This is a genomic window from Ideonella sp. FW305-24, from assembly GCF_058788035.1.
Window position 1 is genome coordinate 221,450 of the sequence record NZ_JBYTAI010000008.1, and the last position, 91,080, is coordinate 312,529.

General features: G+C 68.1%; 77 protein-coding genes and 1 pseudogene (1 of these 78 running past the window's edge). 43 read left to right on the forward strand and 35 right to left on the reverse strand.

The features are described 5' to 3' along the window. From AC3WR5_RS21795 to AC3WR5_RS21815, 5 genes are all read left to right on the forward strand, one after another. Window positions 1-390: the 3' portion of an ArsR/SmtB family transcription factor gene (locus AC3WR5_RS21795; RefSeq protein ID WP_492487096.1), read on the forward strand. 273 nt of this gene lie to the left of the window's left edge; only the last 390 of its 663 coding nucleotides appear in the window; its start codon lies off the left edge, out of view; it ends in the stop codon at window positions 388-390. A gap of 53 nt (window positions 391-443) precedes the next feature. After that, the gene (locus tag AC3WR5_RS21800) at window positions 444-1,181 is read left to right on the forward strand and encodes an MBL fold metallo-hydrolase (RefSeq protein ID WP_492487097.1); all 738 of its coding nucleotides are present in this window, start codon (window positions 444-446) and stop codon (window positions 1,179-1,181) included. Window positions 1,182-1,185: 4 nt separating this feature from the next. Continuing rightward, complete coding sequence (locus AC3WR5_RS21805; RefSeq protein WP_492487098.1) at window positions 1,186-2,430, forward strand: MFS transporter; 1,245 nt, start codon at window positions 1,186-1,188, stop codon at window positions 2,428-2,430. Next, a complete protein-coding gene (locus AC3WR5_RS21810; RefSeq protein ID WP_492487099.1) occupies window positions 2,427-2,765 on the forward strand; it encodes a rhodanese-like domain-containing protein in 339 nt (112 codons plus the stop codon). The genes AC3WR5_RS21805 and AC3WR5_RS21810 overlap by 4 nt, the downstream gene beginning before the upstream one ends. 193 nt (window positions 2,766-2,958) lie before the next feature. Further along, window positions 2,959-3,315 (forward strand): hypothetical protein, encoded by a 357-nt coding sequence (locus AC3WR5_RS21815; RefSeq protein ID WP_492487100.1) that lies wholly within the window; start codon window positions 2,959-2,961, stop codon window positions 3,313-3,315. A gap of 25 nt (window positions 3,316-3,340) precedes the next feature. On the opposite strand, the pseudogene AC3WR5_RS21820 reads toward AC3WR5_RS21815, so the two are convergent. Next, window positions 3,341-3,952, reverse strand: a pseudogene (locus tag AC3WR5_RS21820) (RNA ligase family protein); the annotation flags it as partial. Between the two features lie 627 nt (window positions 3,953-4,579). Here AC3WR5_RS21820 and AC3WR5_RS21825 point away from each other — a divergent pair. Beyond that, on the forward strand, window positions 4,580-5,416 hold the full coding sequence (locus tag AC3WR5_RS21825) for an alpha/beta fold hydrolase (RefSeq protein ID WP_170200854.1): 837 nt from the start codon (window positions 4,580-4,582) through the stop codon (window positions 5,414-5,416). A 73-nt stretch (window positions 5,417-5,489) separates the two neighbouring features. On the opposite strand, the gene AC3WR5_RS21830 is transcribed toward AC3WR5_RS21825, so the two are convergent. From AC3WR5_RS21830 to AC3WR5_RS21870, 9 genes are all read right to left on the reverse strand, one after another. Beyond that, complete coding sequence (locus AC3WR5_RS21830) at window positions 5,490-6,515, reverse strand: MBL fold metallo-hydrolase (protein WP_492487101.1); 1,026 nt, start codon at window positions 6,513-6,515, stop codon at window positions 5,490-5,492. A gap of 27 nt (window positions 6,516-6,542) precedes the next feature. After that, window positions 6,543-6,776 (reverse strand): DUF2789 family protein, encoded by a 234-nt coding sequence (locus tag AC3WR5_RS21835; RefSeq protein WP_141287553.1) that lies wholly within the window; start codon window positions 6,774-6,776, stop codon window positions 6,543-6,545. A 145-nt stretch (window positions 6,777-6,921) separates the two neighbouring features. After that, window positions 6,922-7,905: an SLAC1 anion channel family protein gene (locus tag AC3WR5_RS21840; protein WP_492487102.1), complete on the reverse strand. Its 984-nt coding sequence runs from the start codon at window positions 7,903-7,905 to the stop codon at window positions 6,922-6,924. Window positions 7,906-8,038: 133 nt separating this feature from the next. Continuing rightward, window positions 8,039-8,707 carry an amino acid ABC transporter permease gene (locus AC3WR5_RS21845; RefSeq protein ID WP_492487103.1) on the reverse strand — a complete coding sequence of 223 codons (669 nt, stop codon included), beginning with the start codon at window positions 8,705-8,707 and terminating at the stop codon, window positions 8,039-8,041. A 21-nt stretch (window positions 8,708-8,728) separates the two neighbouring features. After that, entirely contained in the window at window positions 8,729-9,514 is a 786-nt protein-coding gene (locus AC3WR5_RS21850; protein ID WP_492487104.1) for a transporter substrate-binding domain-containing protein, read from the reverse strand. A 176-nt stretch (window positions 9,515-9,690) separates the two neighbouring features. Then, entirely contained in the window at window positions 9,691-11,571 is a 1,881-nt protein-coding gene (locus tag AC3WR5_RS21855; RefSeq protein WP_492487105.1) for a pectate lyase-like domain-containing protein, read from the reverse strand. Window positions 11,572-11,776: 205 nt separating this feature from the next. Next, window positions 11,777-13,729, reverse strand: a complete 1,953-nt coding sequence (locus tag AC3WR5_RS21860; protein WP_492487106.1) for a hypothetical protein — start codon at window positions 13,727-13,729, stop codon at window positions 11,777-11,779. Window positions 13,730-13,890: 161 nt separating this feature from the next. Then, the gene (locus AC3WR5_RS21865; RefSeq protein ID WP_492487107.1) at window positions 13,891-15,351 is read right to left on the reverse strand and encodes an aminotransferase-like domain-containing protein; all 1,461 of its coding nucleotides are present in this window, start codon (window positions 15,349-15,351) and stop codon (window positions 13,891-13,893) included. A gap of 9 nt (window positions 15,352-15,360) precedes the next feature. Then, window positions 15,361-15,957: a LysE family translocator gene (locus AC3WR5_RS21870; RefSeq protein ID WP_492487108.1), complete on the reverse strand. Its 597-nt coding sequence runs from the start codon at window positions 15,955-15,957 to the stop codon at window positions 15,361-15,363. A gap of 132 nt (window positions 15,958-16,089) precedes the next feature. Here AC3WR5_RS21870 and AC3WR5_RS21875 point away from each other — a divergent pair, with 132 nt between their 5' ends. The 4 genes from AC3WR5_RS21875 to AC3WR5_RS21890 all read left to right on the forward strand — a co-directional run bounded on the left by AC3WR5_RS21875 (window position 16,090) and on the right by AC3WR5_RS21890 (window position 18,725). Continuing rightward, window positions 16,090-16,473 carry a winged helix-turn-helix domain-containing protein gene (locus tag AC3WR5_RS21875; RefSeq protein ID WP_492487109.1) on the forward strand — a complete coding sequence of 128 codons (384 nt, stop codon included), beginning with the start codon at window positions 16,090-16,092 and terminating at the stop codon, window positions 16,471-16,473. 75 nt (window positions 16,474-16,548) lie between these two features. Continuing rightward, window positions 16,549-17,316 (forward strand): molybdate ABC transporter substrate-binding protein, encoded by a 768-nt coding sequence (gene modA / locus AC3WR5_RS21880; protein WP_492487110.1) that lies wholly within the window; start codon window positions 16,549-16,551, stop codon window positions 17,314-17,316. 12 nt (window positions 17,317-17,328) lie between these two features. After that, the gene (modB, locus tag AC3WR5_RS21885) at window positions 17,329-18,000 is read left to right on the forward strand and encodes a molybdate ABC transporter permease subunit (RefSeq protein WP_492487111.1); all 672 of its coding nucleotides are present in this window, start codon (window positions 17,329-17,331) and stop codon (window positions 17,998-18,000) included. Then, window positions 17,997-18,725: a sulfate/molybdate ABC transporter ATP-binding protein gene (locus tag AC3WR5_RS21890; RefSeq protein WP_492487112.1), complete on the forward strand. Its 729-nt coding sequence runs from the start codon at window positions 17,997-17,999 to the stop codon at window positions 18,723-18,725. The genes modB and AC3WR5_RS21890 overlap by 4 nt, the downstream gene beginning before the upstream one ends. A gap of 9 nt (window positions 18,726-18,734) precedes the next feature. Here AC3WR5_RS21890 and AC3WR5_RS21895 read toward each other — a convergent pair whose 3' ends face one another. From AC3WR5_RS21895 to AC3WR5_RS21905, 3 genes are all read right to left on the reverse strand, one after another. Further along, window positions 18,735-19,235: a hypothetical protein gene (locus AC3WR5_RS21895; protein ID WP_141289744.1), complete on the reverse strand. Its 501-nt coding sequence runs from the start codon at window positions 19,233-19,235 to the stop codon at window positions 18,735-18,737. 57 nt (window positions 19,236-19,292) lie between these two features. After that, entirely contained in the window at window positions 19,293-20,219 is a 927-nt protein-coding gene (locus AC3WR5_RS21900) for a LysR family transcriptional regulator (RefSeq protein WP_492487113.1), read from the reverse strand. Window positions 20,220-20,393: 174 nt separating this feature from the next. Beyond that, window positions 20,394-21,095, reverse strand: coding sequence for a PEP-CTERM sorting domain-containing protein (locus tag AC3WR5_RS21905; protein ID WP_492487114.1), 702 nt, complete (start codon window positions 21,093-21,095; stop codon window positions 20,394-20,396). 250 nt (window positions 21,096-21,345) lie between these two features. Here AC3WR5_RS21905 and AC3WR5_RS21910 point away from each other — a divergent pair, with 250 nt between their 5' ends. The 18 genes from AC3WR5_RS21910 (at window position 21,346) to AC3WR5_RS21995 (ending at window position 44,279) form a co-directional block, all read left to right on the forward strand. Further along, the gene (locus tag AC3WR5_RS21910) at window positions 21,346-24,486 is read left to right on the forward strand and encodes a sensor histidine kinase (protein ID WP_492487115.1); all 3,141 of its coding nucleotides are present in this window, start codon (window positions 21,346-21,348) and stop codon (window positions 24,484-24,486) included. 11 nt (window positions 24,487-24,497) lie between these two features. Beyond that, complete coding sequence (locus AC3WR5_RS21915; RefSeq protein WP_141288246.1) at window positions 24,498-25,151, forward strand: response regulator transcription factor; 654 nt, start codon at window positions 24,498-24,500, stop codon at window positions 25,149-25,151. 221 nt (window positions 25,152-25,372) lie between these two features. Continuing rightward, window positions 25,373-26,689, forward strand: a complete 1,317-nt coding sequence (locus AC3WR5_RS21920; protein ID WP_492487116.1) for a hypothetical protein — start codon at window positions 25,373-25,375, stop codon at window positions 26,687-26,689. A 382-nt stretch (window positions 26,690-27,071) separates the two neighbouring features. After that, a complete protein-coding gene (locus tag AC3WR5_RS21925) occupies window positions 27,072-28,022 on the forward strand; it encodes an EpsD family peptidyl-prolyl cis-trans isomerase (RefSeq protein WP_492487117.1) in 951 nt (316 codons plus the stop codon). Between the two features lie 26 nt (window positions 28,023-28,048). Beyond that, window positions 28,049-28,978 (forward strand): polysaccharide export protein EpsE, encoded by a 930-nt coding sequence (gene epsE, locus AC3WR5_RS21930; RefSeq protein WP_492487118.1) that lies wholly within the window; start codon window positions 28,049-28,051, stop codon window positions 28,976-28,978. A gap of 17 nt (window positions 28,979-28,995) precedes the next feature. Then, window positions 28,996-30,420, forward strand: a complete 1,425-nt coding sequence (epsF, locus tag AC3WR5_RS21935) for a chain length determinant protein EpsF (protein WP_492487119.1) — start codon at window positions 28,996-28,998, stop codon at window positions 30,418-30,420. A gap of 17 nt (window positions 30,421-30,437) precedes the next feature. Next, entirely contained in the window at window positions 30,438-31,379 is a 942-nt protein-coding gene (locus tag AC3WR5_RS21940; RefSeq protein WP_492487120.1) for a polysaccharide biosynthesis tyrosine autokinase, read from the forward strand. A gap of 16 nt (window positions 31,380-31,395) precedes the next feature. After that, entirely contained in the window at window positions 31,396-32,277 is an 882-nt protein-coding gene (gene xrtB, locus AC3WR5_RS21945) for an exosortase B (protein ID WP_492487121.1), read from the forward strand. Further along, the gene (gene epsI, locus AC3WR5_RS21950) at window positions 32,274-33,029 is read left to right on the forward strand and encodes an exosortase-associated protein EpsI, B-type (RefSeq protein WP_492487123.1); all 756 of its coding nucleotides are present in this window, start codon (window positions 32,274-32,276) and stop codon (window positions 33,027-33,029) included. The genes xrtB and epsI overlap by 4 nt, the downstream gene beginning before the upstream one ends. Continuing rightward, on the forward strand, window positions 33,026-34,228 hold the full coding sequence (locus tag AC3WR5_RS21955; protein WP_492487125.1) for a glycosyltransferase family 4 protein: 1,203 nt from the start codon (window positions 33,026-33,028) through the stop codon (window positions 34,226-34,228). Before epsI ends, AC3WR5_RS21955 begins: the two co-directional genes overlap by 4 nt. A gap of 33 nt (window positions 34,229-34,261) precedes the next feature. Then, complete coding sequence (locus tag AC3WR5_RS21960; RefSeq protein ID WP_492487126.1) at window positions 34,262-35,410, forward strand: glycosyltransferase; 1,149 nt, start codon at window positions 34,262-34,264, stop codon at window positions 35,408-35,410. Window position 35,411: 1 nt separating this feature from the next. Then, a complete protein-coding gene (locus tag AC3WR5_RS21965) occupies window positions 35,412-36,392 on the forward strand; it encodes a glycosyltransferase family 2 protein (protein ID WP_492487128.1) in 981 nt (326 codons plus the stop codon). Beyond that, the gene (locus AC3WR5_RS21970; protein ID WP_492487129.1) at window positions 36,392-37,510 is read left to right on the forward strand and encodes a glycosyltransferase; all 1,119 of its coding nucleotides are present in this window, start codon (window positions 36,392-36,394) and stop codon (window positions 37,508-37,510) included. Before AC3WR5_RS21965 ends, AC3WR5_RS21970 begins: the two co-directional genes overlap by 1 nt. Then, on the forward strand, window positions 37,507-38,805 hold the full coding sequence (locus tag AC3WR5_RS21975; RefSeq protein ID WP_492487131.1) for an O-antigen ligase family protein: 1,299 nt from the start codon (window positions 37,507-37,509) through the stop codon (window positions 38,803-38,805). Before AC3WR5_RS21970 ends, AC3WR5_RS21975 begins: the two co-directional genes overlap by 4 nt. Beyond that, window positions 38,802-40,148, forward strand: coding sequence for a UDP-glucose dehydrogenase family protein (locus AC3WR5_RS21980; RefSeq protein WP_492487133.1), 1,347 nt, complete (start codon window positions 38,802-38,804; stop codon window positions 40,146-40,148). The genes AC3WR5_RS21975 and AC3WR5_RS21980 overlap by 4 nt, the downstream gene beginning before the upstream one ends. 27 nt (window positions 40,149-40,175) lie before the next feature. After that, a complete protein-coding gene (locus AC3WR5_RS21985; protein ID WP_492487134.1) occupies window positions 40,176-41,183 on the forward strand; it encodes an NAD-dependent epimerase in 1,008 nt (335 codons plus the stop codon). A gap of 170 nt (window positions 41,184-41,353) precedes the next feature. Continuing rightward, complete coding sequence (locus AC3WR5_RS21990) at window positions 41,354-42,841, forward strand: oligosaccharide flippase family protein (RefSeq protein WP_492487135.1); 1,488 nt, start codon at window positions 41,354-41,356, stop codon at window positions 42,839-42,841. A gap of 79 nt (window positions 42,842-42,920) precedes the next feature. Continuing rightward, a complete protein-coding gene (locus AC3WR5_RS21995) occupies window positions 42,921-44,279 on the forward strand; it encodes a polysaccharide pyruvyl transferase family protein (RefSeq protein ID WP_492487136.1) in 1,359 nt (452 codons plus the stop codon). Window positions 44,280-44,316: 37 nt separating this feature from the next. Here the strand turns inward: AC3WR5_RS21995 and AC3WR5_RS22000 are convergent, their stop codons facing one another. Then, window positions 44,317-45,924, reverse strand: a complete 1,608-nt coding sequence (locus AC3WR5_RS22000) for a glycoside hydrolase family 16 protein (RefSeq protein ID WP_492487137.1) — start codon at window positions 45,922-45,924, stop codon at window positions 44,317-44,319. Between the two features lie 687 nt (window positions 45,925-46,611). Between AC3WR5_RS22000 and AC3WR5_RS22005 the strand changes: the two genes are divergently transcribed. From AC3WR5_RS22005 to AC3WR5_RS22020, 4 genes are all read left to right on the forward strand, one after another. Beyond that, a complete protein-coding gene (locus AC3WR5_RS22005; protein ID WP_492487139.1) occupies window positions 46,612-47,163 on the forward strand; it encodes an FxDxF family PEP-CTERM protein in 552 nt (183 codons plus the stop codon). Window positions 47,164-47,359: 196 nt separating this feature from the next. Then, window positions 47,360-48,751, forward strand: coding sequence for an undecaprenyl-phosphate glucose phosphotransferase (locus AC3WR5_RS22010; protein WP_492487141.1), 1,392 nt, complete (start codon window positions 47,360-47,362; stop codon window positions 48,749-48,751). Window positions 48,752-48,808: 57 nt separating this feature from the next. Next, window positions 48,809-50,089, forward strand: a complete 1,281-nt coding sequence (locus tag AC3WR5_RS22015) for a hypothetical protein (protein ID WP_492487143.1) — start codon at window positions 48,809-48,811, stop codon at window positions 50,087-50,089. Between the two features lie 132 nt (window positions 50,090-50,221). Then, on the forward strand, window positions 50,222-50,644 hold the full coding sequence (locus AC3WR5_RS22020; protein WP_492487145.1) for a PEP-CTERM sorting domain-containing protein: 423 nt from the start codon (window positions 50,222-50,224) through the stop codon (window positions 50,642-50,644). A gap of 48 nt (window positions 50,645-50,692) precedes the next feature. Here AC3WR5_RS22020 and AC3WR5_RS22025 read toward each other — a convergent pair whose 3' ends face one another. Next, window positions 50,693-51,628: a LysR family transcriptional regulator gene (locus AC3WR5_RS22025; protein ID WP_492487147.1), complete on the reverse strand. Its 936-nt coding sequence runs from the start codon at window positions 51,626-51,628 to the stop codon at window positions 50,693-50,695. 82 nt (window positions 51,629-51,710) lie between these two features. Between AC3WR5_RS22025 and AC3WR5_RS22030 the strand changes: the two genes are divergently transcribed. From AC3WR5_RS22030 to AC3WR5_RS22050, 5 genes are all read left to right on the forward strand, one after another. Then, window positions 51,711-52,643, forward strand: a complete 933-nt coding sequence (locus AC3WR5_RS22030; RefSeq protein ID WP_492487149.1) for an alpha/beta fold hydrolase — start codon at window positions 51,711-51,713, stop codon at window positions 52,641-52,643. Next, window positions 52,640-54,097, forward strand: a complete 1,458-nt coding sequence (leuC, locus tag AC3WR5_RS22035) for a 3-isopropylmalate dehydratase large subunit (protein ID WP_492487151.1) — start codon at window positions 52,640-52,642, stop codon at window positions 54,095-54,097. The genes AC3WR5_RS22030 and leuC overlap by 4 nt, the downstream gene beginning before the upstream one ends. Beyond that, a complete protein-coding gene (leuD, locus tag AC3WR5_RS22040; protein WP_492487153.1) occupies window positions 54,090-54,755 on the forward strand; it encodes a 3-isopropylmalate dehydratase small subunit in 666 nt (221 codons plus the stop codon). Before leuC ends, leuD begins: the two co-directional genes overlap by 8 nt. A 100-nt stretch (window positions 54,756-54,855) precedes the next feature. After that, entirely contained in the window at window positions 54,856-56,115 is a 1,260-nt protein-coding gene (locus AC3WR5_RS22045) for an MliC family protein (RefSeq protein ID WP_492487155.1), read from the forward strand. A gap of 71 nt (window positions 56,116-56,186) precedes the next feature. Beyond that, window positions 56,187-57,167, forward strand: coding sequence for a S1C family serine protease (locus tag AC3WR5_RS22050; protein ID WP_141290883.1), 981 nt, complete (start codon window positions 56,187-56,189; stop codon window positions 57,165-57,167). Between the two features lie 39 nt (window positions 57,168-57,206). Here the strand turns inward: AC3WR5_RS22050 and AC3WR5_RS22055 are convergent, their stop codons facing one another. The 12 genes from AC3WR5_RS22055 to AC3WR5_RS22110 form a co-directional block, all read right to left on the reverse strand. Beyond that, complete coding sequence (locus tag AC3WR5_RS22055) at window positions 57,207-57,725, reverse strand: hypothetical protein (RefSeq protein WP_492487157.1); 519 nt, start codon at window positions 57,723-57,725, stop codon at window positions 57,207-57,209. Window positions 57,726-57,894: 169 nt separating this feature from the next. Then, window positions 57,895-58,854 (reverse strand): thioredoxin-disulfide reductase, encoded by a 960-nt coding sequence (gene trxB, locus AC3WR5_RS22060; RefSeq protein ID WP_492487159.1) that lies wholly within the window; start codon window positions 58,852-58,854, stop codon window positions 57,895-57,897. A 29-nt stretch (window positions 58,855-58,883) separates the two neighbouring features. After that, entirely contained in the window at window positions 58,884-60,788 is a 1,905-nt protein-coding gene (gene dsbD, locus AC3WR5_RS22065) for a protein-disulfide reductase DsbD (protein WP_492487161.1), read from the reverse strand. Then, window positions 60,785-61,798, reverse strand: a complete 1,014-nt coding sequence (locus AC3WR5_RS22070) for an FAD:protein FMN transferase (protein ID WP_492487162.1) — start codon at window positions 61,796-61,798, stop codon at window positions 60,785-60,787. The genes dsbD and AC3WR5_RS22070 overlap by 4 nt, the downstream gene beginning before the upstream one ends. Before the next feature lie 19 nt (window positions 61,799-61,817). Then, window positions 61,818-62,918 (reverse strand): DUF3570 domain-containing protein, encoded by a 1,101-nt coding sequence (locus AC3WR5_RS22075; protein WP_492487164.1) that lies wholly within the window; start codon window positions 62,916-62,918, stop codon window positions 61,818-61,820. 70 nt (window positions 62,919-62,988) lie between these two features. Further along, window positions 62,989-63,225: a DUF4266 domain-containing protein gene (locus tag AC3WR5_RS22080; protein ID WP_141291008.1), complete on the reverse strand. Its 237-nt coding sequence runs from the start codon at window positions 63,223-63,225 to the stop codon at window positions 62,989-62,991. A 118-nt stretch (window positions 63,226-63,343) separates the two neighbouring features. Beyond that, entirely contained in the window at window positions 63,344-63,892 is a 549-nt protein-coding gene (locus AC3WR5_RS22085; RefSeq protein ID WP_492487166.1) for a TlpA family protein disulfide reductase, read from the reverse strand. Window positions 63,893-64,042: 150 nt separating this feature from the next. Beyond that, window positions 64,043-65,401, reverse strand: coding sequence for a S8 family peptidase (locus AC3WR5_RS22090; protein ID WP_492487168.1), 1,359 nt, complete (start codon window positions 65,399-65,401; stop codon window positions 64,043-64,045). A gap of 7 nt (window positions 65,402-65,408) precedes the next feature. Further along, window positions 65,409-66,122: a zf-HC2 domain-containing protein gene (locus AC3WR5_RS22095; protein WP_492487170.1), complete on the reverse strand. Its 714-nt coding sequence runs from the start codon at window positions 66,120-66,122 to the stop codon at window positions 65,409-65,411. Beyond that, window positions 66,109-66,738: an RNA polymerase sigma factor gene (locus AC3WR5_RS22100; protein ID WP_492487171.1), complete on the reverse strand. Its 630-nt coding sequence runs from the start codon at window positions 66,736-66,738 to the stop codon at window positions 66,109-66,111. Before AC3WR5_RS22100 ends, AC3WR5_RS22095 begins: the two co-directional genes overlap by 14 nt. 85 nt (window positions 66,739-66,823) lie before the next feature. Continuing rightward, window positions 66,824-67,549 (reverse strand): hypothetical protein, encoded by a 726-nt coding sequence (locus AC3WR5_RS22105; RefSeq protein ID WP_492487173.1) that lies wholly within the window; start codon window positions 67,547-67,549, stop codon window positions 66,824-66,826. Window positions 67,550-67,681: 132 nt separating this feature from the next. After that, window positions 67,682-69,427, reverse strand: a complete 1,746-nt coding sequence (locus AC3WR5_RS22110) for an ATP-binding cassette domain-containing protein (protein WP_492487174.1) — start codon at window positions 69,425-69,427, stop codon at window positions 67,682-67,684. 79 nt (window positions 69,428-69,506) lie between these two features. Here AC3WR5_RS22110 and AC3WR5_RS22115 point away from each other — a divergent pair, with 79 nt between their 5' ends. Beyond that, window positions 69,507-70,688: a glycosyltransferase family protein gene (locus AC3WR5_RS22115; protein ID WP_492487176.1), complete on the forward strand. Its 1,182-nt coding sequence runs from the start codon at window positions 69,507-69,509 to the stop codon at window positions 70,686-70,688. Window positions 70,689-70,757: 69 nt separating this feature from the next. Then, a complete protein-coding gene (locus tag AC3WR5_RS22120; protein ID WP_492487178.1) occupies window positions 70,758-72,266 on the forward strand; it encodes a hypothetical protein in 1,509 nt (502 codons plus the stop codon). Here the strand turns inward: AC3WR5_RS22120 and AC3WR5_RS22125 are convergent. The 8 genes from AC3WR5_RS22125 to AC3WR5_RS22160 all read right to left on the reverse strand — a co-directional run bounded on the left by AC3WR5_RS22125 (window position 72,171) and on the right by AC3WR5_RS22160 (window position 81,462). Continuing rightward, window positions 72,171-72,995 (reverse strand): glycosyltransferase family 2 protein, encoded by an 825-nt coding sequence (locus tag AC3WR5_RS22125; RefSeq protein ID WP_492487180.1) that lies wholly within the window; start codon window positions 72,993-72,995, stop codon window positions 72,171-72,173. The two genes, AC3WR5_RS22120 and AC3WR5_RS22125, sit on opposite strands and share 96 nt — an antisense overlap. A gap of 54 nt (window positions 72,996-73,049) precedes the next feature. Beyond that, on the reverse strand, window positions 73,050-73,853 hold the full coding sequence (locus AC3WR5_RS22130; protein ID WP_492487181.1) for a methyltransferase: 804 nt from the start codon (window positions 73,851-73,853) through the stop codon (window positions 73,050-73,052). A gap of 74 nt (window positions 73,854-73,927) precedes the next feature. Next, window positions 73,928-75,328: a B12-binding domain-containing radical SAM protein gene (locus tag AC3WR5_RS22135; RefSeq protein ID WP_492487183.1), complete on the reverse strand. Its 1,401-nt coding sequence runs from the start codon at window positions 75,326-75,328 to the stop codon at window positions 73,928-73,930. Between the two features lie 2 nt (window positions 75,329-75,330). Further along, window positions 75,331-76,155 carry a class I SAM-dependent methyltransferase gene (locus AC3WR5_RS22140; RefSeq protein WP_492487185.1) on the reverse strand — a complete coding sequence of 275 codons (825 nt, stop codon included), beginning with the start codon at window positions 76,153-76,155 and terminating at the stop codon, window positions 75,331-75,333. After that, on the reverse strand, window positions 76,152-78,566 hold the full coding sequence (locus AC3WR5_RS22145) for a B12-binding domain-containing radical SAM protein (RefSeq protein ID WP_492487187.1): 2,415 nt from the start codon (window positions 78,564-78,566) through the stop codon (window positions 76,152-76,154). The genes AC3WR5_RS22140 and AC3WR5_RS22145 overlap by 4 nt, the downstream gene beginning before the upstream one ends. Window positions 78,567-78,570: 4 nt before the next feature. Continuing rightward, the gene (locus AC3WR5_RS22150) at window positions 78,571-80,196 is read right to left on the reverse strand and encodes a B12-binding domain-containing radical SAM protein (protein WP_492487189.1); all 1,626 of its coding nucleotides are present in this window, start codon (window positions 80,194-80,196) and stop codon (window positions 78,571-78,573) included. Between the two features lie 125 nt (window positions 80,197-80,321). Further along, window positions 80,322-81,128: a type I methionyl aminopeptidase gene (gene map, locus AC3WR5_RS22155; RefSeq protein ID WP_141286800.1), complete on the reverse strand. Its 807-nt coding sequence runs from the start codon at window positions 81,126-81,128 to the stop codon at window positions 80,322-80,324. 70 nt (window positions 81,129-81,198) lie between these two features. Then, window positions 81,199-81,462 carry a ParD-like family protein gene (locus tag AC3WR5_RS22160; RefSeq protein ID WP_141286801.1) on the reverse strand — a complete coding sequence of 88 codons (264 nt, stop codon included), beginning with the start codon at window positions 81,460-81,462 and terminating at the stop codon, window positions 81,199-81,201. A gap of 77 nt (window positions 81,463-81,539) precedes the next feature. On the opposite strand from AC3WR5_RS22160, the gene AC3WR5_RS22165 reads away from it, so the two are divergent. The 4 genes from AC3WR5_RS22165 to AC3WR5_RS22180 form a co-directional block, all read left to right on the forward strand. Then, complete coding sequence (locus AC3WR5_RS22165) at window positions 81,540-82,367, forward strand: 4'-phosphopantetheinyl transferase family protein (protein ID WP_492487192.1); 828 nt, start codon at window positions 81,540-81,542, stop codon at window positions 82,365-82,367. Between the two features lie 344 nt (window positions 82,368-82,711). Continuing rightward, window positions 82,712-82,936 carry an MbtH family NRPS accessory protein gene (locus tag AC3WR5_RS22170; protein WP_492487194.1) on the forward strand — a complete coding sequence of 75 codons (225 nt, stop codon included), beginning with the start codon at window positions 82,712-82,714 and terminating at the stop codon, window positions 82,934-82,936. Window positions 82,937-82,981: 45 nt separating this feature from the next. Continuing rightward, entirely contained in the window at window positions 82,982-86,371 is a 3,390-nt protein-coding gene (fabD, locus tag AC3WR5_RS22175) for an ACP S-malonyltransferase (RefSeq protein ID WP_492487196.1), read from the forward strand. 56 nt (window positions 86,372-86,427) lie between these two features. Next, window positions 86,428-91,080 (forward strand): type I polyketide synthase (locus AC3WR5_RS22180; protein WP_492487198.1); only part of this gene is annotated, 4,653 nt, incomplete at its 3' end.

Below are 91,080 nucleotides of genomic sequence, written 5' to 3' on the forward strand. Positions count from 1 at the left end.
GCCCAAGCGGAAGAGCGCCTGGTCGAGCTGCAGGTGGCCTTGGCCGACATCGTTGAGCACCAGGACGAGCTGCAGGGTCTGGACCACCGGACCATCCTCAAGATGGCGGCTGCCGGCGAAGTTCTGGTGCTCGACGTGCGCCCTGTGGAAGAGTTCAGCACCGCCCACTTGCCGTATGCCCGCTCGCTGCCGGTAGACCAGCTCAAGAAGCGTCTGGCCGAGTTGCCAAAGGACGTGCCGGTCGTGGCGTACTGCCGCGGGCCGTTCTGCCTCATGGCCAGGGACGCCGTCGCGCTCCTGCGCAAGAAGGGCTACCGCGCCGTGCACCTCACAGATGGCGTGGCCGAGTGGCGCGCCGCCGGCCAGCCGATTGAAGAAGGGACCCCATGAAGCCGCTCTGCAATCCGCACGACGTGCTCGTGTTTTGACCGCAGGAGGCAAGGATGTTCTTCCGCCAACGCCCCGCGCAGAACGCGACCCTGTCCTACTTCTTCGGCTGCGGCGGCATCGGCAAGTCGGTGGCGGTTGACGTCGTTGCGGGCGATGAGGATTGGTTTGTCGCCGAGGCCGCCACCCTGGGCGTGCCGATCAGCTTCGTGATTGACACCCACGTCCACGCCGATCACCGCTCCGGTGGCCCGGAACTGGCTCGGCGGGTGGGAGCCGCTTATGGTCTGCACGAAAGCAACATTGGGCGCACTGAGTATGAGTTCATGGCCTTGCGCGACGGCCAACGGCTGGACGTCGGGAATGTCATCGTCGATGTGCTGCACACCCCCGGCCACACGCCCGACAGTCTGTGCCTACTCGTGCGTGACCTGCGCCGAGGTGACGAGCCCTGGTTCGTAGTCACCGGCGATACGCTGTTCGTTGGCGCCGTCGGCCGGCCCGACCTCGCCGGACGCGAGCGCGAAATGGCGGCGCAGCTGCACGACACGCTGCATGCCAAGTTGTTGACGCTGCCGGCCGAGCTCGAGATCTATCCGGGCCACCAGGCGGGCAGTGCTTGCGGCGCCGGCATTTCCGGGAAGCCAGCGTCGACCATCGGATTCGAAAAGCGCACCAATCCGATGCTGTCAATGTCGCGCGATGCCTTCACGGAGGCGCTGGTCGCAAGCATCCCGGCGCCGTTGGCGGACGCGGACTCGATCCTGCGCTTCAATCTCGGCCTTGCAGGCTGAACGAATGCACGCTGCGACCATCCGTCTCGGGCTGCGTGAGAACGCGGGGCAGTTCTCGCTGCTGGTGCTCGTGAACGCCTTCGTCGGGGCGATGGTCGGGCTGGAGCGCAGCATCTTGCCGGCGATCGCCGAGCAGGAGTTCCATGTCGCCGCACGGGCTGCGATTCTGTCGTTCATCGTGGTCTTCGGTGTCACCAAGGCAGTGACCAACTACCTGGCCGGGCGACTGGCCGATCGATGGGGCCGCAAGCAGGTGCTGGTGGCCGGCTGGGTGGTGGCCGTTCCGGTCCCCTTCGTGCTGATGTGGGCGCCGAGCTGGGACTGGGTGGTGGCTGCCAATGTGCTGCTCGGTGTCAGCCAGGGGCTCACGTGGTCGACCACGGTGATCATGAAGATCGACCTGGCGGGTCCGCAGCGACGTGGTTTGGCGATGGGGCTCAACGAGTTCTCGGGCTACTTCGCAGTGGCGGGCAGTGCGTTGGCCACCGGCTGGATTGCCGCCAACTACGGGCTGCGGCCCGAGCCCTTCTACCTGGGCGTGGCCTATGCAGCCTTCGGCTTGCTGCTGTCGGCCTTCGTGGTGCGCGAGACCCGCCACCATGTGCAGAAGGAGGTCGCGGCACACGGCGCCAGCGCAGCGGTGACTACCCTCACCTCGGGCGAGATCTTCAGGCGCAGCACTTGGGCCGACCCTAACCTGTCCAGCGTGAGCCAAGCCGGGCTCGTGAACAATTTGAACGACGGCATGGCCTGGGGCCTGTTCCCGCTGGTGTTCGCTGCTGCGGGCCTGAGCTTGGCCGATGTGGGCGTGCTGGCCGCCGTCTACCCGGCTGTCTGGGGCATTGCCCAGATCTTCACCGGCGCACTATCCGACCGCGTTGGCCGCAAATGGCTGATCGTCTGGGGCATGTGGGTCCAGGCGGCTGGCATCGCTGTCACGGCAGTGGCCAAGGGCTACGGGGGGTTCGGTGCCGGTGCCGTTCTGCTCGGTCTGGGGACGGCGATGGTGTACCCGACGCTGCTGGCGGCCATCGGCGACGTGGCCCACCCATCCTGGCGTGCCTCCGCTGTCGGGGTTTATCGCTGGTGGCGGGACCTGGGCTATGCGATCGGCGCCTTGCTCGCTGGGTTCACCGCCGACCAGTTCGGTCTGGCCGCGGCCGTCTGGCTGGTCGCTGCCCTGACTTTCGTGTCGGGCTGCATCGCCGGCTTGAGGATGAAAGAAACGCTGACAAGGACGAAACCATGACTCACAAGGATGAAACCATGACTGGCAAAACAGATGAACCGTTTGTCGACCCGGACGCGCTGCGCGACAAGTTGGCGCGGGGAGAGCCGGTTGTTATCGTCGACGTCCGATCGGCGCAGGAGTTCCTGGCCGGTCATGTCGACGGAGCCGTCAACATACCGTCCGAGCAGCTGTCGGCGCAGGGCACTGCATTCCCGATGGACGCCACGATCGTCACGGTCTGCAACCATGGTGGTCAGCGGTCATGCGGCGCGGCTGCCCAGCTGCGGGCGATGGGGTTCGAGAATGTTTCAGCGCTGCGGGGTGGCACGCACGGTTGGAACAAGGACAGCTGACCGACCGCAACGCAGCACCGCCGCCGCGTAAACGCGAATGGCGATGGTGCGGTGGGCAGGCGAGTCATGCCTGTCTCAGACTTTCGCTGCGAAACCTTCGTGCTCGCTCCCTAAAGGGGGCTGTCTCTGACTTCATTGGCCGAGAACAGCCGCCGCCATCCATCATTTGATCGGCCTTCGCTAAGCTGTAGGGATGGAAGGACAACTGTGGGTCGAGCCGGTCGGCGCGATCATCATTGCGAGGCTTCGAGGACTACCAACGGTCGATCTGCTGGCCGAATGTCAGTCGCGCGTCGTGGATCTGCTGCGGGAAACCGCTAAACCTCTGGTGCTGTACGACGCCCTAGAAATGGTTGCGCCTGAGACCAAGGTGGCTTGGTCGCAGCGAGCGCTTGATAGCAGGCTGACATTCCGTCCGAAGCGTGCGATCGTCGTCCAAAACACCAAGATCGCCTACCTGGCCAGGCTCGCATTCGCCGACGAGTTCGGCGACAACCAAGTCTTCTACAACGACATGGCGGCCGCGTTCGAATGGCTGAAGTCGGCCTAGCGTCTCAGACTTTGATGTCGCGGAACACCTGCTCGAAGGCTTGCCGCCAGGCCGGCCCCTTGGCCAGCGAAGGCTGCAGCAAGGCGCGCAGCGGTTCCAGCGTCGCGGGCATTGGGCCTTGGTGCAGGACAGGCACGCTGAGCACCGGCGAGCCGGCCAGCAGTGCGCGGCGCCTGGCCGTGCTGAGGAACACGCCGGCCTGCCGATCGAACACGTCGAACTCGCAGAAGTAGTGCGGCAGCCGGTCGTAGCTGGCCGAGTGCTTGGCATACAGCCACTCGCCGTACATCACGTAGCGGTCTTCCAGCAACGCGAGCAGGGTCGCTTCGTGGGCCTTGGCCCATTGCTTGAACGGTGCGAACTGGCGCTCGCGCCCGCCGCCGGCCAGGTAGTGGCCGCGGGATTGCAGCAGCAAGTCGCCTGCCGAGGTGAACGAGACGGCGACGTTGGCGCCGTCGAGCTTTTCTTCGATCACGGCATGCCGGCTGCGCAGGTCGGCCAGCGGCACGTGGTCGTGCCCTTCGTCGCCGGCTTGCAGCCGGGAGCCCTCCAGATGGGGCGTGCGGGGGTATTTCAGGATCTCCAGCGAGTGGAGTTCGGGCGCGAGCAGATGCTTCGCATCAAATGGCGCAGACATGGTCGTCTCCAGGTTCGGGTGAACGAACCGACGACCTGACTGCGCGCTGCCTGCCTGGCTGGGTGCGGCGCCTCCACCATGGCGTGGCGGCGCGGGCACGGAGCGCTTGCAGCAGCGGCCGGACTCTGGGGCATGCGCCGGGGCGGCGGCATGGCGAGGGCTGAGGGGTCAGCGCCTGGGGCGAGTCGGAAAGCGGTCGACGGCTTAAAGGGCGGCGATGCGGCAGGGCAATTGAAGCTCCGTGGCGGCTGGGGGTGGCAAAGGGAGCGCAGTCTAGCCAAGCAGGCCGGTGCTGACAAGGGCTTGCATGTTGCGTCTCGCTGCGGCAACTTGCGCTTGGTGGAGCACTCCCAAGGTACAGGGTCAACCCGGCCATTCGACCTAGACCGGACACGGGTGTCATGGCGATGTCGGGCCTGATGCGGGTCAACACAATGACTTCGTCCAACCCACGAACCCGCGAGGAGCACCCCGGTGTCCATCGAATTCGAATCCACTTTGGCGAACCTCAGCCGCCGGCAACTGCTGGTGAGCGGTGCCGGCCTGGCCGCCACGTTCGCCTTGCCCGGTGCGGCCACTGCCGCATCTCATCTGTCCCACCCCAACGACCCAACAGGAAATCAAACCATGAGCTACGTAACCACCAAGGACGGCGTCCAGATCTTCTACAAGGACTGGGGCGACAAGTCGGCCCAGCCCATCGTGTTCCACCACGGCTGGCCGCTGTCCAGCGACGACTGGGACACGCAGATGATCTACTTCCTGCAGAAGGGTTTCCGCGTGGTCGCCCACGACCGGCGCGGCCACGGCCGTTCGGCGCAGGTCAGTGAAGGTCACGACATGGACCACTACGCGGCCGACGCGTTTGCGGTCGTCGAGCATCTGAACCTGAAGAACGCCGTGCACATCGGCCACTCGACCGGCGGTGGCGAAGTTGCCCGCTACGTGGCCAAGTTCGGCCAGCCGTCCGGCCGCGTCGCCAAGGCCGTGCTGGTCAGCGCCGTGCCGCCGCTGATGCTCAAGACCGCGAGCAACCCGGAAGGCCTGCCGATGGAGGTCTTCGACGGCTTCCGCAAGGGCGTGGCCGAAAACCGTGCGCAACTCTTCCTGGACGTGCCGGCCGGCCCGTTCTACGGCTTCAACCGTCCTGGCGCGAAGACGCTGCCGGGCGTGGTCCAGAACTGGTGGCGCCAGGGCATGACCGGCAGCGCCAAGGCGCACTACGACGGCATCAAGGCCTTCTCCGAGACCGACCAGACCGAAGACCTGCAGACCATCAAGGTGCCGACGCTGGTGATGCACGGCGACGACGACCAGATCGTCCCCATCGCAGACGCGGCGCTGAAGTCGATCAAGCTGTTGAAGAACGGCACGCTGAAGGTCTACAAGGGCTACTCGCACGGCATGCTGACGGTCAACGCCGACGTGCTCAACGCCGACCTGCTGGCCTTCATCAAGGGCTGAGTCCCGCGCGCGGGCTTCCGGCTCGCCGCAAAAGCCCCGGCCCGCGAAGGCCGGGGCTTTTTTGCGTCTGCGTTCAGCGCACCGGCGCGGAAGCCGCGGCGGGCGCGGGCAGCCAACTGGTGAACGCTGCCGGTGCCCAGTCGTAGCGCCCGTCGCGCGCCAGGATGTGGCCAATGCCCGGGAAGGCGATGTGCGCCGCAGCCACCCACTGGCCCTGCTGGGCCGCTTCGGCAAACAGTTGGCGCCGCACCTGCTCGGCCTGGTCCTGGTCGCTGTCGTATTTCAGGCGAATGCCGGGTGCGGGGAACTGGATGGGTGCGACGTGCACCACGTCGCCCCAGACGACCAGCTTCTGCCCCCGGCTCTCGACCACATAAGCCGTGTGGCCAGGCGTGTGCCCGGCGCTGGGCATGGCGCGCAGGCCAGGCAGCAGGTCCACGCCGCCGACGAAGGTCTGCACGCGATGCGCTGCCAGGTAGGGCTGCAGCGACTCGATGGCGCCGTCGAACATCGAGCCGAGGAAGGCGGGCGCGAGCTTCTGCTGGTCGCGGCTGGTCCAGTAGTCGGCGTCGGTGCGGCTGATGTGCAGCGTGGCGTTGGGAAACGCCATCTGGCCGCGGGCGTTGATGCCGCCGACATGGTCGCGGTGCAAATGGGTCAGGAAGATGTCGTCGACCTGCTCCGGCTGGTAGCCAGCCGCGCGCAGGTTGGCGATCAGGTGGCCGCAGCACTCGCCGTACAGCGTGCCTGCGCCGCTGTCGATGAGCACCAACCGCGAGCCGGTGTTGATCAGGAAGGCGTTGATCGGACCTTCGACCGGGCGCGGCGTGTCGGCGCTGGCGAGCAACTGGTCCAGCTGTTCGTGCGTGGCGTGTGTCATCACCTCGTCGACCGGGAACGGGTGGGTGCCGTCCAGCAGCGCGGTGACTTCGAAGTCGCCCAGCATCATGCGGTACCAACCGGCCACCTGCACCCGCTGTTGCGGGGCGGCCGCCCGGGCCGGCGGGACGGCAAGCTCGACGGCGAGCAGGGCGCAGGCCGTGAGGGCGCCTGCCATGACAGTGGAGATCTTGCCGGGAATGCGCGAATGAAGAGACATCTGAATGCTTTCTGAAGCGTGCGGCGCTCAGCGCAGCATCTGGCTGAGGCGGTCGACCACCTCGGCCCACTCGGCATCGTCGGCAATGCCGGTGCAGAGAAAGTCCGATTGCGCGGGCGTCCAGAACGAGGCTTCGGACAGCACGACGCCGGGGGCCAGCGGGCGGTGCGTGGCAACGAAGCGGGCGATGTCCTCTTCGGCGCTGGGCAGGCCGAGCTGCTGGAACAGCGTTGGCAGGTCGTGGCAAGGCTGCTGGGTCATGGGAACTCCTGTGGATCGGTGGTGGTGCGCGACATGCGCCCATGGCGCATGCTCGCCGCGTGCGCGGCGATCCGTCCCCTGGCAATGGGGCCGTCGCCGCTCTCCCGAAATGCAGAGGTCGACGCTTGCCCGCCGCTGCGCGGGTTCAGTCTTCGAGGAAGGCCTTGCCCTGCAGGATGTACAGCAGCGTGCGCAGCGTCATCCACAGCACCATCAGCGTGGCGCAGCCCAGCGCGACGGCGGCCACCGCGCCGGTGGCGGGGCCGGGCTGCAGGCGGTGGTAGGCCAGGCAGGCGCCGGCCCAGCCGTCCAGCGGGAAGGTCATGGCCCACCAGCTGAGGAAAAAAGGGCCGTGCGTGATGCGCGGCACCAGCGTGGCCAGCAGGATGGCAATGAACAGTGCCAGGTTGTAGAGCACCGTGGCAAGCAGGCCCACCTGGCCGACCTGCGTGGCTTCCAGCGCGGTGTAGGCCGCAAAGCCGATCGACGGCGGCGCCAGCAGGATGAACAGCGTGGGGATGCTGCGCTCGCTCATCGGCGCGAAGAACAGCACGCGGTGCATCGCGATCGTGAAGAACACCAGCCACAGCACCAGGCCGACCGAGAAGAAGAACCAGCTGGCGTACACGAAGCCCAGCGGCGCGCCGCCGACCGGCAGCAGGATGTTGCCGACCACCGGGATGAACCAGGCCGGCGTCATCACGCTTTCGTCCTGCGCCGCGAGCAGCCAGCGGCGGATCAAGGTGAGCGCCAGCGCGAAGTGCGCTGCGGCGCCCAGGCACCACAAGGCCCGCGCCAGTGGTTCGTTGTAAGGCCTCAGGCCGATGGCCACGACCACGGTGGCGACCGAAGCGGCCGGGAAGAAGCTGGACCGCACCGCGTGGTTGAACTCGGCGCGCACCGCGTCAAAGTGCAGCAAGGCCTTGGCCACGTGGGTCACGACCAGCAAGGCAAACAGTGCGCAGCTCAGCCCCAGCAGCACCTGGCTGCACCACAGCGGCAGGCCGAACACCGCGTGCGCGCCGGCATAGGCATTGGCCAGGCCACCCAGCCCCATGACCCAGGCGAAGTTGGCGACGGACTGGCGCGCGAGCAGGGGTTGGACAGTGGGCAGCGCGGTGGTGGTCATGGTCGTCTTTCGGTTGGCGCGCGACGCGTGACAACGCGTGTCACGTGTGCGTCGGGTCCTGCCACTGTCAGGCAAGACCCGCCGAAAGACGACTCCCATGTGGACGATGCGCCGCCCTCCCGGGCGGCGCCGCTTACCGGGCGTGGGCGCGGTTCAGCCGCTTCTCCTGCCAGGCCTGCAGGCGCTCGAAGGCCAGGCTCATCAACCAGTACAGCGCGGCGGCTGCGAGGTACAGCGGCAGCGGGCGGAAGGTCGCGGCGATGAGTTCCTTGGTCGCCAGCATCAGCTCGGTCACGGTGATCACCGAGACCAGCGAGGTGTCCTTGATCAGGCTGATCAAGGTGTTGCTCATGCCGGGCAGCGCTGTGCGCAAGGCCTGTGGCAGGACCACGAAGCGCAGCGCCTGCGCGTAGGTGAGGCCCAGGCTGTAGCCGGCGGCCCACTGGTCGCGCGAGACGCCGTTGAGCGCGCCGCGCAAGGTTTCGGAGAGATAAGCCGCGGCGTTCAGGCTCAGCGCCAGCAGGCCGGCGGCGAACGGCGAGAACTCGATGCCGATGCTGGGCAGGCCGTAGTAGATGACGAACACCTGCACCAGCAGCGGCGTGCCGCGCATCATGCTGACGTAGGCCGCTGCCGCGCCGCGCAGCGCCTTGTTCGGCAGCACGCGGGCAATGGCCAATGGAAAGCCCAGCACGGTGCCGCCCACCATCGCGCCCAGCGCGAACATCAGCGTGTAGCCGCAGCCCTTGAGCAGGATGGGGGCGGCATCGCGGAACAGTTCCCAAAGATCCAGCAGTTCCATCGGTGGGTCTTCGTCAGTCGCTCAACGCTCGGACGGCGCCTTGCTGACGTCCACGCCGAACCACTTGACCGAGACGGTCTTGAAGCTGCCGTCCTTGAACGAGTCGGCCAGCGCCTTGTTCAGCGCGGCCAGCAGCTGCGGGTTGCCCTTGACGACCGGGATGGCCGACTTTTCCACGTCGCCCACCGGCGCGCCGGGCTTGATCGGCAGCGGCGAGGTCTTGACCAGGTAGTTGACCATCAGGCTGTCGTTCAGCGCCGCGTCGATGCGCTTGGCGGCCAGGTCCTGCAGGTACTCGGGCGCGCCGGGGTAGCTGCGCACTTCCACGCCCGGCGTGGCCTTGGCCTTCTGCTCGAAGTTCGTGCCCTGGCCCACGCCCAGCTTCAGGCCCTTGAGCGCTTCGAGGTTCCTGAATTCACGCGTCTCGTTCTTGCGCAGGATCAGCTGTGGCGCCGAGATCGTGTACGGCTCGCTGAAGTCGAAGGCCTGCTTGCGCTGGTCGGTCACGCCGACCTGGTTGATGATCACGTCGTACTTGCCGGCTGAGAGGCCCGCCAGGATGCCGCTCCACTCGGTGGTGGTGAACTCGGCCTTCACGCCCAGCTTGGTGGCGATCAGCTTGGCCAGGTCCACCTCGAAGCCGGCCAGCTCGCCTTTGTCCTTGAAGTTGAACGGTGGGTAGGTGCCTTCGAGCGCGACGCGCAGCGTGCCACGGCTCTTGACGCCGTCCAGCAGGTCGGCCGCGTGAGTGGCGAGGGCAGCGGTGGCAAGCGCCAGGCCGGCGAAGAGCGAGGTGGAAATCTTCATGATCTTGTGCGCTTCCTGAGTGAGGCGATGCCCGGTGGCACCGAGGGGAGTGAGGCTGCCAGAGGCGGCGCGGAGATTGTGGACCAAGGCCCGCGAAGCTGCTGGCGCGTGGCGAAAGCACCAAGGAAAACGGCGCCCCGCGGGGCGCCGTTGCCGGTCAGTTCAGCCTGCCCGCATCACGGGAAGCTGGTCACCGTCACCGGGGTGCTCGGGTTGGTGATGAGCGCCGGGCCGCCGGTGCTGTTGATCACGTTCAGCGTGCCGCCCATGCCGTGGCTGGGGTCCAGGAAGACGGTGGTGAGGTCCTTCAGGCTGCCCTTGGGCAGGCTGCGGGGCACTTCGAAGGCACGCGCGGCGAAGATGTCGATGCCCTGGTTGAAGAAGCTGTACGAGCCCAGCGCCCAGGCGTTGAAGGCCTTCACGTCCTTGTCCACCTTCAGCGCGGCCCAGCCGGGGCTGGTGGGCGACTTGGACCAGGCGGCCTGCGAGGGCGGGTCGTAAGGCATTTCGTTCTGGAAGAAGATGACCTTGCCGCGCTCGCCGTTCCAGATGGCCTGGTACTTCTGGTAGTGCTCGACGAACAGGCCGTAGGCCGTCACGTCGTCGCCATTGACGATCACGCCATGATCGGCCGGGTTGACCGTCCAGCCCACGCCGTTGCCGTGGTCGGCACGCCAGGCCCAGATGTTGTCCAGGAGGGTGCCGCCTGTGTTGACCGCCAGGCTGTTGGTGGCCGATCCGGCCGCCATGCCGCCGATGCGGAAGAACACGTCGTGCAGCGCGACGGGCTGGTCGGTGAAACCGGCGGTGTTGGCCTTGGTGCCCACCTGCAGCAGCACCGAGGACAGCACCGGGCCGGCGTCGAAGACCACGCCGGCGATGTCCACACCCGGCACGTCCGCGACCTTCATCGCGATCACGCCGCCCTGCGGCACCAGCGTCGGGAAGCCCAGGCCCAGGACCACGGTGTTGGCCTGCTTGACCTGGATGGTCTGGCTCAGGTTGTAGACGCCCGGCGTGAGGATCAGGTGCTTGCCAGCGGCCAGCGCCTGGTTGATCGCGGTCACCGAGTCGCTGGGCTTGGCGATGAAGAAGTCGGCAATCGGGATCGCGGTGCCGGCGGTCGGGCCGTTGGCCCAGGTCGTGCCGCTGGAGTTGCGGCGCAGGGCCGGCACGAAGACCTTGTAGCCGCCGTCACCGTCCACGTAGAGGTAGGGCGCCTCGCGCGTCACCGGGCTGGTGGCCAGCGTGGTGTACGGGCCGCAGCCGTTGCCGCCAGGGAAGCATTGCGCGGGTGCGCCCAGCACACCGGAGAAGACCTGGTTCCAGACACCGTTGCTCCAGCCGGCCATCGCGCTGTCGCGCACCAGCCATTGCTGCTGCGAGCCGTTGATCACGGTGTTCTCGAACTTGGAGTCGGCAATGAAGCCGCCGCTGGCATAGGACGGGCCGGTGCAGTAGTCCATCAGCGTGGTGTTGCCGTTCACGCGCACGCGGCGCATGGGTGCTGCCTGCGAGACGGCCCAGAACTCGCCGGCGTAGCAGCCGAAGCTGCTGTTGCTGACCTCGATGTTGAGGTTGGACAGCGAGCGCCAGAAGTTGCTGAGCGCAAAGCAGCCGCTGCTGTCGCACTGGTTGTAGACGTTGATCGAGCCGGTCACGGTCACGTCGGTGGGCGAGCGGCCGAGGCCGGCAACGGCGGTGTTGTAGCCGACCTGGAAGTTCAGCGGCGCAGCCGGCGTGCCGTAGGCGCCGGGCATGAACAGCACGGCATCACGCTCGGGGCCGAACTGGTTGGACACCTGGCGCGCGGCAATGCCGTCGACCACGGTCTGGATGTCGGCCAGCGCCATGTCGGGCGTGAGGATGTGCACGTTGGGGCCGAAGTCCGGCGCGGCGACGACCGTGGGCTTGACGGACTTCGCGAAGGCCGTGGCCGACAGGCCGGTGGTGGCGATGACGGCGGCCAGCGCCAGCATCAGCGGTCGTGTGCGCCGCGCCTCGGCGTTGTGGCGCGCGGGCGCGCGACCCGCCGGTGAGGTGGGAAGAAGCTGCATCTCTGTCTCCTTTTGTTGTGGCGGCGGCCGCGATGCGGGCAGCGCGCTGCGCCGGTTTGGAACCGATTCCATCGGTGCCGCGGCGCAGCTTACTCCGCAGGAGTTTCGAGGGGGTTACTTCTTGTGCGTCAGGGCGCTGCGGTGTGGGTGAGCCAGGAAAAACGGCGCCCCGCGGGGCGCCGTCGTGTCAGGGGCAAAAAGCAGCTCAGTGGCAGGACTCGCCCGCCGCCGCGCCGGGGCAGCTGCTGTAGTTGCTCTGCAGGTCCACGCCGTCACCGGTGCGGCCATAGAGCGCCAGGGTCTTGGCGTCGTTGGCATTGACCACGCTGCCGCGGTTGCTCAGGCTGATGGTGGCGTCGCGTGCGCTCGGGCTCAGGCCGCGGTCACCCAGGCGGCCGTTGCCGCCGTCGCCGCAGTCGGCACGGCTGGCACAGACGGTTGCGCCGTCCAGCCCCAGCGGGCCGTGGGCGAAGCTCCAGGCGGCGTGGAAGCTGCCGCTGGCGCCGCCGTCGAGCGCCAGGCTGCGCAGCGCGCTCACGCTGTCGGCGTCCAGTTCGGGCCAGGGCAGGCTTTCCATCGCCGACCAGACCGGCGGCACGCCGTTGACGTCCACGTCGTAGCTGGTCTGGCCTTCGATGGCCATGGGCACGCTGCAATCGCCGTCGCTGAAGAACGAGAAGGTCACGGTGCGGCCGCCGCGGTAGAAGTTGCGCACCACGGCGTCGCCATCGGTGCCTTGCGGCAGGGCCACCCAGGTGTCGTCCGGTCCGCGCAGCTGGCCGACCAGGCGGTCGGTGCTGGCGCCGTTGCCCCAGCCGTCCACGGTCCACAGCGACAGGCGCTGCACGTTCTCGCCGTAGCGTTTGAAGTAGGCGATGGTGGTTGCGGCGCCGCTGCTGTCGCGCTGCGAGATCTGGGCGCACATCAGGCCCGAAACCGCGCCCACGTCGAAGGCCAGCGCGCGGTCGTAGTCGAACACCGGCTCGGTGCTGTCGATGCGGCGGGTGCGCTGGGCCTTGGCGGCGGCGTGCAGGCTGATCGGCAACAGGTCGCCGAGGAATTTCCACTGGCCGTCGACCTGGGTCACGGCCATGCCGTCGCCCACAGGCTTGACGTTGCCGTCGGTGTCCTGCAGCACAAACGAGACGCGGCAGGTCGGCGTGGCGCTGGTGTCGCAGCGGCCCAGCGTCGGGCTCATCAGCCGGGAGCCCCACATCGGCGTGCCGTTGTCACCCTGGGCGAAGAAGCTGCAAAGGCCTTGCGCGACCGCAGTGGCACCGCGTGCGACGTCGTTGCCGTCGCCCAGCTGCATGTGGGCGTTGGGTGCCAGCGAGCGCAGGATGCCGGTGCTGGTTTCGCTGCAGGCCGAGGCGCTGGCCAGCGAGGCCGTCATGTTGTTGAACAGGGTTTCCAGGCCGCCCAGCTGCAGGCTGCTGGCGCTGGCGGTGGTCGTCACGGTGCCGGAGGTGTCGCCCTGCGTCATGTAGACGTTGCCCTCGCCGATGCGCGGCGTGATCTGCACGAAGGCGGTGCCGGCGTCAGAGCCGGTGCTGACGCCGATCGCGTCCAGCACACCGTCATAGCCGGTGCGCGAGCCGGCGTCCAGCGGGCTGGAAACAAAGTCGAGGGTGCCGGTGATGCCGGCGCTCGCCAGCACGCTGGACAGGCTGGTGCGCAGCTGGTCCTGGGCGGAGGCGATGCTGTCGGTGGTCAGGGCAGGGTTGCTGCCGCTCATCAGCGTGTCGGGCGACTGGCCCGAGGCCAGCAGCACCATCGCGCTGGTCAGCGGCGTGACGTTGGCGGTGCCGGCAGCGCTGGTCACCGAGTAGACGCAGAGGTAGTTCGGGCCGGCGTAGCCGCAGGCTTCGATGCGGTACGGCGCCGGGCCGGTCAGCGTCACGTCGGCATAGGTGCCATCCGCGGCAATCGCCAGGTCGCTGACGACCACGTTGCCATTGGCGTCCAGCACGCGCAGCTTGCCGTTGGTGATGGGCGCGCCCACGGCCACGGTGCCGGCAATGGTGGTGGCCGGCACCACCGGTGATCCGCCGCCTGCATCGGCCGAGCCGCTGCCGCCACCGCAGGCGGCCAGCATCACGAGAGAGGCCATGGCCACGGCCGTCAGGCTGTGGCGCCGCATGGGCGAGAAAAAGCGCATTGGATGTCTCCTGCCGGAAAAGGCGTTGGGATGGGGTGTCCCGGCTTTTCGGCTGGTAGATGGGCTGCTGAAGCGCAAAGGCGGCGGCGGCTGTCGCCGCGTTGCCAAGCGTGACGGGCGGCACGCTCAGGCCCTCGAACGGGCCGGAGGTGCCGTAAACGTCACGGCTTGAGGCTGTCGCCCGCCACCCGGCTCAGCGCCGTGCGGCCGCTGGCCAGCGCCTGCAGCCGGCTCTGCAGGTAGTCGGCCAGCCGGGCCTGCTGGCTGAAGACGACGTTGAAGCGCAGGTGCGGGTCTGCGGCGGCGCCGGGCGCGGTGTCGGCCCGGAAGGTTGCGCCGCGGGCCAGCAGGATCTGCTGGCGGTAGGCGTCCTGCACCAGCAGGTCCACGTCCACCCCGGCCGGCAGCCGGCCCCACAGGAACAGCCCGCCTTCACCCGGCGTGCCGAAGCTGATGCCGGCTTGCGTGAGCTGGCGGGTGCAGGCGTTGCGCGCGGCCAGCAGCTTGCGCTGCAGCCGCTCCAGGTGCTTGCGCCAGCGCCCGGCCGAGAGCAGCTCCAGCAACACGTATTCGTTCAGCGCCGCGCTGCTCAGCACGGTGTAGATCTTCTGGCGCAGCAGCTGCCGCAGCAATTCGGGCGCGGCGGCCATGTAGCCCATGCGCAAGGCGGGGCTCAGCGCCTTGCTGAAGCTGGCGTAGTAGATCACGCCCTCCAGCCCCGAGAGCGCGGCCAGGCGGGTGGGCGTGCCGGGGTGAAAATGGCCGTGCACGTCGTCTTCGGCCAGCAGGCAGCCGTGCTGCTGGGCCAGCACCAGCACGCGGTGCAGGTTGGCGGGCGTGCTGCCCCAGCCGGTCGGGTTGTGCAGCGTGCTCTGGATGAAGAAAAGCCGCGGCCGGTGTTCGCGGCAGGCGGCCTCCAGCTCGTTCAGGTCCACGCCATCGGGCCGGCGCGTGATGGGCACGATGCGCACGCCGGCCTCGCGCAGCCGGCCGAACATCAGGAAGTAGCCCGGGTTCTCGACCAGTACCGTGTCGCCCGGCTGCAGGAAGGCGCGGCAGATCAGATCGATCGCCTGGCTGCCGCCGTAGGTGGTGAGCACGCGCCCGGCGTCCACCGCCATGCCCTGGCTGCGCAGCAGCATCGCAATGCGCTCGCGCAGCTCGGGCAGCCCTTGCGGCGGGCAGCGCGAGGCCATGCCGGCGCTGCTGCGCGCCAGGCCGCGCTGCACCACGGCGGCCGGCACCGCGTCTTCCAGCCAGCTCGGCGGCAGGCCGCCGCTGCTGGCGAGCAGCACGCCGGGGCGCTGCTCGTTGGCCTGCTGCGCCAGCCACACCGGTTCCTGCTCCTCGCCGGCCTCCAGCGCCGCGGCGTCCGGCAGCGAGGCGGCCTGTTCGCAGACGAAAAAGCCGGCCGTGCCGCGCGAGTCGATGCAGCATGCGGCGACCAGCCGGTCATAGGCGGTGATCACGGTCTGCAGTCCCACGCCGAGCTGCTGCGCGAGCTGGCGGATGGACGGCAGCCGCGCGCCGGCCGGCAGTTGGCCGCTGGCCACCAGCGACCGCACGCCGGCCTCGATCTGGTCGGCCAGGGCCACGGGCGAGTCACGGTCGATGGAGAACATCGCGGCAGTCTAGGTCCGCAGCATCGAGACGGCCAGCACCGCGAGCGTCAGGCCCATCAGTGCGTTGAAAGCGCGCTGGCGCCGTGGGTCGGCCAGGAAGCCGCGGATCGCCGCGCCGAACATCACCCACACCGAGTTGCACGGAAAGCCGATGGCCCAGCCGATCAGCCCGATCAGCAGCGCACCGGCCAGCGGCGGCATGCCGGCCGGCATGAAGACGGCGCCCAGCGTCAGCGCCTTGATCCAGCTCTTGGGGTTGACTGCCTGGAACGCGGCCGCCTGCCAGAAGCCCGGCTGCCGGCCGGCGCGGGCCTGCGCACCGGTGCGCGTGCGCGCCAGCTGCCAGGCCAGCCACAGCAGGTAGGCCACGCCCACCAGCCGCAGCACCGCATGCAGCCGCGGGTGCGCCAGCAGCAGGCTGCCCAGCCCCAGGCCGCACAGGACGGTCTGCACGAACAAGCCCATGTTGATGCCGAAGATGAACGGCAGGCTGCTGCGGTAGCCCTGGTTGGCGCCCAGCGTGGCCAGCATCACGTTGTTCGGCCCGGGCGTGCCGGACATCACCAGGCAGTAGGTCAGCAAGGGCATCCAGTCGGTGTTTGTCATGTTGCGCAGCGTAGGAGCCCGGATTGCCGCTGCCCAGGCACAACAGCGCTGCGTCTTGCCGCATCTGTGCGGGTGCCGGCACCCGCACAACGGTGCTCCAATGCAGCGGCTTTCACTGCATGATCCACCGCCATGCCCACCTCGAAAAAAGCCGGCAAAGCCGCCGCGTCCAAGCCCGAACTGAAGCTGCGCATGCGCATTTCGCTGGGTGAACTGGTGGGCGTGGGCCCGGGCAAGGTGGCCTTGCTGGAAGCGCTGGCCGAGACCGGCTCCATCACCGCGGCGGCCAAGTCGCTGGACATGTCCTACCGCCGCGCCTGGCTGTTGGTCGACGAGCTGAACCGCGCGCTGCGGCAGCCGGCGGTCAGCTCGGCGGTGGGCGGCCAGCGCGGCGGCGGCAGCCAGTTGACGGACACCGGCCGCGAGGTGATTGCGCTTTACCGCAGCATCGAGATCCAGGCACTGAAGGCTTGCCAGGCCGACATCCACAAGCTGATGAAGCTGATGGCCGGCTGAGCCACGCCAGGGCGAGCGTTGTGCACTGCGATATATTGCGCTGCCTTCCTTGCCTTCTTCCTCGGACCGCACAGCATGACTTTCCCCTGGACTTTGAAGCCCCTGCGCCAAGGCGTGTTCGCTGCACTGGCCCTGCTCAGCCTGGCCACGCACGCGGCCGAGCTGACCGTCTCGGCCGCGGCCAGCCTCAGCAACGCCTTCAAGGACCTGGCGCCCAGCTTCGAGGCGCAGAACCCGGGCACCAAGCTGCTGTTCAACTTCGCCGCGTCCGACGCCTTGCTGGCCCAGATCGCCAAGGGCGCGCCGGTGGACGTGTTCGCCTCGGCCGACCAGGAGACCATGGACAAGGCCGAGCAGCAGAAGCTGCTGGCAGCGGGCAGCCGGCGCAACTTCGCCGCCAACAGCCTGGTGCTGATCACGCCGCTGGAGGGCGGCCTGCCACTGCAGTCACTGGCCGACCTGGGCAGGCCTGAAGTCAAGCGCATTGCGCTCGGCAAACCGGAAGGCGTGCCGGCCGGGCGCTATGCCAAGGGTGCGCTGGAGGCGGCCAGGCTGTGGCCAGTGGTCGAGCCCAAGGCGGTCTACGCGCAGAACGTGCGCCAGGCGCTGGACTACGTGGCCCGCGGCGAGACCGAGGCCGGCTTTGTCTACGGGACCGATGCCGCGGTGCAGAAGGACAAGGTCAAGGTGGTGCTGACCGTGCCGACCGAAACCGCCATCAGCTACCCCATTGCGGTGATCGAAGGCAGCGGCAATGCCGATGCCGCACGCAAGTGGCTGGCGCATGTGCTGTCGCCTGCCGGCCAGGCGGTGCTCGCCCGCCATGGCTTCCAGAAACCCTGATCAAGGGCCGCAGTGGACGCCGCCTGGATCGCCCTTGCGCTGTCACTGAAGGTGGCCGGCTGCGCGACGGCGCTGAACCTGGTGCTGGGCACGGCGGCGGGTTTTGCGCTGGCGCGGCTGCGCTTTCCCGGCCGTGAACTGGTGGACGCACTGCTGACGCTGCCGCTGGTGCTGCCGCCCACGGTGCTAGGCTATTACCTGCTGGTGCTGCTGGGCAAGCGTGGCTGGCTGGGCGGCTGGCTGTACCAGCACTTCGGCATCCAGCTGATCTTCACCTGGCAGGGCGCCGTGCTGGCCGCCAGCCTGGTGGCCTTTCCGTTGGTCCTGAAATCGGCCCGCGCCGCCTTCGAGGGCGTGGAGCCTCAGCTGGAGCAGGCCGCCCGCGTGCTGGGCCTGGGCGAATGGGCGGTGTTTTTCCGCGTGACGCTGCCGCTGGCCTGGCGCGGCGTGCTGGCCGGCGTGCTGCTGGCGTTTGCACGCGCTTTGGGCGAATTCGGCGCCACGCTGATGGTGGCCGGCAGCATCCCGGGCCGCACGCAAACGCTGTCGGTCGCCATCTATGAAGCCGTGCAGGCGGGCCAGGACGACACCGCCAACCTGCTGGTGCTGATCACCTCGGTGACCTGCGTGGCGGCGCTGCTGCTGGCCGGGCGGTTGGCGCCGGCGCGGAGTGCCGCGACATGAATCCCGCACGGCCACCCGAAGGGGCTCGCATCGAAGCCGCTGGCGGCGAAGGTTTGGCAGTCCGTTGGGACGTGGCGATCCGCAAGCGCTTGAGCGGCGGCGGGCGGCAGTTCGAGCTGAATGTGGCGTTCCAGTCCGACGCGCAGCGCGTCGTGCTCTACGGCCCGTCGGGCGCCGGCAAGAGCCTGACGCTGCAGGCCATTGCCGGCCTGATGAAGCCCGACAGCGGCCACATCCGCTTTGGTGGCCAGACCTGGTTTGACGCCGCAGCCGGCGTCAACCAGCCCGCGCGCAGCCGCCAATTGGGATACCTGTTTCAGGATTACGCGCTGTTCCCGCACCTCACGGTGCAACAGAACATTGGCTTCGGCCTGCAGAGGGGTTGGCTCAATCCCGGCGCCCGCATGGGCAGCGAGGCCGTGCAGCATTGGCTGCAAGCCTTCGAGTTGGGCGAGATGGCCGGCCAGCGGCCGCATCAGCTCTCGGGCGGCCAGCGCCAACGCGTTGCACTGGCGCGCGCGCTGGTCAATCAGCCGCAGGTCTTGCTGCTGGACGAGCCTTTTTCCGCGCTGGACCCGGCGCTGCGCGGCCGCATGCGCGACGAGCTGCAGGCGCTGCTGGACCGCATCAAGCTGCCGATGCTGATGATCACGCACGACCCGGAGGACCTGGCGCGATTTGGCGAGCACCGGCTGCTGATCAGCAGCGGCACCATCAGCCGTTGAATCGTTGAATCAGGACTGGGGCACGGCGCACAGCCTGCGGAAGGGCGCATGCAGCAACTCGCGCCGGTGCCAGCCGGTGCCGTCGATGATCGCGTACTCGGCAGCGTAGCAGCCGTCTTCCGAGGCGATCTCCACGTACAGCGTCGGCTTGGCCTTGCCGCCGCCATGCTCGCAGACATAGACGAACAGGCTCTCCGGCCGCTGTTCGGCCAGCAGCTTGCGGAACAGCGCGCGGCGCACCGGCGCATCGGCCAGCATCGCCGCGTCGTCCACGCCGCGCGTGGCCGGGGGAATCCATTCGGTGCCCAGCATCTGGCCGGGAATGCAGCCGTCCATCTCGATCGCGTACAGCTGGCCATCCAGCGTCATGCCGCGGCGGATGTTGGTGCGCAGCGGCGTGAACACTTCACGAAAAGCCGAGTTCAGGTCGGCTGACTCCATGAAGCGGTGCTGGCGGCTGCCGCGGTGGTCGTCCATAGGCAGGGAAAAAGCCGGGTTGCGCGTGTTCATGGCAGTTCTTCGGCCATGCGCGCAAAGGCTTTAGCCGGCAATCACCCGAAAAGCGGGTCAACCCGGCAGTGATCCGGCCGCTGCGGCCTGCGGCAGGCCGCTGACGAGTTGCGCCAGCACCTGGCGGGCCTGGCGGGTCAGGGCGCTGGGGCGCTTGTGGGCCGAGGTGGTGAGGCACAGCACGCTGTTGAGCAAGGGCGTGAGCGGGCGCACGGTGAGCAGGTCGCCGCGGCCGGAGGCCACCACGGCGCTGGGCGTGAGCACGGCGTGGCCGTAGCCGGCGCAGACCAGGTCGATCAGCGCGGCGACGCTGGAGACTTCCCAGGCGACCTGCAGCTTCAGGCCGGCCAGCAGGGTCTGGGTTTCGAGCAGGCGGCGGATGACGTGGGCACGCTCGGGCAGCACCAGCGGGAACTGCGGCAGCTCGGCCAGCGGCAGGCTGCGTGGCGTGCTGCGGCGCGGCTGGCCGGTGGCGGGCGAGACCAGACCCAGCGGCTCGCTGAGCAGTGGCTCGAATTCGAGCTCGGGCTGCGGCTCGGGGTTGTAGACCAGGCCGAGGTCGACCCGGCCGGAGACGATCCATTCGGCAATGTGGCTGGACAGTCCTTCGACGACGGCGAGCCGGGCGCGCGGGAGCTGGCGCTGGAAGGCGTCGATCAGCGGCAGCGTGAGCTGGCGGCCCATGCTGGGCGGCAGCGCGATGGTGATGCGGCCAACCGGCTCGTCGCGCTGGGCGCCCAGGTCGGCCCGCGCGGCGGCGAGCTGCTGCAGCAGGCCCACGCTGTGCTGGAACAGGCGCTCGCCGGCTTCGGTCAAGGTCACGCCGCGGCCGTTGCGGCTGAGCAAGGTTTCGCGCAGTTCCACTTCCAGCAGCCGCACCTGGCGGCTCAGGGCGGACTGCGCGATGTCCAGCGACACGGCGGCGCGGCTGAAGCTGCGGTGCTCGGCAACGGCGACGAAATATTCGAGCTGCTTGAAGTCCATGGGCGGGAGAACAGGGTTCGCCGCGCACAAAAAAAGCCAGCCCGGCGGAGGGCAGAGTGTGCCCCACGCCGGCTGGCTCAACCACAAGGCTCATCGCGAAGACGAACCAGCGGACTCATTACCTTGGAAAGCTGCGAACAGCTTGCAGGGCGGCCCGCCGACCGCCCGTGCCGTTCACTGCGGCGTGATCTGGCGGATGAACAGGTTGTCCACGCCGACGTTGAAATAGGTGAAGCCGTAGACCCAGCCCGGGATCAGCGTGGTGAAGACGATCTCGTCGGCCCCGGCAATCACGTTGGCGAAGGTGCGGCCTGGCGGCAGCTTGGGCTCGTAGGTCACCGGGTCTTCGGCGCCGTAGCCGCCCCAGCCTTGTGGCAGCGTGGTGGCAGCCGGGTCGGCCACGGTCACCGAGTAGTGCTGCCAGCCCTTGTTGGCCGGGCTCAGCGTGCCGACGATGTACCAGACGGAGGTGTAGGGGTAGCCTTCGGGCGGGTTGTCGTAGTCGCGGATCTCGACGGCCAGGTCGCGCGTGACCGAGTCGTGGAAGAACACGATGTCGTGCACGTTGACGTCCAGGCCGATCTCGAAGGCCTTGCCGGTCTTCAGGTCGCCGGTCCAGCTGGCCTTTTGCTCGCTGAAGGTGATGCCGAAGTCCTCGAACTTGGTCTGCAGCGACGGTGCTTCGTTGCCGGACTTCTTGTTGATGAAGCTGGCGCCACCGATGCCGCCAGGGCCGGTCCAGCCCGAGCTGTTCTTGCTGAAGGTGGCCACGCGCAGGCCTTCGTCTGCGGCTTGCGAAGCCAGCGGCAGGGCCAGTGCGGGCAGCAGCGTGGCGAGGGTGGCCAGCAGCCGGGAGGTGGACAACTTCGAGGGCATGGGCGGTTTCCGTGGGTTGAGGGAGTGTGGAATCAGTTTAGGAACGCGGCCGCCACGGAGCCAGCCCGGATCGTGCAGCCCGGGGGCTACCCTTTCGTGTAATCCGACCGCACACGCCGGACCGGCCGGATGGCGGCCTGCTGCCACAATCGGCCGCAGCAGTGCCCGGGCCGCCTGCCCCGCAGCCCGGTGGTTTTTCTTTCCTGGAGCGGATGGCAGCACGATGATGGCGCGAGCGCGCAGGCCTGCCATGGCGTGGCGATGGATGGTGCTGGTCGCGGCCTTGCTGGCCGGGCTGCCGGGCCGCGTGCTGGCGCTGCCGGCCATGCTGGACCTGGCCCAGTTCCACCACAGCGCGTGGCTGACCCGCGACGGCGCGCCGTCCGAAGTCAACAGCCTGGCGCAGACGGCCGACGGCTACCTCTGGCTGGGCTCGGCCACCGGGCTGTTCCGTTTCGACGGCGTGCATTTCGAGCGCTTCGCGGCCGGCCCCGGCCAGGCCCTGGTGTCGCAAAGCGTGGCCTCGCTGCTGGCCTCGCGCGATGGTGGCTTGTGGATCGGCTACCGCTACGGCGGGCTGAGCCACTGGCAGGACGGGCGCCTGCAGCACGTGGGCCCGGCGCAAGGCCTGCCGACCGGCACCGTGACCGGGCTGGCGCAGCAGGCGGACGGCAGCCTCTGGGTGGCCACGGCCCACGGGCTGGCGCGCCAGCTGGGCGAGCGCTGGCAGACGCTGGGCGCGGCGCAGGGCCTGCCGGACCTGCCGTTTTATGCGGTGATGGTGGACGGGTCCGATGGCGTCTGGGCGCTGGCGGACGACGCGGGCCATTGCCTGCCGCGAGGCGCGGCGCGCTTTGCCCGCTGCGGCGATTCGCAGGGCCACGGCCAGCTGGCACTGGGCCCGCAGGGCGCCGTGTGGGCGACGAATGGCACGCGTGGCGTGTGGCCGCTGACCGCGGCGCCGGTGGCGCCAGGCCAGCCGCCTGCGCTGTCGCCTTCGCTGCCGGCGCGCGTGGCGATCGAACCCGGCCCGGGCGACCTGAGCACGCTGATGTTCGACCGCGACGGCACGCTGTGGCTGGGCGCGCGCAGCGGCCTGGCGCGGGTGGTCGCGCCGCTGCAGATGCCCACCGGCGGCTACCTGGGCCTGCCGGACGCGGAGACCGCGCAATGGTTCAAGCCCTCGCAGGGGCTGAGCGGCGAACTGGTGATGAGCATGCTGGAGGACCGCGAGGGCACGGTCTGGGTGGCGACCACCGGCGGGCTGGACCGCTTCCGGCGCAACAAGCTGACGCGGGTGCTGCTGCCGCCGCAGTCGCTGTGGTTCAGCCTGGCCGCGGGCGAGGGCGGCAAGGTCTGGGCCGGCAGCGTGACCGGTCCTTCGGCGCTGCTGCTGCCCACCGGCGGCACCAGCCCTGGCTTTGTGCGGCAACCCACGCTGGGCCCGCGCATCACCGCGGCCTACCGGGCGCGCAATGGCGAGGTCTGGCTGGGCGGGGCCACCGGGCTGTGGCGGGCGCGCGGCAGCCGGGTTGAGCCGGTGCCCTTGCCGCCGTCCGCAGCAGGCAATCCGCTGCAGGCCATCGGCGAAGACGCGCAGGGGAGGCTGTGGCTGTCGGTGATGCGCGAAGGCATGTTCCGCCGCGAGAGCGGCAACGATGCCAAGGCCTCCGCTGGTGCCGAACGCTGGACGCGCCAGCCGCTGCCGGCTGGTGTCGACTTTGTCTACCCGCTGGCCATCGGGCTGGACCGCCAGGGCGCGCAATGGCTGGCTTTCAATGCCAACCACCTGGTGCGGCTGTCGCCCGGCGAGCCGCGCGAGGCCCGGCATTTCACCGAGGCCGACGGGCTGAGCCTGGGCTCGCCGCTGGCGCTGGACGGCAGCAGCGAGCGCCTGTGGATTGCCGGCGAGCAGGGCGTGGCCTGGTTCGACGGCCAGCGCTTCCATGCGCTGCAGCTGGCTGGCGAGGCGCTGATGGGGGTCTCCGGCTTGGTGCTGGGTGGCGATGGCGGCCTGTGGTTGAACAGCGCGTCCGGCATCCTGCACATTGCGCCGGCCGAGTTGGCCGTGGCGCTGCAGCAGCCGGCGCATGCGGTCACCTTCGAGCGCTTCGACTACCACGACGGGCTGGACGGCGCACCTTCGCAGCTGCGGCCGATTCCCTCGGCGGTGAAAGGCAGCGACGGGCGCTTGTGGTTCGCGACCACCAACAGCGTGGTCTGGCTGGACCCCAGGCGCATTGCACGCAATCCGCTGCCGCCGCCGGTCCGTTTGCAGGCACTGGTGGCCGACGGCCAGCCGCAGCCGCTGCAGGACGGCCTGCAGCTGGCGGTGGGCACGCGCAGCCTGGAGATTCACTACGCGGGCCTGAGTCTGTCGATGCCGGAGCGGGTGCGCTTTCGCTATCGGCTGCAAGGCGTGGACAGCGACTGGCAGGACGGCGGCACGCGCCGCGCGGCCTACTACACCAACCTCGGCCCTGGCCGCTACCGCTTCGAGGTGCTGGCGGCCAATGAGGACGGCGTGTGGAGTCCGCAGGGCGCGGCGCTGTCGCTGCGCATCCTGCCGGCTTTCTACCAGACCTGGTGGTTTCCGCTGATGTGCGTGCCGGTGGCGCTGGGCCTGCTGGCCTGGGCTTTCCGGCTGCGCATGCGCAGTCTCACGCGGCGCCTGAACGAGCGCCACCAGGCTCGCTTGCTGGAGCGCGAGCGCATTGCCCGCGAGCTGCACGACACGCTGCTGCAAAGCGTGCAGGGCCTGCTGCTGCGCTTCCAGTCCGCGGCCGACCGCTTGCCCGAAGACACCCGTGAGCGCGCGGGCCTGACACGGGCGCTGGACCTGGCCGAGCAGGTGCTGGTCGAAGGGCGGGACCGGGTCGGTGCGCTGCGCTCGCCAGGCGAGCCCGGGCCGGCGCTGGACCAGCGGCTGCAGGCCTTGGGCGAGCAACTGGCGCAGGAGCACGGCGTGCTGTTTGAACTGCGGCGCAGCGGCGTGCCGGTGCAGCTGGCGCCGGCCGAGCAGGAGGAGCTGTGGCTGATCGCCCGCGAGGCCTTGCTGAATGCCTTCCACCATGCCGCGGCCAGCCGCGTGCAGCTGACGTTTGCGCAAGGCGCGCAACAGCTTTTGCTGGAGGTGCAGGACGATGGCCGCGGCCTGCCGCCGGAATGGCTGGCCGCTGGCGGCCGGCCCGGCCATTGGGGCCTGGCTGGCCAGCGCGAGCGCGCGGCCCGGCTGGGTGCACGGCTGTCGCTGCAGAGCGCGCCTGGCCAGGGCACGACGCTGCGCCTGGAATGGCAGCGCCGCAGCGCCGGGCCGTGGCAGCATTTGCGGCGCTGGTGGCATGCCGCTGGCGATGGACCGACCCGATCCGACGACACTTCCGATCTCTGACTCCCTCACGCATGACCACCGAAGCGCCTCGCCCCGCCGAACCGCCGCCCCCGATCCGGGTGCTGACGGTGGACGACCACGCGCTGCTGCGCGAGGGCATTGCCAGCATGCTGGCGCAGCAGCCGGACCTGCAGGTGGTGGCCGAGGCGGGCAATGGCCGGGAGGCCGTCGAGGCCTTCCGGCTGCACCGGCCCGATGTCACGCTGATGGACCTGCAGATGCCGCTGATGGGCGGTGTGGAGGCAACGCTTGCGATCCGCGCCGAGTGGCCGCATGCCCGCATTGTCGCGTTGACGACCTACAAGGGTGATGTGCAGATCCGCCGTGCCCTGCAGGCCGGCGTGAGCGGGTACCTGCTCAAGAGCATGCTGCGCAAGGAGCTGGTGGAGGGCATTCGCCAGGTGCATGCCGGCCGGCGCCTGGTTCCGTCGGAAATCGCCGCCGAACTGGCCGAGCATCTGCTGGACGAGGCACTCAGTCCGCGTGAGATCGAGGTCCTGCGACTGGTCGCCCAGGGCGGCTCCAACAAGCGGGTGGCGAGTTTGCTTACCGTGACGGAAGACACGATCAAGGCCCACATGAAGGGCATTCTTGCCAAATTGGGCGCAGTGGACCGCACGCATGCCGTGACGATCGCGCTGCGGCGGGGCATCATCGAACTCTGATCAGGCCGCGCATCCACCGGGCGGCCTGCTGCCTGTCACGCCGCTGTCAGGCTCGTTGCGCCGGCCCGTCACTTTTCACTTGCTTGCAGCCTGGCGCTGTCTCGTGTTCGGCGTGCTGCCGGCAAAGTGAAGCCGGCTTCAGGGCTTGGGCAAAGGAAATCCGGTGGGCCGCGGCGCATGCCGCAGCAGAGTTTTGTTGCTCCAGGAGGAAGTTGCTCGTGATGCAGTACCGTTTTTCGCACCCGTGGTCGGCGTTTTCGCGCCGTGTGGCCGGCCTGGCAGCGTTTGCGCTGGTGGCCGGCGTGCTGGGCTCGCTGGCCAGCATGGCGCCGGCCTGGGCCGGTGTCATCTCGCCGACCGTGAGCTCGCTGTCGGGCACCAACCAGCGCCTGATCTCCTACCGTCACCAGGAGCACATGTGGATCACCGATGACGGCGTCTACCACCTGCTGGCCAACCGCGGTGCGCAGACCAGCGGCGACTCGCTGCAGCTCTACAACAGCACCGATGGCATCACCTGGACGGCGGCACTTTCGCTGGCGGGCACCGGGGCCAAGAGCACGTCGGATGGTTCGCTGAGCAACGGCGTCCTGTCGGTGGTCTATTCCGGCTCGTCCGACGAGATCCTGTTTGCCCCGCTGAAGTACGACCCGACGACGCAGGCCTGGCAGATGAAGGGCCCTGGCCAGACCGTGCGACCCAAGACGCCCGGCGGCTCCGCCGGTGCCACCAATCCCAGCCTGGTGCAGGATCGTGCCGGCAACTTCTGGGTCTCCTTCGTCGAGCAGGACAACGTCACCGGCACCTCGGTGCTGGTGCTCTACTACCGCGTCGCTGGTGGCAACACCTGGGTCAACACCGGCGTCACCTTCGGCCCGCAGGACGCGCTGTCGACACTGGATTCACCGCAGCGCAGCGCCCGCCTGGTGCTGACACCGAATGGCATTGGCGTGGTGTATTCGGTTCGCGAAGGCATCTTCTGGCAGCAACGCCCGGCTGGCGGCACACCGCAGGATCCGTGGCAGGCGCAGCAGACGCTGGACCCGGGCGACCCGAACAATGTCGACACCGACCCGATGGCCAGCCACTTCAGCCTGGCCACCGATGACCAGGGCTACATGCACCTGGCCTTCGTCAATGCGGGCTTCCCGTTCTACCTGCGCTACAACGCTGCTGCCAACGTGCTGGCCTGGTCCGTGCCCGCCACCCAGCTGACCAGTGACAGCATCAACGCGGGCTACCCGCAGATGAGCTGGATGGGCGGCTCGCAAGTGGCGCTGGTGGTCAATGCCGGCTCGATGCCGCGGCTCTACCAGTCGGCCTCGCGCGGCGCCAAGGGCAGCTTCGTCTGCACCGACCGCATGACCCATCCGCAGGCCACCACCGACAACGGCCTGAACTTCGACCACCCGCGCATCGAGACGCCTTCGAAGGTGCCGTCAGGCGTCTCGCCAATGCTGATGCAGTACACCAAGAACGGTGTGCAGAAGGCCTATGCCTACAGCTTCGACGCCAGCAGCGTCGCTGGCTGCCAGTGAAGGCAGCAGGGTCTTTGTTCGCAGCGATGCGCGGCAGGTGAGCGAGCCGGCGATTCACTGAAAAACGTGTTTTCTCATGAGGCCGCCCGGGCCATGCCCGGGCGGCCTTTTTCACGTCTGCACCACAGCTGCGCATGCTTCTTGCTCAGGGCTTACCCCGAGTTAATCGCCCTTTGGGTCCGGCCAGCGCATGTTGCGCAGGGCGGGTTCGATGGTGTGTGGTGTGGGTTGCGGGGTCGACTGTCAGGGGTCGGCCGTGCCTCCCGCCCTTGGTGGTGGGGTGAGGTTCAGGTTTGCCCCCGGTCCGTCAAGCGCCTGCAGAGCGCGGCGTCCGGGTCCTGGACAAGACCCCGTACCGGCGATCTCGCCAGATGGGAGTGTCATGTCAAGAAGCAGTACCAGGCCGGCAGCGGCCGGCTTGCTGGTCGGCCTCGCGGCCGCCGCAATGCTGGCGGGTTGCGGCCGCAGCAGTGAGTCCTCGGGTGCCACCCAGGTCGCCGTGCGCGTCAATGAACGCGACATCACTGTGCATCAGATCAATCAGCAACTGGCCCAAAGCCGACAGTTGGGGCCCGAGCAGGTCCAGGCTGCCAGCCGGGAGGTGCTGGAGCGGCTGATCGACCAGGAGCTGGCGCTGCAGCAGGCGCTGGACCAGAAGGTCGACCGCGAGCCGGCCGTGGTGGCCGCCATCGAGGCCGCCAGGCGCGACGTGATCGCCCGTGCCTACATCGAACGCATCATCGGCGGTGTTGGCGCGCCGAATGCCACCGAGGTCCAGGCCTACTACCAGGCCCATCCCGAGCTGTTTGCCGAGCGCCAGATTTACACGCTGGTGCAAATGGACGTTGCGCTGCCAGAAGCCCGCCTGCCCGAGCTGCAGGCCAAGGCGCAGGAAGGCAAGGGCGTGGAGGCCGTCGCCAGTTGGGCGGCCAGCCAGTCGCTGGCGCACGCATCCACCCAGTCGACCCAGGCGGCAGAGACCCTGCCACTGGATCTCGTGCCGCAACTCGCCGCACTGCCGGCCGGCCACGGCGCTGTCCAGGCGGCCAACGGCGGGGCGCATGTCTGGTTCGTCACGGCGCGCCAGTCCTCGCCGGTGGCACTGGACCAGGCCCGGCCGGTGATCGAGCAGGCGCTGGTCAACGAACACAAGCGCCTGGCGGCGCTGGCCGAGGTCAAGCGGCTGCGCGGTACCGCGAAGCTGGAATACCAGGGGCCGTTTGCGGGTGCCGGTCCGGTGAAGACGGTGGCCCAGGCGGAGCCCGCTGCAGCCGCCGCCTCCGGCACCGCACTTGACGATGGGCAGCTGAAAAAAGGCCTGGGATTGCCATGATTGTTGTACCTGTTTCCTCCTGTGACATGGCTGCCGCCGTGCTGCCCCGTGGCGCAGCGCTGCTGGCCGCATGGCAGCGCATGCGAACCCGCTGCAAGGCTGCGGCCGCGATGGCCGCGGCGGCCTTGCTGATGTCCGCCTCGCCTGCCTCCGGCTGGGCCCAGGGCGCGGCAGCCGCGGTGGGCGTTTCGCCTGGCGCTGCGGTGACCACGCCAGCCGCGCCGCTGGCCGAATACCGGCTGGGCGGCGGTGACCTGGTGCGCGTGCTGGTCTACCAGAATCCGGACCTGACGATGGAAACCCGGCTGTCCGACAACGGGCTGATTTCCTACCCCTTGCTGGGCACGCTGAAACTTGGCGGGCTGACCGTCGGTGAGTCCGAGCGAGTGATCGCTGACGGGTTGCGCAAGGGCGAATTCGTCAAGAACCCCCAGGTCAGCGTGCTCTTGCTGACGGCGCGCGGCAGCCAGGTCAGCGTGTTGGGCCAGGTGCAGCGGCCTGGCCGCTACGCACTGGAAACCGCGCAAACCCGGCTCAGCGATGTGCTGGCGCTGGCCGGCGGCATCATGCCGGCGCTGGGCAGTGACCAGATCACCGTGGTCGGCAGCCGGGACGGCAAGGCCTTCCGCAAGCTGGTCGACCTGCCGCAGGTCTTCAGCGGCGAGCAGCGGCCCGACGACATCGTGCTGCAGGGCAATGACGTGATCTTCGTCGACCGTGCGCCGGTCTTCTTCATCTACGGCCAGGTGCAAAAGCCCGGCATGTTGCGGCTCGAACGTGGCATGACGCTGCTGCAAGGCCTGGCGGCCGGCGGCGGCTTGACGCTGCGCGGCACGGACAAGGGCATTCGCCTGCACCGCCGCGCGGCGGACGGTCATACCGCGGTGGTCGAGCCCGGCATGGACGACGCGCTGCGCGACGGCGATGTGATCTACGTGCGCGAAAGCCTGTTCTGAGCGGAGACGCAAGCACCATGACCCTCACCCTGACCCAGTTCATTGCCGTGTTGCGAGGCCGCTGGAAGCTCGCGCTCGCGGTGTTCGCGACCACCGTGCTGCTGGCGCTGGCCGTGACGCTGTTGATGACCAAGAAGTACACGGCCGTCGCCAGCATCGTGATGGACGTCAAGCCTGATCCGTTGACCGGCATGGTGGATGGTGGCGGCGTGAACGCCACGATGATGGCCACGCAGGTTGACATCGTGCAGAGCGACCGCGTGACGCGGCGCGTGATCCAGAACCTGAAGCTGGCGCAGAACCCGGCGCTGCGTGCGGCCTGGGTCTCGTCGACCAACGGCGTTGGCACGGTGGAAGACTGGCTGGCCCGCGTGCTGGCGCTGTCGCTGGACGTGCGCCCGAGCCGCGAGAGCAACGTGATGTTCGTCAGCTATGAAGCGGCCGATCCCGACTTCGCCGCGGCGATGGCGAATGCCTATGTGCAGGCCTACATGCAGACCACGCTGGAGTTGCGCGTCAACCCGGCCCGCCAGTACAGCGACTTCTTCGACCAGCGCAGCAAGGATGCGCGCAATGCGCTGGAGGCGGCGCAGGCCAAGCTGAGCGACTTCCAGCGTGAGCATGGCGTGATTGGCAGCGACGAGCGCATCGACGTCGAGACCATCCGGCTCAATGAACTCAGCAGCCAGCTGGTGGCGCTGCAGACGCTGTCGTCCGAAAGCCAGAGCCGGCAGGCCCAGGTGCGCGGCGGTCATTCCGATCAGCTTGCCGAGACCTTGACCAACCCGGTTGTGTCCAGCCTGAAGATGGACCTGGGCCGTGCCGAGGGCAGCCTGAAGGAACTCAGCACCCGGCTGGGCGCCAATCATCCGCAGGTGCAGCAGGCGCAGGCGCAGGTTGCCGAGCTGCGCAGCCGGCTGGCCAGCGAAACGGCGCGTGTCACCGGCAGCGTGGGCGTGACCGCCAACATCAATGCCGCGCGGGTTGCCGACCTGCGCACCCAGCTGGACCAGCAGCGCGCCAAGGTGCTGTCGCTCAAGCAGACCCGGGACACCATGGGTGTGCTGCAGCGCGACGTCGACAACACGCAGCGCGCCTATGACGCGCTGGCTGGCCGGCAGACGCAGACGACGCTGGAAAGCCATGCCCAGCAGTCCAACGTCAACCCGCTGAGCCCGGCCGTCGCACCGATGTACGCCTCGTCGCCGCGCTTGCTGATCAACCTGCTGGCCTCGTTCTTTGCCGGCCTGTTCTTCGCGGCGCTTGCCACGCTGGTGGCCGAGCTGCGCGACCGCCGGGTGCGCGGTTCCGGTGATCTGGTGCAGGCGCTGGGCCTGCCGATGCTGGGTGTGCTGCCGACGCCGCGCAACCCCAAGCTGAACGCCCAACAACTCAAGCAGCGCGTGGTCACCGGCCGTGCGCTGGCCCCGGCCCGCCGTTGAAGCCAAGGAGCGATTCGATGAATTTGCAGGACATCCTCGCCCCCCGAGCCAAGTCGGCCAGGCCCATGCCGCAGGGTGTCGAAGACGGCATGCCGCCGCACAGCCATGTCGACGGCACGCGAACCCTGGGCGAGATCCTCGCGGAGCTGCGCCAGCTGTCGCCCGAACAGATCGAAAAGGTCGGCCACCATCAGCGCCAGAACGGCCTGCGGTTCGGCGAGGCCGCCATCGAGCTGGGCCTGGTGTCCCACGACGACGTGCTGCGTGCACTTTCGCTGCAGTTCAACTATGCCTACGGCAGCGCAGAGAGCCAGCGCCTCAGCCCCGAGCTGGTCGCACTGAACCAGCCGTTTGGCCACCAGGCCGAGGCCTTCCGCATGATCCGCTCGCAACTGCAGCTGCGCCTGGGCAACGCCGAAGGGCCGGTGCGCACGCGCCGGCGCGCGCTGGCCGTGGTCAGCCCCAATTCAGACGATGGCAAGACCTATTTTTGCGCCAACCTGGCGGTGGCGCTGAGCCAGCTGGGCCAGCGCACGCTGGTGGTCGACGCCGACCTTCGCGGCCCGCGGCTGCACGAGGTGTTCGGTGTGCCCAACGACCTGGGCCTGTCGGGTCTGCTGTCCGGCCGGCATGGCGACACGGTGATCAAGCCGGTGCCCGGCGTGCCGGACCTGTTTGTCTGCCCGGCCGGCACCCGTCCGCCGAATCCGCTGGAGCTGCTGGAGCGCCCGGCCTTCGGTTTGCTGATGCACGAGCTGCAGCAGCGCTTCGACCATGTCATCGTCGATACGCCGGCCGCTGAATATGGCGCCGACGCGCTGGTGATCTCGGCCCGCTGCGGACAGGCGCTGGTGCTGGCGCGCAAGCATGCCAGCCAGGTGGCCACGTTGCAGGAACTGAGCGCCTTGCTGAGTGCCGCCAACACCACGCTGACCGGCGTGGTGATGAACGATCGCTGAGCGGGTGCACAGCCTGATGAGCTCGGTGCTGAGCCCCTCTCGACCGCTGCGTTCCGGCGCAGCTGCGTGGGCCTGGTGCTGGCTGGCATTGGGACTGGCGGTGATGTATGTGCCTGCAATGCTGGAGCTCGCACGTGACCTTTGGCGCACCGACCGGCAAGGCCATGGCCCCCTGGTGCTGCTGGTGGTCGGCTGGCTGTTCTGGCGCCAGTGGCCGGCGCTGAATGCGCCGGACGGGCGCCGGCCCGCCCTGTTCGCGGGCTGGCTGCTGCTGGTGGCGGGCTTGCTGCTCTACGTGCTGGGTCGCTCGCAATCGACCTACGTGTTCGAGATCGGCTCGCTGATCCCGATGGTGGCCGCCTGTGTGCTGCTGCAGCAAGGCGGTGCCGGGTTGCGTGCGGTGGTCTTTCCGCTGTTCTTCCTGCTGTTTGTCGTGCCGTTGCCTGACAGCTGGGTCGACCTGCTGACTCAGCCGATGAAGGCTGCTGTTTCGGCCGTCGCCGAATGGCTGCTGCGCAGCCTGGGCTATCCCATCGCGCGCACCGGCGTGGTCCTGCAGATCGGGCAGTACCAGTTGCTTGTGGCTGATGCCTGCGCCGGCATCCAGTCGCTGTTCACGCTGGAAGCCTTGGGATTGCTGTACCTGAATGTGGTGCGGCATTCTTCGGCCCTGCGCAATGTCGCGCTGGCCATCCTGGTGGTGCCGGTCAGCTTCACGGCCAACGTGGTCCGGGTTGCGGCGCTGTGCCTGATCACCTATCACCTGGGCGATGCCGCAGGGCAGGGCTTCCTGCACCAGTTCTCCGGCCTGCTGCTGTTCCTCACGGCCTTGTTGCTGATCATCGCCGTGGACAGCGGCCTGCGCCGGCTGTCCCTGGCGCACGGGGCGAAGCGATGAGCGGCGCGACCAGCCTGCCGCCGGTGCCACCCTTGCCGGGGCGCGAGGCTGATCCGGTGCGCCGGGCGGTGCTGGCCGCCGGGCTGATGGCGGGTGCGGCCTGGGTGGCGACGCAAACCACGCCGCGCCTGCCGCTGATCGGGCGCATTGGCCGACTGGACCTGGCGCATGACGTGCCGGAGCGATTTGCCGGGTGGCGGCTGGATCCTCAAGGAGCGGTGCTGGTGGTCAACCCCGAACAGCAGGCCTTCATCGACCAGATCTACAGCCAGACGCTGAGCCGTGTGTACCTGGACGGCGCAGGCCAGCGCGTGATGCTCTCGGTGGCCTATGGCGAGGACCAGCGCCGCGGCTCCGCGCTGCACGAGCCTGAGGTCTGCTACCCGGCGCAGGGCTTTCGCATCCAGCGCCGCTCGAAGGGTGATGTGCTGTGGACGGATGGCGCGCGGCCGTCGGTCATCTTGCCGGTTCAGCGTTTGGAAACCGTGCTGAACGCGCAGCGCTTCGAGCCCGTCAGCTACTGGATCGTGATTGGCCAGCGCTTGGTCGTTGGCGCCATGCAGCGCAAGCTGGCGCTCTACCACTACGGCCTGCAAGGCCTGATTGCCGACGGCATGATTGTTCGCGTCTCGACCGTGGGCCGCGACAGCGCACACGAATTTGCGCTGCAAGCGCGTTTCATTGCCGAACTGATGGCGGCCGTGCCTGAGCCGGTGCGCAGCCGGCTGGCTGGCAGGGAGGGACCCGCATGACCCAGGTGCTGATGCTGACCTGCCAGTACATGCCCGATGTGTTTGGCGGCGCCGAGAAGCAATGCCAACGCGTGGCCACTGGCCTGGCGGCCCACGGCCAGCAGGTGCAGGTGCTGACCTCGACCCAGCAGTGGGCCGCGCGTGGCCTGAGCCAGGAGGCCGCCGTCGCGGTGCACCGGCTGTGGGTGCCGGCGGCGCCGGATCTGCTCGGTCGCTGGCTGTTGTTCTCGCTGTGGTGGTGGCTGGCCGTGATGGCCTGGGGCTGGCGGCACCGCCGCAGCATCGACGTGGTGCATTGCCACCAGGGCAAGTTTGGCGCCTTTGTCGGCACCTGCCTGGGCCGGCTGTTGGGCAAGCCGGTGCTGATCAAGATCGGCAACTCCGAAGACGAGATGGACCTGCGCTGCCTGCAGCGCAAGGCGCTGGTCGGCAAGCCGATGACGCGCTTCGTGCTGCGCCAGCGGCCCTTGTTCGTCGCGATCTCGGCTGTCATCGAGCGCAACCTGCGCGAGTTCGGCTGCCAGGACGTGCTGCGTATTCCGAATGGGGTGCCGGTCAGCCTGGCGCAGCCAGCGCCAGAGTCCGGTGCTGCGGGTGCGTTGTCCGACGGGCCACAGTTTTTCTATCACGGCCGCATCGAAGAGATCAAACGCGTGGACGTGCTGATCGCTGCGTTTGCCGCATTGGTGCCCGAGCTGCCGCCTGGCAGCAAGCTGCACATCGTCGGGGATGGCGCTGGCCTGCCGGCCGCGCGCACTGCCGCCGCGGCGCTGGGGCCCCTCGCCGCGCGAGTGGTGTTCCATGGTGCGCTGCCGCAGGCCGTGGCCTTTGTGCAGCGCTTCGATGTGTTCGTCAACGCTTCTCGGGCCGAGGGCTTCTCCAACTCCCTGCTGGAGGCCCTGGTGCTGGGCAAGCCGATGGTCTCCACGCCGGTCAGCGGCGCGGCCGAGGCCATCGTCGACGGCGTCAATGGCCAGCTGGCCACTGCTTTCGACGCAGCTGCGTTGGCCGCGGCCATGCGCCGTGCGCTGCCGCTGCTGGACGCCGAAGGTCTGGGTCGGGCCCAGGCGGCCTCGGCCCGGCTGGTCGACGAAGTGTTTGCCATGCCGCGGGTGGTGCAGCGCTACGAGGCGCTGTACCCGCGGCTGGTCGAGGCCGCGGGCAGTGCCGGTGCAGCCGGCGCCGCCGGTTGGTCCTGAAGCCTCATTCACGCACGACAGGGAGAAAACACAATGAAAGTGCTGATCGGCATGACACGCTCGGACACCACGCTGTCCGGGTCCTTCACCCACATCTGCCAGACCGGCGAGGCCTTCCGTGCCCGTGGCGCCGAGGTGGTCTATGTGCTGGGCGGCCAGGGCCCCGCCAACGAGCGGCTGCGCCAGGCCGGCTTCAAGGTCCACGAGTTGCCACAGCTGCACCGCGAGCTGCGCCCGCTGCGCGATGTGCTGGTGCTGCTGCAGCTGATGTGGCTGCTGATCAAGGAGCGCCCGCAGGTCACCTCCTGGCACACCGCGAAGATCGGCGCGCTGGGCCGCGTGGCGGCCATGCTGACGCTGCGCCGGGCCTACTACGTCGCCCACGGCGTGCCCTTCGTCAACACCCCGCAGAACAGCGGCTACAAGCTCTACGAGCGGCTGGAGCGGCTGCTGGCCTGGTTGCCGGCGCGCATCATCTGCGTCTGCCGCTTCGACTTCAACGAGTACCGGCGCATCGGTGTCGGTGCCGACAAGCTGATGACCATCCCGAACGGCATGAACGGCATTGACGACAGCGGCGCGCTGTCGGACGCGGCCAGTGGCAGCCGCCCGCTGCGCTTCGTGACTGCCGCGCGCTTCGAGACCCAGAAGGACTACGTGACGCTGGCCGCCGCCTGCCGGCAGCTGACCGATGCCGGCCTGCGTTTCGAGCTGCACATCTTCGGCAACGGCTCGCAGGAGGCCCAGGTGCGGCAGCTGATGGCCGGGCTGCCCGACGGCACGATCCACTTCCGCGGCGTGGTCGACAACTTTGCCGCGCAGCTGACCGAGCATGACGTATTCGTGCTGTGCAGCCACTGGGAAGGTTTGCCGCGCAGCATCATCGAAGCCATGGCCTGCGGCCGTCCGGTGATTGCCAGCGACGTGGGCGGTGTCTCGGAGCTGATCGAGTCCGGCCGCAACGGCGAGCTGATCGGGCAAGGCGACGCCGGCGCGTTCGCCAGCGCGATGCGGCGCTACATCGAGCAGCCTGCGCTGTGCCGCGCGCATGGTGAACACAGCCGACGCAAATACCAGGCCGACTACACGCTGGACGTGATGCTGAGTCGCTACTGTGCCGAGTACCTGGGCCCGCCGCTGCCGGCCGCCAGCCCGGTCAGCCAGGCCAAGCAGGGGGCTTGAGATGGCGGCATTGCTGACGCTGATCTGTCCGGTCTACAAGGCTGGAGAACACATTGTTGCGCTGATCGACAGCCTGATCGCCGCCGTCAACAGCGAGCAGGTCAAGCTGATCTTTGTGGACGATGCCAGCCCGGACGACTCGGTGGCCCGCGCCCAGGCGCGGTTGGCCGAGCGTGCCGACGTGGTCCGCTTTGGCGTCGAATGGTGCCTGCAGCCGGTCAACCAGGGGGTGGCTGCGGCGCGCAACATGGCGCTGGACCGGGTCAGCACGCCGTATGTGGGCATGGTCGACTCGGATGACCTGCTGGATCCGGCCTACCTCACGGTGCTGCGCCCGCTGATGCTGCAGCGCCGCTGGGACATCATCGAGTTCGGCTTCCGTGAATTCAGTGCCGCCAAGCCGGCGCTGCTCAGCGGACCGGGCGCGCCGCCCAGCGGACGCCTGCTGCCGTCGTCGCAGCTCAATCCCTTCGAGACTGGCTTCTTCTCCTGGAGCCGCGTGTACGCGACACCCCTGCTGGCTGCCGTGCGCTATCCGCGAGGCACGGTTTACGAAGACGTGCATTTCGTGGCCGAAGCCTTTGCGCGCAGCACCCGCAGCGTTCGCACCAGCGACGTGCTGCTGCACTACCGCCGCCATCCGAATTCGATCACCGCGACGCGCGACCGGCGCTATGCCGACCATTTGCGCAACCTCGTCGGCGGCGTGTTGGCCGGCCTCAGCCATCACCGGCAACAGCAGCGCCTGCTGCACCTGCTGGCGCGGCGCTGCGTGCGGGTGCTGCTCAAGGGCTTGCGCATCAAGCCGGCCGACGAGCGCCGCGCCTTCCTCGCCGCCTGCCACGCGCCGCTGCAGCAACTGGCGGGCGCGTTGCGCACCGAGCGCGCGGGCTGGCGCGCCATGGCCTGGCTGTGGGTCTGCCAGCGCATTGTGGGCAGCCCCTTGGCTTCCGGCGGTGGCCAGCAGGTGGGGAGTCTCTGATGCGGGTCTTGCATGTGCTGCGGGACCTGTCGCGCAACGGTGGCGTGCAGCGGCTGGTGCATGACCTGGCGCTGGCCGGATTGCAGCGTGGCCAGCAGCCAGAGGTCGTGGTGTTCCACCGCGAGCCGGGGCTGGACTATGCCGACGCGCTGCGTGCCGCTGGCGTGCCTGTGCACCATGTGGCGCGCTGGCAATGGCTGCGGCTGGCCGGCCTGCTGAGGCAGGCCGACACGGTGCATGCACACCTGTTCCCCGCGCTGTACCTGGTGGGCCTGATGAAGCCCGGCAGCGTCTACACCGAACACAACACCACCAACAACCGGCGCAAGCGCGCCTGGCTGCAGCCGGCCGAGCGCTTCATGTACCGGCGCTATCGCCATGTGACCTGCATCAGCCCGGAGGTGCAGCAAGCCTTGCGCGGCTTTCTGGGCACGGGTGCAGACGACAACAGCTGCGTGATCTACAACGGCGTGAACCAGCCCGCGCTGGCCGCCCAGGCCCAGGCCGCGCGCCGGTTGCTGGCCGGCGCTGAGGGCAGCGTTGCGCGCGGCTACCGGCTGGCCATGGTCGGCAGCATGACGCCAAAAAAGGACCAGGCCACCTTGATCCGTGCGCTGGCCAGGCTGCCGGCGCAGGGGGGCCAACCGGCGTCGCTGCACCTGGCTGGCGATGGCCCGGAGCGCGAGGCGCTGCTGGCGCTGGCGCGGGCCGAAGGCGTGGCCGAGCAGGTGGTGTTCCACGGCGTGGTGGCCGACGTGCCGGCCTGGCTGGCCGGCATGGACCTGTATGTGCAATCTTCCAAGTGGGAAGGCTTTGGTCTCGCGGCCATCGAGGCGATGGCCTGCGGCCTGCCGGTGCTGTGCGCCGATGTGCCGGGCCTGAGCCAGTTGGCCAACGACAGCTCACTGCTGTTCAAGCAAGGCGATGCCGACCAACTGGCCGCGATGGTGCAGGACTGCCGCAGCAACCCGGCCCGTCACGCGCACTTGCTGGCGGTTGGCCAGGAGACGGCGGCGCGCTACAGCGTGGAGACCCTGGCCGCAGAGCTGGAGCGCCTGTATGCCGCGCCAACGCCCTCGGCGCCGCCTGGCGCGGCCCAGCCGAGAGGGGCGGCATGAGCAAGCACTTCACGGCCGATGCAGCGGCACCCTCGCTTGCCGCGCAAGGCGTCCTGCCATCTGCGGCACGCAGTGACGTGCTGTTGGTCATCATGGCCGCCGCTGTTGTGCCGCTGTACCTGTCGATGTTCCGCTTTGGTGGCGGTGGTGTGCTGGTGAGGCTGGCGGACCTGCTGGCGCTGGCGCTGATTGTTGGCACCATCTGGACCCAACCGGCCATCGGCCGCGCGTTCCAGCGGCCGCACTGCCTGATGCTGATGGCGCTGGTGCTGGGCGTGCTGATCCAGGGCATGCTGATGAACCGGGTCAAGGTCTCGCTGAAGGAGGCGGTCCAGCTCGCCTTCGTGGTAGTCGTCGTCACCACCGTGGGCTGGCAGGCCGAACGTGATCCTGCACGCTTTCTGAAATGGTTCCTGGGCGTGAGCATGGTGGCGATGCTGCACACGGTTGCGGTGCACATTGCCGGCGGCAACTACGTGCGCTACAAATTTGCGGGCGACGCGCGCTACATCTTCGGCGTGGTCAGCGCCGGGCTGCTGCTGGCCTGGCGCCAGGCGGGCTGGCGAGGCCTGTACGGCTGGCTGTTTCTGGTGAGCCTGCCGCCGCTGGTTGCAAGCCTGGAGCGCAAGGGCTTGCTGGGTGTCGTGTTGATCGCCTTCGGCCTTGGTCTTGCGGGGCTGCTCCGAGCCTTGCGGGTCAGTGCCTGGGTGGTCATGCTGCTGGCGGTGCTGCTCGGGCTGGCTGTGTTCACTTTTGAACACGAGGCCCTGGTCGACGCACTGGCGCTGGCAGAACGCAACAACTATTTCGTCGACCAGCGCGAAGCGCTGTGGGACTCCAATACCCACCGCACCGCGCTGCTGCTCAACGGCTGGGACATCGTGGGCCACCATCCCTGGTTCGGCAGCGGTGCGGACAGCCTGCGCGAGCAGATGGCGAACTACTTCAGCGACCCTCGCCTGGCCAACGGCACGCACAACTTCTTCCTCGACAACCTGATCAAGTACGGCGTGCTGGGCGGTGGCTTGTTTTTTGCTGCCATCTTCGTGGGCCTGCGTCGCGTGATGCGGCTGTCGGATTCACCGCTGGAAGCTGGCTTGTTTAGCGTCTACATGCTGTTCGCGGTGTTCTTCATTTCCGACGGCCAAGCCGTGACGGTGATGGCCCTGCTGCCGACCTTCATCGGACTGGCTTTCAACCACCGGCCCACGGCCGACGCGCAGGCAAGTTGCCGCGCATCGACTGCCTCTTCTCTTTCTCCCGTTTCTTTTTCACCCTCAGGAGCACTGCAATGAAAATTACCGTCGTCGGCACGGGTTATGTTGGGCTGGTCACCGGTGCTTGCCTGGCAGACATGGGCAACCACGTGGTCTGCCTGGATGTGGATGAACGCAAGATCCGCGTGCTCAACGAGGGCGGCATTCCCATCCACGAACCGGGACTGGACGTGGTGGTCAAGCGCAACGTGGCAGCCGGCCGCCTGCAGTTCACCACCGATGTGGCGGCCTCGGTGGCCCATGGCACGCTGCAGTTCATCGCGGTCGGCACGCCGCCGGACGAAGACGGTTCGGCCGACCTGCAATACGTGCTGGCCGCGGCCCGCAACATCGGCCGCCTGGCCACCGACTACAAGCTGGTCATCGACAAGAGCACCGTGCCGGTGGGCACAGCCGACAAGGTGCAGGCGGCGATTGACGACGAGCTGGGCAAGCGAGGCCTGGACCTGGCGTTCTCTGTCGCGTCCAACCCCGAGTTCCTGAAGGAAGGCGCGGCGGTCGAGGACTTCATGCGGCCGGATCGCATCGTCGTCGGCGTGTCGGATGAGCGTGCGGCGAATCTGTTGCGTGCGATCTACGCGCCATTCCAGCGCACCCGCGACAAGCTGGTGGTGATGGACCTGCGCTCCGCCGAGCTGACCAAGTACGCCGCCAACGCGATGCTGGCCACGCGCATCTCGTTCATGAACGAGCTGGCGCTGCTGGCCGAGAAGATGGGGGCCGACATCGAACTGGTGCGCCAAGGCATTGGCTCCGATCCGCGCATTGGCTACCACTTCCTGTACGCCGGCTGCGGCTATGGCGGCTCCTGCTTTCCGAAGGACGTGAAGGCGCTGATCCGCACCGCGTCTGACCAGGGCCAGGACCTGAAGGTGCTGCAGGCCGTTGAAGATGCCAACGACCACCAGAAGACCGTGCTGACGCGCAAGGTGCTGGCCCGCTTCGGTCAGGACCTGAGCGGCCGGCGCTTCGCACTGTGGGGCCTGGCCTTCAAGCCCAACACCGATGACATGCGCGAAGCCACCAGCCGTGTGGTGATTGATGAACTGCTGGCACGCGGCGCGACCGTGACCGCCTATGACCCGGTGGCCACCGAAGAGGCCAAGCGCATCTTCGGCGACGAGCCTCGCATCACCTATGCTCAAGGGCCGATGGAGGCGCTGGAAGGTGCCGAGGCGCTGCTGATCATCACCGAATGGAAGGAATTCCGCAGCCCTGACTTCGAGCGCCTGAAGGGTGCACTGAAGCAGCCGGTGGTGTTCGACGGCCGCAACCTCTACGAGCCGGCGCTGATGCGCGACTTTGGCATCGAGTACCACGCCATCGGCCGTTCGGTGCGCGCCCGTGCCGCGCTGGTCTGAGATGGATCACGCGACCAGGAGCCAGCCATGACCGTGCTTGTCACCGGCGCTGCCGGTTTCATCGGCCTGCACACCTGCCAGCGCCTGCTTGCACGGGGCGAGCAGGTGCTGGGCATTGACAGCCTGAACGACTACTACGACCCGACACTGAAACGCGACCGGCTGGCGTTGCTCGAAGGCTCGCCAGGCTTTCGCTTCCAGCAGCTGGACGTGGCCAACCGCGGCGGGCTGGAGGCCTTGTTCAGCCAGCACCAGATCGACCGCATCGTGCACCTGGCGGCGCAGGCCGGCGTGCGCTACTCGATCACGCACCCGCACGCCTACGGCGAAGCCAACCTGACCGGCTTCCTGAACGTGCTCGAATGCGCACGCCAGGCGAAGGTCAGGCACCTGGTCTATGCCAGCAGCTCCAGCGTCTACGGCGGCAACGAGAAGATGCCGTTCTCTGAAGCCGACGCGGTGGACCACCCGGTGAGCCTGTACGCCGCGACCAAGAAGGCCAACGAGGTCATGGCGCACACCTACAGCCACCTCTACCGCGTCCCGACCACGGGGCTGCGCTTCTTCACCGTCTACGGGCCCTGGGGCCGGCCGGACATGGCCTACTTCAGCTTCACCAAGGCCATCCTCGAAGGCAAGCCGATCCAGGTCTTCAACGAGGGCCGGATGAAGCGCGACTTCACTTACATCGACGACATCGTCGACGGCGTGGTCGCCACGCTGGACCGCCCGGCCGAACCCGACACCAGCTTCGATGGCTTGAAGCCGCACCCCGGCCGCTCGCGTGCGCCGTACCGCGTCTTCAACATCGGCAACCAGGACCCGGTGCAACTGGGCGAGTTCATCGCCACCATCGAAGCGGCGCTGGGCAGGGATGCGATCAAGCAGATGCTGCCGATGCAGCCTGGCGACGTGGTCGCAACCTATGCCGACGTTTCCGCGCTGAAGGCCTGGACCGGCGTGTCGCCCAAGACCAGCCTGCGCGAAGGCATCGGCAAGTTCGCGGCCTGGTATCGCGGCTACTACGGCGCTTGAATCGTGCAACTGCCCTGCGTCCTGAGGTACTTTCCTGGCAACGCCGCGTTGGTACTGCGGCACTGGACCTGGCGCTTGCCGACGGCGTGCTCTGCGTGCGGCACATGCGCGGCCCCATCTGCGATGTCGGGCCCGTCGGCGGCGAGCGCCTTTCGTTCCGAGGTGCATGCATGACCGCGCCTGTGCATGCCGGCCGCTCGGTGGCCTGGTTGGTGCTGGGCAAGGGCGCTTACTTCGTGATGAGCTTTGTCGTCACGGCGCTGTTTGCGCGTTTGCTGTCGCCGGCTGAGTTCGGGCTGATGGCGATTGCGTTGCTGACCATGGGGCTGCCGATTGCCTTGTTCGAAGGAGCGATCGGCGTCGAGGTCATCCGCAAGCAGGACCTGACCGATCGAGACTTGTCGTCCTCGTTCTGGACTTCGGTGGTGCTGGGTGGATTGCTCTACCTGGCGCTGTATGTCCTGGCGCCTTGGGTCGCCATGTTTTTCCGCCAGACCGAGCTGGTGCCACTGATCCGCCTGGTGGCGCTGGCGGTGCTGTTCCGCGCCAGCGAAAGCGCGCCCCTGGCGCTGCTGCAGCGCGAAGGGCGCCACAAGTGGGTGGCCGTGTTCACCACGCTGGCCTATTTCACCGGCTACTGCGTGGTCGGCCTGACGATGGCCTGGCTGCACTTCGGCGTGACCTCGATGGGCGTCGCGGTGGTGGTCACCGCGCTGGTCGAGGCGGCGCTGGTGCTGGGGGCTGCCGGGCCGCGCCGTTTCCTCTCCCGCATGGTGTTGCGCGACAGCGCCAAGGTGGCCGGCGAGTCCTTGATGCTGACGCTGGCGCAGGCGCTCAACTGGCTGGCCAACTCCGGCTCCAACATTGTCACCGGCCGGCTGCTGGGCGTGCTGGAGTTGGGGCTGTACGCCCGGGCCTGGAAGCTGCTGGACCTGAGCGCCAACGCGATGGGCGGACCGCTGCGGCAGGTACTGCTGCCGATGTTCGCTGCGGCGCGCGGCGACCGCGACCGGTTGCGGCTGGAGTTCCTGGATACGCTGAAGACGGCGATCTGGTTGTTCGTGCTGGTGTCGGCCTGGCTGGTCGGCAACGCGCAAGGCATCGTGCTGCTGGCGCTGGGCGACAAGTGGTCGGCCGCGGTGGCCATCGTGATTCCGCTCTTTGCCACCGTGTTGCCGCGCTGCGCCTTCAAGGTCACCGAGGCGATGGCGGTGGCGATGGGGGAGCGCGGTCGCCAGGCGCTGAAGCAGGCCATCTATGCGGCACTGACAGTGGGTTTGGCGGCGGTCGGCGCGAACTGGGGGCCGGTTGGCGTGGCCCTGGGTGTGTCGGCGGCAATCTCGATCTTCTATGCGATTTCGCTGTGGCATGCCGGCCATGTTGCCGGTGTGCCGTTTGGCCGCCTGCTCTTGCTGCATCTGGTGCCGATGGCGCTGGGTGCCTTGCTTGCCTGGTCCTTCATGCATGGCACGGCGCTGGCCGTCCAGCATTGGGGCCGGCTGCTCGGCCTGAGCCTGGGTGCTGCCACCAGCGGGGCCGCCTTGCTGGCGGCATTCATGCTGGCGCCGGCCCGTGTCTGCGGTGCGCAGTCGGTGCGCTTCCGCAGCAGTTTTACCCAGAGGTTGGCCGGTCCGCTGCGTGGCAGCCGCTTGCCGTGACCTTGAGAACCCAAGCATCGCGCCCCACGAGGGTGGTCGATCAATCGATGCGGCCTTGTTGCCGCGAAGGAGGAAGCCCGTGAACCATATTTTGTTGATCTCCCGCCTGTCGACCCAGAACGCTGGCAACGAGGCCTTGTCCAAGGAGTTCATCGACCTGTTTCTGGACGTGGCCGGGCAGGCTGAGGTGCGGGCCATGGACCGTTACCCGCAGCACCTGTCCTGGGTGACGATGACGGGCTTGCTGCGCGGCACCGACAAGCCGGAAAAGCGTTTCGACGACTTTGTCGATGCCTTGCTGCAGCATGCCAAGGGGCCGGGGCAGGCCGAGATTGCGCCCAAGGCCAGCCGGGACCTCGTGAAGCTGGATTTGACCGCGCGTGAACTACCGGGCTGGCTCAAGCGGATCAAGCGGGCCATTGGCTTTCGCAAGCGCCTGGCCCGCCTGGGCCTGATGGGCAGGGACGGCCTCTACAAGTTGGGCGCCACGCTGGACTGGGCCGACTTGCTCGTCTGGAATCCGGCCGGCGAGATCCATCCGACTGGCGACAGCAACGAAGTGATGCGGCTGCTGATGGTGATGCGCGCTGCGCAGCGGCTGGGCAAGCGCACGATGGTGGTGAATCACAGCCTGGAGATCGCCGACCCGATGCTCAAGCGCCTGATCGCGCATGTCTACACCAATGCAAGCCAGCTGTGCGTGCGGGACAAGCGTTCACTGGAGGTCGCGCTGTCGCTGGGCGTTGATCCGGCCCGGGTGCGCGAAGTGCCCGACATGGTGTTCCTGGCTGCGGCCACTGCAGGGCCGACAGCCGCACCGGCGCCGGAAGAGCGTGCACCAACCGGTGCCATCGGCCTGGCGATCAACGGGCTGGAGGCCCATGTCGGCGGGGCGGGCTGGGATGATTTGATGCGGCGGCTGGCCAAGCATCAGCGACCGGTCTTCTTCCTGTCCAACGCCATGAACCACGACCTGCCGTTTGCAGAGGCGCTGCAGAAGAACCACGCGTTGACGGTGCTGCCGCGCCAACCCGGCTACGAGCAAATCCGCAGTTTCTACCGCGACCTTTCTGTGCTGGTGAGCAGCCGGCTGCACTCGTCCATCCTGGCGCTGTGCGAAGGTGTTCCGGTGGTGACGATCGAGCCGTCCAGCTTCAAGCTGACCGGCATCTTCCAGCAGCTGGACTACCCGCTGCCAACCGAGCGCCTGCAGTCGGCCGACTGGGTCGATCGCGTGGCCTCGCATGTGGACGCCGCACTGGCCGACCGCGCGCAACTGAGCGAATTCGGCCTGTTGCGCGCGCGGCGAAAGGCGGCCGAGGTCAGACAGGCCTATCTGGACGTACTGAGCGAGCTGGCGGCTCGTCCGGCGGAGGAGGCCGCCGCTGACGCTGCGACGCGCTCAAGAAGCAACCAGGCCGTTCCCAAGTTCTCTTGAGTTGCGGGCGGCGGATCGAGGCAGGTCCTGGCTTTGATCAAAGACGCTGATAGACCCGCAGGTACTCCACGCCCCATTCGCTGATGCCACTGGCCTTGCTGGTCTCGGACGAGGACATCGCAAGGTCCACCAGGATGAACAGCGGTTTCTTGGCTTCCGGTGGGGTTGGGAAACGCGCCAGTTCGAGGCCATCGAAGTAGTAGATGATCCAGTCTGGTGCGACCATCACGCCGTAGGTGTGGTACTGGTTGTCGAACAGGTTGACGTCCACGCCTTTCCACTGCGTGGCGGTCAGCCCGGTGTAGTTCGAGACATAGCGGTGGGTGGTCAGCCGACCGGGCAGCAGGCGTGCCGCCGGCCAGTTGTGGAAACTCTGGTGATGGCCTTTGGGGTCCGATGCGTAGCCCTCGTAGGCGTCGATCTCGGCACGGGTCTCGGTGAGTCGAAAGAACTCGTTGGTGGTCTTCAGCCAGAACGCGGGCCAGGAGCCAAAGCCGTTGCCGCTCTTGGACCTGGCCCGGATCTCGAAGTAGCCATAGAGCCAGCTGTTGCCGCGGCCGTTCAGGTTGACCGAGGTGAACACGCCGCTTTGCCAGCCGCTGGGGCCAACCTGCATGCGCACCACCACCTCGCTGTTCTGTTGCACGAAGGGCGGCGGGCTGTCGGTCAGCTTGGCGGTTTTTGCAGAGCCGGTGGCCGCCGGGTGCACGGGGCTGTACCAGGGCCCGCTGCCGGTCACCTCGTCAGTGACCGACAACCTGTCGAAAGCGTCTTCGAACACCTTGGTGTAGCCGGTCAGGTTCAGTGGCGTCTTCAGCCCTTGTTCGAGTTCCAGCAGGATGTTGGTCGAATCCCAATAGGCCTTGGTGGCCGTCCAGTCGGTGCTGCTGGCTTCGACGTAGACCGGATCCAGCGCAGCCTGGGCCAGCAAGGGCGCCGCAGCAAGGTAAGGGTTGCCGATCGGCAATTGGGTCTGCGCGCCCTTGCGCCACATGCCCCAGGCGATGAGTCGCTGCGCATCGGCGTCTGACAGTTCATCCTGCAGCACCATTAGGCAGTCCAGCGTCCACTTCGGACCGGTGTCGCGGTAGTCGCCAATCAAGCCGGTAGTGGTCGTCGAGCTGCGCGGCAGGCACAGCAGGCCTGCGCCAACCGCTTGCTCCGGCCCACCGTCCAGCGAACTGTAGGCGGTGCCGTTGACCCGCCGCGTCAGCATCACATGCCACTGCGTGCCCGCGTCGGTCAAGGCATGCGAGCCGGCCCAATAGCCGCGCGGATCGCGCCATTGCGGCAGCAGTGTTCGCGTGCTGCCAGTGTTCTTGTAGAACAGTGCCGGCTGGCGCGATGTGGTCATTCCGTCGTAGCCGTTGAAGGTCGCAAAACTGCCGTCGGCGCTGGCGCAGCCGGTGAAGTCGACGCGGAAGATCATCAACACCGCGCGGTGAGCCAGGAAGGCCTGCGACTGGGCGGGAACCAGCAGCCGCCTTGCACCGGTCTGGAACAGCACGCCGTCCGCGTTGTGCATCGGCTGCCGAGTTGTGTCGCCTTGTGTTGCGGCCAGGCCCACCATGCGGTCTTTCCACTGCGCAACCGGGCCGTCCACCAGGTCCTCGGCTCGCCAGTCCAGCCATACCCGTTCACCCAAGGCCCCAGGTGTCCACAGGCCAGGAATGGGCTGGGTCTGCGCGAGTGCTGTGGAAGGCCTCGCAAGCCCGCCCAATCCGACGCTGCCCAGCGTGGTCAGCACATCGCGTCTTCGATATTTCGGTCCGCTCATGCCCGACCCCGTAAAAGTAGGAAACGATTGATACAGCTAACCCAATGATGCGGCAAGTGCCCTGAGTACATCAGGGCCAAAAGGCGGGCGATCTTCGACCTTGTCGGGGCTTTGCAGTCGGACGGCAGCAGGGCAATCCGCGTGCCATCAGCTTGCGCTGTCCCCATGCTTGGGGAGGTATGTTTTTTCATCTGAGCGATCACGCGCCATCAAGCCCAAGCAGGTCTGACTCTTGCATCGTTTTCCCTAGTTCCAGCGACACCGGTTGTTCAGAGGTCCGCAAGCCCTTCGGGGGTGTGCAAAACCCAACAGCACGGGTCGTGCAGATGTCGCCAATGGTGCACTTGGCAAGCGGTCAGGCCTGCTGCGGTGCACAAAAACGACCATCCTGCCAGGCGCAAGCTGTCTTGTTGCGCTGCGGCGAGGGTTGGGGCTTCGGATCCGAAGCCTGTTGGGACGGGGTGCAGTGTGGCCCTGGGCGATGGAAACAAAGAGGGCCCGAGAAAGCTCTCGCGATATTGGCTTTCCCTACCCAACATGAATCGAGGATTTCGCATGAAACTGAAACCACTCTTGGCAGCGCTGGCGCTGGCAGCCACCGGCCTTGCCAGCCAGGCTGCCACCTACAACCTGGGCGTCCTGCCGGTGTCGCCGGCCACGCCGATCATCACCGGTGCAGGTGTGGCCAAAGGCTCGTTCAGCGACTGGTGGTCGTTCACCGTGCCGACCGGCAGCAGCCTGCAATCGTTTGCCAGCACGTCCATTACGCTGTCCAACGTGCTTGACATTGCCGGCCTGACGCTGAGCGTTTACTCCGGGATCAACGGCTCGCAGCTCTTTGGCGGCAGCGGCACGCACCTGGAGAACATCAACCTGAATGCTGGCCAGAACTACGCGCTGAACATCGCGGGCACGGCCACCGGTACCTACGGCGGCGCGTACTCGTTGATCGCTTCCGCGGCGCCCGTGCCGGAACCGGCCAGCATCCTGATGCTGGGCCTGGGCCTGGGGGTGCTCGGATGGCTGAGCAGGCGCAAGCCGGCTGCCGAAGGCAAGTCGCAAGGCCTGTCGACGGGCGGCATGCCGGCGGGTCTCGCAGCGGCCTGAAGGTCGCCATAAAAACGTTGGGAGAGGGTCGCGTGCCTGTGGGGCGGCCCTCGGTGTTCAGGTGGATCCTGAGCTCATTGGATGGCGGACAACAGCGACAGCGGCCCGCAAGGCGCCGAATGTCGCGGGAGGACATCTCGATGACACGAGTCAGTTTTTCTGTTTTTTTGGGTTGGTACGTAGGGCGGTCGACATGATGGACGACCGCAGTGCCACGCGGCTGTTCCTGAATTCGCCGCCGTCGGTTTCGGCGCTGATCGCCGCCGTGCTGGAGCCCGGCATCGCCGCGCTGGGCCTGGTGATTGCGCATGACGTTTTCGCCGAGCCTTTTGACGGCCCGGCCAAGGCTTTGGTGTTGCTGTTGCTGGTGATGATGTTCCCTGGCGTGAATCGCTTCGGGCGGCGCGGCATCGGCGTCGGGCTTGACATCGTGCTGACCTGGAGCGGCATCCTTGCGGTGCTGGCATTGCTGGGCTACGCCACCGACAGCTTGCGCGAATTTGACCGCCGCATGCTGTCGGCCTGGGCTGTGGCGGTGCCGCTGGTGCAGTGGGCCTGCGTGGCTGCGGGCGGGCAGTGGATGCGTCGCCACGCTGCGCAGCCGCAGGCGCAGCGGCCGGCGGTGATCGTCGGTGCCAATGGCATGAGCCTGCGCGTGGCCGACATGCTGTCGCTGCGGCGCGACCAGGGCCGCGAACTGCTGGGCGTGTTCGACGACCGGGAGCACACCCGCGTCGACCTGCCGCCGCACGTGGCCCTGCGCGGCACGCTGGCCGAGCTGCCGGCCTACATCGACGCACATGGCGTGAAAGACGTCTTCATCACGCTGCCGTTGACTTCGCAGCCGCGCATCCTGGGGCTGATGGAGTCGCTGCAGAACACGACGGCGTCGCTGCATTTCGTGCCGGACGTGCACGGTTTCAGCATCATCCAGGGCCGGCTGGAGGACATGGGCGGCGTGCCGGTGGTCGGCCTGCTGGGCTCGCCGTTCACCGGCGTGAACTGGCTGCTCAAGCGCACCAGCGACCTGCTGCTGTCCTCGCTGATCCTGCTGGCGATCTCGCCCATCCTGGTCCTGCTGGCGATCGGCGTGAAGCGCAGTTCGCCGGGGCCGGTGATCTTCAAGCAGCGCCGCACCGGGCTGGATGGCGAGATCATCGAGGTCTACAAATTCCGCTCGATGACCACCGAGGACAACGGCCCGGTGGTCGTGCAGGCCACGCGCGGCGACCCGCGCATCACGCCGTTCGGTGCCTTCATCCGCCGCACCTCGCTGGACGAGTTGCCGCAGTTCATCAACGTGCTGCAAGGCCGCATGAGCATCGTCGGGCCGCGGCCTCACGCGGTCGCCCACAACGAGCAGTACCGCAAGATCGTCAAAGCCTACATGGCCCGCCACAAGGTCAAGCCTGGCATCACCGGCTGGGCCCAGGTCAACGGCTTGCGTGGCGAGACCGATACGGTCGAGAAAATGGCACGCCGGGTCGAGTACGACCTGGAATACCTGCGGCACTGGTCGCTGGGTCTGGACCTGAGCATCATCTTCCGCACGGCCAAGATGATGTTCTTTGATCGCGGCGCGTATTGAATGCAGCGGGTTGGCAAGAGGCGAAGTGGCGCGCAGCTGTCACGTGCGCCATGGCTCATGGGTGTGTTGGTCTGCAGTGCGGCCACGCTGGCAGGTGCGCAGGAGGCTGGCGGCAGCGCGGGTGGTGGTGCTGCGCCCGGTGCCGGTGCCGGGGGCGGGGAAGTCAACAGCGCCAATGGCGTGGGTGACGGCATCGAGGCCAATCCGTATTCGATTTCGATCAGCGAGACGCTGCTGAGCGACAGCAATGTGCAACGCGCACCGGACGGACTGGCGCAGAGCGACCGCATCAGCAGCACCAGCGTGCGCTTGGGCCTGGATCAATGGCTGGGCCGGCAGCACCTGAAGGCCGACGGCAATCTGGTGTTGCAGCGATTCCAGGACCATGCCGAGTTCAACAACAGCAGCCCGTCGCTGCGCGTGCAACTCGACTGGTCCACCGCAGAGCGCTGGCAGGGCGAGCTGGGAGCGCGCCACCAGCAGACGTTGTACCGCGACTTCCGCGGCGAGACACAGGACGGCAGCGAGCAATTGCTGAAGAACCTGGAGCGCATCGACGAGGGCTTTTTCCGGGCCCGCCTGGGCATGGTCACCGCGTGGACACTGGAGGGCGCGTTCGACGCATTCCAGCGCCGCTACTCGGCGGCCACCTTTGCCAACAGCGAGCTTGATCGGCATGCGACCGAACTCGGGGTGCGCTACCAGCCTCACCCCGACTTCAGCCTGCGTACCCTGCTGCGCTACACCAACGGTCGCTACCCGCATGGTGAGGCCGATGGTGAGCCTGACGAATACGACCGACGCGACCTGGAAGCTGCGGTGCAGCTCAGCCCGACAGGTGCCAGTTCGCTGGACCTCCGGGTAGCGCACTCGAACGAGCACCACCACCAGGCCGGCTCGCAACGCAAACACCTGTGGTCAGGCTCGCTGGGCTGGAAGTGGCAGCCCACCGGCAAGCTGAACTTCGAAACGCGTTTGGTGCGCGACAGCGACACCGGCAACCAGCCGCTCAGCGATGGCCTGGCCAGCCGCGACGCCCAGCTCGGCACCGAGCTGTCGGTTTCGTCGCGCTGGCAGGCGTCGGAAAAGCTGCAGTTCTCGTTGACCTATCAACAGAGCCTGCGTGATTTGCAACGTGCCGAGGGCACGCCGGAGGCCCTGAGTGGCAACGACCGGCTGCGCCGGTTCACGCTGGGGGTCGACTGGCAGCCCTGGCGTAGCGTCGGGCTGGGGTGCCAGGGGACCCAGGAGCGTCGCCGCACCTCCGGCAGCCCGGAGTTGACGACACCTTACGGCGCGGCAGTGGTGGCGTGTTACGGCCGTTTCGTCTGGCAGTGATGCGCAACCGTGAAAACCCGTAAACGGGCTTGGATCTTGCTCAGGGTTATCCCGTGCGCTGATCTCTCTGTTGCGGGATCGGGTGCCTCTCCGGGTGCAGTTTGGGTCCGGCCCTTTCTTTGCGGAGGAAACATGAACAAATCAATCGTCGCTTCTGTGCTCGCGGCTTCCGTCCTGGGGCTGGGTTCCGCGGGTGCCGTGGCCCAAAACCTGCCAAACGCCAGTTTCGAAAGCCTGGTCCTGGGTGATGGCGTGGGCCGCGCCGCGTCCGATGCAAGCAGCCTGGTCATGGTGACCCATGGCGACGTGTCGCGCCAGAGTTTCGGCACTGTGGCCGGCAGCGGCCTTGTTGCCACCGGCACGGTGCCGAAAACCTCGTTCATGGCCGGCACGCCGCTGTTGAATGACAGCTTGCGCAGCAGCATGGGTTCCCGGCTGCTGGTCGACGGCCTGCAGTTCGCCACCAAGGTGCCCGAGCCTTCGGGCTCGGCCATGGTGCTGGCAGGCCTGGGTGCGCTGGGCCTGATGTTCCGCCGCCGTCGCCTGCAAGGCTGACGACTCCCGTCGTCGAACGATCCACGTGACCCGCGGCGCTGCGGGTCTTCAGGGCCAGCTCGGCAGCGGATGCTGCTCAAACCAGGTCACCAGGAAATCCACCGCCGCCCGCGTGCGGGCCGAAAGATGCTCGCGCGTCGGGTACAGCGCCATCACGTCGGCCGGCGGCAGTTGCCAGTCGGGCAGCATCGCCCGCAGCCGGCCTGAACGCAGGTAAGGCGCAGCGTCCCACACCGAGCGCAGCAGCGCGCCGTGGCCGTCCAGCGCCCATTGCAAGGCGGTGTCGCCGTCGTTGGTCGACATGCGGCCACGCACCTTCACGCTTTCCTGCCGGGGCGCTGTTCGGCTGCCCTGGCCATCGCCGCGTGGCGTGAACTGCCAGGTGTTGAAGGCCTCGTCGTTCTCGCGCAGCAGGATGCACGGCCAGCGTGCCAGGTCCGCCGGCCGGTCGGGCTCGCCCAGCGTGCGCAGCAGCTTTGGGGAGGCGCACAGCACCCGGTGATTCGCGGCGATCCGGCGTGCGCTGAGGCGCGCATCCGGCAAGGGCCCGATCTGCAGCGCCAGGTCCAGGCCCTGTTCGACCAGGTTCACCTGGCGGTCGCTCAACGTGAGCTGCAGTTCGACCTCCGGATGCGCCCGCGCAAAGGCCGACAAGGCCGGCGCGAGCTGGCGCCGGCCGAAGCCCAGCGTGGCATGCACGCGCAGCAGCCCGCGCGGCGTGGCCCGGCTGCCGCCCACGGTCTGTTCCAGCGTCTGCAGCTCACCCAGCAGCCGCGAACCCTCGGCCAGGTAGGCCTCGCCTTCGGCGGTCAGGCTGACCCGGCGCGTCGTGCGCTGCAGCAGCCGCGCGCCAAGCCGCCGCTCCAGCGCCGCCAGCCGCTTGCTGATCGTGGGCGGCGTCACGCCCAGTTCGCGCGCGGCGGCGCTGAGGCTGCCCTGGCGGGCCAGCAGCACAAAAAAGCCGAGGTCGGAGATGGCATCCATGCCTGCCATTCTGTCGCCACAGGCATCAATGATGTGCGTTCGGCGATCACACTTTCCCTGGCGGGCGGCCTACGATGCGCCCATGCCTGCCAATCTGTCACCGTCTGCCGACCCGGGTGAAGTGCTGTTCCCCGGCTTTGCGTCCCACTTCATCGAGACCGATGTGGGCGTGAACATTCGCGCCCGCAGCGGTGGCGAAGGCCCGCCCTTGCTGCTGCTGCATGGCCACCCGCAGACCCACGCGATCTGGCACCGCGTGGCGCCGGTGCTGGCGCGTCACTTCACATTGGTGCTGGCCGACCTGCGCGGCTATGGCGACTCGTCCAAGCCCGTGGGCGAGGCCGACCACACCAACTACAGCAAGCGCACGATGGCGCGCGACATGCGCCGGTTGATGCAGTCCCTGGGCCACGAGCGCTTCGCGGTGCTGGCACATGACCGCGGCGCGCGGGTCGCGCATCGGCTGGCAGCCGATCATGAAGATGCGGTCAGTCGCCTGGTGCTGCTGGACATCGCCCCCACACTCGCCATGTACGAGCAGACCAGCGAGCTGTTCGCCCGTGCCTATTGGCACTGGTTCTTCCTGATCCAGCCCGCGCCGCTGCCCGAGCGCCTGATCAATGCCGACCCTGCCGCCTACATCCGCGATGTGATGGGCCGCCGCAGCGCCGGCCTGGCGCCATTCGACCCGCGCGCGCTGGCCGAGTACGTGCGTACCGCGGCGCTGCCTGGCACTGCCCACGGCCTGTGCGAAGACTACCGCGCTTCCGCTGGCGTTGACCTTCTGCACGACCGCGCCGACCGCGATGCCGGCCGTCGCCTGACCCAGCCGTTGCTCGCCTTGTGGGGCGCCGAAGGCGTGGTCCAGCGTTGCTTCTACCCGCTGGCCGAATGGCAGCGCGTGGCAACCGACGTGCGTGGCCACGCACTCCACTGTGGCCACTACATCGCAGAAGAGGCGCCTGAATCGCTGCTGGCCGCAGCCCTACCGTTCCTGCAGGGCAGGGCCGCATGACCGGCCGCACGCTCTACCGCAAGCTGGTGGACAGCCACACCGTGGACCTGCTCGACGAGCAGAACGTGCTGCTGTTCTGCGACCTGCACCTGATGAACGAATACACCAGCCCGCAGGCCTTTGCCGGCTTGCATGCGCAGGGGCGACCGGTCCCGATGCCGGGCCAGCATGTGGCGGTGGTCAGCCACATCATCCCGACGCATGCTGCGCCAGTGGCTCAACGTGTGATCCTGGATCCACCGTCTGCACTCCAGGCGCGCAACCTGCGCCGCAACTGCGAGCAGCACCGCATCGCACTGTTCGACACGCAGGACCCTTTGCAAGGCATCGAACACGTGGTGGCACCCGAGCATGGGTTGATCCTGCCCGGCATGGTGGTGCTGTGCGGCGACAGCCACACGACGACCTATGGCGCGCTCGGTGCACTGGGTTTTGGCATTGGCACCAGCGAGGTCGAGCATGTGCTGGCCACGCAGACCCTGGTCTACCGGCTGGCGGGTGACATGCGCATCACGGTCGACGGCCGGCTGCCCCGGGGTACCGGCGCCAAGGACCTGGTGCTGGCGATCATCGCCCGCATCGGCGCGCAAGGGGCGCGCGGCTACGTGGTCGAGTTCTGCGGCGAAGCCATCGATGCGCTGTCGATCGAGGCTCGCTTCACACTGTGCAACATGGCGGTCGAGGCCGGTGCGCGGGGTGCGCTGGTCGCGCCGGACCAGAAAGCGCTGGACTACGTGCTGGCGCACGCGCCGGACCTCGCCGAAGACGGCCCGTGGCGCGAAGCCGCGTTGGCGCATTGGGCCACGCTGCGCAGCGACGCCGACGCGGTGTTCGAAGTCGAGCATCGCTTCGACGCCAACCAGCTGTCGCCCTTTGTGACCTGGGGCACCAGCCCGGACCAGGCCTTGCCGGTGCACGCCGCCGTGCCCAGCCCGCAAGACTTCGATGACCCCGTGGCGCGCAGCAGTGCCGAGCAGGCCTTGCGCTACACCCGGCTGTCCGCGGGTGCGCCGCTCGCCGGTACGCCGGTGCAGCACGTGTTCATCGGCTCCTGCACCAACGGCCGCATCGAGGACTTGCGCGAGGTCGCAGCCACGGTCGGCTCGCATCATGTGGCACCCGGCGTGCGTGCCATGGTCGTGCCGGGCTCCGGCGCGGTGCGCGCGCAGGCCGAGGCCGAAGGCATTGCCGCGCAGCTGCTGGCAGCCGGCTTCGAGTGGCGCCAGCCCGGCTGCTCGATGTGCCTGGCGATGAACGACGACGTGCTGGCCGACGGCGTGCGCTGCGCCAGCACCACCAACCGCAATTTCGAGGGCCGCCAGGGCCGCGGCGCCATCACCCACCTGATGAGCCCGGCCATGGCTGCCGCCGCCGCCATCACCGGCCGCATCACCAACCTGGCCGATCCGCTGCAGTGGCCACCCCTGGCCCCACAGGAGACGCGACATGCCTGAGACCTCAACGACCGCGTGGATTGCCCGCGCCGCGCCGCTGCCGCTGGCCAACCTCGACACCGACCAGATCATGCCCAAGCAGTTTCTGCGCGGCATCGACAAGGCCGGCCTCGCCCAGGGCCTGCTGTACGACCTGCGCTTCGACGCCCACGGCCAGCCCAGGCCCGAATGCGTGCTGAACCAGCCCGCGTTCGCCGGTGTGGACGCCTTGATCGGCGGGCCGAACTTCGGCTGCGGCTCCAGCCGCGAACATGCGGTGTGGGGCCTGCTGCAGTACGGCGTGCGCGCAGTCATCGCGCCCAGCTTTGGCGAGATCTTCTATTCCAATGCGGTCAACAACCGCCTGCTGCCGGTGATGGTCTCGCCGGCGCACGGCCAGGCCTTGCTGGACCAGGCGCTGGCCTGCGCAGCGGCAGGTGAAGGCCCGTTGCCGCTGCAGATCGACCTGCCCGCGCTGCAGGTGCGCTGCGGCACCATCGAGGCCCCGTTCGCGCTGTCGCCGCGCCACCAGCGCATGCTGCTGCAGGGCCTGGACATGGTGGGTGCCACGCTGGCCCACGCAGCGCAGATCGAAGCCTTTGCTGCGCGTCATTTCGCCGCCCAGCCCTGGTTGCAGGACCGCGCGATGCTCACCCGGGAGCGCCTCACGGCAGCCTGAACGCTGTCGCCGCACGCGAGAATGTCGCAAACAATGCGTGGAGCGATGTGTGGATTGGATGCGTGGACCTTCTTGTCGGTGGCGCTTGCAAACCAGGCCGGTGCCCGCGATATTGGCCGTGGCGCTGGCCGGTTGTGCCGAGCTGAACCTGCCTGACTTGCTGGCGTCGCCTGCGCCAGCCACCAAGCCGGTTCGTGTCACTCAGGTGGCCGCCGCAACGGCCTCGGCGCCTGTTGCCGTGACGGCCAAACCCGCCGCGCCGCCGCCTGCCGGGCCGGTGCTGCCGCCCAAGGCCGTCATTGCCTATGGCAGCAGCCCGCTGCAGTTCGGCGAACTCCGGTTGCCGCCTGGCGACGGGCCGTTCCCGGTCGCGGTGTTGATCCATGGCGGCTGCTGGACCAGCGGTTTCGCGACGCTGCGCAGCACCGCCGCGCTGGCCAGCGAGTTGACACGCTTTGGCATCGCCAGCTGGAACATCGAATACCGCCAGCGCGGCGACGCCGGTGGCGGTTGGCCCGGCACCTACCGTGACTGGGCTGCGGCGCTGGATCAGTTGCGCCAGCTGCAATACGTGCACCCGCTGGACCTGAGCCGCGTGGTTGCGGTCGGCCACTCGGCAGGTGGCCACGCTGCGTTGTGGCTGGCCGGCCGGGCGCAGTTGCCGGCCGACAGCGAGATCCGCGGCGCCGATCCGCTGCCGCTGCTGGCCGCGGTGGACATCGACGGCCCGGCCGACCTGGCCAGCTTCATCGGGCCGGACCAGCAGGCCTGCGGCGAACCAGCCGTGGCGCCGCTGATGGGCGGCCTGCCGGAGGCCCAGCCCCTGCGCTACCGCCAGGCCTCGCCACAGTCGCTGCTGCCGCTGCGCGTGCCGCAGTACCTGGTGTCTGCCGCGGTGCTCTTGCCGGAAGCCGCGCAGGCCTACCAGGCCAAGGCCCGCGCGCTGGGCGACGAGGTCGAGCTGCTGCCATTGCCCGGCGTGGGCCACTACGACCCGCTGCAGCCCGGCCTGCCCGCGGGTGAGGCCGTGCGCAGGCTGATCGTCGAACGTGCCTTCACGCCGCCGTTCAACGCCAGCAGCGTCAGCTACCGCTGCGCCGCCGGCAAGCGCCTGTCTGCCGCGTACCTGAACCTGCGTGGCGGCGAGTCGTTCGCGGTGCTGTCCTGGCAAGGTCGGCAGGAGGTGTTGCGTGCCGGCCCGGGCGGCTCCGGCGTGCGCTATGCCGCGCTGCCGGGGGCGCTGGCGGGTTCGCCCTCTGCCGGCCTGATCTGGCAGACCCAGGGAACCGAAGGCATGCTGAACCAGGAACTGGGCCAGACGACGCGCACGCTGGCTTTCGACTGCAAGCCCGAGCGCTGATTGCCAGGGCACCGCCGGGGCTTGAGTTCTTCGGCAGTGGCGCCATCTGCAGGGCTTGTTGGAGAGCTGCGATGGGTGCGAGAGAGCAGATGACCGAGGCCTGGGACGGACGTCCTGATGGCGACATCCTGGATGCGTATTCGGAGACGGTGGCCGCCACCGTCGAACGCGCGCGCGACGCGGTCGTGTTCGTGGCCGTGTCAGGCCGGCAGCAGCAAGGCAGCGGGTCCGGTTTCGTGTTCACGCCGGACGGTTACGTGCTGACCAACAGCCACGTGGTGCGGGGTGCCGTGGCGCTGGAGGTGTCACGGCCCGACGGCACGCGCGGCCAGGCCGAACTGGTGGGCGACGATCCGGATTCGGACCTCGCGGTGCTGCGCATCGGCTCCAGTCGTTTCCTGCCTCACCTTGAGCTGGGGGACTCTTCGAAGTTGCGTGTCGGGCAGGTGGCGATCGCCATTGGCAGCCCGCTGGGCTTCACGCACAGCGTGACCAGCGGCATCGTCTCCGCGCTCGGGCGAACGCTGCGCTCGGCCACCGGCCGGATGATGGACAACATCGTGCAGACCGATGCTGCGCTGAATCCCGGCAACTCGGGCGGGCCGCTGCTGGATTCGCACGGCCGCGTGATCGGCGTCAACACCGCGATCATCCGGGGCGCGCAGTCGCTCAGCTTCGCGGTGGCGGTGAATTCGGCCAAGTGGGTCGTGCCGCAGCTGCTGGCGCAGGGTCGCGTGCGCAGGGCCTACATCGGCCTGTCCGGCACCACCGAGCCGCTGTCCAGGCGCGTGGCGCGTTACCTGGGTGTGGCCCACGCGAGCGCGGTGCGCGTGTCGGAGGTGCAGCCCGACTCGCCGGCCGAGGCCGGTGGCGTCAAGCCAGATGACCTGCTGCTGGGGATCGATGGCCTGCCGGCTGCCACCGTGGACGATCTCCAACGCCTGCTGGACGGCTCGCGCATTGGCAAGGTTTGCGTGGTGCGCGTGCTGCGTGGTGCAGAGTCGCTGTTCCTGCACCTGGTCCCGGCGGAAAGCCGCCCCGCGAGGGGCTGAACTGTCGCTCGCCGCCAGGCCGGCTGCCGGCGGTGGGTGTCAGCGCGTGAACGCTTGCACGCTGCCTGCCGGCAGGCCGTGGTGGCGCGCGGCCATCAGCGGGCTCTGCAGCGTGGCGGTGTAGGTCACCAGGCCTGAGTTGCAGGGCTCCGTCTGCTTGATCGAGCTGTTGACGTCCACGTAGGTGGCCTCGCCGGCCTTGACCGTGCCGGTGACCGTGGTGCCGGAGACGTCGAACTTCATCGTCAGCGTCTGGTAAAGCGACTGGCCCTTGTACTCGCTGGACAGCTTCTTGGCGGTCACCGGCAGGTAGGCGCCAATGCCCCACCATGCGAACTTGACGTCACCGGTCTTGCAGGTCTCGTTCCACTGGGTGGAGCTGCCGGTGAAGACGAGGCCGTCGGTCTCGCTGTTGACCAGCGTGATTTCAATGCTGAGCCCGTCGGATGTGGTGCCGGCATAGGTGCCGGCGACCTGGGCATGGGCCCCGCCGGCGATCAGGGCCAGCGTGAGGGCGAGGGCGGCGTGTGCAGTGGGTGCGCGCAGGGTCTTGGACATGGGAATTCCTCCAGGGATGAACGAGCAGAACAACTGCTCGCCGCCGCGAAAGGAGTCCCGGGCAGGGCGGTTGGCGACGAGCTGGCGCATCGTCGCGGGCCACCGTTAGGCAAACGCTAGCAAGCCGTCCGAACGCCTCTGCCCAGGAGGCCGGGTGCGTCGGCCCGCGTCAGGAGGCCTGCTGCTCCAGGAAGCGCTGCGCATCCAGCGCAGCCATGCAGCCGGTGCCCGCCGAGGTGATGGCCTGGCGGTAGACGTGATCCTGCACGTCGCCGGCTGCGAACACGCCCGGCACGCTGGTCATCGTCGCAAAGCCGTTCTGGCCGCTCTTGGTGACGATGTAGCCGTCCTTCATCTCCAGCTGGCCGCGGAAGATGTCGGTGTTCGGGTGGTGGCCGATGGCGATGAAGCAGCCCTTGAGCGCGATGTCCTGCGTCTCGCTGCCGTCCACCTTCTTCAGCCGCACGCCGGTCACGCCGCTCTGGTCGCCCAGCACTTCGTCCAGCGTCTGGTGCAGGTGCAGCTTGATCTTGCCCTGCGCGACCTTCTCGTGCAGCTTGTCGATCATGATGGCCTCGGCGCGGAACTTGTCGCGCCGGTGCACCAGATGCACCGTGCTGGCGATGTTGCTCAGGTACAGCGCTTCCTCGACCGCGGTGTTGCCGCCGCCGACCACGGCCACTTCGTCATTGCGGTAGAAGAAACCGTCGCAAGTGGCGCAGCCGCTCACGCCGCGGCCCATGAAGGCCTTCTCCGAATCCAGGCCCAGGTACTTGGCCGAGGCGCCGGTGGCGATCACCAGCGAATCGCAGGTGTAGTTGCCGGAGTCGCCCTTGAGCTTGAAAGGCCGTTCGCTGAAGTCGGCGGTGTGGATGTGGTCGAACACGATCTGCGTCTGGAAGCGCTCGGCGTGTTCGAGGAAGCGCTGCATCAGCTCGGGGCCCTGCACGCCCATCACGTCGGCCGGCCAGTTGTCGACCTCGGTGGTGGTCATCAGCTGACCGCCCTGGGCCATGCCGGTGACCAGCAGCGGCTTGAGGTTGGCGCGCGCAGCGTAGATCGCGGCCGAGTAGCCGGCTGGGCCGGAGCCAAGAATCAGGACCTGGGCGTGGGTGGTGGGAATGCTCATCGGGCGCTCATGGTGCGAGTCAAACGGGGTCACAGCTGGGCGGCATCCAGCCGGCGGGCGAAGGCCTCGGCCGGCTCGAAGCCGATGGTGCGGGCGCTGGCCAGCTCGGTGCCGCGCGGGTCGAAGAACAGCACGGCCGGCGGGCCGAACAGGCTGAAGCGCTTCATCAGCGCCTTGGCTTCGGGTGTGTTGTCTGTCACGTCGGCCTGCAGCAGCAGGGCGCGAGACAACCGCGGCTGGATGCTGGCGTGGCGGAAGGTCAGGTGCTCCATTTCCTTGCACGAGACGCACCAGTCCGCATAGACGTCCACCATCACCGGTTTGCCGGCCGTGCGCAGCGCTTCGTCCAGCTGCTGCAGCGAGGTGATGCGGCGGAAGCTGGGCGTGTCCGCCGCAGCGGTGGTGGTGGCTCCGGCCACGCCAGCGCCGTTGCGCGCCAGGTGGCGCAGAGGCTGCAGCACGCTCTCGCCGCCGGACAGCGCGCCGGCCATCAGCGCGATGCTCCACAGCGCCGCCACGCCGCCAATGCCGCGCCACAGCGGCCAGCGGCCGGTGTTGAAGGTGCCCAGCGCCATCAGCGCGACCATCACGCCCGCGCCCAGCACGAACATCGTCACGCCGGCCGGCAGCACCGGCGAGACGAGCCACAGCGCGGTGGCCAGCAGCATCAGGCCGAAGAAGGTCTTGACCTGCTCCATCCAGCGGCCGGCGCGCGGCAGCAGGCTGCCGGCCGACAGGCCCAGCAGCAGCAGTGGCACGCTCATGCCCGTGGCCAGCGCGAACAGCGCAGCGCCGCCCAGCAACACGTCACGCGTCTGGCTGATGTAGACCAGCGCGCCGGCCAACGGTGCGGCCACGCAGGGCCCGACCAGCAGCGCCGAGAGCCCGCCCATGCCGAACACCGCCAGGTGGCGGCCGCCGCCCAGCTGGTTGGAAGCATTGTTCACCCGTGCCTGGATGAAGGACGGCATCTGCAGCTCGAACATGCCGAACATCGACAGCGACAGCCCGGACAGCAACAGCGCGAAGCTGCCCAGCACCCAGGGGTTCTGCAACGCTGCGGCAAAGCCGGAGCCGAGCAGGCCGGCGGCCACGCCCGCGGCGGTGTAGACCAGCGCCATGCCCAGCGAATAGGCCAGCGCCAGCGTGAAGCCGCGCGAGCGCGACACCGGCGCGCCCTGGCCGACGATGATGGACGACAGGATGGGCACCATGGGCAGCACGCAGGGCGTGAAGGACAGCAGCAGTCCGCCCAGCAGGAACAGTGGCACCACCTTCAGCAGGCTGCCCGAGGACAGCGCCAGCGTGTTGCCGGCGTCGTCCGCCGCTGGTGCGGCTGCAGCTGCGGTGGCCACGGCTGGTGCTGCTTCCTTCGCAGCGTCACCGGCCGGTGGCGTACCGAACAGGTCGGCCGCCGGCTCCCAACGGGCCTGCAGCGCACCGCCCGCGTCCCGCGAGAGGTGCACCGTGCCCTGCTGCGGCGGGTAGCACAGGCCGCGGTCGGCGCAGCCCTGGTAGCTCATCGCCAGCGCAGGCGGCAGCTCGCCGGCCGGCAGCGGCTGGCGGACCTGCACCGTGCCTTCCCACAGCGTCATGGTCTGGTTGAAGTTGGTGTCGAAGTACGAGCGGCCGGGCGGCAGCGTGGCCGCCGGCAGCGCCGCGCCGCCCTCGGCCTGCAGCGAGAAGCGCTCGCGGTAGAGGTGGTAGCCAGGGGCGACCTGCAGGGTCACCTGCACGGCCTGGCCGTCCACCGCGACCTGCGGACGGAAGGCGTCTGCGGGGTCGAGGAAGCTGTCGCCTGCAGGGGCTGATGAGGCTGCGGGTTCGGCACCTGCGGCCCAGGCCGCAGGCAGGCCGGCTGCAGCGGCCAGGGCCACTGCAGCCAGGGCGGCCACAAAAGCCCGCCAGGGCCGGAAGGAGGAGAGGAGGCTCATGGTGTGGGAGGTGCGGTGAAGTGGAAGAGCGAAGGGGGTTCGGCCGGCAGTGCGGGCGCTGCGTCGGAAGAAGGTGGCCAGGCGGGCTCGTGTGCGTGGGCCTGGCCTTGCGCGTCGATGGCCAGGAAGGCCACGCCTTGCTGGCGCAGGAAGTCAGCGCCCGCAGCGCCCATCAGCATGGCCAGCGTGCTGAGCGCACCGGCGGCGGCGCACACCGGCGCGGCCACGCTGATGGACTGCCAATGCGTGACCGGCTGGCCGCTGCGCGGGTCCAGCACATGGCAGCAGCGGCGGCCGTCGGGGGTGACGAAGAAGCGTTCATAGTCGCCGCTGGTGGCCAGCGCACCGTCGCGCAGCTGCAGCGTGGCGCACACCGCGCCGGGTTCGCGCGGATGCTGGATGCCGAAGGCCCAGGGCCGGCCGTCGGCGCGCGGGCCCAGCACGCGCAGGTCGCCGCCCAGGTTCACGAAGCCGTGCCGCAGCCCGGCCTGCGCGAGCACGGCCTGCGCCCGGTCCGCGGCGTATTCCTTGCCGATGCCGCCGAAGTCCAGTTCCATGCCGGCCTGCGGCAGCAGCACATCATGCAGGCCCCATTGCACGCGCGGCCAGCCGATCAGCGGCAGCACCTCGGCCAGCTGCACCGCACTGGGCTCGCGTGCGGCGCGGAAGTCCCAGGCCCGGCGCAGCACGCCGCTGGTGAGGTCGAAGCGGCCCTCGCTCAGTCGGTGCAACTGGTCGCCGAAGGCCAGCAGCCCGGCGGTTTCTTCGTCGATGGGCACAGCCTGGCCGCTGCCGGCGGCGGCGTTGATGCGCGAGACCACGCTGTCGGCCCGGTAGCGCGAATACTTGGCCTCGATGCGCCGGACCTCGGCCATCGCCGCCTCGCCGGCTTGGCGCAGCGAGGGCCCGGCCGGTGTGCCGGCGCTGCCCAGCACGATCTCGCAACGCGAGGCCATGGCCTCGAAGGCGAGATGCCAGCCGTCGGCGGGTTCGTGCCAGGTCTGCAGCATGGGGGGTGGCCTCGGTCGCTTAAAAACTGCGCGAGAGGCCGAACTGCCACCAGCGTGCCGAGAAGGTCGCCAGGCCGGGCGACCCATTGCCACCGGCACGCCAGCCAGAGCGCTGCTCGTAGCGCTCGTAGTTGAGGTCCAGCTTCCATTGCGCGTCCACGCGCCAGTCCACGCGCAGCCCGCCGGTCAACGCGCCGAAGGCCGAGAGCCGCTGGTCGGCCGAGGTGGGGTGCTGGCCGTCGAAGCCCGGTGGGAAGGGCTCGCCGAGCACCGGGTCATACACCGGATCCTTGTAGAACCTGGCGGCACTCTGCGTGGTGTAGCGCAGCGTGGGCGTGACGCTCCAGCGCTCGCCCAGCGGCTGCACCCAGGCGGCTTCCAGCGTGTGGGCGCGCACGCCGAAGCTGTCGTCGTAGAAGCGCCAGCTGGTGCGCAGCGTGGCCTGCAGCGGTTCGATGTGGTGGTTCCAGCGCAGCAGCGCGGTGTACTGGTTGCGCGAGCGCGGCCGGATGTCGGGGAACTTGTACGGGTCCGAGAAATATCCGCGGCCCCAGTTGGCACCGAGGTTGAGCTGCACCAGGTCCAGCGCCGAGACGGCCTGCGTCACGCCGGCGAGCAGCTGCCAGGTGCCGCGGTGCTCGTGCAGCGTGTCGTCGTCGCTGGAGCCGATGCTGTCGTTGCTGCGTGCCAGGCCGATGTTCCAGGTGCGGTTGTTGTCCTCGCTGGAGAGCCGCCATTCGGCCGAGAGCGTGCGCGACTTGTAGTCGTGCTCGTTGGACCAGGCGCCGCCGATGGCCCAGGCCTGGCGGTCGTCGTAGTGCGTGAGCTTCAGGTCGCCGGCATGGCGCTGGTCGTCCATGTGCGAGGCACTGGAGATGGCGCTGTGGTGGCGCGGCGAGGCGCCGGACACGCCATCGCGCACGAACGAGCCTTCCAGCGACCAGTGCGCGTCCAGCGGCGCCAGCGCGTAGATCGACGGCGCGTTCACATGCACCCGCTGCAGGCCGGGCTGCCAGTCCTGGTAGGACAGCTGCTTGATCGCGATGACACCCTGCTCGGGCGCGGTTTCGGCCATGGCCGGGGCCACGATGCCGGGCAGCAGCAGCGCAGCGGCCAGCACGCCGCCCAGGACGGGGCCCGATGAAGGAACGGGACGCGGGCTTGCTGCCGTTGTCGCTCCGGTTGTCGCGTCAGTTGCAGCCACAGCCACCTCCGCCCACGCCGTAGCCGCCCGAGGCGTTTTCCTTGCTGGTGTAGATGTGCTGGTCGAAGCGATCGCCCAGCGGGTCGCCGGCCATGGTCATTTCCGGACGGGCGAGCGCGCCCTTTTCCCAGGCCTGGGGCGCCTGCCAGCCGGCGCAGCCGCCGAGCGTGGCCGTGGCGAGCAGCAGGCTCGCCAGCAGGCCGGTGCGAAGTGGAGGGTTCATCGTGTCGATTGCAGTAGGTCGTCAAAAAGAGGTCACTCAAGGAAACGCCGGGTCGTTCCAAGTTTCCTTGTCGCCCCGCGGGGGGCGGGCTGGGCGCAGCCCGGCCTTGGGGGCGCTCTCAAGCCCCTAGGGCAGCGGCGAGGCGGGCTTCCAGCGGGGCCATGTCGTCCTCCCGGAAGCCGGCATGCGTGGCCAGCACCTTGCCGTCGGCGCCCAGCAATACCGAGCTGGGCATGGCCTTGACGCCGAAGCGGCGCGCGGTGTCCGCCGAGGGGTCGAAGGCCAGCGTGAACTGCGCCGGCAGCTCGGCCAGGAAGCGCTGCGCGTCGGCGGTCTGCTTGTCCAGGTTCACCGCGACGATGCGCAGCCCCTGCGGTCCGAACTTGGCCTGCATGCGGTTCATCCATGGGAATGACTGGCGGCAGGGGCCGCACCAGGAGGCCCAGAAGTCGATGTAGGTCGCGCGGGCCTTGCCGTCGAACAGCGGCACGCCGGGCTGGCCGGCGGCACCGGGCGCGCTCTGCACCGGCAGCGCATCGCCAGGTACCAGCGCGGCCGCGAGGCCGGACCAGCCCAGGCCGCCCAGTGCCAGTGCTGCCGTGGCACTCTGCGCAAGCCATTCACGGCGCGTGGAATCGTGGAAAGGCGGGCGGCGAACAAAGCTCATCGGTGGCTCCTTGAAGCGCAGGAAGCAGGGCTGCTGCGCTTGCTGCGCAGCGGGTCTGCGCGTAGGTGCCGTCGGCGGCCCAAATGGTTGAAGGCCGCGTGCGATGTTGGTGAGAAAAGGTGTCTGCGCGGGATGCCGCGCCGCGCGCATTCAGCGTGCGGTACTGCAGTGGCAGCTGGGGCTTTGCGCTTCCAGCACGCGGCAGGCGTTGACCTCGGTGGCCGAGGGTGCCTGCTCGCGCAGCAGCTTTTCGATGCGCGGTCCGTCGAGCTGCGGCTGGTGCTGCAGCAGCAGCGCGGCAATGCCGCTGACATGGGACGCGGCCATCGAGGTGCCGGAGGCGAAGTCGTAGCGCCCGCCAGGCGTGAGCGTCAGCACCTCGCGGCCGGGGGCCGCCAGGGCTGCGGTGCCGAAGGGGTCGGCGGTGGCGTCCTGCACCGCGATCACGCCGTGCACGTTGAGCGGAAAGCCTTCGCGCGAGCCAGCCGGCGGCAGCGCGCCCACCACCACCACGCCGCGCGCGATGGCCTGGCGCAGCAGCCGCGCCAGCAGCCCGTCCGGCGGGCCGCCCAGGCTGAGGTTGATGACCTGCGCGCCGCCGTCCAGCGCGGCAGCCAGCGCTTGCGAGAGGGTGAAGGAATTGCAGGTGGCGCGGCCGTCGGGCAGCTCCCAGCAGGCCTTGAGCGCCGTGAGCCGCGCGCCGGGCGCGATGCCGACGATGCCGATGCCGTTGCCCGGCTGCGCGGCGATCAGCCCGGCCACTTCGGTGCCGTGGCGATCGCGTCGGAACTGGGCACTGTCGTGGTCAACGAAGTTAGCGGTCTCCGGTGTGGCGCTGCCCAGGTCCTGGTGCGCGGTGTCCACGCCGGTGTCGATGACTGCCACGCGCACGCCGTCGCCGCGTGCGCAGCGGTGGGCCTGCGGCACGCCCAGCGCGAGCACGCCGCGCTGCAGCGGCAGGTAGGGGTCGTTGTAGGCGCTGGCGGCGGCGAGCGCCTGGCGTGGCGTTGCGGATGCGGCAGCGGGGGGCAGGTCCGCCGGGGACGCCGGGGATGAGGCCTGCGCCAGCGTCTCGAACTGCTGCAGCGGCTGGGCCAGCGCCACGCGCGGGTCCTGGGCCAGGGCGGCCAGCACGGCCTCGCGCGAGACGCCATCGGGCACGCGCAGCGTGGCGCAGTGCAGGCCCAGCACGCGGATGGGCCAGGCCGCCAGCGGCTGCAGCCGGTGGGCTTGCGCGACCTCGGCCATCAGCTGCTCGGCCCGAACGCCAGTGGCGTACTGCGGCTTGCGTGAATAGAGGCCAGGCGTGGAGCCGGCGCTGGTGGGCAAGGCCTCCATCGGGTTCTGGACCGCCACCACGATGACCTGGCTGCCGTCACCCGCCGGGGCGCCGCCGACGAGGGGCGGCGCTGCCGCGGGCTCGCCGGTGCCGGGCGCAGCGCAGCCTACCTGCAGCGCCAGCACGGTGCCCAGCCAGGCGCCGTGCAGCCAAGCTCGAAAGCCCGTCATCTGGCCATCACCGCGCCGGCCCGGTGGACTCGGCGAACGCCACGGCCGGCAGGTGGCGCAACTCGGCTGCGAGGCCGTCCGCATCGCGCTGGCCCGCGCCTTGGGCCCAGCCCAGCGTGAACACGCCGGCTTCGGTGGGGCCCGCGAGCACCACCAGGCCGCGCTGCAGCAGCAAGGCCTGCACTTCATCGACGCGGCGCTCGCCCTGGAACACCACGCGCAGCACGCCGCGCGATGCACCGGTGCCGGCAGGTGCGTCGGTCAGGGTCTGGTAGGCCGGCGTTGCCGTGGCGGCCTGGCCCTGCCACCACCAGGCGACCACGCCAAGCGTCAGCACCAGTTGCAGGCCACCGACCAGGGCCACGGTGGCCAGTGGCACGCGCAAGCCGGTTTGGGCTGCCGCCGCCCAACCGCCAACCCAGCCGCCCATCCAGCCCTGCCGGGGGAGGGCTGCGACAGCCGGGCGCGTGGCCCCCAGGTTCGCGCCATCCAGGCGGCGCATCAGCTTGGCCAGGCCCTGTTCCAGGTCGGGGCCTGGCGTGGCAGGCTCGGCCATTTCGGTGACCAGTTGCTGCTCGTGGCGCAGGGCCTCGCGGCAGTCGGCGCAGGTGGCCAGGTGGGCTTCGGCCTGGCGGCGCTGCGCGGGCGTGGCGCCGCCATTGGCCAGCCAGGGCAGCAGGGCCCAGGTGGCCTGGTGGCGCTGCATTTCAGCGGGATTCATCTTGGGTTCCTTCGCTGCGCGCCAGGCCGGTTTCGCCGGCCAGGTCGGGCAACAGGTTGCGCAGTCTCACCCGGGCGTGGAACAGCCGCGCCTTGGCGGTGCCGACCGGGCATTCCATGATGGCTGCGGTTTCCTCCAGCGTGTGGCCCTGGCCGTAGACCAGCTCCACCGTCAGGCGCTGGTCCGCCGGCAGGCGCGCCAGGCCTTTGGCCAGCCAGTCGCGCACCTCGTGGGTGGCGTGGGGGTCCTGCTGGCCGGCCAGGGCTTCGAGATCGTCGTCGCTGCCGTGCCAGCAGGGATCGTCCTGGTCGCGCAAGGCCTTCATCGCCACGCGGTAGGCAATGCCGAGGATCCAGGTGGACACACGGGCTTCGCCGCGGTAATCGCCGGCCTTCTGCCAGACGATCCACAGCGTGTCGTTGATGACCTCCTCGATCAAGGCCTCGTGGCGGGTCACCCGGCCGAGGAAGCGCACCAGGCGCGGCTGGTATTCGCGGTAGAGCGCGGTCAGCGCCTCACGATCCTGTGTCTCGGCAATGCGCCGCAGCCAGCCCTGGTCGGGCGAGGCGACCGAGGCCGATGCAGGGCGGCGGCGAAGCGAAGGCAGGAGGAACATGACGGGGGCCGTGACGGAAGGCGAGCGCTGGACGTCCGTCTGTACCGGGCTTGGCCGCAAATGGTTGCATGCCGGCGAAATAAAGTCAGAAACTCCAGACCAGGCTGGCCACCCAGCTGTTGTTTGTCGAGACACCGTAGAGCGGGCGGGCGGCTGGGTCGACCATCACGCGGTCGAGTTGCAGGGCCAGGTGGTCCTGCTGCCAGCCGGCACCGGCCTGGCCGAACAGGTAGCCGTCCCCGCCGCCGTAGAGCCGCCAGCCCGCGCCGCCGCCCAGGTGCCAGCCACCCGCCAGCGGCCAGCTGGCGTTGAGTTCCAGCGATCGGCTGACTACCGCCGGGCCCTGGTGCTGGTTGCAGCCAGGCCCGCGCCGGGTCTCGGCGGACCAGCTCAGCACCCAGCGGTCGGCATCGGCCAGGCTCAGGCCGGCCTCGTTGTAGCACCAGCGCTGCAGCGAGGGCGCGCCGGGGTAGCTGTTGTGGCGCAGCTGGGCGGTGACGGCCCATCGGCCATCCAGCGTCCACTCCTTTGCCGCGCGCAGGCCGACTGCGCCTGCGGATTCATGCGCCTGGGTCTCCAGCCGGCCATAGAGCGCCCCGAGGGACCAGCCTTGCGGCGCGTAGAGGTCCACCCCGGCAAAGCCCACGGCAGTGCCGTCGCGGCTCAGCGGAATGCCGCGCACCAGCCAGCGCGAACTGGCGCCGACGCGCCAACTGGTCTCAAGCCCCGCGGAACCGCTCTGCGCGGTCGCCGTCGTACAGGCCAGCGCGCCTGCCCCTGCAATCAGGGCAGGCCACGCGAGGCTGGGCATGCGGAGGAACATGAAGCGGCGAGTGCACCACGAACAAGGTGGCGCTGGCGGGTGGGGCGATGCACGGTATCACGGGTGGCGGCCCAAGGCCGCCGAGCCGTGCGCGCGGACGACACAGCTTGACAGACGCGCTCAAAGACGCGCCTGCAGCCGCCCATCGACCAGTTCCAGCGTCTGATCGGCCTGGGCGATGAAACCGGGGTCATGCGTGATGACGAGCACCACGGGTTTGCCAGGCGCCTGCCGCAGCAGGGCTATCAAGGCCTGCGTGCCGGGGCCGTCGAGGTGATTGGTCGGCTCGTCCAGGATCAGCATGCGCGGCCTGCGCAGCAAGACCCTGGCGAGCGCGATGCGCTGGCGCTCGCCGCCGGACAGCGGGCTGCCGCCTGAGCCCAGCCTGGCCGCCAGACCTTCCGGCCAGGCTGCCAGCCGCGGCCCCATGCCCACGGCTGTTGCCATGCGCTGCACGGCTTGCGGCGTGGCATCGGCCACGGCATAGGCCAGGTTGTCGTACACGCTGCCGGCGAACAGCACCGGGTTTTGCGGCAGGTAGCCCACGCCGCGCCGGAAGGCTGAGCGGTCGATCTGCGCCCAGGGCACGCCGTCGACGCGAAGTCTGCCGTGCCCGGCTTCGGTCAGGCCCAGCAGCAAGCGCAGCAGGGTGGTTTTCCCGGCGCCGTTCGCCCCAGTCAGCACGGTGATGCGGCCCGGCTCCAGTGCGAGATCGAGGTCGCGAACCAGGCTGCGCGCGTCCACATGGCGACTCACGCCTTCCAGCGTCACGCGCCAGTGCGTTGGCGGCACCCGCCCATGATGTGCCGGCGCAGCCTGCATGGCCAGCAGGCGCTCGATGCTGGCCAGCGCCGGCACACCCTGCGCCATTTCCTGCAGGGCGCGCAGCGCGCCCTGCAAGGCGCCGCGCAGGGCCAGCAGCAGGAACAGCACCGAAGCCAGGCTCGGGCCAGACACCGCCGGCCCGCCGGCCAGGGCCAACCAGGCCACCAGGCCCAGCAGAGCCAGGCCCAGCACCAGCGCGTCGAGCTCGGTCACCCAGGTCTGGGTTCTCGCCAGCTCACGCGCCAGCGCGTGGGTGTGGGCGACCTTCGCGCGGCTCGCCTGCTGCTCGTGAAGCTCGTTTGCGTGGCTGACGGCGAGTTCATGGCGCAGCACGGTGCCGCCCAGTTGCTCGTACAACTGGTCGATGGCCTCGTGTGCCAAGGCCATCTGGCCAGCCAGGCGATGAGAGAGACGCCGGCGCACCAGCCACAGCAGGGCCAGCGCGACGAGCAGCGGCGCCGTCAGCGCGGGCAGCATCACCGCGATGCCGCCCAGGCACAGCAGCACCAGCACAATTCCCGGCAGCAGGCCGCCAAAACAGGCCCTGGCCATCTGGTTGAGCAACTCGCCATCCCGCGTCATCGCGAGCACAAAACGCTCGGCGCCTTGTTGCCGCACGGTGTCGCCCGGCAATGCGAGCAGCTTGTCCACCAGTTGTTCGCGCAAGCGCGTCAACCCGTCCTGCACGGCATCGATGACCATGCGCTGCCCGAAGTAGCCCAGCGCCGCCGCAGCCAGCAGGCCCGTGGCGGCGGCCATCGCCGCCCAGGCCGAGGCCGGGCCACCACCCACGACCTTGCCAATCGCGATCGACACCCCCACCAGCAGACCCGCCCGCAACAAGGCCGCCGTCAGCCCGCCGAGCAAGGCCATCGGCCGCGTGGCAAACAGTTGCCACAGCCTGCGCACGACCCGCCAGGGATGCCAGTCGCGTGCCGGCGCTGGCGTGCCGGTGCTGCGAGCCAGGGCGCTCACGTCGAGTGGCGCTGCCGAGTCTGCCGCGCTGCGGGCAGCGTCAACGGTGGAGAAGGGTGCGGACATTGGATCCTGGTCCCGGTCGTGGAGCGAAACACCGGCCGGACCTGCGCCGGCAATGGCATAGTGAAACTGGTGGAGCGCGGTGAAAACGGTTGAAGAGGCACGCAAGAAGATGGGATGGCAACAAGGGCGCGACCGGGTGCAGGACCGCCTCATGCGTTGCCATGTGCAGGCCTGTCTCGTCGCCGGCCGGCTTCGCGGCAGGCGGCGGCCAACTGAACAACCGGACGCGGCGCTGCAGCTGCGGGGCACCGAGCTTTGCGCGCAAACGCTGGCCCGCTTCAGCCAGGTCCGCGCTGCCTGCGGCGAACGTGCGCTGCTGGTGACACCGCCATCCCCCGCCGGGTGGGTGTGGTTCGAGGACTTGCGCTGCGCGATGCAGCACATCGGCGTGGCCGTGCTGCGCCTCGACGATGAACAAGGCCTGACGCCGGCGCTGGTCCGTGACTTCCAGCCCACCTTGATGCTGGGCCTGGACACCCACCGCCTGCACATGCGGCTGCAGGCGGTCGGGCTGGACCGCCCCTCGCGCTGCACACGCTTGCTGATCCCCGCGCGCGACGTGGCGGCATCGCTTGCGCCCTTGACCTTGGCGGAGGCACAGCGCATCGAGCGCACGGCCAGCGGCGCGGGTGCGGACATGCTGCTGTCGCTGCATGCCGAGCCGTTCATGCAGCGCACGGTTGGCGCGTGGCTGGCGCTGGGCAAACCTTTTGTGTGGCTGCCGCAGTCGGCCAGCCCGTTTCGCGACCGGCCGCATGGCGTGGCCCGTGAGTTCGATCATGCGCATCTGTCGGTGGCCAATCCGGAGCGCATCCGGGCCGTGTGGCACACGATGCGCGACATCCTCTCTCGGCACCGCGGCCTGTTTGGCGAACGCGAGACCTGGGGCTTTGGCATGCCACGCTTGCCGGTCGAGGCGCATGCCCGCTGCCAGGCGATGGCCCGCGTGTCGCTGGCACCGCTGGTCGCCCCGCTGCTCGAATCTGCCGGGGACCTGACGCAGCGCGTCTATGCCGCAGCGGCCAGCGCGACCTTCCAGATCACCGAACTCAGCCCCTTGACCCGGCAGCATTTCGATGCGGACGAACTCGTTGCCGTGCCGCGCCGGCCGCACGCGATGCGCGAGGCCTTCGAGCATTGGGTGGACGACCAGGCAGGGCGAGAGCAGGTCGCTCGCCGTGCGCTGGCGCGGGTCTATCGCGATCACACCAGCCTGCACAGAGCGGTGCAGCTCATTGACGACGTGCAGGCCAGGCGCTGAATGATGGTACAGACAATTGACAGCCCCCCACAGGCCGCCCGATGTCCGGGTCGCCATGCAGAGCCATTCATGGAAAAACCGACAAGCCCGCCAGCCCTTTGGATCACCGGCTGCTTCGTACTGGCCGCCTTGGTCGGTGCTTTTTTTCATGAGTGGTGGTTGGACGAAGCGCAGGGTTTTCTGATCGCCCGTGACAGCACCACGCTGGCCGCTCTGTGGCACAACACCCGGCCGGAAGGACACCCACTGCTGTGGTACTTGCTGATGTGGATACTTACCCGGCTCACGACGGATGTGCTGTTTTTCCAATTGGTCCAAGTCGTCATCAGTGCCATCACCGTCTACCGCATCGCGCGCCGGAGCCCCTTCTCCACTGCAGTAATCTGGGTCCTGCCTTTCACCTACCTGGTGTTTTTTGAGTACACCCTGCTGTTCCGGAGCTATGCACTGGGCCTGTGCCTGCTTGTACTAGCGTTGACACAGGACCGGCAGCAACCCGGATGGTCCTGGAAAAGTGGCGCCTGCCTGGCCTTGAGCCTGCAGGTGCATTGGCTGTTCGTGCTGCCCGGTGCGGTGTATGCCGCCGCCTGCTGGCCAGAGATTGCAAGGTCACGCCGAACCGCGCTGAAGTTCTTGGGGCCATTGGGTGCAAGCGTGGCCCTGCTGTGCATCCAGATGGCCACGGCAGACGTTTCCTGGTACGTCGAGCAACATGCTGCTGCCAAGTCTACTCTGCAGTATGTGCGAATAGCTCTGGCCTCGCCACTGACCGGCATTCTGGCTCACCCAGATCCAATCCAAGTCCAAAACTTCAACAGCACAGTCTGGCGTCATCTGCCCAATATCGGGACCATCGCGCTGGCCGTCTTCATCTGGTGGCTGCCCTTGAGATTGCTGCGGGGGCAGGCCCTTTCGCTGCGAATAGCGACTTTCGTCGGCCAGGGGGCGCTGATCGCCTTCATTCTGCTGACTCAACACTATGGTGCCCGGATTGCCGGATTCCATTGGTGGATATTGCTGACGGCTTGCTGGCTGGCGATGGAAAATACGCCAGATTCCCGATATCGCCGGTCACTGAACCGGGCAGTGCTGCTGGTTGCACTGGTGCAGATGTCAGGAAACGGCGTGGCGGTAATCAACGACATCCGACATCCTTTCACTGCCTCGAGAGCCGTCGCCGAAGCCATTCACCAGCCTCCGCTGACCGAGTTGCCAATCGCCACCCCGAGCTGCGAAGCCACAGAATTGGCCCCCTACCTTCAGCGCCAACCCTATTCCCTGTGCAGCCAGCAGACGGAGACCTTCTGTCATTGGCGACTGACCTGCTCGATCATGGAACAGCCCCAGGCCTTGACGGCAGCCTTGGCGGCGCGTGCGGCAGTCCATCCAGCTTTCCTTTTCGTCAGCCGGCAACCGCTTCCGGCTGAGACACTGAGCGCAGTGTCCAGTGCACCCAACCCGCTGGTCGTGAAACCCTTGCTTTCAGTCGAAGACACGATCATTCCCACCGGGAGCCTCCATGCATATGTGATCCGGCGGGCGCAAGCCCCCGACGTTGGGCAGCAGGCGCCGGAATAGCCGCATACGCAGCAGCAAGAAGCGGGCGGCGGCATATTGACCGCAGACACGCAGAACGCCGCAGCCGTAACGCACGCTGAGCCAAAAGGAGATCGAACTCGATTCGGCGTCATAACGCGTAGGGCAGGGCAACTCACCGATGATCAAGCCGTGAAAGGCGCACTGCGCCAGTACCTCGTTGTCGAAAACAAAGTCATCGGAGTTGGATGGCCAGTCTATGGTGCGCAGCGCTGCCGCAGAAAAACAGCGATATCCCGTGTGATATTCGGATAGCTGCTGCCGCAGGATCAAGTTCTGGAAAAATGTCAACAGGCGATTCGCGATGTACTTGTATCGCGGCATCCCTCCAGCCAAGGCCATTCCCCCCAAGATCCTCGACCCCAGAACGAGATCGCAGCCCCCGCTCACGAGCAGTGAGCACATGACAGGTATCAGACTGGGCGTGTATTGGTAATCCGGGTGCAGCATCACGATGATGTCCGCATCCAGTTCCAGCGCTTTGCGATAGCAGGTCTTCTGGTTGGCGCCATAGCCCCGGTTTTGGTCGTGACGCAAGATGTGGGCAATGCCGAGCTCACTCGCCACTTCCACCGTCTCGTCGTGGCTGGCATCGTCGGTCAGGATCACCTCGTCGACCAGGCCGAACGGAATCTCTGCATAAGTGCGGCGCAGAGTCCTGGCAGCATTGAAGGCCGGCAGGACCACGACGACCTTGCGATGTTCAAACATCCAAGCCCCCTCGCGAGCACATCACACGGAATCGAATGAGAGGTACGGGCCCACTCACGCGGCGTCCCCAGAAACCGGCACCACCCGCAGGAAGGCGTTCCATTCCAGCCAGGCCTGCCCGGCACCGCGGAGCTGCAGGTCCAGTCCGTGGGCGCGGGCCACGTGGCGAATGCCCTCCTCGTCGCAGTCCTCCGAGACGATCATCAGCACCTCGGTGCGCCCAAGATCCAGTGCAGCCAGTTGCGGGAAGAGCGCGTGGAAATATTCGAAACCCTGGCCGCAGAACCAGGCACGCTCCGGCATCGAGCGTGGCGTGCGCGGGTAGTAGGGTGGCGTGATCAGCACGCAGTCCAGCGCAGAGGTCTGGATGCCCGCCAGCAGATCCGCCAGCACGACCGTCAGCTGCAGGCCGTTCGCTTGCGCATTGGCAGCGGCATTCGCCACGGCGCCGGGGTTGATGTCCGACGCCAGCACCTGGGCGCCAGCCTGAGCCAGGGCCAGCCCGATGACCCCGCTGCCGCAGCCCATGTCGAGCACGCGCCGGCTTGGCCAGGGACCGGGGCCGTCGGGCGAAAGAAGCCACCGCACGAACATGGCCGAACTGAGCGTCGGCCCCGGTGGAAAGACGCCCGGGTCGATCCGCAGCCGCAATCGTCCCAGCCGCCAGTGCTGGACCTCGCGGCCGGCTCGAGCGAGCCGACGTTGCAGCCAAGGCGACACGGCGCGTCGCACCGGCCCGCGCAGCAAGCGTGCCAGCAGGCCATGACGTGGCAGGCCCCAGCGCGTTTCGGGTCGACGCAGCAGGCGTGCCATCAGCCCGACGCGCGGTAGGTCGGGCCGCATTTCGGGCGTGCTCACTGGAGCACCCTCCGCTTCGCGGGTCCCTCCGAGAGGGACGCGAGCGCGCCCTTCGGGCGGCCGGGCGGGCGCGCTCATGCCGGCTGCACCCCAACGCGGCGGTGCCACCACATGCCCAGACGCGAAAAGCACCAAGCCGCGCGATGGGCCAGCGCGCGGGGGCCGAAGGGATGCAGGGCGGTGGTCATGGCATGGGTGTGGGTGAGCAGGCGAACGGCGTGGCGGTAGTAGGCGTCGCTGTAGGTGCGCGGGAAGCGCCGGTCGCGGTCGCTGCCCTGGTCGAACGGCGGCGCGGTGGCCTGGTCGGCCACCTGGTCGTGGAACTGGGTGCCGCGGATCGGGTAGGCCAGCGTCACGGTGAACAGGTCTGGCCGGGCCTCGCGCAGGTAACGCTCGGTGGCGACGATGTCCGATTCGGTCTCGCCCGGGTAGCCCAGCATCAGGAAGGTGCCGGTCTGGATGCCGGCATCCGAGGCGGCGCGGATCATCGCGATGACCTGCTCCACGCGCACCTGCCGCTTCATCGCGTCCAGGATGCGCTGCGAACCGCTCTCGGCGCCGATCCACACACGGGTGCAGCCGGTGCGCGCGAGCAGTTGCACCACGCGCGCGTTCATGCGGTCGGCCCGCGTGATGCATTCGTAACGGATGCGCAGGCCCGCTGCGTCGAGCGCGTCGGCAAAGCCGGCCAGCCAGTTGTGGTTGATCGTGAACACATCGTCGACGAACCAGAACTGGTCCGGCGCGTACTGCCTGACCAGCTTGCCCAGCTCGGCCACCACCTGCTGTGGCGAGCGGCGGCGGTAGCTGGTGCCGTAGACCGCGCGGCTGCACCAGCTGCACTTGTACGGGCAGCCGCGCTGGGTGCTGATGTTCAGCGAGGTCTGCCCATGGGCACCGCGCCAGGCCTGCAGGTAGGGCTGCAGGTCGATGCGGTGGCGCGCCGGCTCGGGCAGCTCGTCCAGCTCGGGCACGAATTTCCGCTCGCCGGTGAACACGGGCTGGCCCTGCGCATCGGCGTGGATCAGGCCGGGAATGGCGGCCAGCGCAGCAGCATCCCGGTGGGCACCTGCCGGCAGGCGGGCCACGTCGGCCATGGTCTGCTCGCCTTCGCCGACCACCAGCAGGTGCGCACCGTGCTGCAGGTAGTCGGCCGCGTTGTGGCGCACGTCCGGGCCGCCGAGCACGATGGTTGGGCCGCCTTCGCCGCCGCCCAACGCGGCGATCAGGCGCAGCACCGAGCGGCGCGTCATCAGCGTCACATAGAAGGCGATCAAACGCGGGCGCAGCGCACGCACGCGCTGCACGAAGCGCTCGGCATTGAGGAAGGTGGCATCGATGACCTGGTGGTCGATGCCGTCCCTGTCCAGCCAGGCCGAGATGGACAGCAGGCCCAGCGGCGGATAGGGCCGCATGATGCGCTGCTCGATCGCGTCGTCGGCGATGAAGTAGCCGTGGGTGAGGATCAAGCTCATCGTCAGCGCCTGCGGTATTGGATCAACACGTGGTCGGAAAGGCGCGCCCCCCAAGCAGCGGTCAGCCAACGCCGGTCCAGCCGTTCCATCAACGCCAGCCAGCCCGGCGCGCGGGAGGCCAGTGCCTCCCGCGCCGAGGGCGGCACGGCCAGCCCCACCGGCCGCACCAGCGTGCGCTCGAAATGGGTGTGCCAAGCACCGTCCATCTGATGGACGCCGTGGAACCAGACCGGCAGCGGGGGCTGGCCCAGGCTTAGCTGGGCCAGCACGGGTCCGCCTCGCCAGCGCCGGGCCGCCAGGCGTGGCTGCAGCTGAAGCAGGGCCCAAGCGCTTTCCCAGAGACACAGGCGCGGCATCACCACGGCGATGATCTGCCCCTCGGGCGCCAGGCAGGATGCCAGCGGTGCGGCCAGGGCCTGGAGTGCTTCGGGCGACAGGCAGTTCAGGCCGCCGAAGTTGGAGAACACCAGGTCGAACGGGCCGCCGAGTTCCTGCGCGGTCACATGGCCGGACGCCAGGGCCTGCAGGTCCAGCGGCCGCGTCTGCGCAGCGCCACCGAGGCCGGCCCGGGCCAGCTTGTCGCGGGCCACCTGCAGCATTGCATGCGAGACGTCGGTGGCAACCACGCGATGGCCGGCGCGGGCCATGTGCAGGGCGTCTTCGCCGGTGCCGCAGTTCAGTTCGAGCACCGAACATGGGCGACCCGTCTGGCGCAGGCGGTTGTCCAGCACATCCCAGACGGTGCGGCGCTGGGCTGCACCCACCATGCTGTGGGTGAACTCGCGGTCGTAGTCCCGCGCGACTGCGTCGAACGCAGCGGTATTCACGTCGCCACCATCGGTGCAGTGGCTGGCTGGCGCTGTTCGCGCCACAGGCCGAGGCGAGCGCGCAGCAGTGCCGGCATGGCACGCAGCAGCGAGGCCAGTTCGCGGAGCCGGCCACCGCGGCGGGATGCGGGCAGTCGCCCACACAGCACCGACCAGCAGCGCATGACCTGGAAGCGCCGCGAGGTGTAGGCGTGCAGGTGCCGGTAGAACGCTGGCGAGAAGTTGCCGGGGAACATCAGGTCCAGGTCGTTGCTGTGCAGCCAGTGCGTCTTCTTGCCCATCTGCGCCTTCACGCGTTCGTGGAACACGGTGCCGGGCAGCGGATAGGACACCGAGATGCCGATCTGGTCGGGCTGCAGTTCGTCCACCATCTGGTGCGTGAGCCGGATGTCCTCGGCCGTCTCGCCGAGGTAGCCGAACTGCAGGAACAGCGCGGGCTTCACGCCGTGCTGCTTCAGCGCCTGCACCGCGCCGTCGATCTGCGCCCGCGTGATGCCTTTGTCCATCGCGTCCAGGATGCGCTGCGAGCCGCTTTCGGCGCCGATCCAGGCCGTCTCCAGGCCGGAGCGGGCCATGGCCTGCAGGTCGTCGGCGTCGCGCAGCAGCAGGTCGGCCCGGGTCTGGATGGTGTAGCGCAGCGCCAGGTCGCGCGCCTGCACCAGTGCGGCGAAGCGCTGCACCCAGCCGGGCTTCAGCCCGAACAGGTCGTCGGTGACCCAGAAGTGCTGGGCGCCATGTTGCTGCACCAGCAGGGCCAGCTCGTCCACGACCTGCTCGGGCGAGCGCACGGTGTAGCGCTTGCCGTGCAGCGGCTTGGCGCACCAGTTGCACGCATACGGGCAGCCGCGCGTGGTGGCGATGTTCAACGAGAAGTGGCCGTGCCGGCGCTGCCAGATCTGCCGGTAAGGTGCCAGGTCCACCAGGTCCCAGGCGGGCGCAGGCAACCCGTCCAGGTCGGTGATGGGGGCCCGCTGGGGGGATGGCACCAGGCGCTCTTCCGCCAGGTGCACCAGCCCTGGAATGTGGGTCCAGGGCCGGTGGTCACGCCAGGCCTGCAGCAGGTCGGCCAGCGTGGCCTCGCTTTCGCCGCGCACAACGGCGGTGGCACCGGCGCGCAGGTAAGGCTCGGGGAAGTCCGTGGCATCGGAACTGCACACCACAATCCGCGCCCCGAACGCACGCGCCAGCCGCACCATCTGCAATGCTGCATCGCGCATGCGCGCCAGGCACATCTTGGTCAGATAGTTGAAGCCGTCTTCCTGAAGGACCACGAAGGCAGGTCGCTCCTGCTCCAGCCGGCGCAGGAACGCCAGCTCGCTGTCCGCCAGGCCGGCGTCGAAGACCTGCGTCTTGAAGCCCAGGCTGCGGACCAGGCCAGCGGCGTACAGCGCGCCCAGCGGCGGATAGGGCTTGCCGGCCTGCCACTGCTTGGGATCAAGCCGGTAGTAGTAGGCCGAAGCCACGAGCACGCATTGCGCCACCGTGTGGCGCGCAATGGCTGTTCCTGTCTGCTGCGACAGCCGGTCCAGGTTGGCTTGGTAGCGCTCAAGAATGCGGTATTTCCACTCCGAGGTATGGACTTTTGCCACGCCACGCCCCAGCTCCACGCTCCGGCGCGCCATGAGCGACGGCAACTGCGGGTTCTTGCGCAGGTTTCGTCTTTCGACCAGCCGCCATGCGCACCGGTCCAGTGCCCCGCCCACCGGGCCGCTCAAGACCGCTTCGCCCAGTCGGCGCCAGAGGCCGATCGAAGGCTCGCCCCCCGGGGGCAATACCGGCCCGTTGGGCAGGTATTGCACCGACCAGGGATTGGCCTGCTGCATGCGCAGCACTTGCTCGCGCCCCGCCACCGGCAGCAGCGTGACGAGCTCTATTGCGGTGAACAAGTCGCGTCGCTCCAGCGCCAGCCGGTCGCTTGCCAGCAGGTAGTTCGCGCACAGCATGTGCGGCGACGGCAGCATGCGGCGGTAGTAGCGCAGCAGCGTGTACACCAGCCACAGCCGGCCGGGCCGCGTGATGATCATGAAGTCGTAGTCGCCGTCCTCGGCCAGCGAGCGCTTGGAGAGCGAGCCCGAGATCGCCACGCCATCGACAAACGGCAGGCGCATCAGGCTGCGGCCCACAGCCAGCGCCTCTGGCATCGCCGCGTCTGCGCGGTCCCGGTTGGCGATCCAGCGTTCGATCGGATCCTCCATCTCGGCGATCCAGAACAAGTCGTCATGGCCGGCCACCAGGCCAGCGGTTTGCAATCGCTGCAGGGCGGTTTTCACTTCTCGGAGCGATACGCCCGGTGTGTCCAGGAATTGCCAGATCTCGTCGGCCGACAGGGGGCAGTCGAACACCTGCCGGTACGCCAGCGCCCTCAGTACCGCTTGTTGGGCCACATCCAGCGCCGGCATCTGAGCCGTCACGGGTTCAGTTGCTTTCAGCATAGAAGCCCTCCACTTCAGGACGCGTATAGCGGCGCAGGCGCTGCAGCACCTTCAACTCCAGCGGCCGCCGATAGATGCCGCTCCAATAGCGCGGCAGCGAGGCCGCCTGCATCATTCGCCGCCCCCAGTCGCCGAGGCTGAAATCCGTGCGCGTCGGGTAGCGCGCATTCATCACCGTCTCGAAGTCGTGGATGTGCCGCACCATCGCCGGCGTGAGCCATGGGGTCAGCGGATTGCGGTGCAGGTCGAAGGATTCCCATGCCGGGCTGACCCAGTCTTCCAGCGTGGTGGGGAAGCGGAACCCCGCGGCCTGGCTGCGCTGCTGCAGCGCAGTGCCCTCGGTGGGTACCGGGCTGTAGATGTAGAGAATGACTTCGGTCGCCGGGCTCTGTTGCTTCAGCTGCCGGATGAAGCCGATGTCGCGGTGGATCTGCGCCCAGACTTCGGCTTCGGTGGGCCTGGGAAAGCCCAGCACGAACGAATACTCGGGGGTGATGCCGAAGGACAGCAGGCGTGCGGCGAAGCGCAGGATCTGCGCGCCGGACTGGCGGCCGCCCTTGTCCACCATGGCCAGCACTTCGTCGTCGCCACTCTCGGCGCCGAAGAAGATCATGCGGCAGCCGGCCTCGCGCATCAGTGCCAGGGTCTGGTCGCTGAAATGGTCCAAGGTGTCGATGCGGCCCTCGCCCCACCAGGCCACGCCTTGCCCGCGCAAACGTTCGGCAAAGGCCCTCACCCGTTTTTCTGAAACGAAGAAGTTGTTGTCGGTGAACTCGATCGCATCCACGCCGTGCGCGTCGCGCATCTGCAGCACGTCCTGGGCGACCAGCTCGGCCGAGCGCGCCACCCAGCGCCCCTGGTAGAGCGGCACCACGGCGCAGAAGGCGCACATGAACGGACAGCCCATGCTGGTGTGCATCGCGTGGGTGCGGCGGCCGAGGAAGGTGCGGGGCAGGTAGCGCCGGATCGGGTGGCGCCGCGCCAGCAGGTCCAGAGGCAAGGCGGGCTGAAGGTCCAGGTCCGGCAGTGGTGCCTTGCCGGTGCGCACCACTTCGCCATTGCGCAGGAAGATCAGCCCGGGGATCAGTTCAGGCGAGCGGCCTTCGCACAGTGCCGCCAGCAAGGCGGGCAGCGAGCCTTCGCCGGCCGACTGCACGACATAGTCCACGCAGCCCGACTGCAGCACGGCCTGCGGATGGTTGGAGGGAAAGTAGCCGCCCCAGATCGTGACCAGCCGCGGAAAGTTCGCGCGAACCTGGCGCGTGACCGGCACCGCTTGGCGCAGCTGCGGCCCTGGCATCACCGTGCAGCCGAAAAAGCCGAACCTGCCGGAGGCCAGCAGCGGCTCGATCACGGCCCAGGGATCGGGCTCCAGGTTGCCGTCGACCAACTCGATGTCGCAGCTGTCGCCCAGCGCTGCTGCGATGTGCAGCAGGCTGTTGGGCACTCGGCCGGTGCGCGTGGCCCACGGGTTGAACAGCAGGATGCCGGGCTTCGGCCGTCGAGCTGGGCCGGCAGTGGCGCCCGCCTCGCCGACAGCCACCGGCGAAGCTCGGCGGCTCACCGGAAAGCGCACAGGCACGGCCGCTGGCTCGCGCGAAACATTCATCGTTGCCCATCCTCTCTTCTGGCTGCTGTGCGGTGAGTACCGCAAGGCGCCGTCAGGGTTGAATGGGCTTTGAAATTTCCTTGTTTCTACTTGCTACGAGCTTCGCCGGGCCTGCGCGCCACGGGTCAATTGATCGCCGGGTAGCTGCCCGTGCCCTCCGGCCAGGGCGTCAGCACTTCGAAGCCCTCGGGCGTCACGGCCACCATGTGTTCCCACTGGGCCGACAGTGAATGGTCCTTGGTCACCACGGTCCAGCCGTCCGACAGCTCACGGGTGCCCGCCTGGCCGGCGTTGATCATCGGCTCGATGGTGAACACCATGCCGGCTTCCAGCCGCAGGCCCTGGCCGGGCTTGCCGTAGTGCAGCACCTGTGGCTCGTCGTGGTAGACCTTGCCGATGCCGTGGCCGCAGTATTCGCGCACGACGCTGAAGCCATCGCGCTGGGCCACGGTTTGGATCGCGTGGCCCACGTCGCCCAGCGTCGCGCCGGGCCGCACCTGGCGGATGCCGGCCAGCATCGCTTCGTAGGTCGTGTTGACCAGCCGCCTGGCCATCGGCCCTGGCTCGCCGACGAAATACATGCGGCTGGTGTCGCCGTGCCAGCCGTCCTTGATGACCGCCACGTCGATGTTGACGATGTCGCCCTTCTTCAGGATCTTTTGGCTGGACGGAATGCCGTGGCAGACGACCTGGTTGACCGAGGTGCAGACCGTCTTCGGATAGCCGTGGTAGCCCACGTTCGCAGGAATGGCCTTCTGCACCTTGACGATGTGATCGTGGCACAGCCGGTCCAGCTGCTCGGTGCTGACGCCCGGCTTCACGTGCGGCGCGATCATCTGTAGCACCTCGGCCGCCAGCGCGCCTGCTGCGCGCGCCATCGCGATCTCTTCTGGCGACTTGATCAGTTGCGCCGGTTTCTTCACGGCGCTCATTGGTGCACCCTGCGGCCTGCGGCCGGTCCCGCCAGGCGGGAATGAGCCCCTTCGGGCGGCCGGGCGGCGCTCATGCCGCCACCCGTGCCGCTTTCGCGGCCCGCTTCTTCGCAGCGCTCACCTCGGGCAGCGCAAAAGCAAAACCGCCATCGCCACGTTGGCTGGCCTGCAGCATCAACTGGCAGATCTCGCCATGGCTCAGCGCCGGGTTCAGCTCGGCCAGCATGCCGACCCGCATCCAATGCTCTGCCTGGGCATTGATGGACCGGCTCAGCGCCTCGCTGGCCGCCCGCAGGTTGTCATGCATCTGGTCTGAAATCTTCACAATGCCCATGATGGTGTGCGCTATACGTTTCATACACAAAACATATATTACCTCAGCGCGTCGAATCCCGGCAGAATCCCGTCGCCATGAATGCGTCGCGTGCCGAGCCTGCCCAAGGCTTCTTGTTGTCCCCCGCGGTGGGCGGGCTGGGTGCAGACCCGCGCTGGGAGCACTCGGAAGCGGGGCCAACAAGCTTCGGGATCTCAACCATCACTGTCGCGAGCACCGTGCTGTGGCAGGACGCTCGCCTGGTCTGCGACCAGGCCCTGGGGCGCGGATGCGCCTTCGTCGCGATCCTGCATGAGGCCGGCGATTTCGCCGACGAACATGTGCTTGCCGACGCGGATCGGCAGCGCGCCATGCGCTATCGGCAAGCCGGGGATCGCAAGAACTTCGTTCTGGGTCGAACAATGGTTCACCATCTCGTTCGACCCAGGGGCGCTTTGGTGCCGTGCGCTTTTTCATTCGGCGTTCACGGCAAACCTTTCCTGCCCGGGTTGCCCGCCTTCAATCTCTCCCACTCGGCCGAATGGGTGGCATGCGCAGTCAGTCCGGGCGAGTCCGTCGGCATCGACGTCGAAGCTTTCCTGCGCCTCGGGGACCATCGGGACCTGCTGGCCGGGACCACCCATCCGGCCGAACGCCTGGCCATCGCCCGGGCCGAGCCGGATGAGCAGCCGGCGCTTTTCAAGCGCTGCTGGACTCGCAAGGAGGCGGTGCTGAAGGCGACCGGCAAGGGCCTGAGCGACGACCTGTGTTCGATCGACGTGGGGCTCGCGGAGCGGCAACCGCTTGTCGGCGATCCGGCCTCGCTGCGCCTGGTCGACTTGCTGGTGGGCGATGACCGGGTGACCGCCTGTCTGGCACTGGAAAAGTGGGTGCCTGGCGTCGTCGTCATGCATGTGTCGCGATAAGCGGTCAGCCGGGTTGGGCTCGGGTCGAAAGCCGTGACGCCGGTCGATCCTGGCAATCCCTAAATTCGCCACGCAAGCTGTAGTAACTGGCACGGCATTGCATCAATTCGTAACTTTCGAATCGCATCGTGTGTGCTGTATTCGCAAGGGCGAAACACATTAAAGTGAGTCGATCAGGCGTTGCTGTGGTGTAAGAAGGCTGTTTGCTTGTTACCGACGCGAAGCTGTCGCCTGGCTGTCAGGTTGGGCCCCATCAGGGTTTGACCCAGCATTTTTGTGGTGAAAATTGAGACAGGGGTCGGTTCTCAAAAGGAGCCGATTTTCTCTTTTGCAGAAGGTGATTCATGTCCGGCATTCCGTCAGAAGCAATCTATCAAGTGGTTGTGAACGGTGACGGTCAATATTCGATCTGGCCATTCGAAAAGGCCAAGCCGGAAGCTCGGGGGTGTGCGGCTGTGCAGGGGCCGCACGATGCCGGCGTTGAATTGATTCGCAAAACCTGCTTAGATATGCACCCGCGTCCAGTCAGTTCGCTGATTGAAGGCGCGACTTCGAAAGTGCGGAGCTGAGGCGCTCGCCGCCAGCACGGTGTCTCCACGCATCAGCATGCGCGCATGAGAACCGTATTTCTCTTCTCAGGGCAAGGCTCCCAGCATTTTCAAATGGGCCGGGAGCTCTTTGAGCGCCATGCCGGTTTTCGCGCCACGCTAGAACGCGCCGACCGCTTGGCGCGTGCGCATTGCGGCGAGTCGCCACTGGCGGCGTTGTTGGACGAGCGCCATGCCAGAGAGGCGCCGTTCGAGCGGCTCCTGCACACCCACCCGGCCATCTTCATGGTCGAGTACGCGTTGGCAAAGGCGCTGATGGCCGCTGGCGTGCAGCCGGACCTCGTGCTGGGCGCCAGCCTGGGCACCTTCGCCGCCGCGGCCGTGGCCGGCCATGTCGACCCCGACGCCGCGCTGCTCGCGGTGATCGACCAGGCGATGGCCGTGGAGGCGCATTGCGAGCCTGGCGCCATGGTGGCCGTCATGGGCGAACCGGCGGCATGCCTGACGCCGGAACTGTTCTCGATCTGCCAGCTTGGCGCCCGCAACTTCGCGACGCACTCGGTGATCTCGTTGCCGGCTGCCAACCTGGCGGCAGTCGAGCGCCAGCTTCGCCAGCACGGCGTGGTGTTTCAGCGGCTCCCCGTCCGCTATGCCTTTCATTCGCGCTGGATCGAGGCTGCCCGGCTGCCTTGCCAGGAGGCCTTGGGCGGGCTCCAGATTCGCCAAGGCAATGTCCCCGTCGTTTGTTGCGCCACCAGTGATTCCCTGCGCGCCTTGCCTGAGAACCATTTCTGGTCGGCGGTGCGCCTGCCCATCCAGTTTCACAAGACCCTGCACCAAATTGAATCCCAGGGCTGCCATCGTTATATCGATGTCGGGCCGGGCGGGACGCTGGCGACATTCCTGAAGTACGGATTGCCAATTGGGTCGAAGTCCGCTGTCCATCACGTGATGGCGCCATTCGGCAGCGACTTGGGGCGATTCATGGGATTGGCCGCGACCGGGCGAACTCCCAACATCACCGGCTCCGCGGCGAAGCGCCATCCGGACAACCCCACACCAGACGAACCCATCATGGACGCACCCCAGTTGAAGGCAGTCATCTTCCCCGGTCAGGGCTCTCAGTTCAGGGGAATGGGCAAGGCGCTGTTTCCCCTTTTCCCGGAAATCGTCGCCAGCGCGTCCGAGATTCTCGGCTATTCGCTCGACGAGCTGTGCCTGAATGACCCGCAGGGGAAATTGTCGCAAACCCAATTCACCCAGCCGGCGATCTTTGTCGTCAACGCACTGCATTACCACCGGCAACAACAGCTGCAGCCCGACCTTCGGCCTGATTTCTTCGCTGGACACAGCCTCGGTGAATACAACGCCTTGCTCGCGGCCGGTGTGTTCCCGTTCGAGACCGGGCTGCGCCTGGTCAAGCGGCGCGGCGAACTGATGGCCGCCGCCAAGCAAGGCGGGATGGCCGCGGTGATCGGGGTCCCGGCCAATGAACTCAGGGCGCTGCTCGACAGGCACGGCCTCGAACAGGTTGACATCGCGAACTTCAATTCGCCAACGCAGACGGTGATCGCGGGCGAGAAAGGCGCGATCGCCCAGGCTGCGGAATTATTCAAGCGGCAGGACCTGCGTTGCGTGACCTTGGATGTCGGCGCCGCATTCCACTCCCGCCTGATGCACCCCGCCCGGGCCGAGTTCGCCGGATTCCTGCAGCAGTTTTCGTTCACCGCGCCACATGTCCCGGTGATTGCCAATGCCACGGCGCGGCCCTACGACCCCAGCCGCATCGCACAGACCCTGGCCGACCAGATCGCAGCGCCGGTGCAATGGGTCGATTCGGTGCGCTACCTGATGGGAAGAGGCGACATCCTGTTCCAGGAGATCGGTGCGAACGTGCTGACGAAGATGGTGCTGGACATCAGGGCCAAGGAGACGCCTATCCTCGATGCGCGCCCGAGCGCCCAGCCGGTTCGCGAATCGAAGCCTGAAGCCGCTGCAGTCCGTGAACCGCAACCGTCCATCGCGCGCAGCCCGCAACGCCGGGTCGAAGCCACGTCGCTCGGCAGCGAGGTGTTCCGCCGCCGCTTCGGCCTGAAGTTCGCCTACCTGGCCGGGGCGATGTACCGCGGCGTGGCCTCTGCCGAGTTGGTGATCCGCATGGGCAAGGCGGGCTTCCTGAGCTTCTTCGGCGCCGGCGGACTCTCGCTGGCCAAGATCGACGCCAACATTGTTCGCATCCAGGCGGAGTTGAAGCCGGGCCAGCCTTATGGCATGAACCTGCTGGCCAACTACGAATATCCAGCGCAGGAAGAGGCGGTGGTCGACCTTTACCTGAAGCACGGCATCCGCACCGTCGAGGCCGCCGCTTTCATGCAGATGACGCCATCGCTGGTCCGGTTCCGGCTGCTGGGGCTTCGCACCGATGCACGCGGCGAAACGGTGTGCGACCACCGCATCGTCGCGAAGATCTCGCGCCCGGAAGTGGCGAGGGCGTTCATGATGCCGCCGCCAGCGGCCATCGTGGAGAAGCTGCTCGCGCAAGGCCTGGTCACGCCGCAGCAGGCCAGGTTGGCGCAAGGCGTGCCGGTCAGCCACGACATCTGCGTCGAAGCCGATTCCGGTGGCCATACCGATGGTGGCATTGCCGCGGTGATGCTGCCGCCGCTGCTGCGCCTGCGAGACGAGCTGCAGCGCACGCATGCCTATGCAGAGCCGATCTGCATGGGCTTGGCCGGTGGCATCGGCGGCCCCGAGGCCGCTGCCGCTGCGTTCCTGCTCGGCGCGGACTTCATCATGACCGGTTCGATCAACCAGTGCACCGTCGAAGCCGGGATGAGCGACGAGGGCAAGGCCATGCTGCAGGAGATCGACATCCAGGACACCGAATACGCGCCGGCCGGGGACATGTTCGAGATTGGCGCGCAGGTCCAGGTGATGAAGAAGTCGGTGTTCTTCCCGGCCCGCGCGAACAAGCTGCTTTCGCTCTATCGCCACTACAACAGCCTGGACGAAATCCCCGAGCGCACCCGCCGCCAGCTGGAGACCACCTTCTTCAAGAAGAGCTTCGACGACATCTGGCACGAGACGGCGAACTACTTCAGGTCGGTGGGGCAGGCGCACGAGATCGCCAAGGCCGAAGCCAATCCGAAACACAGGATGGCGCTGGTGTTCCGCTGGTACTTTGCCTATTGCACCCGGATTGCGATGGCCGGCGCGCCCGACGACCGCGTGAATTACCAGATCCAGACCGGTCCGGCATTGGGGTCCTTCAATCAGTGGGTGAAGGGCACCGAACTCGAGCCATGGCGCCAGCGCCATGTGGATGCCATTGCGCTCAAGGTCATGGAGGGTGCTGCGGCGCACCTGGCAGGCTTTCTGACCCGCTTCATCGATCACACACCGCTTGAGGCCGAAGCGCCTCAGACACAAACCACCGAATGCCCTGTCGAAGTTTGACAGCCGTCAGCACCGGCTGACCAGGCACTTGAAAGAGACAGATCGCAGGGACTTGGATGAACACGGTTGATCAGCAGTTTGGGGACTTCGAAGACCACTCGGAGCCCTTGGGGCAGGCGCGTGGGGCAGACGACGGTCGTGTCGGCGACATCGCCATCATCGGCATGGCCTGCCGGCTTCCCGGCGCTGAAAACTACGCGCAGTTCTGGGAGAACCTTCGCCAGGGTCTGTCCAGTGTCAGCGAGATTCCGGCGGGCCGATGGGACCGGGACGCCTTCTATTCGGCCGACGCGCAGGAGAAGAACAAGTCCATCAGCAAGTGGGGCGGGTTCATAGATGGCGTAGAAAATTTCGATGCCGATTTCTTCGGTGTCTCTGCGCGCGAGGCCGCGGTGATGGACCCGCAGCAGCGCATCATGCTGGAGCAATCCTGGTCTTGCATCGAGGATGCTGGCTACGACCCGCTGCAGTTCAGCGGCAGCCGCACCGGCGTGTACGTTGGCGTCTTCAACTACGACTACGAAGACCACCTGCGGCATGCGCTCGATGTGATCGAGGGCCATGTCTCCACTGGCACCCACGCCGCGCTCATTCCAAACCGCATCTCGCATTTCCTGAACCTGCACGGCGTCAGCATGCCGGTGGACACCGCATGCTCCAGCTCGCTGGTGGCGCTGCACAAGGCGGCGCATGCCATTCGCCGCGGTGAATGTGATCAGGCCCTGGTGGGTGGCGTCAGCGTGCTCTGCAGCCCCACGCATTTCATCTCGTTTTCCAAGACCGGCATGCTCTCGCCCGACGGCAGCTGCAAGAGCTTCGACGAACGCGCCAACGGCTATGTGCGCGGCGAGGGTGCCGCCATGCTGCTGGTCAAGCCACTGGCCCAGGCCATTCGCGACGGCGACCGCATTGCCGCCGTGCTGCGCGGCAGCGCGGTGAACCACGGTGGCCATGCGCGCACGGTGACCTATCCCGGCTCACTCGCGCAATCGAAGGTGGTCAGCGAGGCCCTGGAAGAGGCGGGCGTGCCGGTGGGCACCATCGCTTATGTCGAAGCACACGGCACCGGCACGCCCAAGGGCGACCCGATCGAGGTCGAAGGGCTGAAGCTGGCTTTTGCCCACGTGGCGGCGAAGCGCGGCGAGGCCTTGCGTGATCGGTCCTGCGGCGTGGGCAGCGTCAAGGCCAACATCGGCCACCTCGAATCGGTCGCCGGGTTGGCGGGCCTGATCAAGACCATCCTGTGCATGCGGCACCAGGCGCTGCCGCCGCTGGTGCACTTCCAGAAGCTCAATCCCCGCATCGCGCTGGACGGCAGCCCCTTCTTCATTGTCGACACCGCGCGCCCGTGGCCGGCATTGGTCGACGAACAAGGTCACACCCTTCCGCGCCGGGCCGGCATCAGCTCCTTCGGCTTTGGCGGGGTCAACTCCCATGTCGTGGTCGAAGAGTATCTGGCGCCCGCGGAGGTCAAGCCTGCACCGGCCCAGCCTGTCCTGATCGTGCTGTCTGCCAGGACGATGGCCGTGCTGCGGGACAGCGTGCGCCAGCTGCTGGCCGTCATCGCGTTGCCGGAGACGCGGCGTGCCGGCATTGCAGACCTGGCCTACACGCTGCAAGTCGGGCGGCGGGCGATGGCCGCGCGGCTTGCGCTGGTGGTCGATTCCTTCGATGCGCTGCAAAGCGGGCTCGAAGGCTGGCTGGCGCAAGGTGCCGGATTCTCCGGCGTCTTCAGCGGCGAAACCTCGTCGATGGACGGACACGCCAGCGCGCTGACCGCCGAAGGCGACTTGCGGGCTGCCGCGAAGCAATGGGTCGAAGGGGCCGAGTTCGATTGGACAGGCCTGCACAGCGGCGGCGCTCGTCGCCGGCTGGCACTGCCGACCTATCCGTTCGTCAGGCAGCGGCATTGGGTGGACGCAAAGCCCCAGCCGACGATGGCTGTGCAAGCGGCGCTTCATCCGCTGGTGCATCGCAACACCTCGAACCTGCACGGCCTGCGTTTCAGCAGCCGTTTCACGGGCAAGGAATTTTTCCTCGCCGACCACGTCGTGCAGGGCCAGCCCACCTTGCCGGGCGCCGCGCAGCTGGAGATGGCGCGCTTCGCAGCCCATCAGGCATTCAGCGGCCAAGCTCGTCTGCGCCTCCAGGACATTGTGTGGTTGCGGCCCGCGGTGGTGGCCGAGGTCAAGAACCTGCACCTCGCGCTGTTTCCCGAGCGCGGGGGAGGATTCAGCTTCGAGCTGTATGACGGCGATGGCACCGGTGTCGACGAAGCCACCGTGTACAGCCAGGGCGCGGCCATGGTCGTCGGGAACGAGGCGGCGGCGGTTCATGACCTTGCTGCGTTGCGCGCGCAATGCACGCAGTCGCATGTGGACGCTGCGACCTGCTACGCGGCGTTCAGCCGGATGGGCCTGGGCTACGGACCTGGCCACCGTGGGCTGAGCGAGCTGTTCATCGGCCAGGGCCTGGCGCTGGCCCGCATCACACTGCCGGACTCGGTGAGGGCTGGGCGCGAGGCCCAGGTGCTCCATCCGAGCGTGCTCGATGCGGCGCTGCAAGCAGCGGTGGCCTTCCACACCAACGGCGCGGGTGGGCTGGACAAGGCCACGCCGATGCTGCCTTTCGCCTTGGGCGCATTGGACGTGCTGGGCGCCTGCAACGCCGGCATGTGGGCGCTGCTGCGCCGCAGCCCGGGCAGTGCCGCCAGCGATGCGCTGCAGAAGTTCGACATCGACCTGTGCGACGACGCTGGCACGGTTTGCGCCAGGCTCAAAGAGTTCTGCCTGCGCGCGTTGGCCGCGCCAGCGGCCGAAGAACCGGCGCGCATCGCATTGCTGCAACTGGCGTGGACGCCGCAAGCCGCTGTCGCCGTGGCGAACGCGGCCGGCTTTGCGCGCCATGTCGTGCTGCTGTGCGGCGTGGAGGCCGCCGACCTGCCGCGCCGCCTGCAGGGCGCTGACTGCCTGTCCCCGGCCCTCGGCAACACGCTCGCGCAACGCTTCGAGGCCGCGGCCGCCGCATTGCTGGAGCAGCTCCAGGCCTTGAGCGCACAGCCCGGGCAACACCTGATCCAGGTGCTCGTGCCGGCCCATGGCGAGGACCAGGCCATGGCCGGCCTGGGCGGCATGCTGCGCACGGCGCAACTGGAGAACCCGCGCATCGTCGGCCAGCTCATCCGTGCGGAAGGGGGCCAGGACCTGGCGCAGGTGTTGACCGAAAACAGCGGCAGTGCGCCGGTTCAGCAGGTGCGTTACGTGGACGGCCTGCGCCAGACGTCCCGCTGGGCCGAGCTGCTGCATGGCAGTGAAGCACCCGCACCCTGGAAGGCGCGCGGCGTCTACCTGATCACCGGTGGCGCAGGCGGCCTCGGCTTGATCTTCGCGCGTGACATCGCGCTGCGGGCCAGGAACGCCGTGCTGATCCTGACGGGCCGCTCGGCGCCGGACGAACGCATCCAGGCCGAGATCCGGTCGCTTGAAACACTCGGCGCCGTGGTTCGCTACCACGCTGTGGACGTCACCGATGCAGCCGCGCTGACGGCATTGGTGCAGGTCATCCCGGAGGAGTTCGAGAGCCTGGACGGCGTCATCCACGCCGCGGGCGTGCTGCGCGACAGCCTGCTTGTCAGGAAGACGCGGCAGCAACTGCACGAGGTGCTGGCCGCCAAGGTGGCCGGCACGGTCCACCTCGATGAAGCCAGCCGCGATCTGGCGCTGGACTTCTTCATTTGCTTCTCGTCCACCTCGGGTGCGCTGGGCAATGTTGGGCAGGCCGACTATGCGGCCGCCAATGCCTTCATGGATGCGTTTGCGCAGCACCGCACCGAGCTGGTCGACCAGGGCCTGCGCCATGGGCGCACGCTGTCGGTCAACTGGCCGCTGTGGGAAGAAGGCGGCATGCAGGTGGATGCGGCCACGCGCGAGCACATGAGCGTGCGCACCGGCCTGATCCCGCTGCGCACCGCGAGTGGCCTTGCGGCACTGGGGCAAGCCCTGGCCAGCGGCCTGCCCCAGGTGCTGGTTGCAGAAGGCCAGATCCACCGCTTCGAGGCCAGCCTGCCCGAACTCGCTGCCCCCGTGGCCGCGGTAGCCGAGCGTGAGCTTGTTGTGCCGAGCGCCGCGCCCGATGCGCTGCAGGACAAGGCCCGGCGCTATTTCGTGCAGCTGCTGTCCAGCACACTGAAGCGGCCGGCACACAGCATCGATGCCAACGCGCAGATGGAGGCCTACGGCATCGATTCCATCCTGGTGATGGAGTTGACGCGCACCCTGGAGCAGGTGTTCGGCCCGCTCTCCAAGACGCTGCTGTTCGAGTACCAGACGATTGCCGCGCTGGCCGAGCATTTCCTGCAGAGCCACCGCGCCCGCCTCAGCGAGGTGCTGGGTGCAGGCGAGGCCCTGACCGCACCCGTCGCCGCACGTCAGGAAGTGCCGGCACCGCCGGTGGCGAATGCGAGCCGCCGTCCGCGTTTTGGGTCGACTGTGCTCGGCCTGCCGGACGGCTTGCTGCCGTCAGTTGAAGCCTCGCGCACCCTGTCCAACACGGTGGGCAAGGACATCGGCGAGATCGCCATCATTGGCCTGTCAGGCCGGTACCCCGAAGCGTCGGACGTGGGAGCGTTCTGGTCCAACCTGAGCGCCGGCAAAGACAGCATCAGCGAGATCCCTGCAGAGCGCTGGGACTGGCGGGCGTACTTCGACGAA

Excerpts from the sequence above, each read along its gene's own strand:
- AC3WR5_RS21800 (WP_492487097.1), top strand. The coding sequence starts at position 444 with ATGTTCTTCCGCCAACGCCCCGCGCAGAACGCGACCCTGTCCTACTTC.
- AC3WR5_RS21805 (WP_492487098.1), top strand. The coding sequence starts at position 1,186 with ATGCACGCTGCGACCATCCGTCTCGGGCTGCGTGAGAACGCGGGGCAG.
- AC3WR5_RS21810 (WP_492487099.1), top strand. The coding sequence starts at position 2,427 with ATGACTCACAAGGATGAAACCATGACTGGCAAAACAGATGAACCGTTT.
- AC3WR5_RS21815 (WP_492487100.1), top strand. The coding sequence starts at position 2,959 with ATGGAAGGACAACTGTGGGTCGAGCCGGTCGGCGCGATCATCATTGCG.
- AC3WR5_RS21825 (WP_170200854.1), top strand. The coding sequence starts at position 4,580 with ATGAGCTACGTAACCACCAAGGACGGCGTCCAGATCTTCTACAAGGAC.
- AC3WR5_RS21830 (WP_492487101.1), bottom strand. The coding sequence starts at position 6,515 with ATGTCTCTTCATTCGCGCATTCCCGGCAAGATCTCCACTGTCATGGCA.
- AC3WR5_RS21835 (WP_141287553.1), bottom strand. The coding sequence starts at position 6,776 with ATGACCCAGCAGCCTTGCCACGACCTGCCAACGCTGTTCCAGCAGCTC.
- AC3WR5_RS21840 (WP_492487102.1), bottom strand. The coding sequence starts at position 7,905 with ATGACCACCACCGCGCTGCCCACTGTCCAACCCCTGCTCGCGCGCCAG.
- AC3WR5_RS21845 (WP_492487103.1), bottom strand. The coding sequence starts at position 8,707 with ATGGAACTGCTGGATCTTTGGGAACTGTTCCGCGATGCCGCCCCCATC.
- AC3WR5_RS21850 (WP_492487104.1), bottom strand. The coding sequence starts at position 9,514 with ATGAAGATTTCCACCTCGCTCTTCGCCGGCCTGGCGCTTGCCACCGCT.
- AC3WR5_RS21855 (WP_492487105.1), bottom strand. The coding sequence starts at position 11,571 with ATGCAGCTTCTTCCCACCTCACCGGCGGGTCGCGCGCCCGCGCGCCAC.
- AC3WR5_RS21860 (WP_492487106.1), bottom strand. The coding sequence starts at position 13,729 with ATGCGCTTTTTCTCGCCCATGCGGCGCCACAGCCTGACGGCCGTGGCC.
- AC3WR5_RS21865 (WP_492487107.1), bottom strand. The coding sequence starts at position 15,351 with ATGTTCTCCATCGACCGTGACTCGCCCGTGGCCCTGGCCGACCAGATC.
- AC3WR5_RS21870 (WP_492487108.1), bottom strand. The coding sequence starts at position 15,957 with ATGACAAACACCGACTGGATGCCCTTGCTGACCTACTGCCTGGTGATG.
- AC3WR5_RS21875 (WP_492487109.1), top strand. The coding sequence starts at position 16,090 with ATGCCCACCTCGAAAAAAGCCGGCAAAGCCGCCGCGTCCAAGCCCGAA.
- modA (WP_492487110.1), top strand. The coding sequence starts at position 16,549 with ATGACTTTCCCCTGGACTTTGAAGCCCCTGCGCCAAGGCGTGTTCGCT.
- AC3WR5_RS21890 (WP_492487112.1), top strand. The coding sequence starts at position 17,997 with ATGAATCCCGCACGGCCACCCGAAGGGGCTCGCATCGAAGCCGCTGGC.
- AC3WR5_RS21895 (WP_141289744.1), bottom strand. The coding sequence starts at position 19,235 with ATGAACACGCGCAACCCGGCTTTTTCCCTGCCTATGGACGACCACCGC.
- AC3WR5_RS21900 (WP_492487113.1), bottom strand. The coding sequence starts at position 20,219 with ATGGACTTCAAGCAGCTCGAATATTTCGTCGCCGTTGCCGAGCACCGC.
- AC3WR5_RS21905 (WP_492487114.1), bottom strand. The coding sequence starts at position 21,095 with ATGCCCTCGAAGTTGTCCACCTCCCGGCTGCTGGCCACCCTCGCCACG.
- AC3WR5_RS21910 (WP_492487115.1), top strand. The coding sequence starts at position 21,346 with ATGGCGTGGCGATGGATGGTGCTGGTCGCGGCCTTGCTGGCCGGGCTG.
- AC3WR5_RS21915 (WP_141288246.1), top strand. The coding sequence starts at position 24,498 with ATGACCACCGAAGCGCCTCGCCCCGCCGAACCGCCGCCCCCGATCCGG.
- AC3WR5_RS21920 (WP_492487116.1), top strand. The coding sequence starts at position 25,373 with ATGCAGTACCGTTTTTCGCACCCGTGGTCGGCGTTTTCGCGCCGTGTG.
- AC3WR5_RS21925 (WP_492487117.1), top strand. The coding sequence starts at position 27,072 with ATGTCAAGAAGCAGTACCAGGCCGGCAGCGGCCGGCTTGCTGGTCGGC.
- epsE (WP_492487118.1), top strand. The coding sequence starts at position 28,049 with ATGGCTGCCGCCGTGCTGCCCCGTGGCGCAGCGCTGCTGGCCGCATGG.
- epsF (WP_492487119.1), top strand. The coding sequence starts at position 28,996 with ATGACCCTCACCCTGACCCAGTTCATTGCCGTGTTGCGAGGCCGCTGG.
- AC3WR5_RS21940 (WP_492487120.1), top strand. The coding sequence starts at position 30,438 with ATGAATTTGCAGGACATCCTCGCCCCCCGAGCCAAGTCGGCCAGGCCC.
- xrtB (WP_492487121.1), top strand. The coding sequence starts at position 31,396 with ATGAGCTCGGTGCTGAGCCCCTCTCGACCGCTGCGTTCCGGCGCAGCT.
- epsI (WP_492487123.1), top strand. The coding sequence starts at position 32,274 with ATGAGCGGCGCGACCAGCCTGCCGCCGGTGCCACCCTTGCCGGGGCGC.
- AC3WR5_RS21955 (WP_492487125.1), top strand. The coding sequence starts at position 33,026 with ATGACCCAGGTGCTGATGCTGACCTGCCAGTACATGCCCGATGTGTTT.
- AC3WR5_RS21960 (WP_492487126.1), top strand. The coding sequence starts at position 34,262 with ATGAAAGTGCTGATCGGCATGACACGCTCGGACACCACGCTGTCCGGG.
- AC3WR5_RS21965 (WP_492487128.1), top strand. The coding sequence starts at position 35,412 with ATGGCGGCATTGCTGACGCTGATCTGTCCGGTCTACAAGGCTGGAGAA.
- AC3WR5_RS21970 (WP_492487129.1), top strand. The coding sequence starts at position 36,392 with ATGCGGGTCTTGCATGTGCTGCGGGACCTGTCGCGCAACGGTGGCGTG.
- AC3WR5_RS21975 (WP_492487131.1), top strand. The coding sequence starts at position 37,507 with ATGAGCAAGCACTTCACGGCCGATGCAGCGGCACCCTCGCTTGCCGCG.
- AC3WR5_RS21980 (WP_492487133.1), top strand. The coding sequence starts at position 38,802 with ATGAAAATTACCGTCGTCGGCACGGGTTATGTTGGGCTGGTCACCGGT.
- AC3WR5_RS21985 (WP_492487134.1), top strand. The coding sequence starts at position 40,176 with ATGACCGTGCTTGTCACCGGCGCTGCCGGTTTCATCGGCCTGCACACC.
- AC3WR5_RS21990 (WP_492487135.1), top strand. The coding sequence starts at position 41,354 with ATGACCGCGCCTGTGCATGCCGGCCGCTCGGTGGCCTGGTTGGTGCTG.
- AC3WR5_RS22005 (WP_492487139.1), top strand. The coding sequence starts at position 46,612 with ATGAAACTGAAACCACTCTTGGCAGCGCTGGCGCTGGCAGCCACCGGC.
- AC3WR5_RS22010 (WP_492487141.1), top strand. The coding sequence starts at position 47,360 with ATGGACGACCGCAGTGCCACGCGGCTGTTCCTGAATTCGCCGCCGTCG.
- AC3WR5_RS22015 (WP_492487143.1), top strand. The coding sequence starts at position 48,809 with ATGGGTGTGTTGGTCTGCAGTGCGGCCACGCTGGCAGGTGCGCAGGAG.
- AC3WR5_RS22020 (WP_492487145.1), top strand. The coding sequence starts at position 50,222 with ATGAACAAATCAATCGTCGCTTCTGTGCTCGCGGCTTCCGTCCTGGGG.
- AC3WR5_RS22025 (WP_492487147.1), bottom strand. The coding sequence starts at position 51,628 with ATGGATGCCATCTCCGACCTCGGCTTTTTTGTGCTGCTGGCCCGCCAG.
- AC3WR5_RS22030 (WP_492487149.1), top strand. The coding sequence starts at position 51,711 with ATGCCTGCCAATCTGTCACCGTCTGCCGACCCGGGTGAAGTGCTGTTC.
- leuC (WP_492487151.1), top strand. The coding sequence starts at position 52,640 with ATGACCGGCCGCACGCTCTACCGCAAGCTGGTGGACAGCCACACCGTG.
- leuD (WP_492487153.1), top strand. The coding sequence starts at position 54,090 with ATGCCTGAGACCTCAACGACCGCGTGGATTGCCCGCGCCGCGCCGCTG.
- AC3WR5_RS22050 (WP_141290883.1), top strand. The coding sequence starts at position 56,187 with ATGGGTGCGAGAGAGCAGATGACCGAGGCCTGGGACGGACGTCCTGAT.
- AC3WR5_RS22055 (WP_492487157.1), bottom strand. The coding sequence starts at position 57,725 with ATGTCCAAGACCCTGCGCGCACCCACTGCACACGCCGCCCTCGCCCTC.
- trxB (WP_492487159.1), bottom strand. The coding sequence starts at position 58,854 with ATGAGCATTCCCACCACCCACGCCCAGGTCCTGATTCTTGGCTCCGGC.
- dsbD (WP_492487161.1), bottom strand. The coding sequence starts at position 60,788 with ATGAGCCTCCTCTCCTCCTTCCGGCCCTGGCGGGCTTTTGTGGCCGCC.
- AC3WR5_RS22070 (WP_492487162.1), bottom strand. The coding sequence starts at position 61,798 with ATGCTGCAGACCTGGCACGAACCCGCCGACGGCTGGCATCTCGCCTTC.
- AC3WR5_RS22080 (WP_141291008.1), bottom strand. The coding sequence starts at position 63,225 with ATGAACCCTCCACTTCGCACCGGCCTGCTGGCGAGCCTGCTGCTCGCC.
- AC3WR5_RS22085 (WP_492487166.1), bottom strand. The coding sequence starts at position 63,892 with ATGAGCTTTGTTCGCCGCCCGCCTTTCCACGATTCCACGCGCCGTGAA.
- AC3WR5_RS22090 (WP_492487168.1), bottom strand. The coding sequence starts at position 65,401 with ATGACGGGCTTTCGAGCTTGGCTGCACGGCGCCTGGCTGGGCACCGTG.
- AC3WR5_RS22095 (WP_492487170.1), bottom strand. The coding sequence starts at position 66,122 with ATGAATCCCGCTGAAATGCAGCGCCACCAGGCCACCTGGGCCCTGCTG.
- AC3WR5_RS22100 (WP_492487171.1), bottom strand. The coding sequence starts at position 66,738 with ATGTTCCTCCTGCCTTCGCTTCGCCGCCGCCCTGCATCGGCCTCGGTC.
- AC3WR5_RS22105 (WP_492487173.1), bottom strand. The coding sequence starts at position 67,549 with ATGCCCAGCCTCGCGTGGCCTGCCCTGATTGCAGGGGCAGGCGCGCTG.
- AC3WR5_RS22110 (WP_492487174.1), bottom strand. The coding sequence starts at position 69,427 with ATGTCCGCACCCTTCTCCACCGTTGACGCTGCCCGCAGCGCGGCAGAC.
- AC3WR5_RS22120 (WP_492487178.1), top strand. The coding sequence starts at position 70,758 with ATGGAAAAACCGACAAGCCCGCCAGCCCTTTGGATCACCGGCTGCTTC.
- AC3WR5_RS22125 (WP_492487180.1), bottom strand. The coding sequence starts at position 72,995 with ATGTTTGAACATCGCAAGGTCGTCGTGGTCCTGCCGGCCTTCAATGCT.
- AC3WR5_RS22135 (WP_492487183.1), bottom strand. The coding sequence starts at position 75,328 with ATGAGCTTGATCCTCACCCACGGCTACTTCATCGCCGACGACGCGATC.
- AC3WR5_RS22150 (WP_492487189.1), bottom strand. The coding sequence starts at position 80,196 with ATGAATGTTTCGCGCGAGCCAGCGGCCGTGCCTGTGCGCTTTCCGGTG.
- map (WP_141286800.1), bottom strand. The coding sequence starts at position 81,128 with ATGAGCGCCGTGAAGAAACCGGCGCAACTGATCAAGTCGCCAGAAGAG.
- AC3WR5_RS22160 (WP_141286801.1), bottom strand. The coding sequence starts at position 81,462 with ATGGGCATTGTGAAGATTTCAGACCAGATGCATGACAACCTGCGGGCG.
- AC3WR5_RS22165 (WP_492487192.1), top strand. The coding sequence starts at position 81,540 with ATGAATGCGTCGCGTGCCGAGCCTGCCCAAGGCTTCTTGTTGTCCCCC.
- AC3WR5_RS22170 (WP_492487194.1), top strand. The coding sequence starts at position 82,712 with ATGTCCGGCATTCCGTCAGAAGCAATCTATCAAGTGGTTGTGAACGGT.
- fabD (WP_492487196.1), top strand. The coding sequence starts at position 82,982 with ATGAGAACCGTATTTCTCTTCTCAGGGCAAGGCTCCCAGCATTTTCAA.